Here is a 115,343-nt window from a genome sequence, read left to right on the forward strand (position 1 = left end):
CCTGGGACATGGTGCTGGACTCCGGCGGCTGGGGCGACCGACAGGACGGCAAGGCCAACACCAGACCGACGATCTCGGCTATCACCCGGTCGCTCCATCCCGCTGATCCGCGAGTACGCGGGCCGCTGGAGGGAGCACGGCGTCCAGGTGCGGGTCGCGCCGGTGATCCCCACCCGCATGCCCGTCAACGACCGGCGCACCGCGATCGTCCAGGCGACAGCCTGGGCGTTCGAGGCGGGGATACGGGCCGCCCGGCTCGGCCGGCTCGACTGACCGCCGTGCCACCGGTCGCCGCCATGCCAGAGGCGAGAGCGGCCGCGCCGGTCACTGAGGCAACATGCCCGACTCCCGGAACTCCCGTGAAGCCGGGGCCACCCTGCCGAACGCCACGCAGCCGGCACGCATACCTCCCTCTAGCCGGTGCTATCGCGGCTAGTAGATGGATTCTCTGGAGCGAATCGGCCTGATCTGGCCAATCACACCTCACACTTCTGTACCATTTCGCCCAGGTTTGAAGACTTACGAGGAGGCATCGTAGTGGTCGTGCTGACAAGGCTGGGTCGAACAGCGTTGGCCGCAGCGCTCGCCTTGATCGCACTGACCTCGAACGCCCAGGCGGAGCCGTCACCCGTCAAGGCCAGGGCCAAGCTGGTGAAGCTGAACGAGAAGGCCGACCAACTCGTCGAGCGGTACAACCAGGCCACGGAGACGTACAAGAAGGCCAAGAAGAAGTACGACACCGTCAACGCCGAGTTCAGCCGCAAGGGCGCGCAGGCCGACGCCTTGCGCAGCGACCTCGTCACGGTGGCGGTCAACGACTACCAATTCGGCCCGTCGACGGGCTGGCAGCGCTTCGTCGTCCAGGGCAGCCCCGAGCAGATGCTCGCCGGCATGGCCGCCGTCCAGCAGATCGCCCTGGCCAGGGCGGAAAAGCTGCGAGCCTTCGAGGCGGCGACCAAGGAACTGCGCGAACGACGGGAAGAGGCCCAGAAGGCCCTGGCAGAGGCCGAAACCGCGCGCGCCAGGGTAGGCGACGAGAAGACCAAGGTCGACAAGCTGGTCAAGGAGCAGACCAAGCTCCTGCGCAGGCTGGGCGCCTTCCGGACCGGCAATCCCAACAGCCCCGGCATCCAGTACACCGGCCCTGCCTCCGGCAACGCCCGCTCTGCGCTGGAGTTCGCCTTCTCCCAGATCGGCAAGCCCTACCTGTACGGCGGCACCGGGCCGGGCTCCTACGACTGCTCCGGCCTCACCCAGGCCGCCTGGCGCACCGCAGGGATCGAACTGCCCCGCACGACCTACACACAATGGGCGTGGGGCGCCGGCCGCCGCGTCTCGCTGGGCGCCCTGCAGCCTGGCGACCTGCTGTTCAGCAAGGGGCTCGGGCACATGGGCATGTACGCCGGCAACGGCAAGATGGTGCACGCACCCCAGACCGGCGACGTCATCAAGGTGTCCGTCCTTGACGATTACTGGCGCAACCGCCTGCTCGGCGCCGTCCGTCCATGACAGTGCCGCCGAGTCACTCCTACGGCACTCATGGTTGTGAAGATCGGCCACGGCAATAGTGCCGGCAGGTTCGTGCCGACCTCGTCACCAGAGACCTTGAAAGTTTCGGCAGACGCCGCCGCGACGACGTCGTGACGGTCCGACGCAGTGGGAGCCGGCTCACGGCCTCGATCTTCGCCGGCCGGTTCCGTGTCCGTGCTTGAGCAGAAGGAACGTCCTCCTCAGCAGGCGTTTTGATTCGTTCCCTACTTCTGGGTCCCCCGCCGAGCCGGCGCACCAGGCGGCGACCCTTCCGACGCGTCAACCGTCCGAGCCTGTCCGCGCCCGTCCCGTGCGAGGCTTGTCCTCGGGCTCCGTCGCTGCCGAGCCCTCGCCGCCCTGGCCGTCCTCGCCGCCCTGGCCGTTCTCTTCGTCCTTGAGGTACGCCTCCGGCACCTCGGTCGGGATCGGCACCAGTTCCTTGCGGGCCACGAACGTGTCGAGCAGCGAGAGCAGCATGGCCAGCACCGGCACCGCCAGCAGCGCGCCCACCGCCCCGAAGAGCTGCGCCCCCAGGATCACGCCCGCGAACGCGACGCCAGGATGCATGTTCACCGCCCGCCCGCTGATGCGCGGCTCCAGTGTCAGGTTCTCCACCTGCTGGTACAGGATCGCCCAGGCCAGCGCCGCCACCCCGATCCAGGGCCGGGGCGAGACCAGGCCCACGAAGGTGGGCAGCGCGATCGCGATGTACGTGCCGATCGTGGGGACGAACTGGGCCACGATGCCCGTCCACACGCCCAGCGCCAGCCACGAGGGCATGCCGATCAGCATGAACACGATGGCCGAGGTGGTGCCGTTGATCGTGGCCAGGATCAGCCGGGCGGAGACGTAGCCGCCTGTCTTGACCAGCGACACGTCCCACACGGTGAGGAAGATCTGCTGCATGCGGCCGGGCAGGAACTGGGCGAGCCAGCGCCGCAGCCGGGGACCGTCGGCTGAGAAGTAGAAGGTCAGCAGCAACAGGGCGAAAGTGTTGAACACCGCCGCAGTGATCGTGCCGAGCAGGCCGAGCACGCCGCCGACCAGGTCCTGGGCGTAGGTGGCGGCCTGTTGGGGGGTCAGGTTGATGGAGCTGAGGATGGTAGAGATGTCGTACTTCGTGCCGAATCTGGCGTTGATCCAGTCGATGGCGCCGGTGACCACCTCGGGCAGCGCCCGCACAAGTAGCGCGGCCTGCTCGACGAACAGGTTTCCGAACAGGAAGAGGAAGACCCCCGCGAGCAGGGCGATCCCGATCATCACGAGGATGACTGCGGCGCCGCGGCGCATGTGCCGGGCCAGCCGGCCCACCGCGGGCTCCATCGCCAGCGACAGGAACCAGGCCATCACCACAACGACGACCAGCGAACCCGCGTCCGTGAGGACGAAGCGGATGAAGTACACCACGACGACGACTGCGACGATGGCGAACCCGACTCGCCACACGTTGGAGGCCGAGAGAAGCACCTGGACCGGGGCGGCAGCCTCGGGACGGGACTCCCGAGGCTCGATCGGCTTGGTCATGGCACTCTCCTGACCGGACCACGCGACGATATGCCTCACCAGCATCTCTTCCCCGTCCGGAGTGCGTTGTGCGCGGCCGGATCAGCCCTGTTTCAGCGGTGGCCGGCACTGGCTGGCGCGCAGCTTGACCGGTTCGATGGTGGTGGGACAGCGGCAGGTTCATCGACGTCGGCACCGGCAAGCCGGTGGGCGCCGCGTTCGGGCCCACGAACGCGCTCGCGATCAGCAGAGGAGGGCTCCTCGCCGCGTACGAGAGCACCACCGGGCGGGTCGGGCTGTGGAATGTCGACGGGCCGAAGGCACTGCGTCCCGCCCTGCCCCGGGCCGCCGACGAAGTCCACTTTCTGGCCTTCTCACCCGACGGCAAGACTCTCGCCACCGCCTCGGCGCACGGCCTGCTCCAGCTCTGGGACGTCGGGGCCAGGCGGCGGCTCGGCGGGTCCTACCTGCTGCAGGAGGGCCAGCCGTGGTCGCTCGCGTTCAGCGCCGACGGGGCGGCCGTGTACGTCGGGGTGGAGGGGGCCGTCCGCGCGGTTTCCGTTGACGGAGAACGGGTCGCGAAGGAGGTGTGCGCGCGGGCCGGGCGCTCGCTGTCGCCCGCCGAGTGGGAGCGGCACCTGGGCGGAGCGCCGTACCAGGACGTCTGCCCTTGATACCCGAGTGATCGCCGCCGCCGGCCGGCCCCCTGCAAGAGCGCCGGCCGATCGCCGCCCCGGGCCGGGTGATCCATGGTGGCGGGGGTAAGGGACACATACCGGAGCGGGGGAAGGAGAGGCCGGTGCAGAGTGAGGGTGAGCTTGCGCTGGGGGGATTGCTCGATTCCACGCACCTGGCCGCGATGGAGGACCTCCCGGGCCTGGTGGCCGAGCACGCGCGCCTCATCGGCTTCTCCCAGACCATGATCTACGTGTCCGACCTGCAACAGCAGCGCCTCGTGCCGCTGCCCGGACAGCTCGACGCGTCCGGCGAGCCCCTCGAGCCCATCAAGATCGATACCACGCTGGCGGGCCGCGCGTTCCGCACGGTGGAGATCGTCCAGGCCAAGCCCGAGTCTCAGGGTGAGGGGCCACGGCGGCTGTGGTTGCCGCTGCTGGACGGCACCGAGCGGGTCGGGGTGTTCGGGGCGACCGTGCGCGAGAGCGGCGAGCTGGTCGAATGGCGGGCCAAGCAACTGGCGGCGCTGATCAGCGTGCTGGTGATCAGCAAGCGTCCGCACAGCGACTCGTACGCCCGGCTGGTCCGCGCCCGCCCGATGACCCTCTCGGCGGAGGTGCTGTGGAACCTGCTGCCGCCGGGCACGTTCGCCAACGACGACGTGGTGGTCGCCGCCGCGCTGGAGCCCGCGTACGAGATGGGCGGCGACGCCTACGACTACGCGATCGACGGGAACCTCCTGCACATTTCGCTGTTCGACGCGATGGGGCACGACACGTCGGCAGGGCTGACCGCCACCGTCGCGATAGGCTCGTGCCGCCACAACCGCCGCCAGGGCATGGGCCTGCCGGAGATCAGCGAGGCCATCGACGCGGCGATCAAGGAGCAGTTCACCGGCCGGTTCGCCACCGGTATCCTGGCCCGCCTGGAGCTGAGGAGCGGCCTGCTGAGCTGGGTCAACCGGGGCCACCACCCGCCGCTGCTGATCCGCGGCGGGCAGTGGGTGGCCACGCTGGAGAGCCTTCCCGTGCCGGACCCGCCGATGGGCTTCGGCCTGGGGTTGTCCGCGGGGCTGCGCCGCTACCAGTTGCAGCGCGGGGACCGCCTGCTGTTCTACACCGACGGCATCATCGAGGCGCAGAGCCCGGACGGCGAGCTGTTCGGGCTGGAACGTTTCATCGACTTCGTCGTCCGCCACGAGGCCGACGGCGTGTCGGCGCCGGAGACGCTGCGCCGGCTGATCCAGGCCATCCTGCGGCACCAGAGCGGGCTGTTGCAGGACGACGCGACCGTGATGACGGTCGAGTGGGGCGGCGACCACCCGCGCCGGCTCATCCTGTGACGCCGCTGTCCGGCATTACCTTCTGCAGGGCTTTCGCCGGTGTAGCGGGGAGATTGCCCTGCTGGAGCCCCGGGTAGGCCGCCACCGGACGTTTCCGACCAGCGCAAAGGAGCGCGGCCTCATGCCCTTCAACCCGTTGCAGGAGCGGGGTATCCCGCTGGACGAGCAGCTGCGTGACTGGCGCGAGCTGAACGTCACGCCCATCGATCCCGATCACGCCGATCCGTACACCCGGTGCCGGATCATCACGATGAACGGCATCGAGGTCGAGGCGATCTTCTTCAGCCACCAGCTCGCCCGCCACTGCCCCGACACCGACCTCAAACGGCAGCTCGCGCGGGTGCGTCACATCGAGGCCCAGCAGCAGAAGGCGGTCAACTGGCTGCTGCCCGGGGTGTCCTCGGTGCTGGAGACCACCATCGCCTACGAGCAGGTCGCGGTGGACCTGACCGCGTGGGTGGCCCGCATGGAGCCGGATCCGTATCTGCGCCAGGCCTACGAGTTCGGCGTGCTGGAGGACTTCGACCACCTGTACCGCTACGCCAACCTGTACGAGATGATCGAGCACCGCAAGGCCGAGAAGATCGTCGACGACCTGACCGAGGTCATGCCGGGACGGCCGACGTACCTGCACCACCGGGACGGCCGCGACAACGTCCGGGACCCGTACGACAGGAACAGCACGGTGCCCATCTCCAAGCTGCACGCGCTGACGATCATGTCGGCGGAGCAGCAGACGATGAACTTCTACATGAACGTCGGGCCGACGTACATGGAGCCGATCGCGCGGCAGCTCTACCAGGAGATCGGGCTGATCGAGGAGGAGCACGTCACCCACTACGAGTCGCTGGTCGACCCGGGCGAGAGCTGGTGGGAGATGTTGCTCAACCACGAGTACAACGAGTGCTACCTGTACCACTCGTTCATGGAGACCGAGTCCGACCCGAAGGTGAAGAGCATCTGGGAGCTGCACCTCAACATGGAGCTGGAGCACCTGCGGCTGGCGGCCGAGCTGTTCAAGCAGCACGACGGGCGCGACCCGGAGCAGGTGTGCGCCCCCGAACTGCCCGCCCCGGTGACGTTCGAGCCGAACAAGGGCTACATCCGCGACCTGCTCGCCACCCAGATCGACCTCACCACGCTGGGGGCGGGCTATGTGCGCGAGGCCCACGAGCGCTTCGAGGAGATGCAGCGGGCCGTCATGGACGGGGAGCGGCCGCCGTCGGAGCGGGTCATCGACGACAACCGCGCCAGGTCGGGCCGGGAGTACCGCCTGCAGACCGAGGGCGAGCACCCCGTACGCGGCCTGGCGCTCAACCGCTAACGGTGGAACAAGCGGGCGGGTACGGCGTCCGCCAGCGCCTTGTAGCCGGCCGGGCTCAGGTGCAGCCCGTCGCCCACGTCGTACGCGGCCGACAGCCGCCGGGGGCCGGCGGGGTCGCGGACCGCGCGGTCGAAGTCGATGACCGCGTCGAACCTGCCGCTGGTGCGGATCCACTCGTTGACCGTCTGCCGGGCACCCTCGCGGTATCCCTGCGGGTCGTCGTAGGAGTTGCCGCCGAAGGGGGTGAGCGTCGCCCCGTACACGGCCAGGTCCTTCGCGTGAGCGCGGACGATGATCTGGTCGTAGGCGGCGATCAGGTCGTCGGCGATCTTCTTCTGCGCGTCCTGGGTGGCCGCGGCGGTGCCGATGTCGTTGACGCCCTCGAAGACGATCAGCCATCTGGCGCCGCTGCGGGCGAGCACGTCGCGGTCGAGCCGGGCCAGGGCGTTGGGGCCGAGGCCGTCGTTCAGCACCCGGTTGCCGCCCGCCGCCTGGTTGGCGACGGCCACCCCGGCGGTGCGGCGGCCGGCCCGCAGCCGGTCGGACAGCTGGTCGGGCCAGCGGTTGTTGAGGTTCGTGGTGGAGCCCCTGCCGTCGGTCAGCGAGTCGCCGAGCAGCACGAGCGCGGCCGTGGCGGGCTTGGACCAGACCTCGAGGGCGCTGAGGAAGTACCAGTGGTCGACGGGGGTCGCCCCGGCGAGGTCCTGGGAGTCGGCCTGGTTGCCGGTCGCCAGGTAGGAGGTGGTGCGGGAGCCGGGGTGCGAGGTGATGGCCTCGGAGGCCTGGCCGTCGGCGAGGTACGCGGTCACGGTGAGGACGGAGCCGGGCGCGAGCGGCAGGTCCAGCGGATCGGACACCGTCTGCGCGCCGACCGGGACGACCGTGGAGGGACGGCCGTAGAACGTCACCGGCCGGGCGGTCCCCGGCTGGATGGCGCTCACGCCCGCCTTCCCGCCGGCGGGGAACGCCACGGTCACCCGGGTGACGGGCAGCGGCGCGCCGCCGAAGGCGTTGGAGAAACGCAGCCGCAGCCGCTGCCCGCCGGCCGACACCCGCACGGTCTGTCGCAGCGTGCTGTTCGGCCATGACCAGGTCGTCCTGGGTGTAGGGCGCGGGCGGCATGTTGTGCGGCTCGGTCAGCTGCGGCATCGCGGTCCAGGTGTCCACCCAGTGCCCGCCGGGGACGCCTCCGCTGCCGAGCGCGGGCGAGGCCGTCAGCACCCCGGCCCCGAGCGCGGCGACGATCACCAGTTTCCCTCCTCTGCCCATGACGCCACCTACCTCCCGAAACATTTCCACCTGATACCGAATATTTCCGACGAGGACGGTAGCGGATCCTCACTCTTGTGTCTGCCACGATCTCGGCCGGTAGAAAGTTTCACGCGGTCACGACCCGACCCGCCTCCCGAAGGCGGGCGGCTCAAACCGTCAGCGTGGTGCGCGGCACGGGGACGAACGTCGCCGAGCGCAGTTCCAGGGTGCCCTTGCGGGCTCGGGTCTGCGGGGAGACGTAGACCGGGGCGTCCTCGGGGAACGGCAGCAGGCGCAGCTCGACGGCGCCGTGCTCCAGCAGGTCGCGGCGGAAGCGGCGCAGGCCGATCTCCCAGGGCGGGCCGTGCCAGAACTGGTCGGCCACCAGGCGGCCGCCGATGAAGGCACGGCCCACGTCGCCGGACCAGTCGAGGCGCAGCAGCACCTCGTCGCCGCCGTCGAGGAGGCCGGCGGGCACGGGGACGCGGTAGACGGCGGCCCCGGCGAAGTCGGCGTCCGTGGGCGCGGACGCCCGTCCGGAGTTCGCGTCGACCACCGTCCGCCTGGGCGGGCCGGCCCCCGCCACCTGCTCGACGACGGCGACGGTGGGCTCGGCGTCCAGGTCGGGCAGGTGGACGATCCCGAAGACGCCGTCGGTCGAATGGCCGGTCCCGAAGACGCCGTCGGTCGCGTGGCCGGTCCCGAAGACGCCGTCGGTCGAGTGGCCGGTCCCGGGGTGCGCCGCACCGCCGGCCGCCCGGTCGCTCGTGGCGTGCGCCGCACCGCCGGCCGCCGTCAGGGGCGGGAACACGCGCAGCCGATCGCCGGCGTGACGGCCGCCTCCCGCCTGCGCGCCGCCGTACAACACGAGCCGGTCGCCGTCGATGACGGCGGGACGGGCGCTGAGGATCAGCCGGTCGGCGCCCCGGACCCGGCCGCGCGTGGCCGTGAGCGCGCTCTCTTCGTCCAGCACGAGCACGTGCGCCACGGACCCGTCGGCGGCGGTGACGCGCAGCAGGCAGCCGGGGCCGGGGCGCAGGCCGCGCACCACCGTCGCGCCGCCCCCGGTCGTCACGGTCACCGGCTCACCGCCGCTCTCCGCCGCCGGCGGGCCGCCCATCGCGGGGCCGTCGATCGCGGCGACCGTGGCGGCGTCGAAGGCCAGCTCGACCGGGATGCCCGCGACCTGGGCGAGCACCACGGCCGGGCCCTCCAGCGCGCACACGGGCTGGGCGGACGCGGTCAGGAGGGTGCTCGCGCCGACCGGCCGGACAAGCGGCCACACGAAGTACGCCCCGGACGGCACGGTGACGGGCTCGCGCGGCACCACCAGCTCCCGATCCCCGAGGGCGACCGTGAACTGGACGCCCTCATGCGCGGGCAGCGTCTCGACGGGCTGGTGGTTGTTGACGAACAGGAATCCGGAGCGGCCGTCGGAGCGCACCGACCAGCGCAAGGCCCGGCGGTCGGCGGTGTCGGCCGGGGCGTCCGGCGGCATGGTGAGGGTCATCGGGGCGAGGTCGGCGCCGTCGGAGGCCAGCCACAGATGCTGGAGGCGCAGCCGGACGTAGGACTCCCGGAACTGACCGAACTCGCCCAGCGGCGCCTGGAAGTCGTAGTTGATCACCGGGCAGTCGTTGGGATAGCCGGTGGCGTGCGACTCCTGCAGCGTGCTCAGCTCGCCGATCTTCTGCGAGGCCCCGTGGTACAGGTAATAGCCCTGCCAGACCGACCCGCTGCCCAGCTTCACCAGCGACAACGCGGCCACGTCGGCCGCCGCGACGATGGGCCGCCGGTGGTAGGAGGTGTACATGCCGCCGCCCAGCTCGCAGGTGGCGAACGGGTAGCCGGCGAGGTGGCCCTCGTCCGCCCCGCCCCCGCCGGTGGTCCGCAGGTCGGCGCCGATCGAGTCGTCGTCCCGGCCGGGCCCGAAGAAGTAGTGCGCCCGGCTCTGCGCCGGCCAGCCGTCGTGCGCCGTGTCCCAGGCGGCCTCGGCGTACCCGCCGAACAGCGGGATCACCTCGGCGGGCGGCAGCCGCGCGTGGCCCCATCCGGTGGCCGTCCACAGCGGCGCGTCGATGCCCGCCTCCTTGGCCATGCGCTTGAGCGTGAGCAGGTGGCCGGGCTGGTCGTGCAACTCGTTCTCCACCTGGACGGCGACGACGGGCCCGCCGTCCCGCCTGGTCAGCCCGCGCAGCTGGAGACCGATCTGCCCGAAGAACGCCCCGACCAGGTCCAGGTAGCCCGGGTCGTCGGTGCGCGGCACGCAGTCCTCGGCCAGGAGCCAGTCGGGGAAACCGCCGTTGCGCGACTCGCCGTGCGCCCACGGCCCGATCCGCACCACCGCGTCGAGGCCGGCATCCGCGCAGGTCGCCACGAACCGGCGCAGGTCGCGGTCGCCGCTCCAGTCGAAGCGGCCGCGGCGCTCCTCGTGCAGGTTCCAGAAGACGTACGTGGCCACGGCCGTCACCCCGCCGGCCCGCACCTTCAGCAGTTCTTCGCGCCACTCGGCGGCCGGATAGCGGGCGTAGTGGAACTCCCCCGTCACCGGGAACCACGGCCGGCCGCCGCGCCACAGGGTGCGCGAGTCCACCGTGATCGCGTCAGGCGGTCCGGGCTCCTCCCCCATGGCGAGATGACCGCGGGCGGGCGGCTCGGGTGTTCCTGGGACGGCGACTCTCAGCACCCGCCGATCGTAGCCGGGTTTGGGGCACCCGATTTGACGCCATTGACATCTCCGCAAAACGGACTCTACGGTGTGCGAAACGTTTCGACTTTCCCGGGTCGGAGGGGCATGTCCTCCCTGCGTGACGTGGCCGAGCGGGCACAGGTCGCGGTCTCCACGGTCTCGGCCGCGCTCAACGGCACCCGCCCGGTGGCGGCGGCCACCAAGCGGCGCATCGAGCAGGCCGCGGCCGAGCTCGGTTACCGCCCGAACCTGCTGGCGCGCGGTCTGCAGAGCAAGCGGACCCGGATCCTGGCGCTGCTGTTCCCGGCGCCGCGCAGCGGTTTCGGGCTCACCGAGACGCAGTTCGCGACGAGCGCCGCCGAAGCGGCCAGGGAGCTGGGCTACCACCTGCTGCTGTCCCCCGAGAACGCCGGCCCGATCGAGGAGCTGCGCCACCTCACCGGCCTGGGGCTGGTGGACGGCGTGCTGCTCATGGAGGTGCGCCTCGACGACGAGCGGACGGAGTTCCTGACGCGGGCCGGGGTGCCGTTCAGCATGATCGGGCGCACCCGGGAGCCCGGCTCGATCGACTACGCCGACATCGACTTCGCGGCCACGGCCCGCGACGCGGTGGCGCACGTGGCCGGGCTGGGGCATCGCAAGCTGGCCTTCTTCAACCTCTCGACCGACGCGTACGCCGACGGCTACGGCCCCGCGATCCGCGCCGGCGCGGAGTTCGCCGCGGCCGCCCGCGCCGCGGGCATCGGGTACGTGGACGGCTTCCGCCCCGGCTCGGCCGAGGAGGGCCGGGGAGCGTTCGAGCGGCTGCTGGAGACGCATCCGGACGTGACGGCGCTGGCCGTGATGGACGACCACGCGGCGGCCGGCGTGATCGCGGGCGTGGCGGCACGCGGCTGGCGCATCCCCGGCGACCTGACGCTGATGCTGGTGCTGTCGTCGGCCAGGGTCGCCGAGATGTTCCACCCGAGGCTCACAACGCTGGAGCCGCCCAGCGCCGAGCTGGGCCGGCTCGGCGCGCGCATGCTCATCGACCGGCTCGACGGCGACGGGCCGCCGCAGCAGCGGCTGGTGCCCTGCCGCCTGGTGATCGGCGACAGCTCCGCCCCGCCCAGGAGCGGCTCATGAACGCCCTCACCCGCGGGCGCGGGCTGCTGTTCGGCGGGGACTACAACCCCGAGCAGTGGCCGGAGCACGTGTGGGCCGAGGACGCCGAGCTGATGAAGGCGGCCGGGGTCAACCTGGTCACGGTCGGCGTGTTCAGCTGGGCGCGGCTCGAGCCGGAGCCGGGCGCGCGGGACTTCGGCTGGCTGGACCGGGTCATGGACCTCATGGACGGGGCCGGGATCGCGGTGGACCTGGCCACGCCGACCGCCTCGCCGCCGCCGTGGCTGGGACACCGCTGGCCGCAGACGCTCCCGGTGGACGAGTCCGGACACCGGCTCTGGTACGGCTCGCGCAACCAGTTCTGCCCGTCGTCGCCGGTCTACCGGGAGCGCGCGCTGGGGATCGTGACCGACCTGGCCGACCGGTACGCCGGCCACCCCGCCCTGGCCCTGTGGCACGTGGGCAACGAGTACGGCCAGGTCTGTCACTGCGACGAGTCGGCGGCGGCCTTCCGCGCCTGGCTCCAGGACAAGTACGGCGACCTGGCCACGCTGAACGAGGCGTGGGGCACGACGTTCTGGAGCCAGCGCTACAGCGACTGGGCCGAGATCGTCACCCCCCGCCGCGCCCCGTACCTGATCAACCCGACGCAGCAGCTCGACTGGCGGCGCTTCTGCTCCGACGCGCTGCTCGCGCACTACCGGGCCGAGCGCGACATCCTGCGCGGGCGCACCCCGGACACGCCGGTCACCACGAACTTCATGGGCCTGTTCAAGCCCGTGGACTACTGGTCGTGGGCCGGTGAGGAGGACATCGTCTCCAACGACTGCTATCCCGACCCGGGCGACCCGCTCTCGCCCGCGCGCACGGCGCTCACGCACGACCTGATGCGCGGGCTGGGCCGGGGCCGGCCGTGGCTGCTGATGGAGCAGTCGGCCGGCGCCGTCAACTGGCGCCCGCACAACCTGCCGAAGCCGCCGGGACAGCTCCGGCTGGAGTCGCTGCAGGCGGTGGCGCGCGGCGCGGACGGGCTGTGCTACTTCCAGTGGCGGGCCTCCCGCTTCGGCGCCGAGCGTTTCCACGCCGCGATGGTGCCGCACGCCGGGCCGGACACCAGGCTGCACGCCGAGGTCCGCGCGCACGGCCGGGAGCTGCGCGCACTCTCCTCCGTCGCCGGGCAGCCGGTGCCGGCGCGGGTGGCGCTGGTGTTCGGCTGGGAGAGCTGGTGGGCGCTGGAGGAGCGCGGCCGGCCGAGCGACCGGCTCAACGCGACCGATCAGCTGCTCGCCTATTACGTGCCGCTGTGGGAGCGCGGCGTGAGCGTGGACGTGGTGCCGCCGTCGGCCGGCCTCGCCGGATACGCGCTGGTCGTGGTGCCGAACCTGTTCCTGGTGAGCGACCGGGACGCGGCCGCGCTGACGGACTACGTACGCGGCGGCGGGGTGCTGATGGTGGGACCGTTCTCCGGGATCGTGGACGACCGGGCGCACGTCCGCACCGGACGGTTCCCGGCGCCGCTGCGCGAGGTGATCGGGGCGTCCGGCGAGGAGTGGCTGCCCGTGGACGGAGAGGTGCGCTGCCGCTGGAGCGGCGGGGCCGAGTTCACCGCGCGCACCTGGACCGAGCTGATGGCCGCCGAGGGCGCCGAGGCGGTGGCCGAGTTCGCCGGAAGCGGGCGGCCCGCGGTGCTGCGGCACCGGGCCGGCGAGGGCGTCGCCTGGTACGTCGCGACGATGCCCGAGCCCGCCGCGCTCGCCGAGGTCACCGCGCGGGCGCTGGCCGACGCGGGCGTGCGCGGCGCCGTGCCCGGCGGAGCTCGGCTGCCCCCGGACGTCGAGGCGGTCCGCCGCGGCGACGTGCTGTTCCTGCTCAACCACGGCGCCGAGACGGCGAGCGTGCCCGTCCCCGGCCCGGCCGAAGACCTGCTCACCGGAGCCACCGCCGACGGCGCGGTCACGCTGGCGCCCCGCGCGGTCGCCGCGCTGCGCTCCCACGGTTGACCGCGACCGGCGGGCGTCCCGCGCCCGCCGCCTTCGAGAACGGATGTGCATGAAGTTCAAAGACGGCCACTGGCGGATGCGTCCCGGGGTGCGGGCCGCGTACGCCGCCGCCGCCCACGACGTCACCGCGGACGCCTCCTCCCTGCGGGTGCTCGCGCCGGCCCGGCCGATCACCCGCCGCGGCGACACCATCGACGGCCCGGTCCTGCGGGTGGACGTGTCGTCGCCGATGCCGGACGTGATCCGCGTCCGCACCGTGCACTTCGCCGGGTCCGTGCCGCACTCCCCCGCCTTCGCGGTACGCGACGACGCGCCCGAGGTGAAGATCGCCGTGACCGGCGAGGAGGCGAGCCTGACCAGCGGCGCGCTCAGCGTGCGGCTGCGCAGGGACGCGCCGTGGGAGATGACGTTCAGCGCGGCCGGGCGCGAGCTCACCCGCAGCGACGGCAAGAGCCTCGGGATCGTGCACGACCCCGAGGACCGGCACTTCATGGTCGAGCAGCTCCGGCTGAACGCCGGGGAGCTCGTGTACGGGCTAGGCGAGCGGTTCGGGCCGCTGGTGCGCAACGGGCAGGCCGTCGACATCTGGAACGACGACGGCGGCACCACCAGCGAGCTGGCCTACAAGAACATCCCCTTCTACCTCACCAACCGCGGCTACGGCGTGTTCGTCAACCACCCCGGCCGGGTGTCGTTCGAGGTGGGCTCGGAGACCGTGTCGCGGGTGCAGTTCAGCGTCGAGGGCCACGACCTGGAGTATCTGATCGTCTACGGGCCGACGCCGGCCGACGTCCTGCGCCGTTACACCGCGCTGACCGGGCGTCCCGCGCTGCCGCCCGCGTGGTCGTTCGGGCTGTGGCTGTCCACGTCGTTCACCACCGGCTACGACGAGGCCACGGTGACGTCGTTCGTGGACGGGATGGCCGAGCGGGACCTGCCGCTGAGCGTGTTCCACTTCGACTGCTTCTGGATGCGGCAGTACCGGTGGTGCGACTTCGAGTGGGACCCGGAGGTCTTCCCCGATCCCGTGGGCATGCTGCGCCGGCTCAAGGAGCGCGGGCTGAAGGTCTGCCTGTGGGTGAACCCGTACATCGGGCAGGCGTCGGGACTGTTCGACGAGGGCATGGCGGCAGGGCACCTGCTGCGCAGGCCGGACGGGACGGTCTGGCAGGATGACCATTGGCAGGCGGGGCGGGCGCTGGTGGACTTCACCTCGCCGGCCGCCCGCGAGTGGTACGCGGGCAAGCTGCGGGGGCTGCTCGGCATGGGGGTGGACGCGTTCAAGACCGACTTCGGCGAGCGCATCCCGACCGACGTCGTGTACGCCGACGGGTCCGACCCGGAGCGCATGCACAACTACTACACCCTGCTCTACAACCAGACCGTCCACGACGTGCTGGCCGAGCGCGGGCCCGCGGTGCTGTTCGCCCGGTCGGCCACGGTCGGCGGGCAGCGGCTGCCGGTGCACTGGGGCGGCGACAGCGAGTCGACGTACGAGGCGATGGCCGAGTCGCTGCGCGGCGGTCTGTCCCTGGGCCTGGCCGGGTTCGGGTTCTGGAGCCACGACATCGGCGGGTTCGAGGGGAAGCCGGATCCGGCCGTGTTCAAGCGGTGGGTGGCGTTCGGGCTGCTGTCGTCGCACAGCCGGCTGCACGGGAGCGGGTCGTACCGGGTGCCGTGGCTGTTCGACGAGGAGTCGGTGGACGTGCTGCGCGCGTTCACCCGGTTGAAGGCCCGGCTGATGCCGTACCTGTACGGGGCCGCGGTCCAGGCCGCGGCGGACGGGCTGCCGGTGATGCGGGCCATGCAGCTGGAGTTCCCCGGCGACCGGGCCTGCGACCACCTGGACGCCCAGTACATGCTGGGGCCGGACCTGCTGGTGGCCCCCGTGCTGTCCTCAGAAGGGGACGTTTCCTACTACGTCCCCGAGGGCGTGTGGACCCGGCTGCTGGACGGCGAGAGCGTCACCGGTCCCGGCTGGCGGACTGAGCGGCACGGGTTCGGAAGCCTGCCGCTGCTGGTGCGGCCGGGGGCGGTGCTGCCCATCGGGGCCCGCGAGGACCGGCCCGACTACGACTACGCCGACGGGGTCACCCTGCAGGTCTACCAGCTCGCCGACGGCGCCGCCCGTACCGTCGCCGTGCCCACGGTGGACGGCGGCGCAGGCGCGGTGTTCGAGGTGTCCCGCACCGGCGACCGCGTACGCGCCCGCCGCGTGGAGGGGCCGCCCGTGCGCTGGAGCCTGCAGGTCGCCGACCTTGAGACGACACCGGGCGGTGTGCGGGCCGCCGCCGATCCCGGCACCGACGACATCGAGATCATCCTTTGAGGAGCAGCATGACCATCGTTTTCCCCGGCAACTTCCTGTGGGGCACCGCCACCGCCGCCTACCAGGTCGAGGGCGCCTGGAACGAGGACGGCCGCGGCCCCTCGATCTGGGACACCTTTTCTCACACCCCCGGCCTGGTCACCAACGGCGACACCGGTGACGTGGCCTGCGACCACTACCACCGCCTCGACGAGGACCTGGACATCCTCGCCGAGCTGGGCGTGGGCGCGTACCGGTTCTCCATCTCCTGGCCGCGCGTGCAGCCCGGCGGGCGCGGGCCGCTCAACCAGCCCGGCGTGGACTTCTACAACCGCCTGGTCGACGGCCTGCTCTCCCGTGGCATCGCCCCCGTGGCCACGCTCTACCACTGGGACCTGCCGCAGGAGCTGGAGGACGCCGGCGGCTGGCCGCACCGCGACACCGCGCTGCGCTTCGCCGAGTACGCCCACCACATGGGCCAGGCGTACGGCGACCGCGTGCACACCTGGATCACCCTCAACGAGCCGTGGTGCTCGGCCTACCTCGGCTACGCCTCCGGCGTGCACGCCCCTGCCAGGACCGAGCCGGCCGCGGCGCTGGCCGCCGTGCACCACCTCAACCTCGGCCACGGCCTGGCCGTGCAGGCGCTGCGCGCGGTGATCGCCCCGACCGCGCAGGCGTCGGTCACGCTCAACCTGCACCACGTGCGCGGCGTGTCCGAGGCCGACGCCGACGCGGTGCGCAAGGCGGACGGGCTGGCCAACCGGGCCTTCCTCGGCCCGATGCTGGAGGGCGTCTACCCGCGCGACCTCATCGACGACACCGCCGCCGTGACCGACTGGGCGTTCGTCCGCGACGGCGACGAGGCCGCCGCCTGCCAGCCGCTCGACGTGCTCGGGGTCAACTACTACAACCCCACGCTGGTACGGCAATGGGACGGCGCCAGCCGGCGGGAGACCGCCGACGGGCACCAGGACGGCGCCGCCTCGCCGTGGATCGCCTGCGAGGACGTCGAGTTCGTCCAGCAGCCCGGCCCGTACACCGAGATGGGCTGGAACATCGACGAGACCGGCCTCACCGAGCTGCTGCTCCGGCTGCACCGCGACCATCCGTCCCTGCCGATGATGATCACCGAGAACGGCGCCGCGTTCGCCGACGTCGTGGACGCCGACGGCCGGGTCAGGGACGAGCAGCGCGTCGACTACCTGCACCGGCACCTGTCCGCCGTGGCCGAGGCGATCTCGGCCGGGGCGGACGTGCGCGGCTACTTCGTGTGGTCGCTGCTGGACAACTTCGAGTGGGCGCACGGCTACGCCAAGCGGTTCGGGATCGTCCGCGTGGACCCCGGTACGAAGCAGCGCATCTGGAAGGACAGCGCCCACTGGTACCGCGACGTGGTCGCCTCCGGCAAACTCCCCGGCTAGGGTTTCCTGCCGACGAAGGTGTGGTACGTGATGCCCGGAGTGGCCTGGTCTCCCCCGTCGGGACGCCACTCCGGGAGCGGCACCAGGCCCGGCTCCAGCAGCTCGAGGCCGTCGAAGAAGGCGAGCAGCTCGGCGCGGGTGCGCCGCGCGTCTTCGGGTCGCCGAGGATCTTCTCGGGCTCTCGGGCGTCGGCCTCGATGAGGGTGGTGGAGGCGTCCGCGGCGAGCGGCGCCTGGCCGTGGACGAGCACGATCGGGTCGTGGTCCACGTAGACGACCTTGGCGCCGGGGGCGGCGGACTGGGCGATCTCGTGGACGTTGCCCTGCGTGGGCAGGCCCGAGCCGATGTCCAGGAACTGGCGGATGCCGGCCTCGCCGGCCAGGAAGCGGACCGTGCGCCGGAGGAAGGCGTAGTTGTCCTTGCCGCCCAGCATGTAGTCGTAGATGTAGTCGTAGACGCGGGCGACGCTGGGCTTGGTGGTGTCGATTCCTGACGGCGCGCTCTCGGGCACTGTCCGCTCGTCGAATCGGGGTGTCGGCGGCAGGCGTCGAAGTCGCCGTCGGCGCTTTACGCGAAGTGACAAGTCCCGGTCAGGCCGAGCCGGGCACTTTACGCGAGATGACGAAGACAGGGTTCGACGGGGTGGGCGAAGCTGATCCGGACCGAGATCCTCCCTCACAAAGGAGCTTCCATGGACGTGCAGCAGACCGTCGCAGGGATTCTGGCAGGCGAGATTCACGTCGAAGTCCCACCGCACAAGATGAGGCCCGAGGACAGCCTGCGCGACATCTATGGCCTGGATTCCATCGGTTTCGTGGAACTGCGGGTGCAGTGCGAGGACACCTTCGGCATCGTCATCACCGACGACGAGTTCGCCCCGGACAACTTCGCCACCCTGGGCAGCGTGGTCACGCTTGTGGAGGACAAGGTCCGAGCCCTGTCCACGGCCCGATGAGCGCGCGAGTCGCGACCCCCGGCCTGTGCGAGATCTCCGAGTCCGCGCTCCAGGACGTTCTGCTGAGCCAGGAGACCCATGTCGATCACTACGGCGGCAGGCGGCTGCCGATCGCGTGCGTGCGCGGCCACGGCATCGAGATCGAGGCCGTCCACCTCGCCGCCGGGCGCAGGGGCGAGCCGCTGCACCTGCTCGACGCGAGCGGCGGATACGGCAGCGCCTGCCTCGGAGCAGGGCACGAGGCCATGCGGCAGTCATTGGAACGTTGCATGCTTCAAGGCGGGTACGTCACCGACGAACTCGCCTCCCTGGAGCGCGCCCGGCTGCTCTCCTGGCTCTTCGGCGACGGCGGACTCTGGACGGGCCACTTCCCGCCCGGCGAGTACCACGTGGCAGGCAGGAACTCGGGCTCGGAGGGGCTGGAGCTGGCCTTCCGGCTCGTGCTGGAGTCCCGCTTCGACCACCGCCGGCTCCGCTACCGGCCCGGCATGGCTGAGCGGAACACCATCCTGGCCTTCGAAGGCGCCTGGCACGGTTGGACCTCCGGGCTGCTCCCCCTGCTCAACCGCCGCCACTACACGATGGGGCTGCCCGGGCTCGCCCCGCTCGACCAGTACGGCGTGCGCGTCGACCACATCCCGTTCGGCGACCTCGCCGCCCTGCGCGAATACTTCGTGGCCAACGCCGGCCGGCTGCTGGCGGTCTTCACCGAGCCCATTCAGGGGGACGCCGGAATCCTGGTCCCGCCGGCCGGATACCTGCGCGCGCTGTCCGGCCTGTGCGCCGCGGAGGGTGCGCTGCTCGTCGCTGACGAGGTGCTGACGTTCGCCAAGTCCGGGGCCATGTTCGCGATGCGCGACGAGGGCGATCCCGTACCCGCCGACATCACGGTCGTCGGCAAGAGCCTCGGCATGGGCGTGCTGTCCACATCGATGGTGATCGCCAGACGCGGCCTGAACGTCAGGCAGACCGGCGCGGTCGCCACCTCGGACCTGCGGCCGATCACCTGCGCCGTCGTGCACGACGGGCTGCGGCACATCGTCGCCGCCGACCTGATCGGGCACTCGCGGGAGCTCGGGGCCAGGCTCTCCGCCGGGCTTGGGACGGAACTGGTGGAACGGTTCCCGCGGACGTACACCGCAGCCCGGGGCGTGGGCGTCCTGCACGGTGTCGAGCTGTCGCCGGCCGCGGCGTCCCGGGTGCCGGAGCTGCGCGAGAGCCTGGCCGCGGCGGGGGTGTACGTCGAGTTCATGGCGGGCGCGGGACGGCGCTCCGGTGGCCTGCGCTACATCCATCCCACGATGCGTGTCGCACCGCCGCTCGTCACCACGCCCGCCCAGGTGGACGAGATCATCGCCCGGCTGGCCGAGGGCACCCGCCGCTTCCAGACCGCGTCATGAGACGCCAGATCGAGCACGTCGACACCGACGCGAGCGGCGTCGTGCATTTCTCGCGCCACGTCTCCCTCATGGAGACGGCCGCCCTAGACCTCCTCGACGAGCACGGCGCCGGCCTCATGGCTCTGGCCGAGCACGGCGTCGGGCTCGCGGTCACCGAGATGCGGGCCCGCTATCACCGGCCCTGCGGCTACCGGGACACGGTGTTCGGCGAACCTGTCGTCGAGCACGCCGGCGGCGCCGCGTTCCGGACCCGCGTGACGCTGTTCCGGCTGGAGCCCGACGGCCTCCGCATCGATCTCAGCACCGGCCACCTGGTGTTCGCCGCCGTCGACCTCGGTTCGGGGCGCGCCAGGCCGCTGCCCCCGGCCGCCCGCCACACGCTGAAGGGACTCATCGCACATGCTGACCTCCACCCCGAAACCCGGGAGCCCGACGCGCGGGGAATCGTCCCCGCCGCCCAGGACGCTGGGCTTCTCCGAGCTCAAACGGTGGCTGCGGCACCGGCACCCGATGATCTACCTCGACCGGATCCTCGACCATGAGCCCGGGGTCTTCCTGAAGAGCTCCCTGATGGTCTCGGGAAACCTGGACGCGATCGCCGGCCACTTCCCCGAGCGCGCCATATATCCGGGAAGCCACCTCATGCAGGCCTGCGCGCAGTCGGCGATCATCCTCTTCCAGATGGGCACCAGCCCTCTCTCCGACGACGAGATCACCCTCGTCGGCTCCATGAAGTCGCGCTTCACCAGGATCGTCGTACCCGGCGATCACGTGGTCTTCGACGTGCGGGCGGAGCGGACGAGCGGCGACGTCTTCTTCTTCGCGGCCTCGGCCAAGGTGGACGACGTCCTCGCCGCCTCGTTCAAGGGCAACCTGATCAGGACCACGCTCGACGCCCTCGGACGCCAGCTGTGGTGACCCCCGACGCCGTGGTGATCAGCGGCATGGCCTGGTCCACACCCCTCGGTGACGGCCTCGGCGAGGTGTGGGCACGCCTGTGCGCGGGAGCGGGCGGGATCGCGTCCGTGCCGTCCCCGCACCGGCTGCGCAACGACCTGGCGGCGACCGTGCCGCATCCCCCGTACGGCGACGTGGAACCGCGCAAGCGGCAGGTGGACCTCGCGGCCCGCACCCTGGTGGCCGCCTTCCGCGACGCCGGGCTCGTCCCGGGCGACCAGCGGGTCCGGCTCGTCTGCGGAACCAGCTTCGGCGCCCAGCTCGACGGCCCGGAGACCGATGGCTGGGCCGCCGAAGCGGCCGAGGCCGCGGGCCACCCGGATGACCCGGTGAGCGTGGTCACCGCCTGCTCGGCGGGCTCCGACAGCCTGCTGGTGGCGGCGTCCCTGATTCGCGGCGGAGCGGCGCGCGTCTGCGTCGCGGGCGGCGCGGACGTCCTCACAGAGGCGAAGCGGCTCGGCCATTCGGCGCTCGGGACGATGAGCCCCACCCGGCTGCGCGCCTTCGACCGCGCCCACGACGGAATGATCCTGGGAGAGGGGGCGGCGTTCCTCGTCCTGGAGTCGGCGCGGGACGCCCGCGCACGCGGAGCGCGCGTGCACGCCGTGTTACGCGCCGCCGCATCGGCCAACGACGCCGCCGGCCTCACCGCCCCCGACCCGTCGGGACGCAGCGTGGTAGCCGCCGTCCGCCGCTGCCTCGACCACGCCGGCGTTGCCCCCGAGCGCATCGCCGTCGTGAGCGCGCACGCCACCGGCACCACGCTCAACGACCAGGTCGAAGCCGCCAGCCTGCAGGAGGTCTTCGGCGGCGCGAACCCGGGGCCGGTGGTCTTCGGCACCAAAGGCGCGCTCGGCCACAGCCTCGGCGCGACCGGCGCCATCGAGGCCGTGGCCACCGTGCTCGCGCTCACGCAGGGACGGGTGCCGCCCCTGGCCGGGCTGACCGCCCCGCTGCCGGGCCTGTCACTGCGCCTGCCGGGCGCCGGGGGCGCGCGGGTGACCGGCGCGTCCGGCCTCAGCCTCACGCTGGGGTTCGGCGGGTTCAACACCTGCCTGCTGTTCGAGGTCCCCGGCGAGAGGCGGGCGGCGTGATGGAGCCGGTCATCGTCGCCCACGGCGAGGCGAGCGCCGCCGACCCCGCCGAGTTCTCCGAGAACCGGCCCTCGTTCTTCGCCGATCCGATCGCCTGGCTGGTCGCGGCCGCGGTCGAGCGCGCTCTGGACGGCGTCCGGTTGGAGCCCTCGGCGGCCGGAATCGTGGTCATGAGCGACGCCGCCGCCCTGCCGACGTCCCGGGTCATCGCCGGCGAGGCCCGGCGCGGCAGGGTGTCGCCGCTGCGCTTCGCCGGGGCGAACCCGGGCATCCTTGCGGGCCTGTCGTGTGTGCGGTGGGGGCTGCGCGGCCCCTCGCTCGTCCTCGCCGGGGCCTTCCCCAAGGTCGCGGACACCGGGTTCGCGGTCGCGCGCGGCTGGCTGCAGGACGGACACGCGCGGCACGTCGTCTGCGCCACCTACCGGACGGCTCCCGCGGACGGCCACACCGCCGGCTGCGTGGTGCTCGGCGTCCCCGGGGGAGCGACGTGACGGCCGCCGACCCCACGCCGCATCTCGACCTGCCGGAGGTAGCCGCCTTCCTGGAGCGGGTGGCCGACGAGTCCCCGGCCCCTCGCGAGCCGCTGGACGACACGCTGGGCCACCTGGCCGGGCTCGGACTCCCTCCGGGCACGGTCGTCGTCCTCGCCCTGGCCAACTCCGCCCACACCGTGCAGCTCCACCTGTCCGCGCTGCTGCTCGGCCTGGTGCCGCTCGCCGTGTCACCGTCGACTCCGCCGGCCCGCGTCCGCGAGCTGGCCCTGCGGCTGGGCGCCCGTGCCGTGGTCGCCCGCCGGCTTGTCCCCGAGATCCTGGGAGTGGCGCACGCGCGCACCGTGGGTCATGCCGAGGCCGTACTTCTGCCGGGCGGCGAGCAGCGGCATCCGGCGGGCCGCGTCCTGCTGTCCACCTCCGGCACGTCCGGGATGGCCAGCGCGTGCCTGCACCGGCTCGGCGGGCTGCTGCGCAACGCCCGGCGGCACGCCGCGTCGGTGGGGATGGGCGGCGATGACGTCGTGCTGGTGAGCCTGCCCCTCTACTACTCGTTCGCCCTGGTGGCCCAGGTGCTGGCGAGCTACGTGACCGGCGCCCGCGTCGTGGTCTCCGGCCCGCCGTTCTCCCCCGGCGCCTACCGCCGGACGCTGCTCAAGCACGGGGTGACGCACTCCTCGCTCACGCCGTCCGTCGCCCGGCGGCTGACAGACGACGAGGAACAGCTGCCGGCCGGGCTGCGCGTGCTGACGGTCGGGGGCGACCGGCTACCCGCCGAAGCGGTGGCGCGCCTGCTGTCGGCACGGCCTTCGGGCCAGCTGTACCTGACCTACGGCCTGGCCGAAGCCGGGCCGCGGGTCTCCACGCTCGCGGCGCACGCAGAACCGGCTCACCGGCACGCGTCGGTCGGCTTGCCGCTGCCGGGCGTGCGGGCCTTCCTCCGGCAGCCGGACGAGGCGAGCTGCGGGGAGCTGATGGTCGAGTCGGACACCGTACTGGTCCGTAAGCTCGGCGGCCAAGCTCCCGGCGGCCGTGGGCTCGTCCGCCCCGGGTTGGTCGCCACCGGCGACAGGTTCCACATCGACGACGACGGATACCTGTACTTCCGGGGGCGCTTGTCTGACTTCGTGATGATCCGTGGCGAGAAGGTGTCGCTGGTCAGCGTGCGTCAAGCCGTCCAGAGCCTGCCTCAGGTGGCGCACTGCACGCCGCGCGTCGGCCGCGACGAGGACGGCACGGCCGCCCTCGACCTGGAGATCGTGCCCGCCGACCAGCGGCCCGGCATCGAGGAGTCGATCCGCCACGCGCTCCGGACGATGCTCCTCCCCGCCGAGCGCCCGCGGCGCATCCTCATCACCGCCCCCGATCCGCTTCTCTTCCAGAAGTGAGTGACGTCCATGAACATCGTCATCCTGCACCGCATCCCGTTCGCCAAGATCCGGTACGACAGGTCCATCGACCACGGCCGGCACACGGTCCGCTACCTCATCCCGAGCGCGTTCGACGACCTGCCCAGCACCGTGGAGCGCCGGGTCCTCGGCGTCCCGTCCGACGACGTACTGGCCCTGGCCGAGCGGCACGCGGACTGGCTCGGGGACGCCGACAAGCTCATCGCGCGCTCGGAGTACGATCTGCTCACGGCAGCCCGCCTGCGTGCGAAGTTCGGCATCCCCGGCGACCTCCCCGCCGACGTGCTGCCGCTGCGTGACAAGTGGCTGATGCGGGTGCGAGCCGCCGAGGCCGGCATCCCGCAGCCCGCCTTCTGGAGCGTCGAGGACTTCCGCCGCGAGCCGCCCGGCGACGGCACGTACCTCATCAAACCCAGGCTGGAGGCCTCCAGCACGGGCATTGAGACCGGTGACGCCCGGCACATTGCCGCCAGACTCGCGGCCGGCGTCGATCCGGACGCGGTCTTCGTCGAGGAGTTCGTGCCAGGCGAGATCTGGAACATCGACGGCTACGTGCGCCGCGGCGAGATCGGCGCCGTGGTCAGCAGCGTCTACGTGGGAGACTGCCTCGGCTTCGCCCACGGCAGCCCGCTCGGGTGCGCCCAGGCGCCGGACCCGCCGCAGGCGCTGTCGCTGTTGCGCGAGACCCTGCGCACACTCGGCCAGCGCGACGGCTGCTTCAACTTCGAGTGCATCCGCGCGGCGGACGGCCGTTTCCTGTTCCTGGAGACGGGCAGCCGGGTCGGCGGAGCCGGGGTGGCCGAGACGTTCGAGCTGCGCACCGGCGTCAACCTCTACCAGAAGGACCTCGAGCACCAGCTCCACGGTCACATCGAAGACACACCCCGCCGCCCCTGCTCCGACTACTACGGCTGGTTCGTCTTCCCCGGGCACCACCGCACCCGTCCCGCTGTCGTCCGCTTCGACCCGGCCCGCTTCGGCGGGCTCCTGCGCTCCTTCGTCAGGAACGACCGTCCCGCCACACGCTTCGGCCAGATCAGCTACGCGCCGGCGGCGACGCCCCTTTCCGGAGTCGTGCAGGGCAGCGCGGACGAGGTGCGGCGCACGCTGCGGGAGATCTGTTTCGAGACCGAGGTCGTGGAGCGGTGATGGCCACTGCGTGTTTCGTCGTCATCGGGTACAACAACACGCGAATCTACGACGTCCGCACACTCCGCGACCTCGGCCGGCGCCTCTACGGCGCGAAGGTCGTGCTGGTCACCGACCAGGTGAGGCCACAGGACCACACCGCCGCCGACGTCGTGCTCGGCATGCCGTTCCAGCCCGCCGAGCAGGCGGCCGAGCGGATCAGCGGCCTGCTGCGCGGGCGCGGCCTGCGGCCGATCGGCATCCTGCCCTTCGCGGATCGGGGCGTGCCGCTGGGCGCCGTCCTCGCCCACCGCCTCGGGCTTCCCGGCACCGACCCCGAGCGGGCGGCGGCCGGGCTCGACAAACGGCGCTTCCGCGCGATCGAGGCAGCCGCCCCGGCTCACCCTGCCGCGTACGCGCCCCTGCCGAGCCTGCCGGTGGACACCCTCGCCGAGTTCGAGGCCGCCGTGGAGCGGCTCGGCGGCACCGCCTTCGTCAAGCCGGCCGCCGAGGGCAACAGCCGGGGCTGCCAGACCGTCTCCGGAGTGGCGATGTGCCGGGAGGCATGGGCGGCGCTGGCGCCGTACCGGGACGGGGGCGTGCTGGTCGAGGCGCTCGTGCGCGACGCCCGAGAGTACAGCTGGGACTTCGTCGGCGGCGCCCGGTGGCTGACGGCCAAGCAGACGTCCCAGGATCGATTCCGCGCCGAGATCCAGCAGATCGTGCCCGCGCCGTTGGGGCCGGAGGAGGCCGCCGTCCTCGACCGGTGCGGCGAGCACGTCAGGCGGCTCGTCTCCGGCGGCGATGGCGCCTTCCACAACGAGCTGTTCTTACGGGAGGACGGCGTCTCGGCGGTCGAGACCAACATGCGGCCGGCAGGCATGCGCATCTGGGACCTGGCCCGGCTCGCGTTCGTGGACTTCGACCCGTGGCGGGAGTGGTTGCACTGGTCCACCGGCGGCGAGGCACGGCACGGGCAGCCGGTCACGCGTGCCGCCGCCGGCATCCGCATGCTGCGGGCTCCCCGCGACGGGATCCTGTGCGCGCTGCCCGACGTGCCCGCCTTGGCGGCCGAGCTCGGCATCCCGCTGCACGAGGCCGCGTTCACCGCCTCTCCGCATGAGCGGGTCAACGGTGACGTATCCGACAACGCCGGCTTCGTCGGACATATCATGCTTATCGCAGACGACGCTGGGACGCTCGCCGAGCGGCTGGAGCTACTGTCCGCGGCCGTCGAGAAGCAGATGGTCGTCCATGCCAGATGAACGGCCGCGCGCGTGGCGGGCCGGGACCTTCCTGGGCCTGCGCGCGTTCTCGACACTCGGCGACCAGCTCCTGCAGTTCGCGGTGCCGCTCATCGTCTACCGGGCCACCGGGAGCATGGCGCTGGCCGGGCTCGCCTTCCTCGTGGAATGGCTGCCGCGGCTGACGTCGCTGCCCCTGGCCGGGTTGCTCGCCGACCGGTTCGGCGGGCACCGGCTCTATGCGGTGTCCGACTGCCTGCGTGCCGCGGCCTGCCTGCTCACCGCAGTCGCGCTGGCGTCCTGGCCCGAACAGGCCTTCGCGTTGACGGCGGCGCTCATGGGCCTGTGCGCCTTCCTCTACGCCCAGGCGTTCATCGCGCTGGAGTCGACGGTGCCGCAGCTCGTGCCTCGGAAGGACCTCGCCAAGGCCCAGAGCCTGCTGCAGGTGATCAACGACGGCTCCGGCGTGCTCGGCCCCGCCCTGGGCGGCGCGCTGCTGATCTGGCTCGAGCCGGTGCGGCTGTTGTGGGTAAGCGGGGCGGCGTTCGCGCTGAGCGCGTGCGGCCTGCTCGCCCTCAGGGTCCTCGGCTCTCCCGCCGTGCCGTCACCACGGCCGCGGCGGGGTACGGCGGGAAGCACAGCCGGGAGCATCGTCCGGGACCTGCGGACCGGCGTCCGGGGCCTGGCCGGCCAACCGGTCCTGCTGCTGCTGATCGGCCTGGCCATGGTGGTCAACCTCATGGTCGGCCTGGCCCTGGCCACCGCGGCGGCGCTCACCATCGGCCACTTCGGCCTGGGTGACGCCGCCTTCGCGACCCTTCAGACCTCGGTGGGGGCGCTGTCCGTCGCCGCCTTCGTCCTCATGCCCTGGCTGTTGAAACGGGTGTCGGTCTACCGGATCGGTGCCGTGTCCTTCGCCATCATCATCCTCGGCGGCGCGCTGATCGCCGTCGCGCCGTCCTACGCGGTCTACGTCCTCGGCTACGGCCTGTGCGTTGGACTGTGTGGACTGTTCAACGTTTTCATCCGGGTCGAGCGCCTGCACTGGATCTCGCCGGACGAACGCGGGCGCGTCATCAGCCTCGTCGTGCTGCTCAACCAGCTCACGTTGCCGCTGGCGGGGCTGCTGGTCGCGCTGACCGCCGCATGGCTGCCCGTCCACGTCCTCTTCCTCGCGGTCACGGCGCTGGGCGGCGCCGCGTACGCCCTCATGGTCCGGCCCCTTCGCGAGCGGGCCGCGACGGCGGCGTGAGCCGGTCGTCGGATGCCCGCCACCTCACTCGGCGGCGGCCAGATCATCGAGCGCCCGCGAGGTAGGCAGCTCGCATGGGACACTCGCCGGGACCCTGCCCGCTCTGGCGTCCTCGTCCGCGCCCGCCCAGCTATCTTCCCCCAGGGTCACGTGCCGGATCCCGTGAGGAACCGTTCCACCGCGGCGGCGCCCTCGGGATGACGGCGTTGCACGCTGTGCCCGGCGCCCTTGACGACGACGAGCCTGCCCCGCGGCGTTCGAGCGGCCTGCTCGATGGCCCAGGCGACCGGAGTGGACAGATCCCGGTCACCGTGGAGGAGCAATACCGGCATGGTCAGCGTCCGGGCCGGTGCCTGGGGCATGGGCCTGGACGGCGGCCACCGCAGGCACGCCTGTACGTAACCGTGCTCCGCGACGGTCTTGCGCTCGAACGGCCACACCGAGGACTGGCGGTGCACGGCGCGGCGCAGAGCTTCCTCCCGGCCGTCGAGCGGCGCTGATGAGTCGCCCCACGGCGCCTTGGTGACGTCGGCGCAGAGCGTGGCGTAGTGGAGCCCGGCGCTCAGCTCGCCCGCGGAGGCTCCGCCCTCGCTGAAGGCGGCGATCAGCGCGCCGAGATCGGCCGGATCACCCGCCGCCGCCTTCCGCAAAGCGTCCAACGCGCCGAACCTGGTGTGCTGGGGATCGATGATGCTCAGGATGGTCAGCACTTGCAGGACGCTCACGCCGTTGTCGTAACGGCGTACCGTCCGCGCGAGCGCGGCGGCCGGGTCGAAGCCGCACTGTTGCTCTTTGCAGGCCAGCCGGAGCACCGTTCCTGAGTGCCGCATGGCGGACTTGATGAACGGGTCGATGTTGTCCTGGGGGACGACGGAGTCGAGCACGAGCCTGCGGACCTTGGCGGGGTGGGTCAGCGCGTACTGCTGGGCGACGAAGGTGCCGTAGGAGACGCCGTCGAGTGTCCATGATCCGACACCGAGTGCGGCCCGCAGGTCGTCGAGGTCGGCGACGGTGTCGGCCGTGGTGTAGTGGTGGCGGGTCTCGCCGAGAATCGCCGAGCACTCCTCGACCGCTTCCCTGGAGGGCGGCAGGATGTCATCGCCGCCGGTCTCCTTCTGCAGCCGCGGGCAGTCGATCGCGGCGTCACCGGTGCCTCGCTGGTCGAGCATGACCAGGCGATAGTCGTCCACCACGTTCTTCAGGGAGTCCGACAGCGGACCGAAGTACGGCACGCCCGGCTGGCCGGGGCCGCCGGCCAGCAACAGCAGCACGCCCTTCGGAGCGGTCGCGGCGTCCGACGTGGCGACCTTGAGACGGACGGTGCCAGGCACCTTGCCGCTCCGGTCGAGCGGGACAGACAGGTAGGCGCAGGTGACACCGGTCAGTCCCGGGCAGGGCCGGGAATCCTCAAGACGTGGCGTGGAGGCCTGCGCCGAGGGGACGGCCGAAGGCGCGGCGGCGGAGGGGGCGGACAGAGACGCGGTGGCGACGAGCACCGCGGCGAGAGAACGTAACAACATGCCGCTCATGCTCAAGGGCGGACACACTCCGCGCGTTGGACATTCATGCGGAGATCAAGGACCTCAGCAGGCTCGGCGGCTCGCCGACGTGACGCCGCATCACGCGCGTCAGGTGCGACTGGTCCGCGAAGCCGTATCGCCCCGCGAGCGCACGTAATGAGTGCTCACCCGCGTACAGGTCCTCGAGTACGGCGCGGACCCGCAACTCGTTCCGGTAGGCGGTCAGCGTCATACGGGTGACTTCCTTGAACAGCCGGCTGAGGTGATGCGGCGAGTAGCCGACCAGCTTGGCCAGATCGTCGAGCCCGAGCAGCAGCCCGCCGTCGACGAGCGCCGCGCGCACCTGCGTGACCGCGCGCCGGTGCTGGACCTCGATGGCCGGGCTGCGCCGCACAACCCGGTCCGGCGCCGGAACGAGCCGGATCAGGGAATGCAGGCGGTCACTGAGTTCGAACCCGTCGACTCCTCGCCGGCAGGCAGCGATCAGCGTCCGGTGAACCAGGTTGAGGGCGGTGGTGGTGACGAAAGGCCCGGCAGGCAGCCGCAGGGCGAGCTCCGCCGGCAGTCGTATCTCGGTGCCGACGTCGCTGGTGCCCACGGGATGGGCGACCTGCCGCTCCTCGCCCTCGCGCAGAACGATGCCGCGGGTGGAGTCGAGGTAGCTCTCCCTTCCGTCGACACGGTGCAGGAACGCACCGGCACGCTGCAACCACAGGGCATGGCGGGCGCCCGGGTGCGGCTCGGTGAAGCGGCGGTGGTCGTTCAAGCACGTGATGTCCACGATGCACATGTCCGAGGCCATCCCCAAAACCCGTCCGCGTCCCCGCATCAGACCATCTCCGTCGTCTCGCGCTCCCCGTACGTTCGACGGGCAACCCCCTGGACAACTCTTGCGCGCACGCGCAGGCGCGTCCAGACTCCGGTACGGCGATCCCGGATGGGTCTTGTAGTAACGTGCCATCAATTCCGCATGCGCGACGACCGGTGAGATGTCTGTGCTTTGTTTGTCATTCCGCCGGACAAAACAACCTGACTCGAGCCTGTATTGCCTGCGAGTTCCGTCAGCCGGCGTTCGAGGACGGGAACGCCGAGCCACTGATAGCTGGGCAAAGAACGGCTCACCCATTGGGCGGAGCGCGACCACACAAAACATCGCCTGTGGTGACATCAACACATCCCAATGGCGCGCAGGAGCGAATCCGGTCCTGACCGTCCCCGGCGAGCCGCGGCCATTCAACTTCGGACGGATCTACTCCCAAGGGGTCACCCTGTCCTGCACCAATCCTGATGGATGAGGGAAGCGGCCGCTCACCGAGCGACTGGATCGTCCCAGGCACCGGCCAGCATGCGGGTCACGGCGGTGCTCAGTACGCGTACGCCGCGTGTGGAGCTCGGCTCGATCCCGACCAGGTCGCGTGTCCGGCGCAGGCGGTAGTCGAGGGTGCGCGGATGGATGTGCAGCGAGGTGGCGGTGCGCAGTCGGTTCATATCGTTGCAGTAGTAGGCATCCAGCGTGATGACGAGGTCAGGTCCGCTGCTCAGCCGCTGCGCGATCTCCCGCAGCCAGTGATCCACCTGCGGTGTCTGGACGGCCCCCAGTTCGGCGAAAACGTCGGCCACGCTGTACGGTCGGCGCGGCACCCGCTCGATGGGTGCGACCTGGCTGACTTTCCGTGCCAGCACGACCGAATGGGCCAGGGAGCGCCGATGGCCGTGGGCGCTTCCCACCGAGCACGGCCTCCCGACGATCTCGGCGACATCCCGTGACAGGGCGAGCCCGGTGCTCTCCGCCGCGGTCGCATGGTGCGGATCCAGACTGCGGCACGGGACCAGGGCTACGAGCTCGCCGGGCTCCTGCCAGGTCAGGGGTAGCCGATACTGCTCCAGCAGGGTGGGAAGGATCTTCTGCCGGCGGCTCTCCGACAACGGCGGCAGCTGATCCACGGCGACGCGTATCACCGTCGCCAGGTAGTGCTCGGTCACCGGCATGCCAAGGCTCCGGCCCAGCTCAGCCGCCATCGGATCGTCATGGAGGATCATGGTGGCCAGCAGCTGGGCGCGGGTTGCCACCGACAGAAAACGCTCATGTCCCCTGAAAAAGCCGCGGGTGTACGCCGTCTGTGCCCTCACGCCTTGCCGAGCGAGCCAGCCGAGCACGCGCATCGTGTCGTTGAGGTCGTCCGGTCCGGCCGCTTCGTAGATCTCCCGCAGCGTGAGCCTCGCGTGCACCGCAAGCAGGTGCCGCTGGCAGGCCAGCGAAATGCCCTGCGTTCCTCGTTCCTCCCCAACCGACTCGAGGTGGTCGAGATCGGATTCCAGCAGCGGCTCGTCGGCCGCGACGAGATCGGCCGAGCGGCGCCGCATGACGACCGCGAAGTCCAGCATTGACGCTCGGACCGTGGATTCGATGGCCTGGAAATCGGCGACCTCTGAAATACAGGTTTCCACAACCCGCTGGGCGTTGGCCTCGGCGCGACGCTTGAACGCGCCGAACAAGTCCCCCATGGCGAATCCCCCGTCATCCGTGCTTGTTCGGGTTTCTTCACGCGCAACCAGGCATTCGTCCGAGATGCGAATCCGGATGAAGTGGTCGAGTGCGTGTTCACATCGCCACGGACACAAGGCCGGCGAGACGGGCCCGGAATGATTTAGCACACGCCGCCTCCACGACCGCCTCCACGATCGGCACACAGCGGACTACATCATCGGTGGCATCAATCTCAACGCCTACCGCCGTTCGGTCATGAACAGCGACACGCTTACGCGAGGCTCCAGCAACGTCCAATCGACGGACGCCCGCAAGGACACCTGTTCCACGGATCCGCACATCAGGCCGCGACGTGCACGCGCACGCTTTCGATCAGCGGCCCAGCTCGGCCCGCAGCAGGCGGGCGGCGCCGGCCATGGCGCGCAGCTTGCCCTCGGCCGACTCCCTCGGCAGGTACTTCATCCCGCAGTCGGTCGCGATGACGATCCGCTCGGGCGGCACCCGCTCGAACGCCCTGCGCACCCGCCCCGCCACCAGCTCGACCGGCTCCACGTCGGGCGTGGACAGGTCGATCACCCCGAGGATGACCGTCTTGTCCTTCAGATCGGACAGCACGCCCAGGTCGAGCCCGGACTGCGCGGTCTCGATCGACACCTGCTTGACAGGGCAGCCGGCCAGCTCCGGCAGGAACGAATACGCCTCCGGCCGCTCGTGAATGATCGCGGCGTACCCGAAGCAGATGTGCACCGCCGTCGTGCCGGTGACGCCGTCCAGAGCGGCGTTCAGCGCCGCCAGCCCGTAGGCGCGTGCGGCCTCCGGCCTGGCCTGCATGTACGGCTCGTCGATCTGCACGATGTCGGCCCCGGCCGCGAACAGGTCCCGGATCTCGGCGTTGACCGCCGCCGCGTAGTCCATCGCGGCCGCCTCGGCATCCGGGTAATGCTCGTTCTGCGCCTGCTGGCTCATCGTGAACGGGCCCGGCACCGTCATCTTGATCGTGCGGTCGGTATGGGCCCGCAGGAACCGCAGGTCCTCCACCTCCACCGGGCGCGGCCGGCGGATCGGGCCGACGATGCGCGGGACGGGGTTGGGGTGACCGCTGCGATCGAGCGCCGTACCCGGGTTGTCCACGTCGACGCCGTCCAGGGCGGTGGCGAAGTGGTTGGAGTAACTCTCGCGGCGGATCTCCCCGTCGGTGACGATGTCCAGCCCGGCCCGTTCCTGGGCCCGGATCGCCAGCTCGGTGGCGTCGTCCTGCGCTTGCGCGAGGAACTCGGGCGGGATCCGCCACAGCTCCCTGGCGCGCACGCGCGGCGGGAACCGCCCGGCCAGCTTGGCGCGGTCGATCAGCCATTCGGGCTGGGCGTAACTGCCGACCAGCGACGTCGGAAGCAGCGGCATGGATGTCACGGGTTCTCCTCCTACCAGCGGTCGAGGTGCAACACGTCGTCGAGCGGCTGGCGCCGCGCGGGCCCGAAGGTGTCCCCGGTGTAATAGGCGGTGGGGAGCAGCACACCCTGGCGCACGTCGGCCGGGATGCCCAGCAGCTCGGCGATCTCACTCTCGTACGCCAGGTGCAGGGTCGTCCAGGCCGTGCCCAGCCCGCGGGCCCGCGCGGCGAGCATGTAGCTCCACGCCGCCGGCAGCAGCGACCCCCACAGTCCGGCCTGGTTGCCCTGGGGCAGCCCGCCGGGCACCTCGATGCAGCCGATCACCAGCACCGGCACATCGCCCAGGTGCTCGCCCAGGTAGACGGCGCTCTCGGACACCCGCCGCTGCGTGGCGGCCCGCACCGGGTCGTCCTGGAACAGCGCCCCGGCGGAGGCGCCTGACTCGTAGTAGGCGCGGAAGGAGCGGCCGTAGTAGTCGCCGATCGTCTTGCGCAGCTCGGGGTCGGTGACGACGATCCAGTGCCAGCCCTGCCGGTTTCCGCCGGTGGGCGCCTGGAGCGCGATCTCCAGGCATTCGCGGACAAGGTCCAGGGGGACGGGGCGGGTCAGGTCGAGGCGCTTGCGGACGCTGCGGGTGGTGGTGAGCAGTTCGTCTGCTTCGATCGTCATGCCACCAGCATGTCAATTCAGCGGGTGATCCGCAGGGCCCATTCGACCGAGTCCGGGGCCTGGATCCGTACCGTCATGACCTTCCGCTGACCGAGATGCCCCGCTGCCAGTGGGAGGGGCACCACTTCCTCCGGCGCGGAGTCTCGTACTCAGTGCATGGGCGCTGCGCTGGAAGTGAATCGAGTTCTTTGAGCCCGGAGCCCGAAGCGGACACAAGTCGAGAGGAGTCGGGCAAGCTGGATGACCTGCGCGGATGACTTTATCGGCAGGCACAATGTCCGAAACCCTGTGCATTACGGAAATCCGTATGTAACATCCGGTTCGTCTACAGGTCGGTGGCAGGAGGCGGTCCCCATGCGGGCTTGGCTCATCGCGTTGCTGGCGGCGTCCTCAACGCTGCTGTCCGGTTCGCCCGCCGCCCACGCGTCGCCGCCCGCTGCTGCGGACGGCTTCCGCCCGCCCTTCTGCACGTTGAACGCCGGCCGCACCACCCTGACCGTCAGATCGGGTGACCTCAACCGCGCCGTCCTGGTCTACCTTCCCGCCCGCTCCCGTGGACGCGCGAACCTGCCGATGGTGCTGGATCTGCACGGCAGCCAGAGCACCGCGGCCGAGCAACTGACGAGAAGCGGGCTGGACGCGACCGCCGACGCCGCCGGCTTCCTCGTGGTGGCCCCGCAGGGGATCATCGATGCCCCTCCCGGATACCGCTGGAACGTCCCCTACGTCACCGGCACCGGCGGACCCGACGACGAGCAATTCCTCACCGACACCATCACCACTCTGGCGCGGATGGGCTGCGGCGACCCCGGCCGCGTACTGGCCGCCGGCTACTCGGGCGGAGCGCGGATGGTCTCCCAGTACGCCTGCGACCATCCCGACCGGGTGACCGCGCTCGCGGCGGTCGTGGGTCTGCGCGCCGGGGCGCCGCGCCAGGAAGCGGACGGCTCCTTCGTCCCGGACACCGCCACTTGCCAGCCGGACCGCCCCGTCCCGGTGATGTCGTTCTCCGGAACAGCCGACCCGGTCAACCCATACCCCGGAGGCGGCGCCCCGTACTGGGGTTACGGCGCCGAGGCCGCCGCGAAGCAGTGGGCCACGCTGAACGGCTGCCGCCGCGGCCCGCGCACCATCACGGTCTCCGAACACGTCAGCCGGGTGCACTACACCTCATGCCGGGGTGGAGCGGACGTCGTGTCATACGTCGTCCAAGACGGCGGGCACACCTGGCCGGGCAGTCCCGCGATCTGGCCACCGGCCCTGGGGGCGGTGACTCAGGAGATCGACGCCAACGAGATCATGTGGCGCTTCCTGCGCACCCACACCCGCCGTACGCCTTGATTCACCGCACGGGCGAGGATCACGTACGCGAGCTCCTCGTACTCGCCGGTGGTCAGTTCGGCGTCGGGGTCATGGTTGAGGGTGTGCACGGTGCCGCAGGCGGGGCTGTGCGTCATGGAGGTGTGCTCAGCGGCTCGCTCCAGTCGCCGTCCGCGCCGCCGCCGTCCGCCTGCTAGATCATTCTCTGCACCGGTCGCAAGCGCTGTTGTTGGCGGGATGGAAAGTGCATAGAGTTCAATTGACGATGATCTCGACAGATCGGTCAAGGAGCCCGCCATGAGCGTGCGAACACCGTCCCTGATCATGATCCTGCTCGCCGCCATGAGCCTGGTCGTCACCGGCCCCGCCACGGCTCAGGCGACGGGCCCCGCAAACGCCCAGGCCATCGGCGGCTTCGACTACTCCCGGGGACAAGTGTCCACCACCGGATTACGAGTGCCGTGGGCGCTGGCGTTCCTGCCCGACGGAAGCGCCCTGGTCTCCGAACGCGGCACCGCCAGGATCCTCCGGTTACGCCCCGGGCAGACGCCCGCCCCGGTGGCCACCATCAACGGCGTCTCGGCCACGGGCGAGGGCGGCCTGCTCGGCATCGCCGTGTCACCGTCGTACGCACAGGATCAGTGGATCTACGCCTATTTCAGCACCGGTAGCGACAACCGGCTTGTACGCTTCCGGCTGAGCACCCCGCAGGCCCAGAACGTCATCTTCTCCGGCGTGCCGAGGTCCTCCATCCACAACGGCGGGCGCATCGCCTTCGGCCCCGACGGCCTGCTGTACGTGGCCACCGGCGACGCCGGCAACACCGCCAACGCTCAGAACCTCAACACCCCCGCCGGCAAGATCCTGCGCATGACGCCCGACGGCGGGATCCCGCCGGGCAACCCGTTCGGCAATTCCCGGGTCTACAGCTACGGGCACCGCAACGTGCAGGGGCTGGCCTGGGACGGGCAGGGCAGGCTGTTCGCCACCGAGTTCGGCCAGAACACGACCGACGAGATCAACCAGATCGTGGCGGGCGGCAACTACGGCTGGCCCACGTGTGAAGGCGTCTGCAGCAACCCGTCGTTCCGCAATCCCATCGTGACGTGGCCGACCTCCCAGGCGTCGCCGAGCGGGCTGGCATACGCGAACGGCACGCTCTTCGCCGCCGCGCTGCGCGGGACGCGGCTGTGGACGGTGCCCGTGACGAGCGGCGGCGGGGCGGGCACGCCGGTCGCCGAGCTGCGGACGTACGGGCGGTTGCGCGCGGTCGCGGTGGGGCCTGACGGCTGGCTGTGGGTGACGACCAGCAACCGCGACGGGCGCGGCAGCCCTGTGGCGGCGGACGACCGCATCATCCGCATCCCGCCGACGGGCTCTTGAGAGATCTCTGAGCGGCTTCGCGGCGGCGGAATGGCTCACCCGCGAGCCGCCGTCGCTGCGATGGCTGATTCGTCGCAAGAGCACTCGTGGGCTCACCCGTGCCCAGACCGGCTGTCGTGCCATTCCAAGCCATTCTCGATCGAGCCTCTATCCGCCTTCGACAGCACTCCCCGTAAGTCACGTGATCAACTTACGGGGAGTGCGACATGCGAGAGTCGCACCCTGGACGACTTGCGGCGCATCGTGCAGGCCAGCGGCGGCGAGAGCCTGGAACGAGCAAATCCGCTTTGCCATGCGCTCGTGAGTCCGCTCATGGGCAAGGCAGGAACGGGCCGGCCGGTCGGCCGCATCTGGCGCAGACTGCTGCTCGGCCTGGAGGAACTCGGGGCCGCGTACCATCAACCGGACCTCACCGTGATGGGACCGCCGTACCTGCCGCTGCCGGATCGGACCGTCTCACTCAGTTGCTCGGCCCGGGCTCCGTGTCGTCGCTCGAGTACGGCGTGCCGGCCGACGATCCGCTCGGCTTCACCGACCGGATGCCGTATCCGGAGCGCCTGGAGGCGGCGCGGGCGGCGACCGAACTTGTGGACGCCTGCGCCTCGGCCATGGGGACGATCGCGGCCCATCCCGTTGTCGCGGTCGTGATGGATTTCGATTTCCTCGGCGGCAGTCTGGGCAGCAGCGTCGGCGACACCGTCGTCAGGGCAGCGGCCCTGGCCGGGGAGAGGCGCACGCCGCCGGTCCTGGTGACGGCGTCGGGTGGCGCGCGCATGCAGGAAGGCGCCCTGTCCCTCATGCAGATGGCCAGGACCAGCGCCGCGCCGGCCGCCCTCGGCGAGGAGGGCGTCCTTGTTGTCACGGTGGCCACCGACCCCGTCTTCGGGGGTGTGGCCGCTTCGATCCGGGACCTGGCGCCCGAGCACGTCGAAGTCGTCAACGAGACCCTGGGCCCGGCTGTCCGCCGCCATCGAACGTCCTGGGCCCCCGTTCGGCCCGCTTGCTCGGCGTGGATCGAACTTGGTGGTGGAGTTCTGGCGCGCCGCCTCGATCTCTTCCAGGACTCTCCGGTCGGCGTCCGTGAGTACGGAGTGGGAACAGCATAATGCAATCCGTGTGTCTCGGCTCGTCCCGCTGTGACCTCGACGGCGGGACGGGCCGATGACCGTGGATCAGCCGTGGCCGAGCACCCGCATCGCGGGCAGTGCCCGGTCGTCGTAGCCGAACAGGGCCTGGTTCTCCCAGCCGTTGCCGGACGACGGGTCGGCCGGGTCCCAGCCGTTGCCCTTGACGCCGGTCCAGGTGGCCTCCCAGTGGAACAGGCCGAGGCCCAGACCGCCCGGGACCTGGCGGACGATGTCGGCGACCTTCGCCAGCATCGCGGCCTGTCCCTGTGGAGTGGCCTGGTAGCCGGGGTACGGCTCGGGCGACAGGATGATGTTCTCCCAGCCGTCGTCGTCGGCCGTGGTGAACGGGTACGCCGTCTCGACCACGACCACCGGCTTGCCGTACCGGGTGGCGACGTCGTTGATGTTGGCCTGGAACACCTCGAGCGTGCCGTGCCAGTACGCGTAGTAGGACATGCCGATGATGTCGTACCGGATGCCGTTGGCGTCGGCGTTGTCGAACCACCACCGGTAGAGCCCGTTGTCGCCGCCGTTGGCCAGGTGCAGCACGACCTTGGTCGAGCCGGAGACCTTCTTGACCGCGTCGTAGCCGGAATTCAGCAGCGCGGCGGTGTTCGCCCAGTCGGAGTTGGAGCCGTCCGGCCAGAGCAGGCCGCCGTTGATCTCGTTGCCGACCTGGACCATGTCGGCCGTGGTGCCCTGGCGGCGCAGGCCGTCGAGCACGTCGTACGTGTGGTCGTACACGGCCTGCTTGAGCTGGTCGAACGTGAGCGGCTCCCAGGCGGCGGGCTTGAACTGCTTGCCCGGATCGGCCCAGGTGTCGGAGTAGTGGAAGTCCACCAGCAGCTTCATGCCCTGCGCCTTGGCGCGCTTGGCGACGGCGAGGACCTGGGTCTTGGTGTTGTAGCCGTCGGCCGGGTTGACCCAGACCTTGAGACGGATGTAGTTGAGCCCGGCCTGCGACAAGATGCGCAGGGCGTCGCCGCGGCGGCCGCGGGCGTCGCGGTAGACGCCGCCGAACGCCTCGGACTTGGCGAGGCTGGAGACGTCGGCTCCCCTGATCTGGAGACGGGGCTGCGCGTCGGCCGGGAGTGCGACCACGGCGAGGGCTAACACGAGCGCGGTCAGGATGCGTTTCATGAGGGCTCTCCCTGGGGTTGGGGGGTGTCCACGACGACGGTGACCGCGCCGGGCGCGACGGTGACCGGCCCGTCGTGGCGTACGCCGTCGAACACGCTCGTGCCGGTCACCCTCTCGACCGTCACCGGCTCGTCGCCGTGGTTGATCAGGAAGGTGTGGTCACCCCGCCGTACCACCTCGAGGGTGTCGGGCAGGCCGCGCGGGCGGGAGACGTTCGCGTGGTCGAGCACCTGGGTGAGGAGGCCGGGCAGGCCGGTGACAGGGGCGGTGGCCAGGTACCAGGCGGTGCCGGCGCCCAGGTCGTGGCGGGTGAAGGCGGGATGCCCCGCGTCCGGTCCCGCGGCGAAGTCCCGGACGGCCACCGCGCCGGCCGGGCGGATCCGCTCCGACCAGATCCGGGCCGTGTCACCGCCGGTCAGGGCCACGGTCTCGTGCTCGCGCAGGGGGTGGAACTCCTCGATCGACAGGCCGAGGAGCTCGCGCAAGGCGCCGGGGTGGGCGCCCGGGTGGATGGTGTCGTGCTCGTCGACGATGCCGGAGAAGTACGACACGAGCAGGTTGCCGCCGGCTTCGACGTACCGGTGGAGGTTCTTGGCGGAGGCCTCGGTGAGCAGGTACACGCTGGGCGCCACCACCGCCCGATATCCCGAAATATCGGCGGAAGGGTGGACGAAGTCCACCGTGACGTGCTCCCGCCACAACGCCTCGTAGAAGGCGTCCACCCGCTCCCGGAACGTCAGGTCGACCGACGGCCGCCAGTCCAGCTCCAGCGCCCAGTACGACTCCCAGTCCCAGACGATCGCCACCTCCGCCCGCACCCGGCTCCCCTGCAGGCCGGCGAGCCTGCGCAGGTCGGCGCCGAGCCGCACCACCTCGCGCCACTGCTCGGAGTCGGTCCCGGCGTGCGGCACCAGCCCCGAGTGGAACTTCTCGGCCCCGAACCGCGAGGCCCTGAATTGGAAGAACAGCACGCTGTCGGAGCCGCGGGCCACGTGCGCGAGGCTGTTGCGGCGCATCTCGCCGGGCCGCTTGGCGATGTTGCGCGGCTGCCAGTTGACCGCGCCGGTCGAGTGCTCCATGAGCATCCAGGGCGCACCGCCCGCCACCGACCGCGCCAGGTCGGCGGACATGGCCAGGTCGATGTGGTTGTCGGGCTGCTCGGCCCGGAGGTAGTGATCGTTGGCGATCACGTCGAGCTCGCGGGCCCACTGCCACAGGTCGGCGGACTTGCAGTTGACGGTGCCGGCGAAGTTCGTGGTCACGGGCAGGTGCGGGGTGATCTCGCGGAGGATGTCGCGCTGGAGCGCGTAGTGCTCGCGGTGCTGGCCGTCGCTGAAGCGGGCGTAGTCGAGACGCTGGGCCGGGTTGACGGCCGTGTGGTTGAAGCGGGGGGCGTCGATCTGGGACCAGTCGGTGTAGGTCTGGCCCCAGAAAGTGGAGCCCCAGGCCTCGTTCAATGCTGAAACGTCGCGATATTTCGCCTGGAGCCACTGGCGCCAGGCCGCCACGCTGTGCTCGCAGTAGCACTCGCCGAGCGGCGCGCCGTACTCGTTGTGCACGTGCCACATGACCACGGCGGGATGGTCGCGGTAGTGCTCGCCCAGCGCGCGCACCAGGCGCGCGGTCGCCTCCCGGAAGGCCGGGGCGCTGGAGCAGGCGCTCTGCCGGCCGCCGAAGCCGATCCGCGTGCCCTCCCTGGTCACCGGCAGGACGTCCGGGTGCGCGGCGATGAACCAGGCGGGCGGGGCGGCCGTGGGCGTGGCCAGGTTCACGGCGACGCCTGCGGCGTGGAGCCGGTCGATGATCTCGTCCAGCCAGCCGAACTCGTAGCGCCCCTCGGCCGGCTCCATCAGCGCCCACGAGTGAATGCCCAGGCTGACCAGGTTGACCCCGGCCTCGCGCATGAGCGCCACGTCCTCTTCGAGGACCTCACGCGGCCACTGCTCTGGGTTGTAGTCCCCGCCGAAGGCGATACCAGCAGGACGCTCCGGATACATCCATCCCCCTTGAGAAGCTTCTGTGAACGTGCACAGTAACGCCGACCAGGCCGCCGAGGGAACAGCCGTCCATGGTTTTCCCTGTTCGCGCGTGCAGTTAACGAGAGCGTAACGACCCCTTGACGGACATTTCCGGCCTGCTCCACTCTGTGCACGTTCACAGAACTTTACGGAGGTACGCATGCGCGCCAACCGCCTTGGAGCCCTTGTGGCCGTCGCCCTCACGGCCACCCTCGCGAGCTGCGGGTCCAGCGAGCCCGCCGAAAGCCCCGAGGCGGCGCAGAGCCCCACGGCCGCCGCCCAGGGACCGGTCAAGCTCACCTTCTGGACCTGGGCCCCGAACATGGACAAGATCGTCGAGGTCTGGAACAAGGCCCACCCCGACATCCAGGTCACGGTCAGCAAGCAGGCCGGCGGCGACGACGCGGCCGCGAAGTATCTCACCGCCAGCAAGGCCGGCAACCCGCCGGACCTGGTGCAGGCCGAGTACCAGCACCTGCCGTCGTTCGTGGCCGCCGACGCGGTGGCCGACATCAAGGCCGAGACCGCCTCGGTCAAGGGCGAGTTCTCCGAGGGCCTGTGGGGACTGGTGACGCTGGGCACCGAGGGCGTGTACGGCCTCCCGCAGGACAGCGGCCCCATGATGCTCTACTACCGCAAGGACCTGTTCGACAAGTACGGCATCGAGGTCCCCAAGACCTGGCAGGAGTACGCCGACGCGGCCCGCGAGGTGCGCAAGAAGGACTCCAAGGTCTACCTCGGAACGTTCTCCAGCAAGGACCCGGGAGCGTTCGCCGGGCTCGCGCAGCAGGCCGGCGGGCAGTGGTGGTCGATCAGCGGCGAGTCCTGGAAGGTCAACATCGCCGACGAGCCCACCACGAAGGTCGCCGACTACTGGGGCGGCCTGGTCAAGGAGGGCGCCATCGACGACATGCCGTTCTTCACCCCCGAGTGGAACAAGGCGCTCAACGACGGCAAGCTGCTGAGCTGGCCGTCGGCCGTGTGGGCGCCGGGCGTGCTGGCGACCAACGCGCCCAAGGCCAAGGACAAGTGGGCCATCGCACCGATGCCGCAGTGGAACGCGGGCGAGAACCACACCGGCTTCTGGGGCGGCTCGTCCGTCGCCGTGTCGTCCAAGACGCCGAACAAGGCGGCCGCCACGCAGTTCGCGACCTGGCTCAACACCGACCCGGCCGCGGTGGAGCTGCTGGTCAAGGAGGCCGCGATCTACCCGGCCACGACCAAGGCCCAGTCGGCGCTCGGCGAGGCGCCCGAGTACTTCTCCAACCAGCCCGACTTCTGGCAGCAGGCCGCCGCCGCGTCCGCCGGCGCCCGCGGCTTCACCTTCGGGCCGAACGTCGGCGTCACGTACAACACCTTCAAGGACGCCTTCGACAAGGCGGTGCAGAACAAGTCGCCGTTCGCCGACGCCATCCAGGCCATGCAGGACGCCACAGTCGCCGACATGCGCAAGTCCGGCTTCCAGATCGCATCATGAAGCGTTCGGCTCCCTATCTCTTCCTGACCCCCGCGATCGTGCTGTTCACGCTCTTCCTCGCGGTGCCCATCGGCTACACGGTCTACCTGGCGATGCGCCGGACCAAGGTGTCGGGGCTCGGGCTCGGGAAGGGTGCGCGGCGGGAAATCTTCGTCGGGCTCGACAACTTCGCCGCCGCACTGTCCGACGCGGAGCTGTGGAACGGGTGGCTGCGGGTGCTGGGGTACGGCGCGCTGGTGCTGGTCGTGATGCTCGGCCTGGCGCTGCTGTTCGCCCTGCTGCTGGACTCGGCACGGGTACGGCTGGCGAAGTTCTCGCGAATCGCGATCTTCCTGCCGTACGCCGTGCCGGGTGTGGCGGCCACCCTCATGTGGGGATTCCTCTACCTGCCCTCGCTCAGCCCGATCAAGGATGTCCTCGACGTCGACTTCCTGGGCGCCACCGCCGTCACGTACTCCATGGCGAACGTGGCGGTGTGGGGCGGGGTCGGCTTCAACATGCTCGTGCTCTACACCGCGCTCCGGGCGATCCCACGCGACCTGTACGAGGCCGCGCGGCTCGACGGCGCCTCCGAGGTCCAGATCGCGCTCCGGGTCAAGATCCCGATCCTGACCCCGGCGATCATCCTCACCACGGTGTTCTCGATCATCGCCACGATCCAGGTGTTCACCGAGCCCAGCACGCTGCGCCCGCTGACCAACACGATCAGCTCCACGTGGAGCCCGCTCATGAAGGTCTACCGCGACGCGTTCGTCACCGGCGACCTCTACTCGGCCGCCGCCACCTCGATCGTCATCGCGGCGATCTCGCTCGTCCTGTCGTTCGGGTTCCTGCGCGTGGTCCGCAACCGCGCCTTCGGGGAGGGCTGATGGCCGGGATCACCGCCGCCACCACACACCGCCGCGTCCGCGTGGCCACGGGCCGGCCGCTCGGCATCGCGCCTACGGCACTGCTCCTGGTCGGCGCGATCTACTGCCTGTTCCCGGTGTTCTGGGTGATGATCGCGGCGACCAAGTCGCCGGGCGAGCTGTTCAGCACCGCCACCCTCGCCTTCGGCACCGGCTTCGCCGACAACGTGACGCAACTGTTCGCCTACCGCGACGGGGTGTTCTGGCTGTGGGCGGTCAACACGCTGATCTACGCGGGCGGTGGCGCGCTGCTGTCCACCGCGGTCTCGGCGATCTCGGGGTACGCCCTGGCCAAGTACCGCTTCCCCGGCCGGAACGTGATCTTCAACGTGCTCATCGGCGGCATCCTGGTTCCGTCGGTGGTGCTGGCGATCCCGCAGTACCTGCTGTTCGCCAAGATCGGCCTGGCGGACACGTACTGGGCCGTCCTGCTGCCGCAGATCCTGCACCCGTACAGCATCTACCTGGCACGCATCTACGCCGCCGCGGCCATCCCCGACTCGCTGCTGGAAGCGGGGCGCATCGACGGCGCCGGCGACTGGACCCTGATGTCGCGGGTGGCGATGCCGCTGATGGTGCCGGGCATGGTGACGATCTTCCTGTTCCAGTTCGTGGCCATCTGGAACAACTTCCTGCTGCCGTTCATCATGCTGGGCGACGACGGCAAGTTCCCGCTCACGGTCGGCCTGTTCACGCTGCTGCAGGCCGGGTCGAACCAGCCGTCGCTGTACAACCTCATCCTGACCGGAGCGTTCCTGTCCATCGTTCCCTTGATCGCGCTCTTCCTCACGATGCAGCGATACTGGAGGACAGATCTGTCCTCTGGAGCCGTCAAGTGAAGCGTCCCACGATCCACGATGTCGCCGCCGCCGCGGGTGTGTCCCGCGGCACGGTGTCGCGTCTCCTCAACGGGGACAAGTACGTCAGCCCGGCGGCGCGCGTGGCGATCGAGCGGGCCATCTCGGAAACCGGCTACGTCGTCAACCGCGCCGCCCGCAGCCTGGTCACGCAGCGGACCGGCTCGGTGGCGATGGTGCTGTCGGAGCCGCACGAGAAGCTGTTCGAGGACCCCAACTACAGCACGCTCATCCGGGTGGCCATCAGGATGCTGGCCGAGCGGGACCTGTCGCTGGTGATGATGCTGGCCGGCGACGAGGGCGACCGTGAGCGGGTGGTCCGCTACGTCCGCGGCGGCCACGCCGACGGCGTGCTGCTGGTCTCGACGCACGCCGGCGACCCGCTGGTGGAGGCGCTCGTCGCCGGCCCGCCGGCGGTCTCCTGCGGCGCGGTCATCGGGCACGAGAACGTCATCCCGTACGCGGCCGCCGACGAACGGCTCGGCGCCCGGCAGATGACGGAGTACTTCGTGCGCCAGGGCCGCAGGCGCATCGCCATGATCACCGGCCCGATGGACACCCCCGGCGGCATCCAGCGCCTGGAGGGATTCGCCGAGGTGCTCGGGCGCAAGGCCACCCAGAAGCTGATCGCGCACGGGGACTGGACGCAGGCCAGCGGGGAGCGGGCGATGGCCGAGTTGCTGCAGCGGGCGCCGGACGTCGACGCGGTGTTCGTGGCCTCGGACCTGATGGCGGCGGGTGCGCTCGCCACGTTGCGTTCGGCGGGCCGGCGGGTGCCGGACGACGTGGCGGTGGGCGGGTTCGACGACTCGTCGGTGGCGCTCTCGACGCATCCGCCGCTGACCACGATCAGGCAGCCGCTGGCGGAGATGGCGCAGGAGTCCATCCGGCTGCTGCTGGCGCTGCTCGACGGGGCCGGGCACGTCGATCCGGTGATACTGCCGACGGAGTTGGTCATCAGGGAGTCGGCGTGATCCGGCGGTGACTGTGTGACGTATTACCTGAAAGCGTCGATATTTCACCATTCGGTAGCGTTACGATCACGCAAGTCCTGACGTACCCGGAGGAGCCGGCCGTGGCCGACAGCGAGCAGGAGCGCGCGCCGCGCGGGATCGACACCACGAAGCCCAGCGTGTCCCGCGTCTACGACTTCATGCTCGGGGGCAAGGACAACTACGAGGCCGACCGCCAGATGGCGCGGATGGCGCTGCGGGTGGCGCCGGACGCGCCGCAGGCCGCGCGGGCGAACCGTGAGTTCCTCGTCCGCGTCGTGCGCCATCTCGCGGGCCAGGCCGGCATCCGGCAGTTCCTGGACCTCGGCTCCGGCCTGCCGACGCGGGGCAACGTCCACGAGATCGCCCAGTCGGTGGCCGCGGGCGCGCGGGTGGTCTATGTGGACCACGACCCGATCGTGCTGATCCACGGCCGCGCCCTGCTGGCCGTGGACGCCGGCACCACGGTGGTGGAGGCCGACCTCAGGGAACCGGACGCGATCCTCGGCCATCCCGACGTCACGCGGCTCATCGACTTCGCCGAGCCGGTGGCGCTGCTGATGTTCGGCATCCTGCACCACCTGGCCGACCACGAGGACCCGGGCGGGATCACCCGGCACCTCATGGACCGCCTGGCCCCGGGCAGTTATCTGGCCGTGTCCCATTTCCACAATCCGGGAGAGGCGCTTCCGGAGGTGTCGCGGCAGGCGTACGCGGCCGAGAAGATCTTCAACGAGACGCTGGGGACGGGGCGGTGGCGTACACGCGAGGAGATCCTCGCGTATTTCGACGGGCTGGAGCTGCTGGAGCCGGGGCTGGTGCCGCTGCCGGAGTGGCGGCCGGAGGCCGAGGACCGGGCCGAGCCCGGGATCACGTACCACACGTTCGTGGGAGCGGTCGCCCGCAAGCCGTGACCCGCACACTTCCCGCGCTTACCGCTTCCTGCCGGTAAGCCAGTACCACGTTTCCTTCGCCACTCGCGGGATTCCCCGGGCCGTCTCCTCTTGTCGAACCACTCGGGAGTCTTCCCAGGTCGTGCGCCTGACGACCCATTGACCGCCTTCCGAGATCAGCTCGAGCTCAATACCGTCACAGTGCATGACGTATCCGAGCACGCGGGATCGGGAGCCGCGCCGGTGGTACGGCGACCACTCGACCTTCATGGCCTATCCGAGCGATCGGCCGCAGTGTGCCGGATAAGGTTCGGGCATCTCGTTGGCCCGTCGAGTGTGCCGAGGCTGTGCGATCTACGAGGGTACGTCTTGACGGCCACGTCGAACGCGACCACCAGGTCTGCCGGGCTGAAGGAATCTTTCGGCCCGGAGGAACGGTTCGGCTTCAGTTTACGGCGTTCTCCGGTGCTGACCCGGGTTCTGGGGTTCAGGTCCTGTGAGCCGGGAACGAAATCGGCGGAGTCGCCGGGGGGTAATACTGGCTCAGGGATTCGTTCTGTTCTGGGTTGGGGGCAGTGGTGGGTCCAAGGGTGATGAGGGGGATGGCGGCGGCGGGGACGGTCCTGATCGCGGCCGCCGTGAACGTGGCGACGGGCATGCTCACCCAACGCTGGGACGTAGCCTGGTGGGCGGCCACGGGCGTCCTGGTCGTGGTCGGCGGCGGGCTGCAGTGGTGGTTGACGTACAGCACCGGTGATCCCGCCAGGTTCGTGACGGCCTCGGGGGACGGCGCGATAGCGGGCGGGCGTGACGTCCGGGGCGTCTCCACCAAGGTCTTCCACCCCGCGTGGCCGGTGACCCGTCCTGACTCCGAGGGTGAAGGGGTGATCGCGTCGGGGCAGGGAGCCGTCGCGGCCGGCGGCGACGTCGTCAACGCCCATACGGAGGTCGGAGCCAAGGCGGAGATTGGCCTGGAGGAGCGGCCTTCATGATCTTCCGGCGGCGCAGGGTGGTCGGTGCGGTCCAGGCATCCGCTCCCGGGTCGATCGCGGCCGGTCGGAACGTCGTAAATCCCCGTACCGAGATCCACTACCACTACGACTCCGGCAGCACGTCCGCCTTCAGCGGGCTGCGGGTGCCGGTCGACGGCGCCACGAGCAGCGTGCTGCACGAGCTGCGGCAGACGATCAAAGTGCAGTTGCTGGAGGAGGTGGCCGTTCAGGAGTTGAGCGACCCGCCGCTGAAGGTGACCTGGAAGCGGTACGAGGGGAACGTGCTGGCACTCCCCGGGACCCCGGTGATCCCGGAGCGAGGCGGCCTGGACGACATCGCCTCACTGTTCGCGGAACTGCCCAGGAAGCGGATGGTTGTCCTGGGCCCGGCCGGGGCGGGCAAGACGACGGCGGTCACACTTCTGACGTTGAAGATCCTGCAGGACGCCTCGCCCGAGACCCAGGTCCCGGTGATCTTCCCGCTCTCGTCCTGGAACCTCGGCAAGGAGTCCTTACACGACTGGATCGCAAGAACGCTGCGCGACCTGTACGCCGTCGTCCATTCCGAGAAATCGGCGCTCTCGCTGACCCGGCGGCGACACATCATCCCCGTACTGGACGGGCTCGACGAGCTACCGTGGTCGCTGGTGCCGCAGGCAGTGACCGCCATCAACCAGGCGTTCGCGGGCGCGGATCCGTTCATTCTCACCTGCAGGACCGACGATCTGGAGGCCGCGGGCGCCCGGGGGCGGTCGCTGATCTCGGCGGACGCGGCCCTGGAGCTGGCGCCGGTCGAGCGGGGCGCGGCGCTGGAGTTCGTCGCGGCCAACGCGACCGAGGCGCACAAGAAGGCCTGGGATCGGGTGGGGTTGGCATTGGCGGACACCGCCGATTCGCACCCGATGACCCCGATACTCCAGCGTCCGCTGACGATCTGGTTGGCGCGGGCGGCGTTCCGCGGCGAGCAGGTGCTGCCGGAGGATTTTCTCGATCGCGCCCGGTTCCCCGACACAGCGGCCATCGAGGGGTTCCTGGTCGACGCGATGGTCCCCGCCCTGCTGAACAGGGCGAGGCGGGTGACGCAGGGACTCAGACGGCCCTTTCGTACCCTTCCTTCCGCGCGGCGGACGCGGGAGGTGTTGGCGTTCCTGGCCGTGGTGATGACCAACCACGGCGGCCGGAGGTTCGCGTGGTGGACGCTGCCCGGCCATATCGCCCCGCGAGAGCGCAAGTCGATGGTGTCGTGGCTGGTCATCTCGCCCGCGATCCTGCTGTCCGCGCTGACGATCCCGGTCGCCTTCCTCATGGGCTCGTCGGTGACCAGCGTGCTGCTGGTGCTCGGCATGCTGACGGTGATGGTCGGCGGTCAGGTGCTGGTGGCCCGTTACCATGCCTCACTCGGCACGAGCATCGTGGACTCTTTCAGTGATTTCACCTGGATTCCCGTGGCCGGGATCGAGTACACGCCGAAACCGGCGCCCCGGCTCGTCGACCAGGACGCACGCAGGAGCGTGCGGGCCGAGCGCCGCAGGGCGATGCTGCGGGCGAGGCCGCCGCAGTCGTTCTACCTGATGGTGTTCGCGTCCTTGGTCTTCTTCCGTTCGATGGGCGAGTTGCTGCCTGCCCTGCCGTTTCTGATCCTCCTCGGCGGGACCCACGTCCTGACGTCGATCCCGCCGACGAGCCATCCGAACCGGGCGAAGACCAGCTGGGGGCCGTACCTGATGTCCCGCCTCTGGCTGGCCTTCCGCGGGGTCCTGCCGTTCCGGCTGGTGCCGTTCCTGGAGAAGATGCGGTACGCGGGGCTGTTGCGGCCGGTCGGCGCCACGTACGAGTTCCGCAACGTCGAACTGCAGAAGGCACTCGCCAGGACGCCGGGCGCCAGGCTGGAACCGAGGCTCGAAGTCGTCCCGCCGCTAGTGCTGACGGGCGCGGAGCTGCATGTTGGCGCGGTCAAATCCCTGATCGGGAAATGCGTTACCGTGCAGGCCACGGCACCGCGGTCCCTGTCCCACGCGCTGGCCGGCACGGCGGCGATCTACGCAGGGGCGGCGCTCGCTGGCAGTGAGGACGTCCCGGCCGCGATCGTCCGGCTGGCCTCCGCGTTCGAGGCGGACACACCGGAGACGGTGGACACGTCGCTGCCGCACACGAGCGTGCTCGCGGCCTTTCCCCACCAGCACCTTCCCCACAGCCCGGCCGAGCTGCGCCGGGCGGAGTCGGACCACCTGCGGTTCGACTTGGACGACGCCGTTGCGGCCTACACCGCGCTCGCCGAGACCCTGCGGGCACGCCGGGGACGGCAGGACGTCTCGGTGGCGCGGCTGGTCTTCCGTACGTCCCTGGTGCTCGTCGACCGTTGCCAGGACGGCGACTTCGGCGACTTCCTGCGCGCGCAGGAGTCCCTGGCCGAGTCGGCCGACCTCCTTGCGAGGGCTGTGGGGGCCGATCACGCTGAGACGCTCTCGGTGCTTGTGGTGCAATTCGTGCTGGACGGCTGGTTCATGGGGCGGGTGCCGTACGAACGCTGGCGCGGGCTACAGGACGGCCAGGAGATCTCCCTTGATGACCCAGACTGACCATACAGAAAGTGCCCGCGAGTCCTGTCGATCCGCGGCGTGGCGCGACCTACCGGAGGCTTTCCCTGATGTGGCTGAGGAGCACAATGCCCACCCCTGCTCTCGATGCCCGATAACGAATGGTCGGGTCGTGCGGTGGAAGGTGCCATCCGGCAACCAAGGGCCTTTCGCTTGTACCCGGTCAACGGGACGTTGGCTCACATCTCTGAACGACGAGACTGCACATCGCGGGCCACTGACTAAAGGGAGGTGCTGCCGTCGCTCACACCGAGAAGAATGGTGATGAGGTCCAGAGGCGCGCCCAGCAACAACGTGGTGTTGGCGCTGACGGCAGAGATCTCCCGGGCCGCAGCGCGTGCACCGCCAGGAGGTGGCCGCGTTGCGTGAAGCGCTGGGAACGCGCGCACGGCGAGAACTTGGTCTTGCGGCGGAGCTGACGTACCGCCGATCCGACGCGGCGGCAGAGCCGGCCGAGTAGTTCGAGAGCCAAGTGATTGGCGCCCGTGTTTCCACATCGCCGGCGCCTGGGAAACCGAGGGCCGGCGCCGACCAATCGTGCGGGTTGGAGCGCTGCAACAGGGGGCTGCTCGGCTGGCTGGCGCAAGGCACTGTTCGCTGCTCGAAGGAGCGGCGTGGGGGACTGACGGCCGCCCGCGCCATTCGAACGCTCTCGAACGCCGATATTCCGGATGAAGCAGACTCCAGCGTTAAGAGTGACGCATCCGTATCCCCTGCATACGGTAGGTCAGCGAGTACCTTCCCCCAGGAGTCACGATGACCGAGGAGCCAGCGCGGCGCCGAGTTCGTGTCGGCAGGCATCGGCACCGTGGAGAACTAGTGGGGCAACGCGGATCCGGCGGCGCAGAAGGAACTGCTCGCCCTGCTCGTGGATCACATCGTCGTCAAGCCGGCGCCCGGTCTTGGGAACGATGTCGGTGAGCGGTTGGCGCTGGTGTGACGGCACACCGGCTGACGTCGATACCGTCGTCCTACGTCCCCATGTTGGCGGACCGAGCAACGTGGCCCCGCCGCGCTCCCGTGCTGGCCGGCTGGCGGCGACGCCACCTATGGCTTCCTCGACCCGCGCTGTGGCACAGTGACATCGCCTCATCTCGGCGAAGGGTGCCCTGGCCACGAAGCGCCCATGGTCCAGTGCCGAGCGAAACCCCCGATAGAGGGGCAAAGGATGGTGACGAATGTCCGATTGGGCCGAGATTTCGTCGGGAGCGACAGTTCGTCTCTTCAGCACCCCTGGTGATCTTGCCTACCAGGACTTCTCCCGCCGGTTCTATGAGGTGGCCGCCGAAGCTGGCATTCCCACCGTGCCTGACCCCTTCGACGGTGACCTGGTTCCGTTCCGTCAGGCGGGGCAGGCGGCGGTGCGTGAGGTCGGCGAGGACGACAAGGCGGGTGGCGCCATGGAGGCGCTTCTCTTGATCTGCGTCTTCATCGGCACCGAGGCGGGCAGTTGGGTTGTGGGGCAGGTCTGCACCCGCCTGTGGGATCGGCTGCGGGGGGCCTTCTCCGCAGTCGGCTCCGACAGCCGGGGCGAGCTGGCGAAGCACTCCATCGTGGCGCGCACCGTGTACGGGCCTGACCAGATCGTCGTGGAGGTCGAGATGTCCTTCGACGCGGCCACCCCGCCGGAGGAGATCGGGAACGTGATCGCCGAGGTACAGCGTCGCAGTGTCGATCCCGGTCTCAGCAAGGCGATCGTTTCCTACCGTTGGGCGGCGGGAGAACTCGAAGGGCCGACCACCCGGCCCTTGCCTGAAGAATGAGCCTCTCAGACGCCGTAGTAGGAAAAACCCGCCCAGAAGTAAGGTCGGGCGTAGGGGCGCGCGGCATCCGGGAGCGTCGGCCATGGGGAGGCGACATCACCGAATCGTGAGCGTAGGTACGAGTTTTTCTCGGCGACGGTCGTGTCCCGGACAGCCTGCTGAGCCCGCCGGAGCGCGTTCCGCGGGGTGTACCCATCCGCGAGGTGGTCATAGAAGCGGGAGAACAACTCGCCGGTTCCGGCTCCGGGGACCCGCCACAACGATCCGATGACCGTGGGCACTCCGGCGTGCACGAGCCAGGCGGGAAAGCCCAGGGCCTCGTCGAGATCCGCACCGCCGATGCGCGCGGTCTCGCACGCGGACAGTACGGCCAACCGGATGCCGGTCAGGTCGATGCCGAAGAAGTCATCCAGGGTCAGCAGCTCGTCGTGGGCGCATATGAGTGCGCTTCGGTGAGGATGGGCGAGGTTCGCCGTGCCGTGGCAGGACAGGTGCGCCACCGCCGCGGTCTTGCAGCCAAGTGCTTCCACGATCGCCGCTCTGGTGGCCTGCTCGTGACGTAGCCGCATGTGAGGGCCCGGGAGCCGGTGCGCGGCCCGCGCCTCGAAGTGAGAATAGGTCAGCGGCGCCGCCGAGACGGGCGAGGGCTCGTCGACGATCAGAACCCCGGAGTCATGGGCACGCGCCGCGAGCTGGGCCGCCACGTGCAGGGTGCGTGCGTTCGGTGCGTAGGCAATGCTGAGTTCGTCCATCACCCAGCGCCGGGCCGAGGGCCGGCTCTGGTCCGCGGTCCATGCCGCGTGTAGGGGGGCCAGTCCTAGCATGCCGCAGCACACCAGGGTGATCTCGGCCTGCCGGAGTTCCAGCGACAGCGGTCCCATGACGGCGTCGTAGAGCCAGTTGGTCAGGTCGTCGAGGGCTTTCACGCGCGCTGGCTGGTCGAGGTCACCGGAGTCGAGCCAGGCGGCGACGCGTCCGCCGAGATCGCTTTCGCTCAGGTGAGGCAGGAAGATCGGGATCACGGCATCGTCCGTGACGATCAGTGCCTGGCCCTCCTTTCTGGCGGCTGCGACGTATACCAGAGGCCGGGCGGCGGATACGGTGGCCAGGTCGGCTGCCGCGTCTGCTTTCTGGAATCCGGCGCACCCGGGCACCGTCCGGATCTCTTCGATGATCTGGTCGAGCCGGTCGCGCGCCCGGTGCAGGGCGGTACGGTCAGCGATTTCGGTGCGGCGAATCCTTTCTGTCGCCGTCAGCGCGTTCAGCTGGCCGGCGGCTTGGCGATAACGCGTGGAAAGATCGTGTCTGCCAGCCGCGTCCAGGAGTGACAGGTCGGCGGATTCGGCGGTCAACCGCCTGGTGAGGAGGGTGGCTCGGCCACGTTCCAGTGTCTCGGCCGCTTCCCGGTGCCGCCCGGATCGCGCCAGTGCGTACGCACCCGCCGCGGTGACGGAGGTCATCGCACCTCGGCCGCGAGCCCCGTGGTCGTCGACGGTCTGGGCTTCGCTGATGCGGAGCATCAGGGCCAGTGCCTTGCGGTAGTAGCCGGCGGCCACGGCATGGTCGCCGCGATCGCCGTACCAGTCGCCAAGATGGGACATCGCCCGCCATGCGGACTGTGGCGCGTGCACCGCGCCGAGTTCGTAGACCTTCTCGAACACAGGACGGAACTCCGTGTCGGCGGCGTCGAGCTGCTTCAGCGTCAGTCCGAGGTTGAACCCGGCTATGGCCCGGTCGGTGTCCGTCAGTGTGGTGTTGGTGAAGCACGAACGCAGTAGGTCGATGACGTACTCGTCGGAGCCGCGGTAGATTCCGAGCTTTCGCTGCTGCCAGAGGGTGGTCGCCAGCCCGGTCCGTATCTTGTCCCGCACCGACGGCTCGTCGGCCGGGACCGCGCCGAGCGCTCGCTCCAGGACCTCCCCCGCGTCCAGCAGAGGTTGCAGGTCGGAAGAGGTCTCGTGCCTGGCGAAAAGGGCGTGCCCCAGCATGTAGAGGCGCTCCCCCAGATACGGCGAGTCGGCCGGTGTGTCGTCAACCGCCTGGTGCAGCATCGGGACCGCTTCGCCGAGCGCGGCGACATCGTCGATCATCTGGTGCCGCTCACAGAGCGTGGTGCCCAGGTTCGCTAGGTAAAGCGTGTGGTCGGGGCCGTCGGGGGTCGTGGCGACGGCTTCGCGGAGCGCGACGATCGCGGCGTCCACGTCGGCGACGCGGCCGGTGAACCGCGCCCGGTCGCGCAAACCACCGGCCCGCATGTTCAGGAGGTAATTGCGCCGCCCCCCTTCTGCGCCCTCGGCGAGATCGCTGTCGATCACGTCGAGCGCCGTCTCCAGCGTGTCGCGGCCGGGGTTGCCGAGATATGTCCTGTACGCGGAATCGCTTCTGGCCGTGGCCAGGGCATCCAGGAACGGGTTCTCCGGCATCTCCAGGCCGGCCTCGGCCATGCTCCATCGGTCCACGACGATCACGGGGCGTCCGGAGAGCCGGTTGGTCTCGGCCGCCATCAGGCGGTTTCTCTCGCGCATGGCGGTCTGCATCTCGTTCTGACGGGCTTCGGCGAGTGCCAGGTCGATGCCGACGACCTGGCACCGTTCGAGCAGCCGGATGCGTGCCTCGGTGAGCTGACCGGCCTCGTCACCGGCGCGGTCGCGCAGCGTCGCCACGGCGATGGGAGCATGGAGGAGCGGCCGCTCGCGCAGAAGCTTGCCGGCCAGGTCCAGGTCGGCGGCCAGGTACGTCGGGCCGAGGTCCGCCCAGTCCGCTTCCCATTCGGCGGCGAGGTCGTCCACCATCTGGCTGCGCTGTGCCATCCGGGCGGTGAGGCGCTCGGGGTCGCCCCCATCGGGGATCTCGACCAGTTGGTCCGGGAAGCGTGTGCCGAACGTCGCGAGGTAGGTCTTCAGCAGGTCCGCCGCCTCGGCGTCGCTCGTGGCGTTGAACGCCTGGTAGAGGCCCATGGCCATGCAGCCCTGCTCAGGCCCGCGTGTGCGGGAGGCGTGGAGGAACTGGGCCGCGAGGTCGAGCTCGTCCCGCATGTGATCGTCGACGAGGCCGGCCGGATCGGCCAGACCATGTTCCACGATCAGCATCATGGCCTCCAGCAGCTGCCAGGCGTCGTCGCTGAGTACTTCGGGATGCTCGACGAGGAGGCGGCTGCGCTCAGCGAGCGTGCTCTCCGGGTCCCACAGGTCGCCGAGCAGGTCCATGAGCCGCATGACTGCGGCGTTGCTGCCATCGTCCAGTTCGGCCTGGGCGCGTTCGTTCGCCGCGATCATTTGTACGACGTGCGCCTGGACGAAACCGAGAGCCCGTCCGGCGTGCCAGCAGCGCCGCAACAGGTAGGCCCGCATCTCGGACACGTGCGCGAACAATTCGTCGCCTTCGGTCCGCGCCGCGTCGCGTCGTTCCTCGAACTCCCGCCACCACAGCGGAGCGACGAACTCGGGAAAGGCGGCCACGAACCCCAGCATTTCCGCGCCGCTGCTGATCGACATGAGATCGTCGGCAAGCGCCATGTATCGCTCGTGTCTCGTCTCCGCCGGGACGTCCCCGAACCGGTTGATCATGCCAGCGAATTCGCGGTCAGCCCCGAGGAGCGCGTTATGAAGAACCCACAACCGATACTCGCACTGATTCCGCACGCCGTCCTCTGCGCCTTCGACCTCCTTCCTCAGCTGCTCTCGATGATTCTCGGTGACGGCGGTCAACAGTTCAGGGTGGATACGCAGGAAACGCGCCGCCCGGGCGGAAGAGGTCATCAAGCAGAATGCACGGAGCGCACCGTAAAGCCGTTCGGACTGGGCCGCCTCTATGTACTTGTACAGATCCATGCTGCAGCCCTTCCGCTTTATGCCGCTCTGCAGGCGTCATCAAAAGAATCGCAGACCACCGAGGGTGTGCCAACGATGCGCTGGACTACCGACCGACTGACGAATGCCTGCCCCGCTTCGAAACCTCGTGCGTACGGTCTGAGGTGGGATGCCTCCGGCTGAACTATGCAGCGCTGCGGGACTCGTTGATCGCTCCGCTGGGAGGATCCGTTCCGGCAGGCCGCCAGCGCCCTGCCCGACCGCCGAACCGCCGATGAGCCGGGCGACCGGCTCCCCTCGTTCGCCGGCACGCTGACGACAGACGAGATGTGGATGTGTGCGTTCCTCGGCTGGCCGCGCGAGCCGCTTCCGTTGCGTCGCCTGGACTTGTCGCGGTGCCATGGGCACGTTCAGCACGCCGGACATGCGCCGGTCCCTCTCGTGCAAACGGACCTCCATGATCCAGAAGTCCTTTGCTCAGACGTCGCGGTACATGTTCTCCATTTACAGGCATGTTCGGGCCGCTGCTCGGACACGTGTTGCAGCGTCCCCGCAGCCCTATCGGTAACACGTTTTGTGCCTTGGGGTGTTCACGAATGGGCTCGATCTCGGGCGGACGAGGGACCGAGAAGATCGCTTCCCGGGATCGATGTGATCGTTTCCCAGCCGAGGGCGTCCGCTGGTTCGACATCCCGCCTCCACGATGACGTCACGCCGAACGACGCAGAGACCTCCGCTCTCATCAGCCGCCGGCCACGATCGTGCTGGGCAGCCTCGGGCTTGCGTCCGTCCAGCCGGATGCGGTCACAGCGGTCCATGAGGTGAGCGTTCCCGTACGGTCGTGCAGAAATGGCCGCATCAACGATGGATCCGGGCACCAAGCGAATGGTGTCACCCGATCGGGCTGAGGCGAGCTGCGGTCGCGAAGAGATCGATCGCAGCCTCCTCCTGACGGCGACCCTCGGGTCAAAGATCAAGTTCGGTCGTCATGGCGCTCCGTGGTGTGCCTTCCGCCAAATGGAGGCGATGCTGGCGGACGGCTTTGGCCATGTTCCAGCCCAGGATGCCGGTCACTTTGTGGTCGGTGCCGGTCGCGGCAACGAAGCGGCCTTCGCCGGGGTTGCCCTCCAGTACGACGGTGCGAGGGCCGGCATAGCCGTACATCTGGATCTTCACGTCGTAGTGGTCGGCGCATTCTTCCAGCCGCTGATCGGCAGCAGCCAGTGATCCGAGACAAACCAGTCGATTGCCGTGCCGGATCTGGCGATGATGGAGCCATGAGGAACCGCAACCCGCGACCGCGATCCCATCGCGAGATCATGGCCGAGTTGCACGGCTCGCTGGACCGCCGCTACCGCCCGGAAGATGTCGCCGACCTGGTGCTGCTGGCGCTGGAGGGGCGGCTGACCCGACGCGAGCGTGTGGTGCTGGAGCGCGCGGCCAAGCACTCCTCGCGAAGCGCGGCGTGGTTCTCCTCCATGTCGAGCGACTACGCCCGTCCGGTGGGCGGGGCACGGCAGGTGGCGGCGGCCGCCCGGTTGTTCGGACAGTCGGCGGAGGTGGATCCGGACAATCCGGAGTCGCTGCTGGAGTTCGCCGCGAGCATGGGTCGCTCGATCCGATGGACGCCCGACCACAGTGACTTCCTAGCCGACCGACTCAACCGACGGGCCCGCGACGTGGCCGGGATGGACCTTTCCAAGCGCCAGTACAACCGGCGGTTTCGGATGCTGCGCAGGGTCTCTGCCAAGGCCGGGACACTGGCCGTTGAGCAGGACAAGCGGCACCTGCTCATGGTCGGGGTTACGGGATTCGCGGCAGAGGTGCCGCTGGAGCGGTTCGCTGCGGACACCGACGCCGCCTGCTTCGTGGCGTACTACAGCGCGCGCCGCAAGCTGCGCAGGGAGTTCAGCCTGGCCGGGCGGGAGAATCCGTTCGACGAGATCGCTTCGCTGCTGCTGGATCGGTGCACGAGCCACTCGGACTGGTGGATGATCGCTCAGGTGCGCACCAGCCCGGACGTGTTGGAGCACCTGAGCGAGCAGGAGCGGGGCCTGCTGCTCGGCCGCTGGTCGTCGGTCCTGCGGCGCAGTGCGGCCATGCTGCGCGAGCGCTGGCGGCCAGGTACCGACCGGGAGACGATGATCGTCCGGCGTGGCCACGACTCCACCACCTGGAACAACCTGGCCGTCGCCTACAACGCGGCCCGCGCGGGCTGGCTGGCCTGCCTGTCCGCGCTGAACGCCCTGGAACTGCTGGACGCGGCATGTCCCGGCAAGGTGATGCGGCTGATGGCTGCCGACCTGGCCGCCTGGCACCGTGCCACCGGCGGCGATCTCGATCCCAACACGAAGGTGTGGGCAACGCTACCGCCGCCGTGGGCGGTGCTTGACGGTACCGCGACCTGTACCCGCGCCGATGTCGAGTCCGCTTGCCGTCGCGTCGGCCTCGATCCTGCCTCCTCTGGCTGGACGGCGGCCGCGCCGCCGCGGGCCACGGCAGTGTTCCGGCCCACGCCGGAGCTGGTCCACGGCGTGACCATCGGGGACCCGTCATGGGCGGCGCTGCTGCGACGGGCTGGAGTCTTCAGCGGCAAGCACGTCAAACAGGAACTCGCCGCCGAAGCCCGGCACGGGCTGCAGTCCGGAGTCGTGCTCAGTGATCTGCCTGTGGAGGAGCATCCCGCATAAAAGAGGTGGCGCAAACCAGCTGGCGCCGAGCAGACTGGAGGCGGCCACGCCGTAGTTCAGTGGTAGAACGCCTGGCTCTTCTTCCAGGTGGACGCCGGTTCGAGCCCGGTCGGCGATGGGCGAGGCCTCGTTGTAGCTCAGTGGTAGAGCGCCCGGCTCGGGACCGGGTGGACGCCGGTTCGAGCCCGGTCAACGAGGCCGCCCAGCTTTGCCCTTACCGCTTCCGTCACGCCGTCCAACGAGCCAGCGAACGTTGCCGCCCAGGATCGGGTCGATCCCTCCCACACGCCGAAACTCCCAGCCCAGCAGGGCGCACGTCTGAGCGGTCACCGTGAACGCCTCCACGTCCGCCTCCGACACCCGAGCGTCGGCGCGGACGTCGATGACCACGCCGGCCTTCGAGAGGTGTTCAGGAGTGTGGTTGAACAGCGACGATGACACACGGGCAAAGATCGCTTCCCAAGATGCGCGTGATCGTTTCCCAGCCGAGCATCCGAGGTCAGCGTGCTGCGTCGGGCATACGGACCGTTATGTACGGATGTGCCTCTTCCAGCCACTCGCTGGTCAGCCTTGCTCCAGTGGTCTGCTCGATGACCGCGAGCCAGGCGGCGATCCAGTCGTAGTCCTCGTCGCGTTCCTCGAACTCGACGAAGAAGTCTGTCATCGCCTGCAGCTCAGGCCATTGGCCGATGCCGGGATAGTCTTCCGGGGTCCCGGGGAAGAACGCGTCGATCGCCAAGATGAGCTCGCCCCCGGCTGCGAAGCTCAGCCGATTGTGGAGGTTGACGTTCCACCAAGCGCTGTAGACCCGAGCACCCTGACTGAGCCGCTGCAGCACGGAAGGGACTGATCCGAGGTAGTCGATCTCCAGGAGCATGGCGGCGGGACCGCACCAGTCGATGAGCACGGGATAGGCGTCCTCAGTAGGAGGCCCGGCGGCCCTGAATGATGTCGGCTCATGAAGCTGGTATGGCGTGCCCCCGCTGAGCCGGACGGCGATCTCGTCGAGTTTGACTGCACGTCCGCTGTCCGGCACCACTACCGACCAGCACATGGCCACGTCCAGCCAAGGGTGGCTGGAACGGAGTTGCCGGTAGTGCTCGCGCAAGCCGGTGATCGGCGGTTCTCCAGTGTTCACACATGGTCCCTTCGCTCGGTCGGACGGATCGTCGAGATCCTCGCAGGAACCGCATGCAACTGGTAGATCGTCGCTTTGTTGGTGAGGCCCTGTCGGATCTTGCAGACTTTGGGGTCAGCGATGCCATTGCCGCCTACAGTGTGGAGTTGCATCTATGCGTTGAGTGATGGCGGCCGGCGTGTCGAACGTGGCCTGGCCGAAGGTAACGGTGGCGGCGTCCTGGGAGGGGTCCCGCGCCACGTAGGTGAACAGGTGCGCTAGACGGCGGTGGGTGTAGTCGGCCGCGCCGTCGTAGGCGACGCGCGGTGTGTCTCCGGGTTCTCGCGCCACAGACATGCGGTGACACACAAGCGCGCACCAGGGCTAGTATCTAGGCGGCAGTTGCTGCTGCCTCCGCCAGCACGGTGCGGCCCGGACCCGTACGGTGCGCCAGCAGCGGGAAAGAGGCGAACGCCTTGTCAGCTTCATGCAGACCACTCTTTTCTGCCGGTGCGCCGGTCCGGGCAGCCGTACCGCAGATTGGCACTACATGCCCAAGAACAAGCCCGCCTGCTGGCGGCAGGAGTACACGGGCGAACCCTACGAAGCAGCTCTGGAATGGTATCGGCGTAATGGCCTGCACCGCGGCCTTGTCCCGGACGCTGAAGATCCGTCCCAGCAGAGCCTCGAAGCCGCTGTCCTCGTCACCCTCGCTCGTTCCGTGTCCCCACCGGCGTTACCTCCCCCCGCAGGGTCGATGTTCGGTCTGAGCGGCGTCACGCCCGACGTCGATGCGTTGACGCTCTGGCCCGCCCCCGGACAACTGCCCAATCGTCTCGCTCGGCTGCTGTCCGCCCGCTCGTCCAAAGGCGTGGTCGGCGCGCCAGGGCTTCGCGCCCACGTTGGCCGCCGCAGCGGTCGGCTGATGGTAGGGCGCATCAGCGGAGGTCGCGTGATCGCGATCAGGGCCACGCCCCGTGAGGCGCACGAAGCGCTGGACGAGGCTCGATCTCTCGCACTCCAGGCAGGTCTGGAGCCGCCCTGGGATCGTCAGCACCAGTCCGCTGAGGAGGCCTCTGCATGGCAACGCCTCGCCTCGACGCTTCCCCGCGAGGATTGGCCGGCATGGAGCCGGGGACTTCGCCGGATCGGACTGCTGTTTCGGGACACCGGACTGCTACCAGCATGGACCAGCCGGCCCCCCACACCTGAGGAGGTCACCGGCGCCAAGCCGGATCGGCTCAGGCCGAGACCGGTCGGTGGCCAGCAGCACGTCCTCCACGGTGTGGTCGCAATGACCTCCGCTGACGACAAGGGCGGCCTGGGCGTCACCACCGCCGCGATGGCCCTCAGCCTGCTCGCCGGCTTCCTCGATGATCGTCGCATCCACGTGGTGGCCGATGCCGCCTACCACGGCAAACCACTGCGCACTCTACCCACAACCGTGTCATGGACCTCCCGCATCCCACGCAACGCCGCCCTCTATGGGCTGCCACCCGCCCCGGCCGGTAAGCAAGCGGCGCGGCCCCTCACCAAGGGCGAGCGGCTCGGCCAGGTCGCCGAACTGGCCGCCGCCCGCTCCTGGACGATCCACCGGCTGCGCCTGCACCACAAGCAGCCCACCATCCGCGTGGCCGAGGTCCTGTTGAGACCGCGACACGCCGCGCGCCCTCATCATCGAGACGCTGGAGTACACGGCCGCGGCCCTGATCGCCCGTACCGGAACCGGGCGGCGTATTCCGCGTCCGCTTACGGATCCGGCACTGTACAGGGCCCAGGAATGAGGTCAGCGGGAAACGATGCCGAGTTCGGCGAGCAGCCGCCAGACATCCGTCGAGGGAACTCGATCGAGCACCTTACAGTCGGGCCCATGTCCCTTCTTGGCGGTGCAGACCATGCTCGGACAGTTACCGATCAGAGACTTCGCCCGATTCGTGGCATCGGCTTCGTTACCGTACAGCGCCGTCAGGCGAGGGGCGTCGAGACGCTTGTCGAAGTCATGGAAGGTACGGTGGGCGGCTCTCAGGCGGTCCTGAACGCCCTTCGATGTCTGAGCACCGGACAGTCGTGCCGCGAAGTGGAGCAGCAACCAGAGCTCGAAGCATGGGTGGGAGAAGGCGACGTGCACGCCCGCTGCCTCGGCCCGTGCGTAGGATTCCTCGACTCTGCTGTGATCGTCCCTGTCGAAGAACGCCCACACCTGCTCGCGCCGTGGATCGTCTATCTCGCCGAGCTTCTCCAGAGCCCAGCTCACCACCTCGTGAGGCTTCAGCCCCTTGCGCTTCCACAGGACATGGATCTCGAAGGCCGGTGGATCGCCGCCGAAGCGCTCCTCCAGGAAGCCCAGATAGTCGCGCTCGGTGCTCTCTCCTTCCACCACCGCATAGATGACCTTGCGCTTGCGGCCTTCGGTCACCACGCGTGGTACCCGGGCGCCTCCGGTGGGCGGGCCCTTCCTTCGTACCCTGCTCACACGCCGCCCCCGGCCGAACGCCTTTCTACCTCCAACGCCATGCCGCCGAGCCCGATGCGAGGCACACCGCCATATCGGCCGCGCAGGTATCCGCGTTCGAGACTCTCGTCCGCCCGAACGCCCACGGCCGTGAGCGGATAGAGCTCGGACTCGCCGGTCTTCCGCTTCTCGGTGATCCACACCTGCTCACGGTCCAGAGGGCGTTCGACATGCGCCTTGCTCAGCAAGGTCACATCGTGCCCGGTGAAGACGAGCTGCGCCCCCCGCGGGTTGGCAACGGGATCTTCGAAAAGCCGGACGACCTCCGCGACCAGCAACGGATGAAGGCTGGAGTCGAGCTCGTCGACGAGCAACATCGCTCCGTCGTCGAGCGCTTCGAGGAGCGGCCCAAGGAACACGAACCAGGCAAGAGTGCCGAAGGACTCCTGCTGATGCATATCGAACGGGACCGGGCCGTCCTTGCCGAGGTGGATGAGGGAAACCTCGGGCGTTTCCTCTCCCCGGTCGTGGACCTCGAGCCCGACGACACCCAAGTCGGCGACGGCCAGCAGGCCTTTGACACGCTGGTGGAACCCGGGTTTCAGCAGCTCCCATCTCATGTGCGCGTCACGCTGTCGCAGATCGTCGCCCGGCTTGACCAGCCAGAGATTGTGCTTGAACCAGTCATGCAACGGCGCCAGTTGTCTCATCTGAAGCGATCCCGCCGCGGTGAGGAACAGGGCATTGGGCCTGGTGTAGTCGATCAGAGGCCGTTTGGCGCCCTTCAGCCAATCGCTGGGAAACCGGTATTCCGGCTGCCCTCGCTCGGGCCGCTCGGCATCCCGTTCAAACCAGACCTGCCGCCGGCGGCTTCCGTGCGGGTACACGTGCAGCCATTCCGTCTCCACGCGTACATCGGACACTTCAAAGCCGTAGACGTACCTGTCATCGCCGATGACCACGTCCACCTCGAACAGGGATGCTTCGTTGGCCGCCTCGCGCTCCAGTGCGAAAGGCCGCCTCGGCACGCCTTCGGCGCGGACCCAGTCGGCCACCGAATCGAGCACCGCGTGCCGCATCCACCGCATGGCGTCCAGCACGTTGGTCTTTCCTGAGGCGTTTGCGCCAAAAATGGCGGCTACTGGGGAGATGCGCAGCCCTCCGGCGGCACGTGCGGCGCGGTCACTTCCGTCCGGGGCGAGCAGCGACAGCTCGAGTTCCCCACGAAACGACAGGACGTTCGCGGCCCGGAATCCCACAAGCATGGCGCGCCCCCAGCAAAGACAGGAAGGAGATCCCTATTTTACGTCGCCTCTGACGGAAAATTCACGAAGATGGCATCGAGATACCCGTAGATGCTTGATCGTTTATTTGAGTCATCCAGAGTGCACGCCGGCGTAGACCCAGCGGCCGTCGACGCGGACGAAGCGGCTGTGCTCCTCCATCTCCCCCGGCCGCCCGCGTTCGACGTAGTGGGCGCGGAAGCGGACCGTGCCCTCGGTGTGCACGACGCTGCCGCCCGTGGTCTCCAGGACCTCCAGCCGTACCCAGCGCATCCGCTTGTCCAGGTCCAGGTGGGCGGGGCGGGAGGACGGGTGCCAGGTGCGCAGCAGGTAGGCCGCGTCGCCCATCGCGAACGCGCTGAAGCGGGACCGCATGAGCTGCTCGGCCGTCGTGGCCACCGCCTCACCACGGTGCAGCCTGCCGCAGCAGTCCTGGTAGGAGGCGGGCAGGCCGCACGGGCATGATCGAGGAGGCATGCGCTCTATTGTGCCCCCAAGTGGCCGGCGAGGCCGGTCAGCGTCGGGCCGAGCGGGGCGTCCAAGGCGAGCGTGGCGTGGGTGTCGCCGCCGGTCGGGCCCTGGTTGACGATGGCGATGGGGATGCCGAGGGCGGCCGCCCTGGCGACGAAACGAAGTCCCGACTTGATCACGAGCGAGGAGCCGAGCACCAGCAGGGCCCGGGCGGCCGTCACGGTCGCGAAGCACTCCTCGACGCGCGGGCGTGGCACGTTCTCGCCGAAGAAGATCACGTCGGGCTTGAGCAGGCCGCCGCAGCCCGTGCAGTCCACCACCCGGAAGCCCGCGACCTGCTCGTCCGTCAGCACGGCGTCGCCGTCGGGGTTGATCAGGCCGGTGGCCGCCCAGTCCGGGTTGGCCTCGCGCAGGCGGTGGTCCAGCTCGGCCCGCGAGCTGCGTTCGCGGCAGGACAGGCACACGACGCGGTCGAGGCCGCCGTGCAGCTCGATCACTTGCCGCGCCCCCGCCGCCTGGTGCAGGCCGTCGACGTTCTGGGTGACGATGCCGGTGACGAGGCCGTGGCGTTCCAGGGCCGCCACGGCCTGATGACCGGCGTTGGGTCTCGCCTGGCCGATCTGGCGCCAGCCGACGTGGCTGCGGGCCCAGTAGCGGCGCCGGGCCTCCGCGCTGCCCACGAACCGCTGGTACGTCATCGGCTCGGCGCGCCTGGCCCGGCCGGTCGGCCCGCGGTAGTCGGGGATGCCCGACTCCGTGGACAGGCCGGCCCCGCTCAGTACCGCCACGCCTCCCCTGCCGACCAGGTCCGCCAGCGCGGCGGTCCCGGCGAGCGGAGCCTCCGTGGTGCTTTGTGTCACAACACCCATAGTGCCCGATTCAATCGCCGGTCTGTTCCTCCGCTTCCGCGATCCGCTCCGCGCGCCACAGGCGGCGCATCTCCGGGCAGGTCGCCAGCAGCTCGTCCAGCCGCCCCCGGCCGGCGACGCGGCCGCGGTCGAGGACGATGATCTGGTCGGCGCGTTCGAGGGCCGCCTGGCGGTGCGAGACCACCAGGACCGTCTCGGGGCCGCGGCCGGCGATCCTGTCCCACAGCAGCCGCTCGGTCTCCACGTCCAGCGCGGACGACAGGTCGTCCACGACCAGCAGGTCCGGGGTCCGGACGAGGGCGCGGGCGGCGGTGGCGCGCTGGACCTGGCCGCCGGACAGGCGCACGCCGCGCGGGCCGACGACGGTGTCCAGGCCGTCCGGCATCTCGGCCAGGTCCTCCTCGAACGCCGCCAGTTCCAGCGCCCGGCCGATCTCGGCGTCGGTGGCAGGCCAGCCGAGGAGCAGGTTCTCGCGAAGGGTCTCGGAGAACAGGCGCGGGACCTGGCCGGCGTATGCGGCCCGGCCGGGGACCAGGAAGGTGCCCGGGTCGCCGACCGGGACGCCGTTCCAGGAGATCGTCCCGCAGTCCAGGGACAGGAGGCCGAGCAGGGCTCGGACCAGGGTGGTCTTGCCGGCGCCGACCGCGCCGGTGACGACGGTGAAGGTGCCGCGTTCGAGGCACAGGTCCACGTCGCGGACGCCGCGATCTCCGTCGTGCCGGACGGTCAAGCCTCGGGACTCCAGCACCTCCAGCCGGTCCCGGTCCGATGATCGCACGGCCGCCGGCGCGGGCGGGTCGTGGTGGAGCCAGACGCCGTTGTTCCTGGACAGGTCGTCGGCGCTCTCGTGGGGTGCCATCAAGCGCGTCAGCCGTTCCGTCGCGACGGCCGCCTGGGGCAGCCGGTACAGGACCGTGCCGATCGATCGGGGCAGGGCCGTCAGCCAGCCGATGTAGCTGGTGAACAGCGCCAGGTCACCGACCGTGAACTCGCCGCCGCGCATCGCGGGCGCGGCCAGCAGCAGCACCAGCCCGATGCTGAGCTCGATGGTCGTGCCGGTGGCGGCGTCGAGCAGGTCGGTGGCGAGCCGGTCCTTGACGGCGGCGTCGCGCCGCCGCCGGTTGTGCTCGCGCAGCCGCTCCAGCGCCGCCTCCTCGGCGCCGGCGGTCTTGATCGCGAGCACCCCGCCGAAGATCTCGCCGATGCAGGCCGTGACGGCCGCGCCGAGCGCCCGGGCCCGCTGGTGCAGCCGCCCGATCGCCCGCCGGAGCGCCCTGCTCAGCACCGTGATCGCGAGCATCGGCACAACCAGCACCAGCGTGATGACGGGGTCGATGGACGCCATGATCGCCAGCGCGGCGACGGCGAAGAGCGTCGTGCCGGCCAGGCTGACGCTCTCGTCGGTGAAGTCGACCGCGTCGGCCACGTCGTCGCGCATGCGGGCGACCGCCTCACCGGAGGAGTGCGGCAGCCGTGCGGCGGCAGGCCCGCGTGCGGTCAGCACCGAGCGCAGCACATTGGCCCGCAGCAGGGTGGCCGCCGCCGTCCACCAGTAGACGCCGTACGTCCACGCGATGACGATCATGATGCCGCGGGTGATCTCCACTCCCACGAAAGCCGCGCACAGCCAGAGCGACAGCGAGAGGCTCGCCGGCCGGTGCCCGCCGAGCTGGTCGAACAGCTGCTGCAGCACCAGCCCGCCGCCCAGCGGGATGACGTGGACCGGCATCCAGAGCAGCGCGCCGACGAGGTAGCGGCGCAGGTCGAAGGTGGCCAGCCGGGTGGCGACCAGCATCACCGGCTTCACCGGTCCACCCCCGCCAGGTCCAGCAGGCGGCCGTACCGGCTGCGCGGGTCGGCGGCGAGGTCGGTGCGGCGGCCGTACTCGATGATCTTGCCGTGCTCCAGCACGGCGATCTTGTCGACGCGGGACAGCGAGGAGAGCCGGTGCGCGATGATCACGCCGGTGCGGCCGTCGAGCAGCCGGTCGATGCTCTGCTCGATGCGGCGTTCGGTGGCCGGGTCGAGCCTGCTGGACGCCTCGTCGAGCACGACGACCCCGGGGTCCGCCAGGAAGGCCCGCGCGAACGCCAGCAGTTGCGCCTCGCCCGCCGACACCCCGGCAGACCCGCTGGGCAGCTCGGTGTCGAGCCCGCCGGGCAGCGTGGCCAGCCAATCCCCCAGGCCGACGCCGTCGAGGACGGCGCGCAGCCGATCGTCGCCCGGCGACGGCCGGAACAGCGTCAGGTTGTCGCGCACGCTGGCGGCGAAGAGCTGGACGTCCTGCGTGACGACGCCGATCCGGCGGCGTACGGACGCCGGGTCCGCCTCGCGCAGATCGATCCCACCGGCGGCGACCGTGCCCTCGACCGGGTCGTAGAGTCGCAGGACGAGACGGGCGAGCGTGGTCTTGCCGCTGCCCGTGCGCCCGACCAGGCCGAGCGTCTCCCCGGGGGCGAGATCGAGGGTGATGCCGGACAACACCTGCTCGTCGTCGCCTGGGTAGGCGAAGCTGACGCCGTCGAGGCGCAGGCCGAGCGCGCCACGAGCGGGCAGCGGACGCGGGCGTGCGGGATCGGCCAGTGTGCGCCGCTCGGCCAGCAGACCGCCGATGCGGGCGAGCCCGGCCAGCGCCGCCTGGTACTCCCTGATCTGGTCGATCAGCCGCTCGAACGGCGCCCGCACCATGAGCGTGTACTGGAACAGCAGCACGACCGTTCCCACCGTGAGGGCGCCCGTGGTCATGGCCCAGGCGGCCAGCCCGAGCGTGATCGCGGTGCCGGCCGCGAACGCCACCGACGTGCCCGCCAGGAGCGTGGTCCCGACGCGGGCGTCTTTGTTCTCGGCGCGGAACAGGGCGGCGCTGATCTGGTGGAAGCGGTGGACGGCGTGCTCGCCGGCGCCGTTGGCCCTGATGTCCTCGGCGCCGGCCAGCCGCTCTTCGAGGGTGCCGAACAGGGTCGCGCTCGCCGCCCGTGACCTCGCCGCCGACGGGACGGCCGCCCGCTGGGCGCGGGCCATGCCGTACCCGATCAGGACGCAGTACGCCAGCAGCGCGCAGCCGATGCGCCAGTCGACGCCGAACACGATGACCACCACTCCGGCCAGGAGCAGCACGCTGGCCACGACGTCCAGCAGGAACGCCACGACGAAGTCGGCGACGGCCACCACGTCGCCGTCCACGCGCTCGATCATCTCGCCGGGCGTGTGGCGGCCGTGGTAGGCCAGGTCCAGGCCGAGCGTGTGCCCGGCGAGCCGCTCGCGCAGCCGGTTGGTGCCGTCCCAGGCCAGCCTGCTGGCCAGCCAGGCGGTCGCCATCCTGGCGGCCTGCCCGGCGACGGCCAGCGCGAGATAGGCGAGGGCGATCAGCGTCAGGTGGCGGATGCCGGCGCCGCTGATGGCGTCGTCGACGAAGCGGCGGGTGATCTGGGGCGCCGCCAGCGGGAGCGCGGTGGCGGCGGCGATGGCCGCGGCGAGCGCGGCGGCGGGGCGGGGTCCCGGCCTGAGCAGGCGCAGGACGGTGGTGCTATGCGGTGGAATCCCCGGGTCGAACGATCTCAAGAAGCGTCATGCCCTTTGTCTCGAAGGAGTCGGCGTGCTGGGGGGACATGAACGCTTCGCGCATCTGGGGCCTCCTTGGTCGCAACGGGCAATCGCTGCGGGCGAGTACAACAGCACAGCGCCTCCCGGGGCAACCGATTTACCGGCCGGCCGCCCATTGGAGGAGGCAGGCGAGCCGCAGTCCGGCGTACTGCTCCTCGTCCGCGACCCGCCACCAGAGGTCGCCGGGAGCCGGGAGCATCTCGGTGACGAGCACCTCGGCGGGGTCGCGTCTGGCCAGGTCCTCGACGGCGAGCGGGTCGCAGAGGTCCACGTGGAAGGGCTGGGGTTCGGCGGGGTGGTGGACGATGACGTGGCGGGGCAGGCCGTGTTCGGAGCGTAGCCGGTGGATGGCCGTCCAGCGGTCGAACGCGTCGGCGCCGCGCTCGCCGGGCAGGCGGAACCGCCAGCGGGCGCGCTGGTAGACCAGGGTGCCGATCACGATGCGGGGCGTGCGGGTGCCGAGATCTATGGTCATGTCGGGACTGGCCGCGACCGGGACGCTGTGCTCGCCCGGTGGGGTCGGGTAGATCGTGTCGCGGTCGTCGTGCAGGTCCGACAGCAGCCAGGTCGCGGAGGCGAGGTCCGGTCCGATGGCGGTGAGGTGCGGGGCGGGCAGGCAGGGGTGGTACCGGTCGCCGGCCCGGGGCCACAGGTGGGCGGTGGCCGTGGCGATGTCGCGGGTGCTCAGCCGTACGATGTCCGGCCCGCCGGACGGGTGCCGATGCCCGTCCGGCCGCTGCCGGAGTGCGCCGGACACGAGCTGCCGCAGTGTTCCGCCGAGTTCGCGTATCCGGTCGGGCCCGGCCGGCCGTGAGATCGCGTCGCCGGTGGCAGGCGGCGGCGCTGTCCGGTCGTGGGGCGCGGACCGCGTCGAGTCCTCGGCGTCCTCCCTGGCGAGGAGCGCTGCCAGGTAGCACAGCGGCATGACGCAGGACAGGGCGTTCCCGAGACGGGCCAGCGCGGCCCCTCCGATCGTGACACGCTCGCGGCCGGGCAGCCCGTAGCCGCCGATGGGGATGCGCTCGTGGCCGGGCGGCCGGGCGGCCGTCTGCTCCCGTCCGGGCGGCCCGGCGTGCAGTGGTTCGGGGGCGGACGGATCGAGGTGGACGTAGCGGGTGGGGCCGGGGAGTGGCGCCGTCTCGATGGCGGTGGCTAAGCGGCGCAGGTGCCGGTGCGCGGTCGCCGTCAGCAGCCGGGAGCGCCTGGCCGTGCCGTCGCCGGGGCGGCGGGCCAGCGGGTGCTTCACGATCGCCTGGGAGAAGGCGGGGGCGGCGACGGAGATCGCGTGGCGGACCAGCTCGTCGTCGCAGGCCTCGGCGACCTTGCGCCGGGTGACGAGCCAGGCGGCGGCGTGGGCGCTTCTGGCGGCGGTTCGCGCCGAAGCGGCCGCCACGACGGCGGACTGCCAGCGCCGTGCCCAGCCGCCCAGGCCCAGCGTTTCCAGCAGGCGGATCTCGTCGCCGCTCAGGGGCACACCCGTGCGCACGCTCTCCAGGCAGCGTCTGGCGTCCGCGCGTGGTCCGGGCGGCAGGCGCAGGACCGAGGCGCGCAGGGCGGCGGCGCGTTGCCGGAAGCGGTGGCGTTCGGAGGCCAGGCGGTGGTGGGTGGCGAGCATGCGTTCGGTGAGCCGGCTGAGGCCGGGGTGGCCGAGATCGTCGATCAGCCGGGCGGGGAAGCCGGTGGCACAGACGAAAGCCCAGGGGTGCAGCTGGATGACCAGTTCTCCCCCACCTGCCGGCACCCTCCAGAAGAGCTCGTCGTGTGACGCGCCGGAGGCGAGGCCGGTCGCCGGGTCGCTCATTCATGCCCCCTCAGGCCCCCTGCTCGGGCCGGCTGGGCCGTCAGTCGCTCCCGGGCGGGCCCTGTCAGATCGTCCAGGGCGTGAGGGCCGGCGACCACCTCCGCGCACGGGTCCCAGGCGGGCGCCGGGCCGGGCGGGTCGCCGGCGACGGTGCAGGCGGCGAGGCGCCCGGGGAGCAGGCCGGGGAGTCGTCCGAGCCATCGCCTGATGAGGTGCGCGACCTGCGGGGGCCGCATGGTGTCCGGTGCGTCGAAGTCCATCCATCGGACCAGGTCGTGCCCGGCGGCGGGCGGGAAGCGGACGCTGTGGCCGGCCCAGGACGAGCGGATGCCCATCCGGTACGGCCGCAGCCCGCCCAGCCGGATCCCGCCGGCCCCGTCCGCCAGCAGTTCCGCCGACTCCTCCGCGACGTCGGCGGTGATCCCGGGCGCGCCGACCGCCAGTTGGCACGTCACCGGCACGCCGGGCGGGATGGCGGTCATCAGGCGGCGCAGGTCGACGGTGATGCCGTTCATGCCGGTCGCGGCGCCGAGGAAGTCCACCCGCGTCACCGTGATCGTCAGACCCCGGCAGCGGGCCAGCGCCTCCGGGGGGAACGCGGCCGCCCGGCCGGCGTCCAGCCACCCGGCCCAGGGCCCGTCCGCCGGGGGCGGGCACGTCCCGGTCAGCCAGCGCACCCGGTCGCCCGGCTCGCCCCGTACGTACCACAGGGCCCGGATCACCCGGTCGGGTGTCCAGCTCCGGCACCGGACCCCGGCCAGTGCCGGGACGCGCCGCAGGGCGGCGCCGTGCTCGGTCACGAACCGCCCGCACAACGTCACCCGGTCCGCCCCCAGCGAATCCACCAGCGCGAACGCGGCGGGAAGCTGGTCAGCCCAGTCCACGACCACGTGCGCGTGGCGCCCGCCGGCGACCGCCTCCCGGGCCAGCTCGATCTCCGGGCGGAACAGCTCGCACCGCAGGGCCGCGCGGAGCACGTCGCGGCTGCTCTGCGGGCTGCCCTCGATCAGCTCCAAGCCGTCGATCGTGAGCCGGACGGCGGGGTCGCCGGCCAGGCCCAGCGCCGTGCCCATCGCCCGGAGGTGGGCGTCGTCGAACGCCTTGCGTTCCAGGATGGCCGCGGCCGCCCGCCCGAACAGGGCGGTGAGCGGTTCGCCGGCGAGTCGTTCCGCGGCGGTCCGCAGGTGTGCGGGGTCGGCGAGGCGTTCGACCATGTGCTCGTTGAGGTCGAGGGTTTCCGTTCCTGCGGGTGGCACTATCTCGGTCGTGAAGTCGGCCAGAGGGGGCACGACGAGCAGGTCCATCAGCCGCACTCCCCCGATGACGGCGACGGCCACGGATACGGGCACGGGCTGAGGCTCGTACCCGAGCCAGGGCTCGGGTTCCGCAGTCCGCCCGGATCCCGGCGCTGGGCCGGGCGCAGGTAGACGCAGCGGAGCCGGGCGGCGAAGCGCTGCCCGCCGTCGCGCAGCCAGCACTCCTCCGGCCCCGGCAGCGTCTCGGTCAGCATGAGCCGTTCGGCGGTGCCGGCCAGCCGGGCCAGTTCCTCGATGAGCGCGGGGGCGCGGGTGTCGACGTAGACGGATCTTCGCCCGGTGGCGGCGAAGGCGGCGGCGAAGAACGTGACCGGCAGGTCGTGGGCCTCACGCAGCCGGGCCATGGCCAGCAGCAGCTCCCGGTCGCCCCCGGCCCGGCCGAGCGCCTCGAACGCGGCCGCGGGCTCCCGCCAGCGACGCCGCGAGATGACCACGTTTCCCCAGGTCAGGCGGGGCAGCCGAGGCAGGTCAGGCAGGGCGGGCGGCTGGATCCTGGGCAGGGCGAGCGCGGTGTGCAGTGCGGTGTCGAGCCCGCCGTTGTGGAACATCAGCGGCTCGTCGGTGCCCTTGGCGCGCAGGACGGCGTGCCGGCCGTCGGAGTGCACGTACAGGTCGTCGAGCCCGAGTCGGCGCCGCCGCGGGTCCGCCGCCGCGCCGCCGGACTCCAGGACCGGGCCGGGGAACTCCAGGGAGGGCAGGCCGTCGGCGCGGGGCGAGACGACGTTCAGCGCGGTGAAGCCGTTGAGCGCACGTCCAATGGCCGCGTCCCGCTCGGCGGCGAGCGCGCCGCCGTCCCGGCGGAACTGCAGCTCCCACGGCGTGAGCAGGGGCGCGTCGTGCAGCTCGGCGAGGACCAGCGGGGTCACGCCCGGCTCGTACGCCTCCAGCGACGGCGCGGCGACCATGACGTCGGCCGCGCAGAGCACGGGCGCGGCCGGCGGGACGGGCTCGCCGAACAACGCGGAGAGGTCCAGGGCGGAGGCGCCCGGGGACGCGTCGCGGACGAGCCCGGCGATCCGGTCGCCGTGCTGGACCTCCAGGTCGCCGGCCGCGCCCAGGACTTCGGCCAGCTCGAACGAGCCCGTGCCGAGCCGCCCGGCGAGCAGCCGGTTGGTGCGCAGCCGGGTCAGCTCGGCCTCCTCGGCGAGCGGGCCGAGCGCTCGGGGCACACGTTCGCGCAGGTCGCCGGCCAGCGGGTCGCCGATGGTGACGTTCAGGGCGCCGGCGGCGGCCTCGTACACGATGACGCGTTCCTCTGCGGCGCGCCCCGCCCGCTGGCCGCCGCCGGTGAGGGCCTCGATGCGGCTCTGCACGGCCAGTTTCACGTCGGGCGAGGCCTCGGGGTAGCGCTCGAGGAGCCCGGCGATCTCGTGGACGCGCCGTCCGGCGGGCAGGCCGGTCCCGGCGGCGGGCCGCTGGCCGGCGAACGCGCGGAGCCGCTGCGCCGGTACGCCCCGTGCCGCCACGAGCCCCCGGTCCGGCACGCCCGGGGGGTCGTCGGGCAGCCGGTCGCGGAGCCAGCCGAGCACGTCGGGGACGGTGGCGGGCGGGCACAGGTCGTGGGTGAGCAGCCCGCGGCGCACGGCCACGGCGAGGGCGGCCGAGGCCCGCTCCATGCCCGTGCCCGAGTCGGCGGCGATCTCGGCGAGCGTGCGGCGGCCGTCGCACTGCCCGGCGAAGGCCGCGCCGTCGTGCGGCGTCCCGGTCCCGGTCCGGCGCCTGGGCACGAGCCCGGCGACGAGCGCCGGGTCGGCCAGGATGCGCTGCTGGAGCGCCTCGCCGACGCGGGCGGCGGGGTAGGCGACCCGCCGGGACAGCTCCCGGTGGCCCGGCCAGGTGTAGCCACTGCTGTGGCCGGGCTCGATACGGCCGATGTCGATGGGCGCGTAGAAGCCGGTGGCCGCGCACCGGGTCGCCAGCCGCTGCATGTGCGGGGCGAGTTGCCGCGCCGCCTCGGACGGGCCGCGCCGCAGGTCGCGGTAGGCGGCCGGCGCGGAGCAGACGAGGGCGTCGAGGAACCGCTCGTCGGCGAAGATCCCGGCGGCCGCCGCCCTGGCCGCCGCCGCGTCGCCCGCGAGCGCGTCGGACAGGGCCAGCCGGGCCTCCTCCAGCCGGCCGGTCACCCGGTTCCAGTCCGCCAGCCAGTCCTCAGGGCCGGGCGTTCCGGGTGGCAGGGGGCGGAGCCGGCGCAGGCGGCTGCGCACTCCGCGCGGCAGCCGCCCGCCTCCCGCCCGGCCGGGGTGCGGTCCGGCCGGGCGGGCGTCCCGGCGGGCGGGCGCGCCGGAGCTCGCGGCGAGCAGGTCGAGCGCCTGCCGCTCCAGCCGTACGACGGCCGCCGCCGTCTCCGCCGCCCGGGGGTAGACCAGGGACAGGACCAGCTCCCAGGGGAACCCGGCGCTCCGGACGACCACGGTCGGCAACAGGGTCCACTCGTGATCGTCCATGTGCCGGTCTCCCTTTCTGATAACAAATTGGAAACGTACTTAACTCAGATGCTTACAAGATCGTTTTTCTCTGTCAATGCGTTCTTCCATGAGAAACAAATGAGATGCCGCCACCTTCGGCGATTGCGGGTCATGGAGAATTGCCAGCCAACGCCAGCCAACGCCAGCAAATGCCTCCAAATGGGGCAACGGGTGTTTACTTTCCATAGTCGGGCCGCGCGTCCTGCCTGCACAGCGCCCCGCAGGATTGGGAATTCCAGCCGGAAGAATGGCAGGACATTTCACCGTTCCCGCAAAAGGCAATTGTTGTTTTCCCGGCCCCTCCGGGTGGGCATGATCGGGTCGTGGGGAATGACGGACGGCGCCGAGGCCTCTCCGCGCCGGTGTTCGCAGCGGGGCTCGGCGGTGTCACCGCGGCCGTGGTCGGGCTGGACGTGGTCACGGGGACAGCCGTGCGACTGCTGCCCTTGCTGATCTTCCTGCCGTCGATCGTCTCGGGGCTGGGCACCGTGTGGCAGACGGCCGCCGCGTCGGTGTGGGTGGTGCTGATCGTCGCGGGCACCCTGGCCCTGTACGGCACGGAGCCGGATGACAACCTGCTGGCGGCCGGGTTCACGGCGGTGTTCGGCCTGGTGAGCGTGCTCGGCTGCCGCTACCGGGTTCGGCGCGAGGAGGAGGTGCACCGGCTGCGCTCGGCGGCGGCCGCGCTGCAGCGGCAGATCGTGCGCCCGCTGCCGCTGCGCACCGGCGACGTGGTCGTGGACGGGCTCTACCAGCCGGTCGAGGAGGACGCGATGGTGGGCGGCGACGTGTACGAGGTGGCCGCCTCGCCGTACGGGACCCGGATGCTGATCGCGGACGTGCAGGGCAAGGGGCTGCCCGCGATCGGCACCGCGCTGGCCGTGCTGGGGGCGTTCAGGGAGGCGGCCTACCGGGAGGACACGCTCACCGGCGTCGTGGAGGCCCTGGAGTCGGCGGTGGCCAGGCACAACGTGTTCGCCACGCGTACGGGCGAGCCCGAGCGGCTGGTGACCGCGCTGGTGCTCGGCATCGGGCAGGAGCAGAGCGTGGAGGCGGTCAACTGCGGGCACATCGCGCCGTACGTCATCCACGACGGCGACGCCTACCAGGCGGTGCTCGGCGAGCCCGCCGTCCCTCTCGGGCTGGCCGCGCTGGCCATGGCGCCGCGCCGCAGCACGCGCTTCGCCTTCCCCGACAGGGCGGCGCTGCTGCTGTGCACCGACGGCGTCACCGAGGCCCGCGACCGCCGCGGCTCGTTCTACCCGCTGGAGGAGCGCCTGCGCGCGTGGGCGCTCGCCCCGCCCGCCAGGCTCGCCGAGACGCTGGACGCCGACCTGCGCCGCTTCACCGGGGCCGCCCAGCGCGACGACGTCGCGGTCCTCACCGTGAGCAGGGCGACGCGGGAGGCCGACAGGACTCCGTCGGACAGCCTGACAACCGTGTGAACCGATCCGACCATCGGCGCGTATCTCCACACATCGGACACGTGTTCCATGGAGGTGTCGTGGAGCTCAGCCTCTTGCGTACACAGGCCCACAGCCCGTCGTACTTCACACTGATGCGTAACTCGTCAGGAGAGCGCGCACCAGTGGATTTCTGCATTCCGTGCAACCCATACTTCCCGACGCCCGACATCTTCGAGCACCTCGGGAGGAATCTGGAGACGATACTGAAGTTCTATCCGAGTGACGCGGGCACGATCACCTCGGAGCTCTGCTCAACACTCGGGCTCCACCCCCAGACCGTCGCCATGGGAAACGGGTCGACGGAGCTGATCACCTGGATCGACCACCTCCTGGTACGGGAGAGCCTGGCGGTGCCGATCCCCACCTTCGGCCGGTGGACCGACCAGCCGCTGGAGACGGGCAAGCGGGTGGACATGTATCCCCTGCTGGAGAGCCGCAACTTCGCCCTCGATGTGAACGACTACGTCTCGTTCATCCGCATGCGGGGCTCCCGCGTGGCGGTGATCTGCAACCCCAACAACCCTGACGGAGGCTACCTGCCCAAGCACGAGGTCATCCGCCTGATGGACGAGCTGATCGACCTGGACCTGGTGATCATCGACGAGTCCTTCGGCGACTTCGTGGACGCCGAGCCGTACCCGGGAGTGGCGGACGAGGCCGCGGTCCGGCCCAACGTGATCGTCCTGCGCAGCCTCGGCAAGAACTTCGGCCTGCACGGCGTCCGCTTCGGCTACATGGTCGCCAACCCGGCGCTGACCGCCAAGGTGCGCGGCGCGCTGCCCAAGTGGAACCTCAACTCGTTCGCCGAGGTCATCGTCTTCATGATGAAGCAGTTCGCGGGCGACTACCGCGAGAGCCTCAAGCGGCTCAACAACGACAGGCGGGCGATGTTCCAGCAGCTCAGCGCAATGCCGGGGCTGGAGGTGCTGCCGTCACAGGGCAACTTCCTGCTGGTGAAACTGCCGCCGGGGCACGACGGGGTGCCGCTGCGCGACCACCTGCTCCAAGAGCACGGCGTGTACGTCCGCGAGTGCGGCAACAAGCTGGGCACGACCAGCCAGTTCCTGCGGCTGGTCGTACGGCCGCAGGAGGACGTGCGGCGGCTGCTGATCGGGATGACGCAGTTCTTGTACTCGGGCAGCCTGCACGAGATCCCGGTGATCGGCCTGCACCACCGGCACGCCAACCCTCTGTCCGCTTGAGCGTCAGCGCAGCTCGCACAGTTCCCCGAGGCCCTCCTTCGTCACGCAGGGCTTGAAGGTCGCGTTGTTGAACCGCACCTGGGACAGCGGGTGCGTCCGCGCGAACTCCATGAACGCCGCCGCCGGCGCTCGCGGCGTACGAGCAGCCGGCCACCTAGCCCCAGCGGGGCCGGTACGGCCTGGGAAGCTTGAGCCCGCGCTCCGCCATGACCGCGCGCAGCCGGTCGGGGTAGTCGGTGATGATCCCGTCCACGCCGTCGTCCATGAGTTTGCGCAGCGTCGGCTCGTCGTCGACGGTCCACGGGATGACCTTCAGCCCCAGGGCGTGGGCCTGGCCGACCATGTCCTTGGTGACGTACGGGACGTAACCGGGGTCGGTCACCTTGCCGTTCTGCGGGAACCCGTGCACCGGCGAGAACGCGTCCGCCCCGAACGACGTGACGGCCTTGAGCGGGTCGCCGCCGAAGTCGTCGATGTCGATGCCGCCCAGCCACGGCGAGGCGCCCGGCTGCCCGGTCTGGAGGAAGTCGCGGTTGGTGAGCGCCACGAGCGGCAGGCGCGGCTCCACCTGCCGCATCCGCATCAGCGCGCCCCAGTCGAAGCTCTGGATCGTGACCTGCCGCAGCATCCCGGCCCGCCGGATCTCGCGCAGCGTCACCTGCACGAACTGCTCCCGCGGCGCGGTCTCGTGCGGCGCCCCGGCCTCGACCTTGGTCTCGACGTTCAGCTTGACGCCGCGTGCCCGATACCGGTCGACCAGCTCGAACACCTCGCGCAGGGTGGCCATCGGCGCCCCGGGCACGGCCCGCTGCCCGGGGAACTCCGGCAACGTCCGCGACCCGCAGTCCATGGTCCTGACCTGCCGCAAGCTGAGCGTGTTGACGTACTTGCCGACGTACGGGAACTCGGGGTCCCCGGGGTCGGCGGGCGCGGTGTCCTGGCACTTCCTGTCGCTGATCCGCCTGTCGTGGGTGACGACCGCGTGACCGTCCTCGGTGATCTGCACGTCGAGTTCCAGCGTGCTGACGCCCAGCTCCAGCGCGTTGGCGAACGCGGCGAGCGAGCTCTCCACCACCAGCCCGAGCCCGCCCCGGTGCGCCTGCAGATCGAACCCGTGCCCCTGGTCGGCCGCGGCCGCCCCGGGCACGGCCACGACCGCCGCTCCCAACGCCGCCGCCACGACCACATGCCATCTCTTCATAGCCAGACAAGATCCGGCATGTGGGATAAGGGCGGGCGTACATGAGGTGATCGCGAGACGAAACCTTGGAACGTATGTACGATGCCCAGGGCTCCAGGACATTGTAAGCTGTCCCGGCTATCCCCTTACACCATAAAAAATCAGACATGGAAGGGTTCCGTGGTCTCCAGCCCCCAGGCAAGCAGCGTGCGCCATCGCGATCACACCGCCGCCGACAGCCACGACCTCATCCAGGTCCGCGGCGCCAGGGAGAACAACCTGAAGGGCGTCTCCCTCGACCTCCCCAAGCGGCGCCTGTCCGTCTTCACCGGAGTGTCCGGCTCCGGCAAGTCCTCGCTCGTCTTCGACACGATCGCCGCGGAGTCGCGGCGGCTGATCGACGAGACGTACACGGCGTTCATCCAGGCGTTCATGCCGAGCCTCGCCCGCCCCGACGTGGACGCGCTGCGCAACCTCAGCGCGGCGATCATCGTCGACCAGGAGCGAATGGGCGCCAACGCCCGCTCCACCGTGGGCACCGTCACCGACGCCCACACCATGCTCCGCATCGTCTTCAGCCGGCTCGGCGTCCCCCACGTGGGCAGCGCCTCCGCCTTCAGCTTCAACCGCGCCGAGGGCATGTGCCCGGAGTGCGAGGGGCTGGGCAAAGCGTCGGAGATCGACGTGGACGAGCTGGTCGACAGGGAGCTGTCGCTGAACGAAGGGGCCATCAAGGCCCCGGGCTTCGCGGTGGACAGCTGGCCCTGGAAGATCATGGCCGAGTCCGGCCTGTACGACCCCGCCGTCAAGGTGAAGGATTTCACCCCCGAGCAGTGGGAGGACCTCCTTCACAAGCCCCCCACCAAGATCAAGTACGGCTCCAACAACTTCACCTACGAGGGGCTCGTCAGCCGGGTCAGGCGCAGCTTCCTGGGCAAGGACCGCGAGTCCATGCAGCCGTCGGCGCGGGCGTTCGCCGATCGGGCGGTCAAGCTGGCCACCTGCCCGTCCTGCGGCGGCTCCCGGCTCAACGAGGCCGCCCGCTCGGCCAAGGTCAACGGCAGGAACATCGCCGAGTGCTCGGCCATGCAGATCAACGACCTGGCCGCCTTCCTCCGCGACATCGACGCCCCGGCCGTCGGCCCGGTGCTGGAGGGGCTGCTCTCGACGCTGGACTCGCTGGTCGAGATCGGGCTCGGCTACCTGAGCCTGGACCGCGAGTCCGGCACGCTGTCGGGCGGCGAGGCGCAGCGGGTCAAGATGGTGCGCCACCTCAACTCGAGCCTCACCGACGTCACGTACGTCTTCGACGAGCCCACAGCCGGGCTGCACCCGCACGACATCCAGCGGATGAACAACCTGCTGCTCCAGCTGCGCGACAAGGGCAACACGGTGCTCGTCGTCGAGCACAAGCCGGAGACGATCGCGATCGCCGACCACGTGGTCGACCTCGGGCCGGGCGCGGGCGCCGCCGGCGGGCAGCTCTGCTACGCGGGCGACCTGGACGGGCTGCGCGCCTCCGGCACGCTGACCGGCCGCTACCTCGACCACCGGGTGACGCTGCGCGAGGACCTCCGCAAGCCGTCCGGTCACCTGTCCATCGAGGGCGCGTCCCTGCACAACCTGCGCGACGTGAGCGTGGACATCCCGCTCGGGGTGCTCACCGTGGTCACCGGCGTGGCCGGATCGGGCAAGAGCTCGCTGATCCACGGGTACGTGGCGGGCCGCGAGGGCGTGGTCGTGGCCGACCAGTCGCCGATCCGCGGCTCGCGCCGGAGCAACCCGGCCACCTACACCGGGCTGCTCGACCCGATCCGGGCGGCGTTCGCCAAGGCCAACGGGGTCAAGCCCGGCCTGTTCAGCGCCAACTCCGAGGGCGCCTGCGCGGCCTGCAAGGGCATCGGCCTGATCTACACGGATCTGGCGATGATGGCCGAGGTGGCGTCGGTGTGCGAGGAGTGCGAGGGCAAGCGGTTCACGCCGGAGGTGCTGACGTACACACTGCGCGGCAAGAACATCAGCGAGGTGCTCGGCATGTCGGTTGCCGAGGCCCGCGAGTTCTTCACCACCGGTCAGGCCAGGACGATCCTGGAGCGGCTGGCCTCGGTGGGCCTGGGCTACCTGGGGCTCGGGCAGCCGCTGACCACGCTGTCGGGCGGCGAGCGGCAGCGGCTCAAGCTGGCCATCCACATGGCCAAGAACGGCACGACGTACGTGCTGGACGAGCCGACCACCGGCCTGCACCTGGCCGACGTGGACCAGCTGCTGGCCCTGCTGGACCGCCTCGTCGAGGACGGCAACACGGTCATCGTGATCGAGCACCACCAGGCCGTGATGGCCCACGCCGACTGGATCATCGACCTCGGCCCCGGCGCGGGTCACGACGGCGGGCAGGTGGTCTTCACCGGCACGCCGCACGAGCTCGTCGACACGGGGACCACGCTCACGGCGATCCACCTGCGCGACTACGTGGGACGGTAGCAGCGAGGCCGCCGGGACGTGACGTCCCGGCGGCCCCGTCGCGGTCACAGGTTGAACTGGCCGCTCTCCACCACGACGCGCCGGCTCCCGTCCACCTCCAGCTTGCAGTTGATCTTGTAGCGGTCTCCGTTGGTGCCGCCCTTGGTCGCCTGGCCCGTGGCGAGCGACCGCCGCCTGGCCGGGCCGCTCTGGACGATGTCCCCGGTGTGCGAGTGCCACGAGGGCCGCAGGCCGCCGTGGCGGTGCACCGGGAAGCACCAGACCTTCATCGAGCGGGTCCGGCCGCAGGTGGCCCCGCCCTTGTAGGTGTAGCGGTTGCCCGAGGGGTTCCACCATGCTTTGACACGGATGCTGCAGCCGTGACCGCTCCTGAGGACGGTCGAGTAGCCGGGCGCGGCGTTCTCGGCGGACGTCGCCGCGCCGGCCGCGGCGGGCAGGCCGACGAGTGCGCCGCATCCGACGGCCAGTCCTGTGAGGGTCGTGGCGATGGTTGATCTCACGGGTGCCTCCTGTTGGTTGGTTCCGTCGACGTCGACGCTGATGCATGGCAAGGTTGGGGGGCACCCCCTTGACGTTGCGCATCAAAGGCAGCAACAACCGCAGCAACCCTCGCCCCTGCGGAGGAGACGCATGGCACGGGGAGGACGCAGGGATCGGCCGATCGACCGGGGTTCCGGTCCCGTCGCCGAGCTGGCCGACGACCTGAGACGGCTGCGCGGCGGCCTGTCGCTCGAAGAGGTCGGCCGGCGCATGGGATACCACTCCAGCACCGTGTCGCGGCGGCTGAGTCCGGACGAGCTGCCGCCGCTGGAGTTCGTCAGGGCGTACGTGACGGCCTGCGGCGGCGATCCGGCGCCCTGGGAGGAACGCTGGCATCAGATCAGCGGCGCCGGGCCATCTGACGATCACCCGGAGCCCGCGCGGCGCCGGTCGCGGGCGTACGCGGCCGCGGCCGCGGCGCTGGCCGTGCTGGCGGTGGCCGCCACCGTCGCCTGGCTGACGATCCCCCGGAGCCCTCAGGCGGCGCCGGACGTGGCCTCGCCCGCGACCGGTCCTCCGCCGCTCGCGGCGGGACGCGGCTTCCCCTGGGAAATCGAGCGCATGAGCGTCCGCATCCTGTCGCGCCGCTTCACGCTGTCCGGCACGGGAGACGTCGAGATCTGGGCGAACATCGCCTGCCCGCCGGGCACCGGCTCCTACTGGATCGCCCTGCGCCCGATCGGCGACCCTGCGCGATACGCCTGCGGATCATGGCAGCACCACACGTGGCCGGGCGTCCAGCCGGGCACGCACCACTTCGAGCTGTGGAAGAACGCCGACAGCCGGGTGGTGAGCGGGCGGGGCGTGCTCAGCGCCACGGTGGACGTCGTGGAGGTGTCTCCCAGCCCCACGCGGCACTGACCGCCCTCAGACCGCCAGGCGGGCCAGGACGCGCGCGAACTCGGGAGGCGGCGCGACGACGAGCCTGGTCTGCCCGTCCTGAACGATGATGTCGGCCCTGATGAGCGTCAGCCGGCCTTTGTGCCACCAGTAGACCTGCGGGCTGAGGCCGTCCGTGCGCACCGCGTGCACGCGCATCCGCTCGATGGCCCGCACCACGCCGATGCCGTCCACCGGATGCACGAGCACCGTGTACGGATCCGGCAGCACGGCCAGCACCCCGTCGGCCGGCACCTGCACGTAGTCGCTCAGCCAGCGCAGATGCGTGGCGGCGGAGGGCGAGTGGCCGGTCAGCCGGGTCACCGGCGTCCCCGACAGCTCGATGCCCTCCACGAGCAGCCGCTCCTCGCGGCGCACGTTCGCGACGGCGAGGTCGAGTGCCCGCGCGGTCGGCACCGGCCAGCATCCGGCCTCCTCGGGCCGCACGACGCGCGAGCCGACGGTGAGCAGCTCGACGAGGTCCGCGTTGAGGTGGCGGCCCACCACCCGGGTCAGGTCGGCCAGTTCGTCCACGGACTCCACACGGGTGCGCAGCAGCGGCCCGGCCTGGTCCAGGTCGCACACGTCCAGCCGCTCGCCGGCGGTGGCCACGGCGTGCGCGAGGTGCTCGGAGACCAGCACGGGCCAGTCCTCTCTGGCCCGGCGCCCGGCCTCGCGCCGCAGCCCCGTGAGCCTGACCACCAGCGGCGTGTCTGCGGCGAGGGGCCCCGTGAGCGTGACTGTGGCGCCGTCGGAGGCGAAGCGGCAGGCGAATCCGCGGGATTCCGCGACGAGCGCGAGCAGCGAGTCGAGGTCGACGTCCTCGGCGGGCCTGCGCGCGGGCTCCCGATCACGCCTGAACAAGCTCACGCGACATGTCCCTTTCTGTCGGATTCGTCCCTCCTACCTTGCCTGCTCCCCCTTCTCGAAGGTGTCAGCCAGGGAGCACGATTCGGTATCGATACTCCCAAGTCTCCCCAGCCACATGCTTATCTGAGGTGACCCATGTCCCATCGGGAGCCCCGCCAGAATCGGCACTCCCAGCGGCTCCAGCCGGTCCCTCAAGACCGGGTACGGGTCCCCGCAGTCCACCCACGACCCGAGCGCGATCCCCCGCACCCCGTCGAACACCCCGGCCTGCAGAAGCTGGGTCAACATGCGGTCGATCCGGTACGGCTCCTCCCCCACGTCCTCCAGGAACGCGATCCGGCCCGCGAACGACGGCTGCCACCGGGTGCCGCACATGGAGGCCAGCAGCGACAGGTTGCCTCCGTACAGCACGCCCTCGGCCCGGCCCGCCACCAGCACCCGATCTCCCCGCACGGGCCCCGCGACGCCGGACAGGGCCGCCTGGAGGCTCTCCCACGTGCGCGGATCGGGGCCGTCCTCGCGGGCGATGACGTCGCAGGCCGCCATCGGGCCGTGCAGGGTGGGCACGCCCAGCTCGATGGCGAACGCGTTGTGCAGCGCCGTGATGTCGCTCGACCCGACGAGGACCTTGCGGCCGGCCCGGGCTCCGGCCCGCATGGCGTCCCAGTCGAGCAGGCCGAGCAGCCGGCCGGCGCCGTACCCGCCCCGGGAGCAGAACACCACGGAGACGGCCGGGTCGCACCAGGCGGCCTGCAGGTCGGCGGCCCGGGCGGCGTCGTCGCCGGCCAGATGGCCGAGTCCCCCGCGGTCGAGCGCGTGCGCGCCCACCACCACCTTGAACCCCAGGCCCTCCAGACGCTCCACACCGCGCTTGAGAAGGACGGGGTGGGGCGGGCCCGACGGCGAGACGATCGCGACGGTGTCACCTTGCTTCATCGATCAACTCCTGGACGAACGCCGGCACTGCCTGGCCGATCGGCTCGTTGACGACCCGATCGGCGAAGGGATCATAGGGCGTGGGCTGGGCGTTGACGATCACCAGGCGGGCGCCCGCGTCGAGCGCCTCCCCGCACAGGCCGGCGGCCGGGTGCACGGTCAGCGAGGTGCCGATCGCCACGAACAGGCGGCAGGAGCGGGCGGCGGCACGGGCCGCGGCCATGACTCCGGGCTTGAGCGACTGGCCGAAGGAGATCGTGTTCGCCTTCTGGATGCCGCCGCAGCGCGGGCACGGCGGGTCGTCCTCGCCGGCCGCCACCCGGGCGAGCACCTCGGGCATGGGCGTGATCAGGTCGCAGGACAGGCACTCGGCGCGGCGCATGGTGCCGTGCAGCTCGATCACCTTCTCCGGCGAGGACCCGGCGGCCTGGTGCAGCTCGTCGATGTTCTGCGTGATGAGGGCCCGCAGCAGGCCCGCGCGCTCCAGGTCGGCCAGGGCCCGGTGCGCCGCGTTCGGCCGCGCGTCCCACGCGGGATGGTCCAGTCTCGCCCGCCACGTCCGGCGCCTGACCTCGGGATCGGCCAGGTAGCGGTCGATGGTCGCGTTCGCCTCGGCCTGCGGGTCCTTGGTCCACACTCCTTGCGGCCCGCGGAAGTCGGGAATGCCGGAATCGGTGGAAATGCCCGCTCCGGTAAGGACCGACACTGGCATTGGCTCGTTCACGTGGAAAACGGTGTCACACTTACCTTCCGTATGCGACTTCCGCCCCACATTCTCGTGGTCAACGGCATCAAGGTCCGCCGGCCGGTCTTCCTGCTGGGAGCTCCGCATTCCGGCGCGGACCTGCTGGCCCGTGCCCTGAAACGCTCCCCAGGCTTCCACGTGACGATGGGCCGCGCGAGCGTGGCGCACGTGGTGTACGCCTTCGCCCGCAAGCCGTCCATCGGCCGCACCTCCGGCGCCGTGCGCGTGCTGCGCGACGCGCTCGCCGAGTCGTGGCAGGTGCTGCCCGGCTCCTGCGGGCACTGCGCCCAGCCGTGCAGGGAGGCGGGCGGCGTCACCGGCGCCGGGCCGTGCGTGGCCACCGGCGACATCGTCAGGTTCGGCGACGGCAGCCCCGATCTGATCTACAGCGCCCCGGTGCTGCTGCAGGCGTTCCCCGACGCCCGGTTCGTCCAGCTCATCCGGGACGGCAGGGACGTCGCCGCCGACATGCTCGACGACTCGGCCTGCCTGGCCTGGTTCCGGCCGGCGATGCTGACGAAGCAGACCGAGTTCCCCAACGCGTTCCTGGGCGTCAACAAGGACGAGCACCTGAACCGGTGGAAGGGCATGCCGGCGGCGGGCAAGTGCGCCCTGCGCTGGCGCAGCGCCGTGCGCCTGAGCGCCGAGCTGCGCAGGACGCTGCCCGCGGAGCAGCTGATGACGCTGCGCTACGAGGACCTGGTGCTCAAGCCGGCGCAGGCGGTGGCCACGCTGGCGGAGTTCCTGGAGACGAGGGTGTCCAAGGTCCCGTTGTACGGCCGCGCCGCCAAGGCCGGCTCCTGGCGCTCCCGCCTCCGGCCGGCCGACCTGGAGCTGGTGGAGAAGGTGGCGCGCGAGGAGCTCACGCGGCTGGGCTACCTGACGAGCTGAACTGGGTGCGGTAGAGCTCGGCGTACAGCCCGCCGCGGGCCAGCAACTCCTCGTGGCCGCCGCGCTCGGCGATCCGGCCCTCGTGCACGACCAGGATCTCGTCGGCCTCCCTGATCGTCGACAGCCGGTGGGCGATCACCAGCGACGTACGTCCCTCCAGCGCGGTCTTCAGCGCCACCTGCACGGCCGCCTCCGACTCGGAGTCGAGGTGCGCGGTGGCCTCGTCGAGCACCACCACGCGCGGCGCCTTGAGCAGCAGCCTGGCCAGCGCGAGCCGCTGCTTCTCGCCGCCCGACAGCCGGTAGCCGCGGTCGCCCACGACGGTGTCGAGCTGGTCGGGCATGCCCTCCACGAGATCACCGATCTGCGCGGCCCTGAGAGCCTCCCAGATCTCCTCGTCGGCCGCCTCGGGCCTGGCGTATCGGAGGTTGGCCGCGATCGTGTCGTGGTAGAGATGAGCGTCCTGCATGACCACGCCCACGGTGTCGCGGAGCGAGGCGAGCGTGGCGTCCCGGACGTCCATCCCGTTGATCCGGACCGCGCCCTCGTTGACGTCGTAGAGCCGGGAGACCAGCGACGTGATCGTGGTCTTGCCCGCGCCCGAGTGACCGACCAGGGCGATGAGCTGCCCGGGCCGGGCCGTGAACGACACCCCCTTCAGCACGGGGTGCGAGGGGCCCGTGTCCTGCCTGGCCACCGACTCCAGCGAGGCGAGCGAGACCTCCTCGGCGGCCGGGTAGCGGAAATGCACGTCGTCGAACTCGATCGTCACCGGGCCCTCCGGCACCGGCGTCGCGTCCGGCTTCTCCGCCACCATGGGCTTGAGGTCGAGGATCTCGAAGACGCGGTCGAAGCTGACGAGCGCGGTCATCACGTCCACGTGCACGTTGGACAGGGACGTGAGAGGGCCGTACAGGCGCATCAGCAGGGCGGCCAGGGCCACCAGGGTGCCCAGCTCGAAGGCGCCGGAGACGGCCAGGACACCGCCGATGCCGTACACCAGGGCCGTGGCCAGCGCCGCGACCAGGCCGAGTGCGACCCGGAACACGGTGCCGTACATGCCGACCGTCACACCGACGTCCCGGACCCTGGCGGCCCTGCTGCCGAAGATCGCGGCGTCGTCCTCAGGGCGGCCGTACAGCTTGGCGACCATGGCTCCGGCCACGTTGAACCGCTCGGTCGTGACCGAGCTCATCTCGGCGTCCAGCTGCATCTGCTCGCGCGTCAGCGCCGACATGCGCCGGCCGACGAACTTGGCCGGCACGATGAAGACCGGCAGCAGCACCAGCGCGACCAGCGTCACCTGCCACGACAGCACCAGCATGGCGCCCAGCACCAGGATCAGGCTCACCACGTTGGACACCACGGACGACAACGTGCTCGTCAGCGCCCGCTGGGCGCCGATCACGTCGGTGTTGAGCCTGCTGACCAGCGCGCCGGTCTGCGCCCGCATGAAGAACGCCACCGGCATGCGCTGCACGTGGTCGAACACCTCGGTGCGCAGATCGTAGATCAGCCCCTCGCCGATGCGGGCCGAGAACCACCGCTGCACCAGCGTCAGCCCGGCGTCCACCAGCGCCAGCGCGGCGATCGCCACGGCCAGGCCGACCACGACGCCCGGCTGCTTGGGCAGGATGCCGTCGTCGATGATCGCCTTCATCAGCAGCGGGTTCGCGATCACGATCACCGCGCCCGCCACGACGAGCAGCAGGAACGCCACGATCTGCTTCGTGTACGGGCGCGCGTAGCGGGCTATGCGCCGGACCGTGCCGGGGCGCAGCCGCTGCTTGGTCACCGAGCCGTCGCGCCGCAACGACATCATCACATTGGGGCCGAAGCCGCCACCCATCATCGCCATTCGGGGGATCCTCCTCCCCCGGAGCAGCGCCGCCGAGCCGTACGCCGATTCCCCGCTCAGCTCACCGCGTAATCCCACCTTCCCAGCACACTACCCCCGGCCGTGCGATCAGCGATGGCGGGCACCGCACCCCGGTCACCCGCCGGGTGGGTGCCGGCGGGTGCGGTCAGCCGAACAGGGCCTTGATGCGCGCGGCCTGTTCCAATCCTTCGGCCACGCTCTGCTCCTCCAGAGTGCGGGCCCTCGCACCCTGGAGGAGTCGCTTGGTCGCGACAGCCGCGTCCCGGTTGGTGGACAACAGCTCCGCGATCTTGTCTTGTACGGCTTGATCCAGGTCGCCCCGAGCGACCACTTTCTCGGCGAGGCCGATGCGCATGGCCTCGTCCGCGTGCACGGTCCTGGCGGTCAGGCAGATGTCGATCGCCTTGGCCAGGCCCACCAGCTCGACCAGGGGCTTGGTCCCCGTCAGGTCGGGCACGAGGCCCAGTGCGGGCTCTTTCATGCAGAACGCGACGTCATCGGCGACGATCCGCAGATCGCAGGAGAGCGCGAGCTGGAATCCCGCGCCGACCGCGTGGCCCTGCACCGCGGCGACGGAGACGATCTCCGGCCGGCGCAGCCACAGGAACCCCGCCTGAGCCTGCCTGACGCGCTGCCCGAAGTCCGCGCCCCCGATCGCGGCCGCCGAGCTGAACGAGCCCTGTCCGGGCACCCCCTCAGATGTGAACATTCGCAGGTCGATCCCTGCCGAGAAGGACGGTCCCTCACCTTTCACGACGACGACGCGCACCTGCTGTGGCAGGCTCTCGCCGATACCAGCCAGCGCCGACCAGGTCGCGAACGTCTGTGCGTTCCGCTTTTCCGGCCGGTCCAGCGTGATCGTCGCTATCTCACCGTCCACCTCGAAGCGAAGCCCGATCTCGGCCAATCGCTCGGCAGAGACGTCCTCCGCATACCCCCCACGCTGTTGCGCCTGTGCTTCCGTCATCGTCCGCTCCCGCTGTCTGAGTGCTGCCCGTCGCGCCCGAGCCTACAGAATATGATTCTGGATGGCCCGGGCGCGACGGCGGCTGACTAGGGACGGGCGGCTGCGGTCGCACGTTCCGAGGCGGCCGTCAGCGCTTGGACTTGCCTCGGGTCGCCCCGCCGCGCCCACGCAGAGTCACACCGGACTCGCTGAGGATGCGGTGGATGAACCCATAGGACCGACCGGTGGAAGCGGCCAGTGCACGGATGCTCTCGCCCTGGGCGTAGCGCTTCTTGAGATCGCCGGCCAGTTTCTCCCGGTCGGCCCCGGTTACCCGGGTGCCCTTCTTCAGTGTCTCGGCCACGAGTACCTCCTGTAGTGCCGGACTTCCGCAGCGTTACTCCGCCATGATCAGTCATTTCAGCGGGATCGGCTACCTACTCCACGGGAAAAGATCCGTACCCACTCAAATTAAGATCAGGCAAGTGCCACAAGATCGGAAAATTCGTCGCTCCATGCGTCTTCAGTTCCGTCCGGTAGCAAGATCACCCTATCTGGTGACAGGGCGTCAACGGCACCCTCGTCATGTGTGACTAGGACGATTGCTCCTGAATACGACCTCAGAGCGTTGAGAACCTGCTCCCGGCTGACCGGATCGAGGTTGTTCGTGGGCTCGTCGAGGAGGAGGACGTTGGCACTCGAGAGCACCAGCATGGCCAGCGCCAGCCGGGTCTTCTCGCCGCCCGACAGGACGCCGGCGGGCTTGTCGACGTCGTCGCCGGTGAACAGGAAAGAGCCCAGGACCTTGCGCAGCTCGGTGTCGGTGAACTCGCCGCCGGCCGAGCGCATGTTCTCCAGCAGGGTGCGGCCGGCGTCGAGGGTCTCGTGCTCCTGCGCGTAATAACCGATCTTGAGGCCGTGTCCCGGCCTGATCGCACCGGTGTCGGGCTGCTCGATGCCGCCCAGCAGGCGCAGCAGCGTGGTCTTGCCCGCGCCGTTCAGCCCGAGGATGACAACCCGGTGACCTCGGTCGATGGCCACGTCGACGTCGGTGAAGACCTCCAGCGAGCCATAGGCCTTGGACAGACCCTCGGCCGTGAGCGGGGTGCGCCCGCACGGCTGCGGATCGGGGAAACGCAGCCGCGCGACCTTGTCGCTCTGACGCTCCTCCTCGGTGCCGGACAGCAACCGGTGCGCCCGGCGCATCATGTCCTGGGCCGCCTTCGCCTTGGTGGCCTTGGCGCGCATCTTGTCGGCCTGCGCGAGGAGCGCACCGGCCTGCTTCTCGGCGTTGGCGCGCTCGCGCTTGCGGCGCTTCTCGTCGGTCTCGCGCTGGGCGAGGTACGCCTTCCAGCCGACGTTGTAGTGATCGATCACCGACCGGTTGGCGTCCAGGTGCAGGACCTTGTTGACCGTGGCTTCAAGAAGCCCGACGTCGTGACTGATGATCACCAAGCCACCTTGATGAGATCGCAAAAAATCACGAAGCCACCCGATTGAGTCCGCATCTAGGTGGTTTGTCGGCTCATCAAGAAGGAGAGTTTCCGCGCCACTGAACAGAATTCTGGCCAATTCCACACGCCGGCGCTGACCCCCGGAAAGCGTTTGCAACGGCTGTGTCAGCACCCGGTCCGGCAGTCCCAGGCTGGAGGCGATGGAGGCGGCCTCGGCCTCGGCGGAGTACCCTCCCAGCACGTGCATCTGGTCCTCGAGGCGGCCGTACCGCCTGACGGCCTTCTCGCGGGTGCGGTCGTCGGCCGAGGACATGCCGAGCTCCGCCTCGCGCAGCTTGCGCAGGACCTCGTCGAGCCCCCGCGCCGACAGGATGCGGTCGCGCGCCAGCACCTGCAGGTCGCCGGTGCGCGGGTCCTGCGGCAGGTAACCCACGTTGCCGCTGGTGCTGACGGCGCCGGCGGCGGGCAGGGCCTCGCCCGCCAGCACCTTGGTCAGCGTCGTCTTGCCCGCGCCGTTGCGGCCGACGAGCCCGATCTTGTCGCCGGGGTTGACCCGGAACGAGGCTTTCTCGATGAGCAGGCGCGCGCCCGCGCGCAGCTCGATGTCATTGGCGATGATCATGGTGGCGGAGCACTCCCGAGCTAGGAAACGAGGGATTGGGGCGTGGGTGCGACGCCGATCAATCGGGAGTATGCATACGCATCAGTGTAGGGCCCCGGCGCAGGGGACCACTTCTGATTAACGTTCCGCCAGGTGCTCGCCGATCAGCGCGAGGTTGTGGATCGCCGCCAGGCCGTACTGCGCGGCGCCGTTGGTGCTCACGAACGGCGCCTCCCGCACCGGTGACAGGACCTCGGGGCCGTCCACCAGCGTGAGCTCCCAGTTCTCCTGGCGCTGCATCGGGTTGGTGTTGAGCTGGTCGCCCTCGTCGCGGCCGAATTTCCGCCACGCCCACGCGGCCAGCCCGGCGTCGCCGGTCCTGGCGGCCGCGTACGCGGTGAGCCTGCTGTGCGCCTGGATCAGCGAGATGCCGCTCAGCCGCTGCCCCACCTCGGCCTCCTGCTGCTCGGGGGTGGCCAGGTAGAGGCGGCAGTAGTCGAGCCACGCCCGTTCGAACCCGGGCACGTCCAGGTCGAGCGCGATCAGCTCGGCGCAGATCTCCGGCAGCCCGAACAGCGACGACAGGTGCGAGACAGAGATCTTGTCGGTCGAGGTGTCGAACCGCCCGGTCTCCAGGTTCAGCCGGGCCTCGCCCGTCAGGAAGCCCTGCGGCAGCGCGCCGATGCCGGCCATCGTGCCCAGCAACCGGTCCCTGGCCCGCTCGTCGCCGTGCCGCTCCCACCGCGTCAGCCAGGCCGCCGCCAGCGAGCCCCAGTCGGTGCCGAGGCCGACCGACAGCGCGGCCGGGTCCGGGGTGTAGACGTCGTGGCGCACCTTGCGCTGCGGGTCGATGACCGTGAACGTCTCCTCGGGCACGCTGAGCTCGTCCATCAGGTCGCCGGTGCGCTCGTCGGCGGTCAGGTAGTAGTAGAACCGGCGGTAGGCGGCGTTGGAGATGCGCAACTGCTTGCAGCTGCAGCCCCAGTGCTGCACGTTGTGGCGACTGCCCAGGCCCTTCCACCGGCCCAGGTGGTAGACGTCGACCTCGCCGGTGTGCCGGGTCATGGCCTCGGCGAAGCGGAAGACGCCGGCCCGGCCCGTGCGGAGATACTGCAGCCACAACCACAGGTCGGGCGACAGCTCCGAGTTGTCCCAGGCGTAGCCGCCCACGTCGTAGCGCCAGGTGTGGCGGTCCGGGTCGTAGGTGTGCATGACGTCGCCGTAGTCCCAGAACCCGTACCAGCGGCGCTGCTCGCGTTCCCTGACATACAGGTCGAACAGGAAGTCCAGGCGGTCCTCGATCGCGGCGTGCGCGGGCGTGGAGCGGTCGGGCAGCTCCCAGACGCCGAACACGCCGGCCTCGCGCATCCGCTCGGGTGAGGCGGCCGGCAGGCCGGGCTCGTTCATCGCGGCCGCGTAGCCGGCCAGGTCCTCGGACGACGGTGTGGCGTCCAGGGCACGCAGGGTCAGCTCATGCGTCCGCGCCACGCCGTGGGCGTCGCCGAAGCCGGGCTCGTAGTCCTCGTAGGTGATCTCCAGGCCCTCCAGCTGCTCGGCGAAGGTGTCCTGGCCCATCCCGTCGTGGTAGAACCGCAGGTCCATGGCGGGGGCGGAGGGCGACCACAGCCAGACGGTGGCGGTGGCCAGGCCGGTGGCCGCGTTCCTGATGTCCAGGCGCGTGGGGTGCAGGCGCCAGAAGTCGCGCAGCCCGAAGCCGAGGCCGCCGCTGACGCCGCCGACGTAGCCGTAGCCGGCCGAGCGGGTGCCCGACGGGATCGTCACCCAGGCGTGGCCTTCGGCGGTGCGTTTGCGCAGCGTGAAGCCGTCGGCGGAGCTCTGGTCGAGCGTGTGGTCGTTCCAGGCGGGGATCAGGTGCAACCGGTTGCCGACTTCGGGGTCGATCGCCCCGCACGGCCTGCCCGCGACCTGCGCCCTGCGTACGGACTCGCCGGGGTCGCGGCGCAGCCCCGTCAGGCCGCGCACGGCCTCGGTGAGGAAGCCGCCCTCCGCGCCGGCCAGCCGGACGTGCCGGTCGTGGAGCTCGTCGCGCATGACCACGTCGGCACGCAGGCCGAGCCCGGCCAGGAAGTCCCTTTCGGGGTCACCGTCCCAGACGAACGTGTGCATGATCCGCACGTCCTCGGCGCCGGCGTAGAAGTACAGGCGGACGGTGAACGGCAGCCAGTCGCCGTGACGGCCCTCCAGGCGCACCACGGCGCGCACGGGACCGTCCTGCTCGACCGTGACGCTCTCGACCACGCCCGTGGCCTGCTCGCGGGCCACGGGGCCGCCCTCGTCGGGGGTGGGCTCGCTCTGCCGGAGGCTGACCAGGCGGACGTCCCTGGCGATCTCGCGGCTCCCGCGCGAGACCGACCGGGCCAGCGTGCCGCCGCTCCTCTCGATCGTCCAGGTCACCACGCCCGTGCCTACGGTCAGCACGCCGCCTTCACGGACGACGGTGACGGGCGTGGCGGGTGCGGCGGGCTCGCGGCCGGGCTCCAGGCGGTACTCCGGGGAGTCCGCCTGGGCGCCGATGGCGTGGGCGGACCATTTGACCGAGCCGTCCGGCCAGGTGGCGGTCACCCAGCTCTGCACGGGCACCGCACGGCCGTCCGCGCCGGCCAGCGCGAACGGCGTGCCGGGCTGGACCGTGCCGCGCGGCCACGGGACTCCCCAGGTCGCCCCCTCCTGACCCGGTCGGTCCAGCCAGCGCAGTGCGGTCATGTCTCTCCTTCGATCGTCGCCCGGGCCGCCCGCGTGTGACAGGGTGGGCGGCCCGGCGGCGGGTCACTCCTTGACGCCGCCGAGCAGCACACCCTTGGTGAAGTGCTTCTGCAGGAACGGGTAGAACAGCAGGATCGGCAGCGTCGCGATCACCACGATCGCGAACTTCAGCCCTTGCTCGGGCGGCACGAACGTCCTGTCCATGTTCGCCAGCACGTCGGCCTGATCGGCGCTGGTCATCTGGCGCACCAGCATCTGCAGCGTCCACTTGCTGGGGTCGGTGAGGTACAGCAGCGGCGACATGTAGTCGTTCCAGATGGCCACCGCGTAGAACAACGAGAACGTCGCGATGATCGGTTTCGACAAGGGCAGGACGATCTTGAAGAAGACGCCCATCTCGTTGCAGCCGTCGATGCGCGCCGCCTCTTCCAGCGCCTGCGGCAGCTCCTGGAAGAAGCTCTTCACGATGATCAGGTAGAACGGGTTGATCGCCAACGGCAGGATCAGCGCCCAATAGCTGTCCAGCAGCCCCATGTCGCGCACCACCAGGTAGGTGGGGATCATGCCGCCGGAGAAGACCAGCGTGAAGATAACCAGGTTGAGTATCAGCGTCCGGCCCGGCAGGTACCGCTTGGCCAGCGGATACGCCATGGTGAACGTCAGCACCAGTTGCACCACCGTGCCGACCGCCGTCACGACGATGGTCGTGAGCAGCGCGCGGACGAAGGTGGGGGTGGAGAAGATGAACGTGTACGTGTCCGTGACGAACTTCTCCGGCCACAGGAAGAACGGCCGCGAGGCGATCTCCGACTCGCTCGCGAAGGACCCCGCCAGCACGTACAGCAGCGGCAGCACCGTGACCAGCGCCAGGCCGACGAGCACGACGATGTTGAACACGTCGAAGGTGCGGCTGCCGAGCGTGTCGTACTCGCTGTTCAGCTTCTTCTTGGGCTTGGGCCTGGTCAAAGTATTAGTCGACATGCCGGGGCTCCCTTAAAGCAGTCCACGCTGGCCGAGGCGCTTGGCCAGCCAGTTGGAGCCGAAGATCAGGATGCAACCGACGACGCCCTTGAACAGGCCGACGGCGGTGGAGTAGCTGATGGCGCTCTGGGTGATGCCGGTGTAGTAGACGTAGGTGTCGAACACGTCGGCCACCGAGCGGTTCAGCGAGGTGGTCATGAGCCAGATCTGCTCGAAGCCGGTGTCCAGCAGGTTGCCCGAGGTCAGGATGGCCATGACGACGATCGTGGGGCGGATCGCGGGCAGCGTGACGTGCCACAGCTGGCGGAAGCGTCCCGCGCCGTCCATGCGCGCGGCCTCGTACAGCTGCGGGTCCACGCCGGCCAACGCGGCCAGGTAGATGATCGTGCCCCAGCCGGTCAGCTTCCACATCTGCTGCAGGATGATCAGCGGGCGGAACCAGTCCTCCTGCGCCATGTAGTCGATCTTCGCGGTGTCCCCGGTGAGGTCGCGGATCCACCCGGAGATCACCCCGAAGTCGGCCGACATCAGCAGGTACGTCAGTGAGAAGACGATCGTCCAGGACAGGAAGTGCGGGATGTACATCACCGACTGGATCGTGCGCTTGAGAATGTTGATCCGCAGCTCGTTCAGCAGCAGCGCGACGATGATCGGCGCGGGGAAGATGAAGACCACGGTCAGGAGCGCCAGGTACAGCGTGTTGAACATCAGCCGGCCGAAGTCGGGGCCGGTGAACAGGTCCTGGAAGTGTTTGAAGCCCACCCAGGGGCTGCCGGAGTACCCCAGGAACGGCACGAAGTCCTGGAAGGCGATGGTGATGCCGTACATCGGCAGGTACTTGAACAGCGCGAAGTAGACGACGCCCGGCAGGACCATCAGGTACAGCCATTTGTAGCGTGCCAGAGACGCGCCCAATCCCGGCTTCCGGCGGCGGCGGCCGGTCGCGGTTGCCGCCCTCGAGGGAGGCGGCGCCAGGTCGGTGGCCACAGCGGCCTCCTTTCATGGAAGGGCCCGGGCACGGTGGCCCGGGCCCTTCAGGCGGGTCAGTTGGTGCCGAGCTTGGAGACCAGGTCGTTGATCTCGGCGGCGACCTGCGTGCCGCCGCTGTCGTACCAGCGCTTGATCTCGCCCTTCAGCTGCTCCTCCGTCATCTCACCCGAAAGGAACTTGATCCGGGCGTCGGGGATGATGTCGTCGAGCTGCGCGCCCTTGGCGACCTTGGTGGGTGACACCACGGGCAGCGCCGGGTTGAACACGGCCGTCTTGAGGTCCTCGTTCATCAGGTCGAAGCCCAGCTTGATGATGTCCTTGTACGGCTGGCCGGACGGCGTGCGCGCGTAGGCGAGGCCGCCGTACGTCGTGTCGCCCTGGAAGCCGAGCTGGGTGAAGGCCTGGTCGACGTTGTCCTGGACGACCCGGACCGCGGGGTCGGTCTCGTTGATCAGCGCGGCGGTGTCGCCATCGGCCTTGAAGTTGCGGCCCTCGATGCCGTTCTGGACCAGGACCTGGCCCTCCTTGGAGCCCAGCTTGTCCAGGACCTTCAGGATGTTGTCCAGGTCCTGATCGGTCCGCACGGTCTGCTTGGAGATCGCGATGGCGTCGTTGTAGCCGGTGAACGGCAGGGAGAACTTCTTGCCGTCGGAGCGCTTCAGGTTGCCGACCATGGCGACCCGGTCACCGTAGTCCTTGTCGCCGTCGTCCCTGAACTTGTCGAGCAGCGCCCGGGCGCGGACGTTCACGTCGATGATGATGCCGCCCTTGCCCTGGAAGAACGGATCGTCCCACTTGGCCGTGTCGTAGCTGGCGAAGTCCGGGTTGACCAGACCCTCGTCGATCATCTTCTTCAGGAACTTGTTGGCCTCGAGGAACTCGGGGGTGTCGAAGCCGGGGACCAGCTTGCCGTCGCGCTCCCCCCACTCGTTCGGGGCGCCGAACCAGGTCTCGAGCGTGTCGTAGGGGCTGGCGCTGGCGTACTTGCCCGGCCACTTCGGGATGATCAGGCCGTAGGTGTCCTTCTTGCCGTTGCCGTCGGGGTCCTTCTCGGTGAAGGCCTTGGCGATGGTGTAGAGGTCGTCGACGCTCTCGGGCAGCTTCAGGTCGAGCTTCTCCAGCCAGTCCTTGCGGAGCATGACCGCCGAACGCAGCATGGGCCGCATCCTGGGGATGGCGTAGGACTTGCCGTTGATGGAGGCGTTGAGCGCGCGGCGCTCATCGATCGGCTTCAGGTTCGGGTACTTGTCCAGCTTGTCGGTCAGGTCCCAGAACGCCCCGGCCTGCGCGGCCTTGACGAACGCCGGGCCGTGCGGGTCCACGACCATGAGCTGCGGCACGTTGCCCGAGGCGAGCGTGACGTTGACCTTGTCGGGGTACTCGGCGTTGGGAACCCAGGTGACCTGGAGCTTCTTGCCGAGGAACTTCTCGACCGCCTGCTGCATCTCGCCCTTCGGGTCGGGCGCGGCGCCGAACAGCTTGGTCATGATGGTCAGCGTGTTCGGGTCAGCGGCGGGCGCTTCACCGCCGGAGCAGGCCGAAGCGGTGAGGGCAGCCGTTAGCGTTAACGCGGCGGCGATGAGCCGCCGGCGACGGGATGCGCTCATGAGTTCCCTTTCGAGTGCAGGCGCGCCTCGTTCTCTTCAAAGAAGCGCAGGCAGAGCCACGTGTTGAGATAGATCCACGCGCCGATACTGATCAACGCCGCGAGGACGGGCGCCGCCGAGGTCGCGTAGGCGATGGCTGAGAGCACCAGCAGCAACAGCACGGACGAAGCCGGACGCATGAGCGCTAGCTGGCACGCTTTGGGCACGTAGGCCCACAGCGGCAGGTCGTAATGCACATAGAGCGGCCCCACGTACGCCCCCACACCGGCCAGTGCGATGAGCGCCACCAAGGTCGCGATCCGCAACGCTCCCGCGCTGGGCCCGAGAGCGGAGAAGTACAGGTAGTTGCCGATCAGGACGGTGGCGGCCAGCGCCATCGGCAGGACCAGCAACGACGCCCGGACGAACTCCCGTCGGTAGACGGTCCAGAATTCGCTCCAAGCATGAAACGTTTCACTCCGGGCGTGCCGCCGAGCCAGCGTGTAAGCGGCTACGGTAGCGGGCCCGAGCCCGAGGATCACGCCCCCCGCGAGGGTGAAGACGATCCAGATCAGGTTCAGGCGAACCGCCCAGATAAGCTCTGAGCAGGCAGCTTGAATCCTGATCGACATGGCGGGATGGTTCATCCGGCACCACCTTCTCGTGGCATGTGCACGGACACGGGGGTGGGTTGTTGCACCGTGGTTCCTGCCTAGTTACAAGCCAGTGAACGGCGGTTGGTGCGAAATTAGTGTTGAATCGACTCAAAGTCAATGTCGAGACACCCGCAGATTTCCGTACTCTCCGATCAGCGGAGCCATCTGCCGGAACCCGACCTTGCCTCCTGCCAGGGCGGAACCGCCGATCGAGCCGTCGTCCTCCCAGCGGAACGAGACCAAATCGTTGATTGAGAAGGTGATCTCCGCCCCCTTGACGTCGAGGCGGATCGCGTAGGGGCCCTGGGCGTCGAGCACGGCCGGCAGCGGGTCGGGACCCTGCGCGACCAGGTGGAAGCCGTGGCTCTTGCGCAGGTTGCAGGTGTGCAGGGCGCGTTCCGACTCCCACATGCGGCGGAAGTAGGAGACGTGGTAGGCGTCGATGTCGCCGTGGTGGTACTGGTCGTACGGGCCGTTGCGGGCCGCCAGGGCGGGGTCGAACAGGTCCTCGCCGTTCCTGCCCCTGGCGTGGAAGAACATGATCGCCAGGCCCGGCTCCCTGATCGGCCAGAAGTCCCACTCCACGCGTATGTCCGCCGGGAACTCCTCGGGGCACCACAGCACCAGGTTGGCCGCCTGGCCGTCGGACGGCGGGCGCAGGCTCTCCAGCCGCATCCGCCCTTGCGGAAACGACAGGGCGCCGTCACCCTCCATGCGGAAGCCCGCCAGGTCCTCGGGGGAGGCGAGCGGGTTCCGGTAGATCTCGATCAACAGGAACTCCTTCGTAGGTTCCGGCTCGGCACACCGCCTTCGCCGTCGGCCGACGCCAGGGGTTGCGACCTGCACCGACGCACCTCACGGGCACACTCCGCGCCTGCCCTCGGCCCGCCCGCGCCCTTGCCCAGCCGATGGGGGCACGGCCCGAGAAAGGCGTCCCCGACCACAGTGGAAAAACAAAAGCGAGCGGAATGCGAACGATTCAGCCGTCTCGGCGCAGGGCGCTGGACGCGCGGACCACCAGGTCGGGCTGGAAGATGACCTGTCGGTGGCGATGCTGCTCAGGCGAAGCGACCTCCTCGAGCAGCAGGTCGATGGCCGTGCGCCCGAGCAGCTCGCGCGGCTGCCGTATCGAGGACAGCGGCACCGCGGCGGCCGCGGCGAAGTCGATGTCGTCGTATCCGATGATGGCCAGGTCCTCGGGCACGCGCAGCCCATGGGTGGCCATCGCCTGTAAGAAACCGAGCGCCATCATGTCGTTGGCGCAGAAGGCCGCGGTGGGACGTTCGCCTGGGGGCAGCGCCGCCACGCGTTCCCCGATGGCCCGTCCCTCGGCCACGGTCAACGCGGGCGCGGTGGAGGTGAGCAGTTCGACGGCGCCGTCCGCGGCGGCGACGGCGCTGATGACGCCCGCGTGCCGGTCGGCCACCTGTTTGATGGACGGCGGCCCGCCGACGAACATGATCCGCCGATGCCCGCGTTCGATGAGGTGAGCACCGGCGATCTGCCCGCCGAGCCGGTCGTCGACCGCCACCGAGCACTGCAGTCCGGTGGCCGGGCTGTCGACCAGCACCACGGGCGTGCCCCTGGCGATCAGCTCCTCCAGCCAGGTGTTGTCCGTCTCGACCGGGGTGATCAGTATGCCCATCACCCGCTGCTGTTCGAGCTGGTCGAGGTGGCGGCGCTCGCGACCGGGGTCGCCGGCGCTGTTGCACAACACCACCATCGTGTCGTTGTCCTCGGCCACCGACTCGGCGCCCTGGGCCACGTCCACGAAGAACGGGTTGGACACGTCGAGCACGACGAGCCCGACCGTCCTGCTGCGGCCCACCCGCAGGTGGCGGGCCACCTCATTGCGGACGAAGCCCAGTTTCTTGATCGCTTCGAAGACGCGTTCGCGTGTGGCGGGTGACACGATCTCCGGGCGGTTGAGCACATTGCTCACGGTGCCCACAGAAACGCGCGCCAGCTGCGCGACCTCCTTGATGTTCCTGGTCGCCATCGATCCTCACGAGGCCGTGCTGCTGAGAACTCGCTCATCATAGCGGGGATCAAGATTCTTTTGAATCGTCTCAAAACCTCAAAACGGTCACAAGGACGATGTTGCCGCCGCAGCCTTCATGCCGTCGAGCATCAGGCCCAGGATTTCGCGGGCTGGTGGCCACGGGTTCCGGCAGCTTGTCCGGATGGCAGGTGACGACGTTGAGCAGGTGGATGACGGCCCGCATCGAGCCCTCCGGCTGCACGTCCAACCTCTATGGGGTGCGAGGTCGTGACTCCGACGAGTCTTCAATGCTCAAGAAGACAGCGGTGTCGAGGTCGAAGCCGATCGGGTCGGGGATGTGCACCGTGGATCCCATGGCGACGCGGGTGATGGTCCGGCGCGCACGCACGCGAACATGATCGTCATCCCGCGCCGCGCGACCGCCGGGGCCAAGTACCCTGAGGTCATCCTGGAGAGCTGACGCCTGGAGGATCCACCACGCGGACACGAACCGCGCGGAAGGAGGCCGGCGTGTCACGCAGCACGGCGAGCTTCGGATCCGGCACCACCAGGAACGGCTCGCTCTCCAGCGCGAGCAGGGGGGCCAGCCGCCGATCGCCCCGCAGCGCGTCCACCGCCCTGCGGTCCCCGCCGAGCACCACCGCGTCCAGCTCCCCCACGTACGGCGACAGCACCCGCACCGCCGTCTCCACCGCGTCGTCGAACGCCTTGTCCGCCTGGTTGCTCCGCCGTCTGGCGAAACGCTGCTGCGACCACCCGCCCGCCGCCGTACGCCCCTGCACCAGCCGCGATCCCACCTTCGACACCACCAGCGCCGAGCCGTGGAAGACGCCGGCCGCGTACCCGCCGAGCCGCACCAGGAACACCCCCACCCGCCGCTCGGCCCGGGCATGCGCGACGAGCCTGGTGACGTGCGGCGGCCCCGGCTCCATGGGCGGGAACGGCACGTGCAGCTCGGCCAGGGCCCCGTCGGCCGCGCTCAGCCGCACCACCCGCTCGTCTCCCGTCGCCGAGAAGGGTCCGTGGCGGTCGGCGAAGCCGTCGATCCACGGGTGCACGCGCTCGGGCGGCACGACGATCCACCGGCCACCTCCCTTGGCCGGACGCGCGCTCATGCACCGAAGGCTAACCGATGGCTGACCGGCGGCCCGCACGGCGAACCGAACGGCATTCCCCTCCTTGCCAGTAGGGAACTTGAGTGGAAAAGCCGGTGAATTTTGTTTCGAGGGGCTTCTGTGACCCCAGCTCCCGGCGGAATCATCTCTACGTGTCGTCCTCCCTGCTCACAAGCCCCATGGTGGACCTCGACACCGGGGCGGTCATCGCGCACCCCGCCGTCGTGGACCCCTCGGGCACGCTCCGGGCCAACCCGCTGCCCATGATCCTGGAGCTGCCCCTCCATGTGGTGCTCGCGGGCGCGGGCGCGCTCGCGCCGCTGCACGAGGCGTTGCGCCGGGCGGGCAGGCATCCCCGCGAGGCGATCCTGCTTCTCACTGGACCGTGCCACGAGAAGGACCGGCCGCTGCTCAAGGTCGGGCTCAACGGCCTGCGGTCGATCGGCTACCTCCTGGGCTTCTCCGACGTGGGCTCCTACGGGGCCTCGCCGGAGCTGGCCGCGGACTCCTCTCCCTACCTGCTGGCGCTTGACCCGGAGCTGGTGGCGCGCATCCCGGCCGACCACCGGGCGATCGCGGTGGCGCGGTCGGTGGTGACGCTGGCGCGCGGCATCGGCGCGCACGTGATGACGCCGGGCGTGGAACGCGAGGCGCAGGTGGCGGTGGCCCGCGGCCTCGGCGTGCGCCTCGCGCACGGCCCCCTGCTCGCCCCGGGGCCCGACGGCAAGGTACGGGTGCCGCTCCCGGCCGCCGACACCTCGCCGGACGCGGCCCTCCTGGGCCCGCGCGTGCAGGAACTGCTGATCCCCGCGGTGACGCTGCCGGCGGAGGCCAAGGCCGAGGAGGCGGTGGAGGCGTTCGGGCACGAGCCGACGATCACCAGCGTGATCCTGGTCGACGAGTTCCAGAGGCCCAAGGGCAGCCTGGACCGCAGCCGGTTCCTGCTGTCGTTCGCGGCCCGCTACGGCCACGCCCTGCACGGCTCGAAGCCGGCGCAGCGGCTGGCCGACCCGCCCAGGACGGTCCCGCGGACGACCCCGGCGATCGCGGCCATGCAGGCGGCGGGCAAGGACGCCGGCCGGGTCTACGACGACCTGGTCGTGACGGACGAGATGAACCGCTGCCTGGGCATCGTCCGCGTCTCCGATCTGATCAGGCAGGTTACCGCGGTCAGTAGCTGACGGAGGCTCGCCGGCCCGATATGAAGGGGACATGCGCCTGAACAGAAGGGCTCTCCTCGGCACGGGGGTGCTGGCCGGGGTGGCCGCGTGCACGTCCGCGCCCGCCACGCCCGCGCCCACCCCGAAGAAGACCGCCTTCGATCCCATGGACTGGGAGTCCGTCAGGGCCCAGTTCGCGCTCGACCCCGCCTACGGACAGTTCGCCGCGTTCGTGCTGGCCCCGGCCCCGGCGCCGGTCCGCGAGGCGATCAGGAAGCACCGGGACGCTTTGGACGCCGACCCGGAGTACACCCCGCCGGGAGATCCCGACCGGGGCATCCGAGAGGTCGCGGCCCACTACCTGGGCGCCGGGGCGGACGGCGTGGCGCTGACCGACAGCACCACGATGGGTCTCGGCCTGCTCTACTCCGGCATCCGGCTGCGCCCCGGCCAGGACGTGCTGACCACCGAGCACGACTTCCTCGCCACGCACGAGGGCCTGCGGCTGCTGACCGAGCGCACGGGCGCGAAGGTGCGCAGGGTCCGCCTGTACGACGACCCGGCGAAAGCCTCCGCCGACCGCATGGTGTCGGCGATCAAGGACGGGCTCGGCCCGCGGACGAGGGTGGTGGCGATCACCTGGGTGCATTCGAGCACGGGCGTACGCGTGCCGGTCCGGGCGATCGCCGACATGCTGGCCGAGGCCAACAAGGGCCGCGACGAGCAGGATCGGGCGCTGCTGTGCGTGGACGGGGTGCACGGGTTCGGCGCGATGGCCGACGGGGTGAAGGACCTGGGCTGCGACTTCCTGTCCAGCGGCACGCACAAGTGGCTGTTCGGCCCGCGCGGCACCGGCATCGTGTGGGGCCGGGCCTGGGACGCGGTCGCCCCGGTCATCCCCAGTTTCAGCGGGGCCGCGTTCGACGCCTGGCAGAGCGGCGGCTCGCCGGGGGCGAGCACGGTGGAGCTGATCACGCCGGGCGGCTACAAGGCGTTCGAGCACCGGTGGGCGATGCCGCAGGCGTTCGCGTTCATGAACGCCATCGGGAAGGACCGCGTCCAGCAGCGCACGCAGGAGCTGGCCGCCGGGCTCAAGGCAGGCCTGCGGGGGATCCCGCACGTCACGCTGGCCACGCCCGAGTCGCCGGAGCTGTCGGCAGGGCTGGTGTGCTGCTCGATCCGGGACATGCAGCCGCTGGAGGCGGTGGATCGGCTGCACGGGCAGAAGGTGGTGGCGAGCGTCACCCCGTACAACCCGTCGCTGCTGCGCTTCGGCACCAGCATCGTGACCACGCCCGAGCAGGTGGACCAGGTGATCAAAGCCGTGGAGCGGTTGCGATGAACTGAGCGGAGCCGTACGGGCCGTTGATCGAGACCCGCGTGCGCCTGCTGACGTGCAACGTCGGTATTGGAGCCGCCGTGGCGCCGGTCAGGTCACGCGGCTCACCAGCCCCGTGTCCAGGGCGTAGTAGGCGCCGATCACGGTGGCGGTGCCGTACAGGAGGGGGTCGGCTCTGAGGCGGGCGACGGTGCGCAGGATGTGGGCGCGGACCATGGGCTCGACCTGGCCGTCGCAGGTGGCGTAGGCGGGTTCGAGGGCGGCGACGATGCGGGGCAGCTCGCCGGGCAGTGTCTCCCCCCGCCGTAAGGCCCGGGCGGCCGCGGTGACCGCGCCGCAGTGCTGGTGGCCTAACACCACGACGAGCGGGGCCCGCAGGGCCTGCGGGCCGTACTGGACGGCCGCGGTGACCAGCGCGTCGAGGGTGTGCGCCGCCGTACGGACGACCAGCAGGTCTCCGATCCCGACGTCGAAGACGACCTCGGGCGGGACTCGGGAGTCGATGCACGACAGCACCACGGCCTGCGGCGACTGGCCCGCCGCCAGGCGTCTTCGCCACGCGGGGTCCTGGCGGGGGCGGCGGGACGTGCCCCCCGCCCAGCGCCGGTTGCCCTGCTCCAGCATGGCCCACATCTGCCTGGCGTTACCACGCCATGCAACCATTTCGTCACGCACGGCTCCGATATGCCCGCCGGGCGGGTGGCCTATCGGACAGATGTCACAGGCGGCAGGCGTAGATGTCGGTGACCAGGATGGCTCTTGCGCCGATGTCCCACAGCTGGTCCATGACGTGCTGGTGGCCCTTGCGCCGGACCATGGCGCGTACGGCGACCCAGCCCTCGCGGTGCAGCGGCGAGACCGTGGGGCCCTCCATGCCGGGCGTGAGCGCGATGGCTTCCTCGATGCGCTCGGCGCGGATGTCGTAGTCCATCATGACGAAGTCGCGAGCGTGGACGACGCCCTGGATGCGGCGGACGAGCTGGTCGGCTCCAGGTGTGCCGGGCGTGCCCTGCCGCTTGATCAGCACGGCCTCCGACCGCATGATCGGGTCGCCGAACACCTCCAAGCCGACGTTGCGCAGCGTGGTGCCGGTCTCCACGACGTCGGCGACCGCGTCGGCCACGCCCAGCCTGATGGCGGTCTCGACCGCGCCGTCCAGCTTGATCACGCGGGCGTCCACGCCCTCGTCGGACAGGTATTTCTCCAGCAGGCCCGCGTAGGAGGTGGCGATGCGCCGCCCGTTGAGGTCGTGGACCGACGTCATCGTGCCGGCCGCGGCGGCCAGGCGGAAGGTGGAGCCGCCGAAGCCGAGCGGCATGATCTCCTCCACCGGCGCGCCGGAGTCGATCAGCATGTCCCTGCCGGTGATGCCGACGTCGAGGGTGCCCTCCCCGACGTAGACGGCGATGTCGCGGGGGCGCAGGAAGAACAGCTCGCAGCCGCTGTCCTGGTCGACGACGAACAGCTCCTTGCTGTCCCTGCGGGGCCGGTAGCCGGCCTCCTTGAGCATGCTCTGGGCGGCTTCGCTGAGCACGCCCTTGTTGGGTACTGCCAGACGCAGCATGTCAGGTCCTTCTTCTCCGATGGCTTCTCCAGGGCGGGGGTGGGCGCTAGGGCGCCCTAGAGATGCTTGTAGACCTGGTCGAGTCCGATGCCCTTGGCGATCATGAGCACCTGCACGTGGTAGAGGAGCTGCGAGATCTCCTCGGCGGCCCTGTCGTCTGACTCGTGCTCGGCGGCCATCCAGGTCTCGGCGGCCTCCTCGACGACCTTCTTGCCGATGGCATGGACGCCGGCGTCGAGTGCGGCCACGGTGCCCGAGCCCGCGGGCCGGGTCCGGGCCTTCTCTGACAGCTCGGCGAACAGCTCTTCGAAGGTCTTCATGATCTCTCTCGTGGATCGGCTGACGTGCTTGACAAGCTTAGTCTGCGCCAGTGGGTGACGCCGCCTCACGTCCGCCACGCGAGACGGCCCGGATCACTCGAGGACTTCTTCGCCCGCGTGATCTTCTCCATGCCCTGAGACGCGGCTCCATGCCCTGAGACGCGGCGAACACGATCACGTTCGCCTGCTGGTGCACCATCCCCCCAAGGTCGCCGTCAGCAGGCTGGTCAAGTACATCGACGTACAACGCCGCCCCCGCTGACCCCCAGGGTCCGCGCCTCAGCGCTCCGGGTGTCCCGCCCCTGGTGGGCCATCTCCTGAAGGGCCAGATCCCCGCTCTGTAGGACGTGGCCGCCACTGTGAGCTTGGTACTCGGCCACGCACGTCTTACGTCTCTCGACGTGGCGCGTCAGGAGGAGCCGGCTCTTGATCGGGCGGCCGCCGAAGCCGGCGAACGTGACGTCGTACACCTCGGCGCGTTCGGGAGGTACTCGCGCAGTTGCGCGAGCGGCATGCCGACGAACACCGACTGCTCCTCTTCCAAGGGCGGTGACGGCCGGCAAGACGCAGCGTAAGAGATGTTCCCAGCCACCGCTGATACGGTTCAGTGAAAGTTTCAGAGAGGAGCATGGGTGAAAAGGCCGACGATCGCCGACATCGCCCGGCGGGCCGGCGTGTCCAAAGGGGCCGTCTCCTATGCGCTGAACGGCCTACCCGGCGTGTCGGAGGAGACCAGAGCGCGAATCCAGGCGATCGCCCAGGAGATCGGCTGGCGGCCCAACGTGGCCGCGCGCTCGCTCAGCGGCGCCAGAGCCGACGCGATCGGCCTGGTCCTGTGCCGCCCCGCGCGCTTCCTCGGCATGGAGCCGTTCTTCATGGAGTTGATCAGCGGCATCGAGGGCGAGCTGGCAGCCAGCTCGTGCGCACTGATGCTGCAGGTGGTGCCCGACCACGAGGCCGAGATCGCGGTCTACCGGCGCTGGTGGGGCGAGGGCAGGGTGGACGGCGCGATCCTGGTCGACCTGCACACCGACGATCCCCGGGTGCCGGTGGTCGAGCGGCTCGGCATGCCGGCGGTGGTGACCGGGCACCCGTCGGGCGCCGGCTCGCTGCCCGCGGTGTGGTCGGACGAGGTGGTCGTGTTGCGCGAGGTGATCGAATATCTCGCGGCGCTCGGCCACCGGCACATCGCCAGGGTGGCCGGGCTGCCGGCACTGCTTCACACCAGGATCAGGGACGAGGCGTTCGCGGAGATTTGCGCGGAGGCGGGCGTGCCCGAGCATCCGATCGCCCACACCGACTACACCGGCGAGCAGGGTGCCAGGGCGACCAGGCGGCTGCTCAGCTCCCGCTCCAGGCCCACCGCGATCGTCTACGACAACGACATCATGGCGGTGGCGGGGCTGTCGGTCGCCCAGGAGATGTGCCTGGACGTCCCCGCCGAGCTGTCGATCGTGGCCTGGGACGACTCGCCGCTCTCCCAGGTGGTGCGGCCGTCGCTGACCGCGGTGACCCGGGACATCCCCGCCGGCGGCGCGCACGCCGCGAAGACCCTGCTCCGGCTGATCGAAAGCGGGGAGACGGGGAGCCTGGAGGGGCCGCCGGCGAGCCTGCTGCCCCGGGGGAGCACCGCTCCGGTGCGCCGAGACCGAACCGTTTCACCGGCCCCATAGGCACGGGCCGCCCCCGTGAGAAGGGGAAACATTTTGGCAACCTCTCAGGCTGGCTATTGTACCTTATCCGTTTAAGTGGTGAGATCCCTACACCACAGGTATTGGGTGCCGGTCGTGGGATGCCCTCGCACATCCGCACGCCCAGCGAAGGAGTACGACGCCCATCCGGCCGATAGATCGGATAGCCCCCATGCGACGAATGATGGCAGCGTGTAGCACGGTCCTCTTGGCGGTTCTGAGCGCGGCCTGCGCCACGAGCGGCCAGACGGAGACCAAGCAGGCAGACCAGAACGCCCCCGCGACCCTGTCCTTCTGGTCCACGGGCGGAGATGACGAGACCGCGACCTTCCAGAAGGCCGCCGACCTCTACAAGCAGAAGCACCCGAACGTGACGATCAAGGTGCAGACCCTGTCGTGGTCCGACGCGTACGCCAAGCTGCTGGCGGCGGCCACCAGCCGCAGCGGACCCGACATCATCTCCGGCGGCATGACCTGGACCATCCAGTTCGGCGCCAGGGGCGCCATGGTGGACCTGCGTAAGCACGGCCTGGAGTCCCTCAAGGCGCAGGCGCTGCCCGCTCAGTGGGAGTCGGCCATCTCCCCCGACGGCTCGGTGTACGGCGTGCCGCTGGACATGTCGACCCTCGCGCTCTACTACCGCACCGACCTGCTGGAGCAGGCCAAGGTCGAGCCGCCCAAGACCTGGGAGGAGCTGACCGCGGCCATCGCCAAACTCAAGGCCGCCGGGGTGAAGAAGCCGTACAGCATGGACTGGGGCAACCTCGACTGGATCGGCTACTTCAACTACCTCTACCAGGCGGGCGGCTCGTTCTACACCGCAGACTGCAAGCCCTCGCTCAACACCCCGCAGGCCGAGCAGGCGCTGACGTACTGGGTGGACCTCTACCGCAAGCACGGCGCGCCCACCGCCACCGTGGAGGGCTCCGACGCCCTGGACACCGGCACCGCGATGGTGGTGGCGGGCAACTGGATCGCCAAGGGCATCGACGTCAACAAGCCGAAGCTGAAGGGCAAGTGGGCGATGACCACGATCCCCGCGGGCCCCTCCGGTCCGACCGCCTTCATCGGCGGCCGGGCGATCGGCGTGACGTCCTTCAGCAAGCATGTCCAGACCGGCGCGGACTTCGTCAAGTTCATGTACAGCGACGAGGCCATCACCGCGATCGCGGACGAGGCCAAGAAGCGGAACCTGTCCTACATCCCGCCGCGTCCCGACAAGATCGTAAACGGCTCGGTGTTCACTCCCGAGCAGGCCCAGGTGTTCGAAGCCTCGATCAAGACCGGCAAGGCCGCGCCGGGCTGCCCCGGCTGGGACGAGAGTGCGCCGGACGTGGCCAAGCAGCTCCAGTCGGCGATCCTCGGCAAGGCGGACGCCAAGACCGCGCTGGCGGAAGCCGCCAAGGTCATGGAGCGCAACGCCGGATAGCCGCCCGCCGGGACCGGCGCCCGCCGCCGGTCCCAGCGGTGGACACGAACCCGATCCAGGAGTCTGACATGGCCTCCCCCCTCCCCTTGGGCAGCAGGCTGCGCCGCTACGGCACCTCGTACGCGATGCTGCTGCCCTTCCTCGCGCTGTTCGCGGGCTTCCTGCTCTGGCCGCTGGCCAACTCGCTCTACCTGAGCTTCACCGAGTTCGACGGGATCAATCCCGCGGTGTTCATCGGTCTGGACAACTTCGCGCAGCTGGCGGAGGACGCCAGGTTCCGCCACGCGCTGGGCAACACGGCCCTGTACGTGGTGGGGTCGGTCGTGCTCGGCACGCTGCTGTCGCTGGGCCTCGCCCTGGCGTTCAACGGCACGAGCTGGCCGCACCGGATCTTGCGCACGCTGTTCTTCCTCCCCTCGGTGACCTCCTCCATCGCGCTCATGCTGATGTGGAAGTGGGTGCTGTTCCCCAGCGACGTGGGCCTGGCCAACACGATCGTGGAATGGTTGGGCGGCAACGCCGTCGCCTGGCTGGCCACACCGGGCCTGACGATCCCGATCCTGGTGCTGATGTCGGTGTGGGGCGGCATGGGCTACGGCATGGTGCTGTATGTCGCCGGTCTCGGCTCGATCCCCGAGGAGTACTACGAGGCCGCCAGGATCGACGGCGCGTCCACCTGGCGGCAGTTCCGCCACATCACGCTGCCGCTGCTGCGCCCCGTGACCACATACGTGGTGGTGACCGGCCTGATCGGCGCCTTCCAGGTGTTCGAGGCCGTCTACATCGTCTTCCAGCAGGGCGCCAACACCATCGGCGGCGTGCTCGACTCGGGCCTGATGATCGTCCCCTACCTCTACGACCAGGGATTCACCCACTTCAGGCTGGGCTACGCCTCGGCGATCGCCTGGGTGCTCTTCCTGATCATCTTCGTGCTCAGCCTCGTCAACCTGCGCGTGGGCCGCGCCATGAAGGAGCTGTGATGGCCGTCGCCCCGATGGACACGATCGCCCCGGCGCAAGAGACCCGGCCCAAGCCGGGAGCCCGGCCCGGCGGGCGTTCCGGGATCAACGGGCATCTGCTGCGCCTGCCGTTCTACCTGTTGTCGCTGACGATGATCGCGCCGTTCTACTGGCTGGTCATCACGGTGTTCAAGCCGCCGTCGGAGCTGGCCAGGACGCCGCCGTCGTTCGTGCCGCAGTCTCCCACGTTCGACAACTTCTACGATCCGGAGTGGACCGGCCAAGGGGTCACCGGCCACCTGCAGGGCATCTTCCAGCGTTACCAGGTGGACTTCGGGTTCTGGCGGTTCATGTTCAACAGTCTCTTCATCACCAGCGCCATCACCGTCGGATCGCTGCTGATCTGCTCGCTGGCCGCGTACGTGATCGCCAAGCACGACATCAAGGGCCGGCGCACGATCTTCCTGATGATCATCGCCTCGATGATGGTGCCCTGGCAGACCACGCTGATCCCGAACTACGTGATCATGCGGAACCTGGGCTGGCTGGACAGCTACGCGGCCTACATCGTGCCTGCGCTGGCCAAGGCGTTCGTGCTGTTCTTCCTGGTGCAGTTCCTGCAGTCGATACCGAACGAGCTCATCCAGGCGGCCAGGGTGGACGGCGCCGGGGAGTGGCGGATCTGGTGGAGGATCGTGCTGCCGCTGCTGCGGCCGGCGCTCGCCGCGATGTCGATCTTCATCGTGCTCGCGGAGTGGAACAACTTCCTCTGGCCGCTCATCGTCGTGCAGAGCGACGAGATGGCCAACATCCCCATAGCACTGGCCAGGCTCAACTCCTACTTCGGCGGGCCCGACCACCAAGGCGCGATCATGGCGGGCGGGCTGCTCGCGTCGGTTCCGACGATCGTCTTCTTCCTGATCTTTCAGAGGTACTTCACCAAAGGCATCGCGCTCAGCGGTATCAAGGGGTGACCCGGTGCGCCTGGAGCAGTTCGCCCGGCACTTTCCAGAACATCCACGGCAGGTCGAACCCGTAACGCCTCATCCGGCCACCACCTCGTTGACGCAGCGCAGGACGGGTGCGCGGACCAGGGCCCGCTCGTCCAGGCCGGCCGCGCTGATCAGGAACTCGGCCCGCTCGCCCGGGAGCAACGTCACGAGCTGGTCGTCGACCTGCGCGTCCGGGTCCAGCCGGTCGGGGAAGACGGCCAGGTCGCGCAGGAGCGTGCGAGCGGTGACCGTCAGCCGGAGCCCGCCCGGCACGGGTTCGACGGCGGTGTCGTAGCGCGGCTCGGGCAGGCGCAGATCTCGATCGGGCGCGAAGAACCACAACGCCCGCCGCACCGCCGGCCCGTCCGTCGGCCCAACTGCCCCTTCGGACGCGGTGATCTCAATGGTGATCAGCTCGCTCGCCGGATCGCCCGGCCCGGTGACGAACGCGGCAAGCGGCAGAGTGCCGGCCCCTCGCGGCGGGACGTCCAGCGTAAGTGGCTGCCCCGCGAGTTCGACACCGTCGAAGCCCCGCCGTACGGCCCGCGCCGATGCCCGCCACGGCCGCCCGGTGTCGTTGACGGCGACCACCGCCAGACCGCCGTCGCACGGCTGCACGGTCAGCAGCCGGTCGGCGTACGCCCTGCGCAGCGCGTGGAACAGCGGTTTCTTCCGCCCGTCCCCATCCACGGCCGACCACGAGGTGACCGGCCAGCAGTCGTTGAACTGCCACACCACGCTGCCCGCGCAGTGCGGCCAGAGGGACCTGAAGTGCTCGACCCCGACCTGGATGGCCCGTGCCTGGTTGACCTGGGTGAGGAAGTGCCAGTCGTCGAAGGTCTCGGGGACGGGGAAGTGAGGCTTGAGCCCGGCGGCCAGCTTGAGGTTGCCGTCGATCGCCTTCTGGTGGTGCAGCAGGCCGGGAGAGTCCGGCAGCAGCGGCTCGTCGCTGATCGCCCGGCGGATGGTGGCGTAGGTGGCCGGGCCCTGGAAGCCGAACTCCGCGGCCATGCGGGGCCGGTAGTCGCGGTAGGCGGTGTAGTCGCGCTGGTTCCACACGTCCCAGATGTGCATGGTGCCGTGGTCCGGGTCGTTGGGCGGCACGTCCATGGAGCCCGAGTAGGGGCTGCCGGGCCAGTACGGGCGGGTGGGGTCCAGCTCGGCCACGACACGCGGCAGTGTCTCCAGGTAGAAGCGCCCTCCCCAGCTGCGTCCCTGGAGCGACTCCTGCCAGCCCCAGTTGGCGTAGCCTTCGATGTTCTCGTTGTTGCCGCACCACAGGACCAGGCTCGGGTGCGAGCTCAGCCTGGCCACCTGCTCGCGCGCCTCGGCCTCCACCTCGGCCCCGATCGGATCCTCCTCGGGGTAGGCGGCGCAGGCGAACGGGAAGTCCTGCCATACCAGCAGCCCGAGCCGGTCGCACAGGTCGTAGAAGTCCTCGCTCTCGTACAGGCCGCCGCCCCACACCCGGACCAGGTTGACGCCCGCCTCGCATGCCTGGGCGAGCCTGGCGGCGTAGCGGTCGCGACCGACCCTGGTGGGGAAGCAGTCGTCGGGGATCCAGTTCACTCCCTTGACGAACACGTCGGTCCCGTTGACGGCCAGTTCGAACGCGCCGCCCTCGGTGCGCAACCGCACCTCGCGGAACCCGATCTGCCGGCGCCACACGTCGTCGCCGGCAGTCACCTCGAGCTCGTGAAGCGGCTGCTCACCGTACCCCCGCGGCCACCACAGCTCCGGGTCGGGCACCTCCAGCGTGATCACGGCCTCGCTGCCGCCCTCGGGGACCACGGCACGCCCCGACACGCCCTTGATCGCCGCGGTCACCTCGACGGCGCGCGTCTGCTCGCCCTTCTCCACCTGGACGTGCACGTCCACCCTGGCGAGCCCGTCCCCGAGGGCGACCAGCGGCCGGACCCCGGCGATCCGGGCGCCGCTCCAGGCGTGCAGGCCGATCGGCCGCCAGATGCCCGACGTCACCAGCGTCGGTCCCCAGTCCCAGCCGAAGTTGCAGGCCATCTTCCTGATGAACTGGTACGGCTCCGCGTACGCACCGGGCCGCTCCCCCAGTTCCTCGCGAAGCTTGCCGGCGTATTCGTACGGCGAACCGAACGTAATACTTAACCGGTTCTGGCCCTCGCGCAGCAAGTCCTCGACAGCAAAGCGGTACGACCGGTGCATGTTGGCCGTCTCCCCCACCCGGCTGCCGTTGAGCTCGATCAGCGCCACCGTGTCGAGTCCTTCGCACACCAGGTCGGTCCGCTCGTGCCCGTCCGGAGTCCAGTCGAAGACGGTCTCGTACAGCCAGGCAGTGCGGCCGATCCAGGCGAGGGCCTGCTCGTTGTCGTCCAGATAAGGATCGGGGATGAGACCGGCGGCGAGCAGGTCGGTGTGTACGCAACCGGGCACCGCGGCGGGCGCGCCGACGTCGCCGTCCACCGACCGGACGGTCCATGACTCGTGCAAGGCGCGCTGAAAGCCCATTGGCCAACTCTCCGGACATAGATGGGGCAGTAGGCAACATACCAGGACCTATTCCCCCATTAGCAATGGTTCTCGACCAGATTGCTGAACCGATTCATGCCCCTTTCACGCCACCGATCGCCCGAGCACGGGCGCCGAAAATGGCCGAACGATTGCCCAGCGGTGCTCTGGTCGCGTCCACCCTGGCGACGGACGTCGGACGGACACTCAGAGCACTGGGCGGAGGGTACTTCCGCATGGTCTGCCGGCAGGCCGAAGGATTCCGGCTCTCGTACGGAGAGCCGGTCGCGGCCGCTCGCCGGGCCCGGAAACGGCAACGCCCGCCGTGCCTCCCTTGCGGAAGGCACGGCGGGCGGTTCAGCGATCAGTGCCGAGCACAGCGGCCGGGCAGGCCATGGATCAACGCTTCACGCGAGATCCATAGCCGGCCGAAGGCCGGGATCAGCGCTCGAAGCGGGTACCCGAGTTGCGGCGGAAACCGCCGTTGCCACGGTCCTCGCCGCGACCGCCACCGGAGCGGTAACCGTCGCGCGGGGCACGGTCGTCGGTACGGGGGCCGCGGTCGCGGTCGCCCGAGAACGGACGCCCACGGTCGGCGCCGAAACGCCCGCCGCGGTCCTCGGACCGGAAGCCGCCACTCCGCTGACCCTGACCCTGACCGTCCTGCCGGAGCGGTCGGTCGTCGGAGCGGTAGCCGCCGCGCGGCCCGCCGTCACGGCGCCGGTCGTCGCCGAACGTCCGCGGCTCCGTGGCGTGCCCGCTCGGCCGCTCACCCTCGCCGTGATGCCGCGCGCCGCCGAAAGTGCGGTCACCGTCCTCGTGGCGACGCGGACGACGATCGTCCGGCGCGAACGACCGCTCGCCGTCGTCATGACGACGCGGACGGCGCTCGCCGTCGAAGTCCCTGCGCCCGCGGCGGCCACGGCGCTCCGAACCGCCGAGCCCGCCCTCGCGCCGAGCACGCAGCGGCTTGCGGACGTCCGGCTCCCACACGGGGACGGCCTCGCCGCTGGGCGTGCGGGCGCCCGTCACCTCGGCGACCCGCGGGTGACCCGGGGTGGCCTTCAGGCGGTACGGGTGGATCCCGGCGCGCCGGGTGAGGGCGTCGGTCGAGCGGCGCTCGTTGGGCAGCACCAGCGTGACGACGGTGCCCTTCTCGCCGGCGCGGGCCGTACGGCCGCCCCGGTGCAGGTAGCTCTTGTGGTCCTGGGGCGGGTCCACGTGCAGCACCAGGCTGATGTTGTCGACGTGGATGCCGCGTGCCGCGACGTCGGTGCAGACCAGCACGTTGACGGAGCCCTCGCGGAACTCGGCGAGGATGCGGGTGCGCTGGTTCTGGCGCTTGCCGCCGTGCAGGCCGCCGGACTTGACGCCGACCCGGGCCAGCTGCTTGCACAGCCGGTCCACGCCGTGCTGGGTCTTGACGAAGATGATCGTACGACCCTCGCGGTTGGCGATCTCGGCGATGACGTCGAACTTGTCGTCGCGCGTGACCTGCATCACGTGGTGCTCCATGGTGTCGACCGGCGAGGTCGCGGGGGCCACGGAGTGGGTGATCGGGTTGGTGAGGAAGCGCCTCACCAGTTTGTCGACGTCACCGTCGAGCGTGGCGGAGAACAGCAGCCGCTGGCCGCCGCTCGGCGTCTGCGCGAGCAGGTCGGTGACGACGGGGAAGAAGCCGAGGTCGCACATGTGGTCGGCCTCGTCCAGGACGCTGACCTCGACGTCGGACAGTGAGCACTCGCCCTGCCGGATCAGGTCGCCCAGGCGGCCGGGGGTGGCGATGACGACGTCGACACCGCGCCGCAGCGCCTCGATCTGCTTGCCCATGGACATGCCGCCGACGATGACCTTCATGCGCAGCCCGAGGCCGCGGCCGAGAGGTTCGAGTGCGTCGTGGACCTGGAGGGCGAGCTCGCGGGTCGGGACGAGGATCATGGCGCGGGGGCGGCCCGGGGCCGGCCTCACACCGGCGATGCGGGCCATCGTGGGCAGGCCGAACGCGAGGGTCTTGCCGGAGCCGGTCTGGCCGCGGCCGAGCACGTCGTTGCCCGCGAGCACGTCCGGGATGGTCGCGCTCTGGATGGGGAAGGGACTGTCAATGCCCTGCTTGGCCAGTCCGGTGATGAGCGGCTTGGGCAGGCCCAGCAGCTCGAACTCGGACAGGCCCGGCTCGGCGACCGCGGCGGACTCGATGGAGTCCGAAGTGGTCTCGTCGAACGAGGGCATGACAGCGTCAAGCATGGTCACGAAAGATCGTGCCTTTCCGTCGAAGTGGCACGTCACTTCTGCGAAAGGACGAGCCAGGATGTACGGCACACGCCGCACACGGTTCAGGGTGCCCGCCACCGTGGCGGGTCAATGACAAAGGGGGGATGCACCAGGGCACCGGCCGCAGGCGATGCGAGACGTGTAATGAGACGTCGGGTACATCTGTTACCAACGCCGGGATGTTATCGGATAATTCCCGGATGGGTTCGGACCTTCCGAAACCCTCGATGGCACGCTGAAACGACTGACGCTTTACGTCAGCCGTAACAGCAGAAAAGATCAGACGTTAAAGCCTAGCATACGAAGCTGCTCGCGCCCCTCGTCGGTGATCTTGTCCGGGCCCCATGGCGGCAGCCAGACCCAGTTGATCTTGACGTCGGACACCATGCCGTCGAGGGCGGAGTGGGCCTGGTCCTCGATGACGTCGGTCAGCGGGCAGGCCGCGCTGGTCAGCGTCATGTCAATGGTGGCCACGGGCTTACCGCCGTCGGCCGGGTCGAGGTTGAGCCCGTAAATGAGGCCCAGGTCGACGACGTTGATGCCGAGCTCGGGGTCGACGACGTCCTTGAGCGCCTCCATGACCTCATCGACGGTGGCGTCCCCGTCGAAATCGGTAGGAGTCTCGACTGGCTTGCTCATTGGGCAGCACTCCTCACAACTGCGTCCTTGTAGGCCATCCACGAAAGCAACGCGCATTTGACACGCGCCGGGAACTTGGCCACGCCCGAGAACGCGACAGCGTCGCCGAGCACCTCCTCATCGGCCTCCACCTGCCCCCTGCCCTGCATGAGCCGGGTGAACTCGTCGACCACGGAAAGCGATTCCTCGATCGTCGAGCCGGTGGCGAGCTCGTGCAGCACGGAGGCGGCGGCCTGGCTGATCGAACAACCCTGTCCGTCGTAGGAGACGTCCAGGATCTTGCCGGCGTCGCCCACCTTGACCCTGAGCGTGATCTCGTCGCCGCACGTCGGGTTCACGTGGTGAACCTCGGCGTCGTACGGCTCACGCAGCCCGCGCCCCTGCGGGTGCTTGTAGTGCTCCAGGATCAGCTCCTGGTACATCGACTCGCCGATCATGGCTATGCGAACACCTTCTGAACGTGATGCAGGCCGCGCACCAGGGCATCGATCTCGCCCGTGGTGTTGTACAGGTAGAACGACGCCCGGGTGGTCGCGGGTATTCCGAACCGCAGGTGCAGCGGGCGCGCGCAGTGGTGCCCGACGCGTACGGCGACGCCGAACTGGTCGTCCAGGATCTGCCCGACGTCGTGCGGATGGATGCCCTCCAGCGTGAACGACACCGTGCCGCCGCGCCCCTCCAGCGTCTCGGGCCCGATGACGCGCAGGGTGGGAACGTCGCGCAGGGCCTCCAGCGCGTAGGCCGTCAGCTCGCGCTCGTGCGCCTCGATGGCCTCCATGCCGACCCCGGTGAGGTAGTCCACGGCCGCGCCGAGCCCGATGGCCTCGACGATCGGCGGCGTGCCGGCCTCGAACTTGTGCGGGACCGGCGCGTACGTCGAACGGTCCATCCAGACCGCCTCGATCATCTCGCCGCCGCCCAGGAACGGGGGCATGGCCTCCAGCAGCTCGGTCCGCCCCCACAACACGCCGATGCCGGACGGGCCGACCATCTTGTGACCGGTGAAGGCCACGAAGTCGGCGCCCAGCTCGGCGACGTTCACCGGGTGGTGCGGCACGGACTGGGAGGCGTCCAGCGCGATGAGCGCCCCGGCCGCGTGCGCCATCCGAGCCAGCTCGGCGACCGGGTTGACGGTGCCGAGCACGTTGGACTGATGGGCGACCGAGACGATCTTGGTCCGCTCGGTGATCACGCCGGGCGCGAGGTCCAGCCGTCCGTCGTCGGTGACGCCGAACCACTTCAGCGTCGCGCCGGTGCGCTGCGCGAGCAGCTGCCACGGCACGATGTTGGAGTGGTGCTCCATCTCGGAGACGACGATCTCGTCGCCGGGCCCGAGGGTGAAGCGCGGGTCGGTGTTGGCGGGGTTGCCGAAGGAGTAGGCGACCAGGTTGAGCGCTTCGGAGGCGTTCTTGGTGAAGATCACCTCGTCGCGCGACGGGGCGCCGACGAAAGCCGCGATCTTGTCGCGGCTGCCCTCGTACGCCTCGGTCGACTCGGCGCCGAGCACGTGCATGGCCCGCCCGACGTTGCTGTAGTGCAGCGCCAGGTGGTCACGCATGGTCTCGATGACCTGGTTGGGCTTCTGCGAGGAGTTGCCCGAGTCGAGGTAGACGAGCGGGCGCCCGTCGGGCAGCTCGCGGGAGAAGATCGGGAAGTCCTTCCTGATCCTCTCCACGTCCAAGCTGTTCACAGTCATGCAGATGCCTTCGTGTACTGCTCGTAGCCCTCGGCCTCGAGCTTGTCGGCCAGCTCCGGGCCGCCCTCCTCGACGATCCGGCCGCCCGCGAAGACGTGGACGAAGTCCGGCTTCACGTAGCGCAGGATGCGGGTGTAGTGCGTGATCAGCAGCACGCCGGTCTCGCCGGAGGCGCGGAAGCGGT

Annotated in this window: 95 protein-coding genes, 2 tRNA genes and 1 pseudogene (1 of these 98 running past the window's edge); 45 read left to right on the top strand and 53 right to left on the bottom strand. The window is 70.2% G+C overall.

Features of this window, described 5'->3' with window-relative positions:
• Positions 1–147: 147 nt before the first annotated feature.
• Positions 148–273, top strand: a complete 126-nt coding sequence (locus ACIBX3_RS26610; RefSeq protein WP_397121445.1) for a hypothetical protein — start codon at positions 148–150, stop codon at positions 271–273.
• A gap of 270 nt (positions 274–543) precedes the next feature.
• Positions 544–1,509, top strand: coding sequence for a C40 family peptidase (locus tag ACIBX3_RS26615; protein WP_397121447.1), 966 nt, complete (start codon positions 544–546; stop codon positions 1,507–1,509).
• A gap of 300 nt (positions 1,510–1,809) precedes the next feature.
• Here ACIBX3_RS26615 and ACIBX3_RS26620 read toward each other — a convergent pair whose 3' ends face one another.
• Positions 1,810–3,054, bottom strand: coding sequence for an AI-2E family transporter (locus ACIBX3_RS26620; protein WP_397121448.1), 1,245 nt, complete (start codon positions 3,052–3,054; stop codon positions 1,810–1,812).
• 185 nt (positions 3,055–3,239) lie between these two features.
• Here ACIBX3_RS26620 and ACIBX3_RS26625 point away from each other — a divergent pair, with 185 nt between their 5' ends.
• The 3 genes from ACIBX3_RS26625 (at position 3,240) to ACIBX3_RS26635 (ending at position 6,374) form a co-directional block, all read left to right on the top strand.
• Positions 3,240–3,707: a WD40 repeat domain-containing protein gene (locus ACIBX3_RS26625; protein ID WP_397121450.1), complete on the top strand. Its 468-nt coding sequence runs from the start codon at positions 3,240–3,242 to the stop codon at positions 3,705–3,707.
• Positions 3,708–3,832: 125 nt separating this feature from the next.
• On the top strand, positions 3,833–5,050 hold the full coding sequence (locus tag ACIBX3_RS26630) for a PP2C family protein-serine/threonine phosphatase (RefSeq protein WP_397121452.1): 1,218 nt from the start codon (positions 3,833–3,835) through the stop codon (positions 5,048–5,050).
• 121 nt (positions 5,051–5,171) lie between these two features.
• Entirely contained in the window at positions 5,172–6,374 is a 1,203-nt protein-coding gene (locus ACIBX3_RS26635) for a hypothetical protein (protein ID WP_397121453.1), read from the top strand.
• Here the strand turns inward: ACIBX3_RS26635 and ACIBX3_RS26640 are convergent.
• The gene (locus ACIBX3_RS26640; RefSeq protein ID WP_397121455.1) at positions 6,371–7,432 is read right to left on the bottom strand and encodes an SGNH/GDSL hydrolase family protein; all 1,062 of its coding nucleotides are present in this window, start codon (positions 7,430–7,432) and stop codon (positions 6,371–6,373) included. The two genes, ACIBX3_RS26635 and ACIBX3_RS26640, sit on opposite strands and share 4 nt — an antisense overlap.
• Positions 7,433–7,794: 362 nt before the next feature.
• Positions 7,795–10,311, bottom strand: a complete 2,517-nt coding sequence (locus tag ACIBX3_RS26645; protein ID WP_397121457.1) for a beta-galactosidase — start codon at positions 10,309–10,311, stop codon at positions 7,795–7,797.
• Between the two features lie 108 nt (positions 10,312–10,419).
• On the opposite strand from ACIBX3_RS26645, the gene ACIBX3_RS26650 reads away from it, so the two are divergent.
• The 4 genes from ACIBX3_RS26650 to ACIBX3_RS26665 are packed head-to-tail and all read left to right on the top strand — an operon-like array spanning position 10,420 to position 17,150.
• Positions 10,420–11,439 (top strand): LacI family DNA-binding transcriptional regulator, encoded by a 1,020-nt coding sequence (locus ACIBX3_RS26650; protein ID WP_397121458.1) that lies wholly within the window; start codon positions 10,420–10,422, stop codon positions 11,437–11,439.
• Entirely contained in the window at positions 11,436–13,418 is a 1,983-nt protein-coding gene (locus ACIBX3_RS26655) for a beta-galactosidase (protein ID WP_397121460.1), read from the top strand. The genes ACIBX3_RS26650 and ACIBX3_RS26655 overlap by 4 nt, the downstream gene beginning before the upstream one ends.
• 49 nt (positions 13,419–13,467) lie before the next feature.
• The gene (gene yicI, locus ACIBX3_RS26660; protein WP_397121462.1) at positions 13,468–15,747 is read left to right on the top strand and encodes an alpha-xylosidase; all 2,280 of its coding nucleotides are present in this window, start codon (positions 13,468–13,470) and stop codon (positions 15,745–15,747) included.
• A gap of 8 nt (positions 15,748–15,755) precedes the next feature.
• The gene (locus tag ACIBX3_RS26665) at positions 15,756–17,150 is read left to right on the top strand and encodes a GH1 family beta-glucosidase (RefSeq protein ID WP_397121464.1); all 1,395 of its coding nucleotides are present in this window, start codon (positions 15,756–15,758) and stop codon (positions 17,148–17,150) included.
• On the opposite strand, the gene ACIBX3_RS26670 is transcribed toward ACIBX3_RS26665, so the two are convergent.
• Positions 17,147–17,278, bottom strand: a complete 132-nt coding sequence (locus tag ACIBX3_RS26670) for an SAM-dependent methyltransferase (protein ID WP_397121756.1) — start codon at positions 17,276–17,278, stop codon at positions 17,147–17,149. The genes ACIBX3_RS26665 and ACIBX3_RS26670 overlap by 4 nt on opposite strands.
• A gap of 77 nt (positions 17,279–17,355) precedes the next feature.
• Positions 17,356–17,583: pseudogene (locus ACIBX3_RS26675) on the bottom strand (SAM-dependent methyltransferase); the annotation flags it as partial.
• Between the two features lie 258 nt (positions 17,584–17,841).
• Here ACIBX3_RS26675 and ACIBX3_RS26680 point away from each other — a divergent pair.
• From ACIBX3_RS26680 to ACIBX3_RS26725, 10 genes are read left to right on the top strand one after another with little or no spacing between them, the layout of a single operon-like run.
• The gene (locus ACIBX3_RS26680; protein WP_397121465.1) at positions 17,842–18,105 is read left to right on the top strand and encodes an acyl carrier protein; all 264 of its coding nucleotides are present in this window, start codon (positions 17,842–17,844) and stop codon (positions 18,103–18,105) included.
• A complete protein-coding gene (locus tag ACIBX3_RS26685) occupies positions 18,102–19,505 on the top strand; it encodes an aminotransferase class III-fold pyridoxal phosphate-dependent enzyme (RefSeq protein ID WP_397121467.1) in 1,404 nt (467 codons plus the stop codon). Before ACIBX3_RS26680 ends, ACIBX3_RS26685 begins: the two co-directional genes overlap by 4 nt.
• A complete protein-coding gene (locus ACIBX3_RS26690; RefSeq protein WP_397121469.1) occupies positions 19,502–20,047 on the top strand; it encodes an acyl-CoA thioesterase in 546 nt (181 codons plus the stop codon). The genes ACIBX3_RS26685 and ACIBX3_RS26690 overlap by 4 nt, the downstream gene beginning before the upstream one ends.
• A complete protein-coding gene (locus ACIBX3_RS26695; RefSeq protein WP_397121471.1) occupies positions 20,016–20,423 on the top strand; it encodes a 3-hydroxyacyl-ACP dehydratase FabZ family protein in 408 nt (135 codons plus the stop codon). Before ACIBX3_RS26690 ends, ACIBX3_RS26695 begins: the two co-directional genes overlap by 32 nt.
• Complete coding sequence (locus ACIBX3_RS26700; protein WP_397121473.1) at positions 20,420–21,556, top strand: beta-ketoacyl synthase N-terminal-like domain-containing protein; 1,137 nt, start codon at positions 20,420–20,422, stop codon at positions 21,554–21,556. The genes ACIBX3_RS26695 and ACIBX3_RS26700 overlap by 4 nt, the downstream gene beginning before the upstream one ends.
• Complete coding sequence (locus ACIBX3_RS26705) at positions 21,553–22,047, top strand: hypothetical protein (protein ID WP_397121475.1); 495 nt, start codon at positions 21,553–21,555, stop codon at positions 22,045–22,047. The genes ACIBX3_RS26700 and ACIBX3_RS26705 overlap by 4 nt, the downstream gene beginning before the upstream one ends.
• A complete protein-coding gene (locus tag ACIBX3_RS26710; protein WP_397121477.1) occupies positions 22,044–23,435 on the top strand; it encodes a class I adenylate-forming enzyme family protein in 1,392 nt (463 codons plus the stop codon). The genes ACIBX3_RS26705 and ACIBX3_RS26710 overlap by 4 nt, the downstream gene beginning before the upstream one ends.
• 9 nt (positions 23,436–23,444) lie before the next feature.
• The gene (locus ACIBX3_RS26715) at positions 23,445–24,605 is read left to right on the top strand and encodes an acetyl-CoA carboxylase biotin carboxylase subunit family protein (protein ID WP_397121479.1); all 1,161 of its coding nucleotides are present in this window, start codon (positions 23,445–23,447) and stop codon (positions 24,603–24,605) included.
• A complete protein-coding gene (locus ACIBX3_RS26720; RefSeq protein ID WP_397121480.1) occupies positions 24,605–25,849 on the top strand; it encodes a hypothetical protein in 1,245 nt (414 codons plus the stop codon). The genes ACIBX3_RS26715 and ACIBX3_RS26720 overlap by 1 nt, the downstream gene beginning before the upstream one ends.
• The gene (locus ACIBX3_RS26725) at positions 25,839–27,080 is read left to right on the top strand and encodes an MFS transporter (protein WP_397121482.1); all 1,242 of its coding nucleotides are present in this window, start codon (positions 25,839–25,841) and stop codon (positions 27,078–27,080) included. Before ACIBX3_RS26720 ends, ACIBX3_RS26725 begins: the two co-directional genes overlap by 11 nt.
• A 146-nt stretch (positions 27,081–27,226) precedes the next feature.
• Here the strand turns inward: ACIBX3_RS26725 and ACIBX3_RS26730 are convergent, their stop codons facing one another.
• The 5 genes from ACIBX3_RS26730 to ACIBX3_RS26750 all read right to left on the bottom strand — a co-directional run bounded on the left by ACIBX3_RS26730 (position 27,227) and on the right by ACIBX3_RS26750 (position 33,148).
• Entirely contained in the window at positions 27,227–28,600 is a 1,374-nt protein-coding gene (locus tag ACIBX3_RS26730) for an alpha/beta fold hydrolase (protein ID WP_397121484.1), read from the bottom strand.
• Between the two features lie 43 nt (positions 28,601–28,643).
• A complete protein-coding gene (locus ACIBX3_RS26735) occupies positions 28,644–29,390 on the bottom strand; it encodes a helix-turn-helix transcriptional regulator (RefSeq protein ID WP_397121486.1) in 747 nt (248 codons plus the stop codon).
• 518 nt (positions 29,391–29,908) lie between these two features.
• Positions 29,909–31,105: a PucR family transcriptional regulator gene (locus tag ACIBX3_RS26740; protein WP_397121488.1), complete on the bottom strand. Its 1,197-nt coding sequence runs from the start codon at positions 31,103–31,105 to the stop codon at positions 29,909–29,911.
• A gap of 355 nt (positions 31,106–31,460) precedes the next feature.
• Positions 31,461–32,489, bottom strand: coding sequence for a hypothetical protein (locus ACIBX3_RS26745; protein ID WP_397121758.1), 1,029 nt, complete (start codon positions 32,487–32,489; stop codon positions 31,461–31,463).
• Positions 32,490–32,509: 20 nt separating this feature from the next.
• Positions 32,510–33,148, bottom strand: a complete 639-nt coding sequence (locus ACIBX3_RS26750; protein ID WP_397121489.1) for a nitroreductase family protein — start codon at positions 33,146–33,148, stop codon at positions 32,510–32,512.
• 354 nt (positions 33,149–33,502) lie between these two features.
• On the opposite strand from ACIBX3_RS26750, the gene ACIBX3_RS26755 reads away from it, so the two are divergent.
• The 3 genes from ACIBX3_RS26755 (at position 33,503) to ACIBX3_RS26765 (ending at position 36,957) form a co-directional block, all read left to right on the top strand.
• Positions 33,503–34,489, top strand: coding sequence for an alpha/beta hydrolase family esterase (locus tag ACIBX3_RS26755; protein WP_397121491.1), 987 nt, complete (start codon positions 33,503–33,505; stop codon positions 34,487–34,489).
• Between the two features lie 276 nt (positions 34,490–34,765).
• Positions 34,766–35,851: a PQQ-dependent sugar dehydrogenase gene (locus ACIBX3_RS26760; RefSeq protein ID WP_397121493.1), complete on the top strand. Its 1,086-nt coding sequence runs from the start codon at positions 34,766–34,768 to the stop codon at positions 35,849–35,851.
• Between the two features lie 482 nt (positions 35,852–36,333).
• Positions 36,334–36,957: a carboxyl transferase domain-containing protein gene (locus ACIBX3_RS26765; protein ID WP_397121495.1), complete on the top strand. Its 624-nt coding sequence runs from the start codon at positions 36,334–36,336 to the stop codon at positions 36,955–36,957.
• A 66-nt stretch (positions 36,958–37,023) separates the two neighbouring features.
• Here ACIBX3_RS26765 and ACIBX3_RS26770 read toward each other — a convergent pair whose 3' ends face one another.
• Both ACIBX3_RS26770 and ACIBX3_RS26775 read right to left on the bottom strand, forming a co-directional pair.
• Positions 37,024–38,118, bottom strand: coding sequence for an arabinogalactan endo-beta-1,4-galactanase (locus ACIBX3_RS26770; protein ID WP_397121497.1), 1,095 nt, complete (start codon positions 38,116–38,118; stop codon positions 37,024–37,026).
• Entirely contained in the window at positions 38,115–40,115 is a 2,001-nt protein-coding gene (locus ACIBX3_RS26775) for a beta-galactosidase (RefSeq protein ID WP_397121499.1), read from the bottom strand. Before ACIBX3_RS26775 ends, ACIBX3_RS26770 begins: the two co-directional genes overlap by 4 nt.
• 181 nt (positions 40,116–40,296) lie before the next feature.
• On the opposite strand from ACIBX3_RS26775, the gene ACIBX3_RS26780 reads away from it, so the two are divergent.
• The 8 genes from ACIBX3_RS26780 to ACIBX3_RS26815 all read left to right on the top strand — a co-directional run bounded on the left by ACIBX3_RS26780 (position 40,297) and on the right by ACIBX3_RS26815 (position 50,615).
• Positions 40,297–41,613: an ABC transporter substrate-binding protein gene (locus tag ACIBX3_RS26780; RefSeq protein WP_397121501.1), complete on the top strand. Its 1,317-nt coding sequence runs from the start codon at positions 40,297–40,299 to the stop codon at positions 41,611–41,613.
• The gene (locus ACIBX3_RS26785) at positions 41,610–42,482 is read left to right on the top strand and encodes a carbohydrate ABC transporter permease (protein WP_397121503.1); all 873 of its coding nucleotides are present in this window, start codon (positions 41,610–41,612) and stop codon (positions 42,480–42,482) included. Before ACIBX3_RS26780 ends, ACIBX3_RS26785 begins: the two co-directional genes overlap by 4 nt.
• On the top strand, positions 42,482–43,360 hold the full coding sequence (locus ACIBX3_RS26790; RefSeq protein WP_397121505.1) for a carbohydrate ABC transporter permease: 879 nt from the start codon (positions 42,482–42,484) through the stop codon (positions 43,358–43,360). The genes ACIBX3_RS26785 and ACIBX3_RS26790 overlap by 1 nt, the downstream gene beginning before the upstream one ends.
• On the top strand, positions 43,357–44,352 hold the full coding sequence (locus tag ACIBX3_RS26795; RefSeq protein ID WP_397121507.1) for a LacI family DNA-binding transcriptional regulator: 996 nt from the start codon (positions 43,357–43,359) through the stop codon (positions 44,350–44,352). The genes ACIBX3_RS26790 and ACIBX3_RS26795 overlap by 4 nt, the downstream gene beginning before the upstream one ends.
• Before the next feature lie 101 nt (positions 44,353–44,453).
• Positions 44,454–45,284, top strand: coding sequence for an SAM-dependent methyltransferase (locus ACIBX3_RS26800; protein WP_397121509.1), 831 nt, complete (start codon positions 44,454–44,456; stop codon positions 45,282–45,284).
• A 572-nt stretch (positions 45,285–45,856) separates the two neighbouring features.
• Complete coding sequence (locus ACIBX3_RS26805; RefSeq protein WP_397121511.1) at positions 45,857–46,255, top strand: hypothetical protein; 399 nt, start codon at positions 45,857–45,859, stop codon at positions 46,253–46,255.
• A complete protein-coding gene (locus tag ACIBX3_RS26810; RefSeq protein WP_397121513.1) occupies positions 46,252–48,834 on the top strand; it encodes an NACHT domain-containing protein in 2,583 nt (860 codons plus the stop codon). Before ACIBX3_RS26805 ends, ACIBX3_RS26810 begins: the two co-directional genes overlap by 4 nt.
• Positions 48,835–50,030: 1,196 nt before the next feature.
• Entirely contained in the window at positions 50,031–50,615 is a 585-nt protein-coding gene (locus ACIBX3_RS26815; RefSeq protein ID WP_397121515.1) for a hypothetical protein, read from the top strand.
• 5 nt (positions 50,616–50,620) lie between these two features.
• Here ACIBX3_RS26815 and ACIBX3_RS26820 read toward each other — a convergent pair whose 3' ends face one another.
• The gene (locus ACIBX3_RS26820; protein WP_397121517.1) at positions 50,621–54,181 is read right to left on the bottom strand and encodes a CHAT domain-containing protein; all 3,561 of its coding nucleotides are present in this window, start codon (positions 54,179–54,181) and stop codon (positions 50,621–50,623) included.
• 36 nt (positions 54,182–54,217) lie between these two features.
• Here ACIBX3_RS26820 and ACIBX3_RS26825 point away from each other — a divergent pair, with 36 nt between their 5' ends.
• Positions 54,218–54,607, top strand: coding sequence for a hypothetical protein (locus ACIBX3_RS26825; RefSeq protein WP_397121519.1), 390 nt, complete (start codon positions 54,218–54,220; stop codon positions 54,605–54,607).
• Between the two features lie 783 nt (positions 54,608–55,390).
• On the opposite strand, the gene ACIBX3_RS26830 is transcribed toward ACIBX3_RS26825, so the two are convergent.
• Positions 55,391–55,588, bottom strand: coding sequence for a hypothetical protein (locus ACIBX3_RS26830; protein WP_397121760.1), 198 nt, complete (start codon positions 55,586–55,588; stop codon positions 55,391–55,393).
• A 113-nt stretch (positions 55,589–55,701) separates the two neighbouring features.
• Here ACIBX3_RS26830 and ACIBX3_RS26835 point away from each other — a divergent pair, with 113 nt between their 5' ends.
• From ACIBX3_RS26835 to ACIBX3_RS26845, 3 genes are all read left to right on the top strand, one after another.
• Entirely contained in the window at positions 55,702–57,114 is a 1,413-nt protein-coding gene (locus ACIBX3_RS26835; protein ID WP_397121521.1) for a hypothetical protein, read from the top strand.
• A gap of 45 nt (positions 57,115–57,159) precedes the next feature.
• A tRNA-OTHER gene (locus ACIBX3_RS26840) sits at positions 57,160–57,233 on the top strand.
• Between the two features lie 7 nt (positions 57,234–57,240).
• A tRNA-Pro gene (locus ACIBX3_RS26845) sits at positions 57,241–57,312 on the top strand.
• Here the strand turns inward: ACIBX3_RS26845 and ACIBX3_RS26850 are convergent.
• The 11 genes from ACIBX3_RS26850 to ACIBX3_RS26900 form a co-directional block, all read right to left on the bottom strand.
• Positions 57,304–57,555 (bottom strand): hypothetical protein, encoded by a 252-nt coding sequence (locus tag ACIBX3_RS26850; protein WP_397121523.1) that lies wholly within the window; start codon positions 57,553–57,555, stop codon positions 57,304–57,306. The two genes, ACIBX3_RS26845 and ACIBX3_RS26850, sit on opposite strands and share 9 nt — an antisense overlap.
• Positions 57,556–57,613: 58 nt before the next feature.
• Entirely contained in the window at positions 57,614–58,252 is a 639-nt protein-coding gene (locus ACIBX3_RS26855) for a DUF6461 domain-containing protein (protein WP_397121525.1), read from the bottom strand.
• A 1,765-nt stretch (positions 58,253–60,017) separates the two neighbouring features.
• Entirely contained in the window at positions 60,018–60,650 is a 633-nt protein-coding gene (locus ACIBX3_RS26860) for an RloB family protein (protein ID WP_397121527.1), read from the bottom strand.
• Between the two features lie 50 nt (positions 60,651–60,700).
• Positions 60,701–61,948, bottom strand: coding sequence for an ATP/GTP-binding protein (locus ACIBX3_RS26865; RefSeq protein WP_397121529.1), 1,248 nt, complete (start codon positions 61,946–61,948; stop codon positions 60,701–60,703).
• Positions 61,949–62,059: 111 nt separating this feature from the next.
• The gene (locus tag ACIBX3_RS26870) at positions 62,060–62,443 is read right to left on the bottom strand and encodes a YchJ family protein (protein ID WP_397121531.1); all 384 of its coding nucleotides are present in this window, start codon (positions 62,441–62,443) and stop codon (positions 62,060–62,062) included.
• Positions 62,444–62,448: 5 nt separating this feature from the next.
• Positions 62,449–63,306: an NAD-dependent protein deacetylase gene (locus tag ACIBX3_RS26875; protein ID WP_397121533.1), complete on the bottom strand. Its 858-nt coding sequence runs from the start codon at positions 63,304–63,306 to the stop codon at positions 62,449–62,451.
• Positions 63,307–63,316: 10 nt separating this feature from the next.
• Positions 63,317–65,113 (bottom strand): ABC transporter ATP-binding protein, encoded by a 1,797-nt coding sequence (locus ACIBX3_RS26880; RefSeq protein ID WP_397121535.1) that lies wholly within the window; start codon positions 65,111–65,113, stop codon positions 63,317–63,319.
• Entirely contained in the window at positions 65,110–66,867 is a 1,758-nt protein-coding gene (locus ACIBX3_RS26885; protein WP_397121537.1) for an ABC transporter ATP-binding protein, read from the bottom strand. The genes ACIBX3_RS26880 and ACIBX3_RS26885 overlap by 4 nt, the downstream gene beginning before the upstream one ends.
• Before the next feature lie 139 nt (positions 66,868–67,006).
• Positions 67,007–68,710, bottom strand: coding sequence for a hypothetical protein (locus tag ACIBX3_RS26890; RefSeq protein WP_397121539.1), 1,704 nt, complete (start codon positions 68,708–68,710; stop codon positions 67,007–67,009).
• Complete coding sequence (locus ACIBX3_RS26895; protein ID WP_397121541.1) at positions 68,707–70,059, bottom strand: hypothetical protein; 1,353 nt, start codon at positions 70,057–70,059, stop codon at positions 68,707–68,709. The genes ACIBX3_RS26890 and ACIBX3_RS26895 overlap by 4 nt, the downstream gene beginning before the upstream one ends.
• Entirely contained in the window at positions 70,014–72,470 is a 2,457-nt protein-coding gene (locus ACIBX3_RS26900) for a hypothetical protein (protein ID WP_397121543.1), read from the bottom strand. The genes ACIBX3_RS26895 and ACIBX3_RS26900 overlap by 46 nt, the downstream gene beginning before the upstream one ends.
• A 344-nt stretch (positions 72,471–72,814) precedes the next feature.
• On the opposite strand from ACIBX3_RS26900, the gene ACIBX3_RS26905 reads away from it, so the two are divergent.
• Entirely contained in the window at positions 72,815–73,936 is a 1,122-nt protein-coding gene (locus ACIBX3_RS26905; protein WP_397121545.1) for a PP2C family protein-serine/threonine phosphatase, read from the top strand.
• Between the two features lie 143 nt (positions 73,937–74,079).
• Positions 74,080–75,159, top strand: a complete 1,080-nt coding sequence (locus tag ACIBX3_RS26910; protein WP_397121547.1) for a pyridoxal phosphate-dependent aminotransferase — start codon at positions 74,080–74,082, stop codon at positions 75,157–75,159.
• Between the two features lie 154 nt (positions 75,160–75,313).
• On the opposite strand, the gene ACIBX3_RS26915 is transcribed toward ACIBX3_RS26910, so the two are convergent.
• The gene (locus ACIBX3_RS26915) at positions 75,314–76,360 is read right to left on the bottom strand and encodes a glycerophosphodiester phosphodiesterase family protein (protein WP_397121549.1); all 1,047 of its coding nucleotides are present in this window, start codon (positions 76,358–76,360) and stop codon (positions 75,314–75,316) included.
• A 186-nt stretch (positions 76,361–76,546) separates the two neighbouring features.
• Between ACIBX3_RS26915 and ACIBX3_RS26920 the strand changes: the two genes are divergently transcribed.
• A complete protein-coding gene (locus ACIBX3_RS26920; RefSeq protein WP_397121551.1) occupies positions 76,547–78,820 on the top strand; it encodes an ATP-binding cassette domain-containing protein in 2,274 nt (757 codons plus the stop codon).
• Positions 78,821–78,864: 44 nt separating this feature from the next.
• On the opposite strand, the gene ACIBX3_RS26925 is transcribed toward ACIBX3_RS26920, so the two are convergent.
• The gene (locus tag ACIBX3_RS26925; protein ID WP_397121553.1) at positions 78,865–79,320 is read right to left on the bottom strand and encodes a hypothetical protein; all 456 of its coding nucleotides are present in this window, start codon (positions 79,318–79,320) and stop codon (positions 78,865–78,867) included.
• A gap of 130 nt (positions 79,321–79,450) precedes the next feature.
• Between ACIBX3_RS26925 and ACIBX3_RS26930 the strand changes: the two genes are divergently transcribed.
• Positions 79,451–80,221, top strand: coding sequence for a helix-turn-helix domain-containing protein (locus tag ACIBX3_RS26930; protein ID WP_397121555.1), 771 nt, complete (start codon positions 79,451–79,453; stop codon positions 80,219–80,221).
• Between the two features lie 6 nt (positions 80,222–80,227).
• Here the strand turns inward: ACIBX3_RS26930 and ACIBX3_RS26935 are convergent, their stop codons facing one another.
• Genes ACIBX3_RS26935 through ACIBX3_RS26945 form a run of 3 tightly spaced genes read right to left on the bottom strand, consistent with a single transcriptional unit; the run spans position 80,228 to position 82,757 of the window.
• On the bottom strand, positions 80,228–81,109 hold the full coding sequence (locus tag ACIBX3_RS26935) for a hypothetical protein (RefSeq protein ID WP_397121557.1): 882 nt from the start codon (positions 81,107–81,109) through the stop codon (positions 80,228–80,230).
• A 33-nt stretch (positions 81,110–81,142) separates the two neighbouring features.
• Entirely contained in the window at positions 81,143–82,045 is a 903-nt protein-coding gene (locus tag ACIBX3_RS26940) for an LD-carboxypeptidase (protein WP_397121558.1), read from the bottom strand.
• Positions 82,032–82,757: an SIR2 family NAD-dependent protein deacylase gene (locus tag ACIBX3_RS26945; protein ID WP_397121762.1), complete on the bottom strand. Its 726-nt coding sequence runs from the start codon at positions 82,755–82,757 to the stop codon at positions 82,032–82,034. The genes ACIBX3_RS26940 and ACIBX3_RS26945 overlap by 14 nt, the downstream gene beginning before the upstream one ends.
• Positions 82,758–82,799: 42 nt before the next feature.
• Here ACIBX3_RS26945 and ACIBX3_RS26950 point away from each other — a divergent pair, with 42 nt between their 5' ends.
• Positions 82,800–83,681: a sulfotransferase family protein gene (locus ACIBX3_RS26950; protein ID WP_397121560.1), complete on the top strand. Its 882-nt coding sequence runs from the start codon at positions 82,800–82,802 to the stop codon at positions 83,679–83,681.
• Here the strand turns inward: ACIBX3_RS26950 and ACIBX3_RS26955 are convergent.
• The 13 genes from ACIBX3_RS26955 to ACIBX3_RS27015 all read right to left on the bottom strand — a co-directional run bounded on the left by ACIBX3_RS26955 (position 83,653) and on the right by ACIBX3_RS27015 (position 98,615).
• Positions 83,653–85,539: an ABC transporter ATP-binding protein gene (locus tag ACIBX3_RS26955; protein ID WP_397121561.1), complete on the bottom strand. Its 1,887-nt coding sequence runs from the start codon at positions 85,537–85,539 to the stop codon at positions 83,653–83,655. The genes ACIBX3_RS26950 and ACIBX3_RS26955 overlap by 29 nt on opposite strands.
• 166 nt (positions 85,540–85,705) lie before the next feature.
• Entirely contained in the window at positions 85,706–86,527 is an 822-nt protein-coding gene (locus ACIBX3_RS26960) for an enoyl-CoA hydratase/isomerase family protein (RefSeq protein ID WP_397121563.1), read from the bottom strand.
• Positions 86,528–86,654: 127 nt separating this feature from the next.
• Complete coding sequence (locus tag ACIBX3_RS26965; protein WP_125642298.1) at positions 86,655–86,870, bottom strand: helix-turn-helix domain-containing protein; 216 nt, start codon at positions 86,868–86,870, stop codon at positions 86,655–86,657.
• 113 nt (positions 86,871–86,983) lie between these two features.
• A complete protein-coding gene (locus ACIBX3_RS26970) occupies positions 86,984–88,582 on the bottom strand; it encodes an ABC-F family ATP-binding cassette domain-containing protein (protein WP_397121565.1) in 1,599 nt (532 codons plus the stop codon).
• Positions 88,583–88,699: 117 nt separating this feature from the next.
• Positions 88,700–91,285 (bottom strand): Tat pathway signal sequence domain protein, encoded by a 2,586-nt coding sequence (locus tag ACIBX3_RS26975; protein WP_397121567.1) that lies wholly within the window; start codon positions 91,283–91,285, stop codon positions 88,700–88,702.
• Positions 91,286–91,348: 63 nt separating this feature from the next.
• Complete coding sequence (locus ACIBX3_RS26980; protein ID WP_397121568.1) at positions 91,349–92,266, bottom strand: carbohydrate ABC transporter permease; 918 nt, start codon at positions 92,264–92,266, stop codon at positions 91,349–91,351.
• 12 nt (positions 92,267–92,278) lie between these two features.
• Positions 92,279–93,253: an ABC transporter permease gene (locus ACIBX3_RS26985; RefSeq protein ID WP_397121570.1), complete on the bottom strand. Its 975-nt coding sequence runs from the start codon at positions 93,251–93,253 to the stop codon at positions 92,279–92,281.
• A 56-nt stretch (positions 93,254–93,309) separates the two neighbouring features.
• The gene (locus tag ACIBX3_RS26990) at positions 93,310–94,743 is read right to left on the bottom strand and encodes an extracellular solute-binding protein (RefSeq protein ID WP_397121572.1); all 1,434 of its coding nucleotides are present in this window, start codon (positions 94,741–94,743) and stop codon (positions 93,310–93,312) included.
• 116 nt (positions 94,744–94,859) lie between these two features.
• Positions 94,860–95,489, bottom strand: a complete 630-nt coding sequence (locus ACIBX3_RS26995; protein WP_397121573.1) for a YesL family protein — start codon at positions 95,487–95,489, stop codon at positions 94,860–94,862.
• A gap of 123 nt (positions 95,490–95,612) precedes the next feature.
• The gene (locus ACIBX3_RS27000) at positions 95,613–96,269 is read right to left on the bottom strand and encodes a DUF1961 family protein (RefSeq protein WP_397121575.1); all 657 of its coding nucleotides are present in this window, start codon (positions 96,267–96,269) and stop codon (positions 95,613–95,615) included.
• 208 nt (positions 96,270–96,477) lie between these two features.
• A complete protein-coding gene (locus ACIBX3_RS27005) occupies positions 96,478–97,497 on the bottom strand; it encodes a LacI family DNA-binding transcriptional regulator (RefSeq protein ID WP_397121577.1) in 1,020 nt (339 codons plus the stop codon).
• Positions 97,498–97,567: 70 nt separating this feature from the next.
• On the bottom strand, positions 97,568–97,747 hold the full coding sequence (locus ACIBX3_RS27010; protein ID WP_397121579.1) for a hypothetical protein: 180 nt from the start codon (positions 97,745–97,747) through the stop codon (positions 97,568–97,570).
• Positions 97,748–97,943: 196 nt separating this feature from the next.
• Entirely contained in the window at positions 97,944–98,615 is a 672-nt protein-coding gene (locus ACIBX3_RS27015) for an acVLRF1 family peptidyl-tRNA hydrolase (protein WP_397121580.1), read from the bottom strand.
• Positions 98,616–98,767: 152 nt separating this feature from the next.
• Between ACIBX3_RS27015 and ACIBX3_RS27020 the strand changes: the two genes are divergently transcribed.
• Positions 98,768–99,796, top strand: a complete 1,029-nt coding sequence (locus ACIBX3_RS27020; RefSeq protein WP_397121582.1) for an EAL domain-containing protein — start codon at positions 98,768–98,770, stop codon at positions 99,794–99,796.
• 31 nt (positions 99,797–99,827) lie between these two features.
• The gene (locus tag ACIBX3_RS27025) at positions 99,828–101,117 is read left to right on the top strand and encodes an aminotransferase class V-fold PLP-dependent enzyme (protein WP_397121584.1); all 1,290 of its coding nucleotides are present in this window, start codon (positions 99,828–99,830) and stop codon (positions 101,115–101,117) included.
• An 87-nt stretch (positions 101,118–101,204) separates the two neighbouring features.
• Here the strand turns inward: ACIBX3_RS27025 and ACIBX3_RS27030 are convergent, their stop codons facing one another.
• The 4 genes from ACIBX3_RS27030 to ACIBX3_RS27045 form a co-directional block, all read right to left on the bottom strand.
• On the bottom strand, positions 101,205–101,747 hold the full coding sequence (locus ACIBX3_RS27030) for a carbonic anhydrase (protein ID WP_397121585.1): 543 nt from the start codon (positions 101,745–101,747) through the stop codon (positions 101,205–101,207).
• An 85-nt stretch (positions 101,748–101,832) separates the two neighbouring features.
• A complete protein-coding gene (gene hisG / locus ACIBX3_RS27035; RefSeq protein WP_397121587.1) occupies positions 101,833–102,678 on the bottom strand; it encodes an ATP phosphoribosyltransferase in 846 nt (281 codons plus the stop codon).
• Positions 102,679–102,734: 56 nt separating this feature from the next.
• The gene (locus ACIBX3_RS27040; protein ID WP_111176676.1) at positions 102,735–102,998 is read right to left on the bottom strand and encodes a phosphoribosyl-ATP diphosphatase; all 264 of its coding nucleotides are present in this window, start codon (positions 102,996–102,998) and stop codon (positions 102,735–102,737) included.
• A gap of 227 nt (positions 102,999–103,225) precedes the next feature.
• Positions 103,226–103,468: a hypothetical protein gene (locus ACIBX3_RS27045; protein ID WP_397121589.1), complete on the bottom strand. Its 243-nt coding sequence runs from the start codon at positions 103,466–103,468 to the stop codon at positions 103,226–103,228.
• Positions 103,469–103,630: 162 nt separating this feature from the next.
• On the opposite strand from ACIBX3_RS27045, the gene ACIBX3_RS27050 reads away from it, so the two are divergent.
• The 4 genes from ACIBX3_RS27050 to ACIBX3_RS27065 all read left to right on the top strand — a co-directional run bounded on the left by ACIBX3_RS27050 (position 103,631) and on the right by ACIBX3_RS27065 (position 108,051).
• Complete coding sequence (locus ACIBX3_RS27050) at positions 103,631–104,671, top strand: LacI family DNA-binding transcriptional regulator (protein WP_397121591.1); 1,041 nt, start codon at positions 103,631–103,633, stop codon at positions 104,669–104,671.
• A gap of 226 nt (positions 104,672–104,897) precedes the next feature.
• Complete coding sequence (locus ACIBX3_RS27055; protein ID WP_397121592.1) at positions 104,898–106,118, top strand: extracellular solute-binding protein; 1,221 nt, start codon at positions 104,898–104,900, stop codon at positions 106,116–106,118.
• A gap of 68 nt (positions 106,119–106,186) precedes the next feature.
• Positions 106,187–107,098, top strand: a complete 912-nt coding sequence (locus ACIBX3_RS27060) for a carbohydrate ABC transporter permease (protein WP_397121594.1) — start codon at positions 106,187–106,189, stop codon at positions 107,096–107,098.
• On the top strand, positions 107,098–108,051 hold the full coding sequence (locus tag ACIBX3_RS27065; RefSeq protein ID WP_397121595.1) for a carbohydrate ABC transporter permease: 954 nt from the start codon (positions 107,098–107,100) through the stop codon (positions 108,049–108,051). Before ACIBX3_RS27060 ends, ACIBX3_RS27065 begins: the two co-directional genes overlap by 1 nt.
• A gap of 69 nt (positions 108,052–108,120) precedes the next feature.
• Here ACIBX3_RS27065 and ACIBX3_RS27070 read toward each other — a convergent pair whose 3' ends face one another.
• The 6 genes from ACIBX3_RS27070 to sufC all read right to left on the bottom strand — a co-directional run.
• On the bottom strand, positions 108,121–110,553 hold the full coding sequence (locus tag ACIBX3_RS27070) for a glycoside hydrolase family 2 protein (protein ID WP_397121597.1): 2,433 nt from the start codon (positions 110,551–110,553) through the stop codon (positions 108,121–108,123).
• Between the two features lie 441 nt (positions 110,554–110,994).
• The gene (locus tag ACIBX3_RS27075; protein WP_397121599.1) at positions 110,995–112,797 is read right to left on the bottom strand and encodes a DEAD/DEAH box helicase; all 1,803 of its coding nucleotides are present in this window, start codon (positions 112,795–112,797) and stop codon (positions 110,995–110,997) included.
• A 306-nt stretch (positions 112,798–113,103) separates the two neighbouring features.
• The gene (locus tag ACIBX3_RS27080; RefSeq protein WP_397121601.1) at positions 113,104–113,463 is read right to left on the bottom strand and encodes a metal-sulfur cluster assembly factor; all 360 of its coding nucleotides are present in this window, start codon (positions 113,461–113,463) and stop codon (positions 113,104–113,106) included.
• Positions 113,460–113,900, bottom strand: coding sequence for a Fe-S cluster assembly sulfur transfer protein SufU (gene sufU, locus ACIBX3_RS27085; RefSeq protein WP_397121602.1), 441 nt, complete (start codon positions 113,898–113,900; stop codon positions 113,460–113,462). The genes ACIBX3_RS27080 and sufU overlap by 4 nt, the downstream gene beginning before the upstream one ends.
• Before the next feature lie 2 nt (positions 113,901–113,902).
• Positions 113,903–115,159: a cysteine desulfurase gene (locus tag ACIBX3_RS27090; RefSeq protein ID WP_397121604.1), complete on the bottom strand. Its 1,257-nt coding sequence runs from the start codon at positions 115,157–115,159 to the stop codon at positions 113,903–113,905.
• Positions 115,156–115,343, bottom strand: the end of a protein-coding gene (sufC, locus tag ACIBX3_RS27095; protein WP_397121606.1) for a Fe-S cluster assembly ATPase SufC. 559 nt of this gene lie beyond the right edge of the window; the window shows 188 of its 747 coding nt (coding positions 560–747); its start codon lies beyond the right edge, outside the window — the gene reads right to left on this strand; the stop codon is at positions 115,156–115,158. Before sufC ends, ACIBX3_RS27090 begins: the two co-directional genes overlap by 4 nt.

The organism is Nonomuraea sp. NPDC049480 (genome assembly GCF_044465905.1).
GTDB lineage: Bacteria > Actinomycetota > Actinomycetes > Streptosporangiales > Streptosporangiaceae > Nonomuraea.

Excerpts from the sequence above, each read along its gene's own strand:
- ACIBX3_RS26620 (WP_397121448.1), bottom strand. The coding sequence starts at position 3,054 with ATGACCAAGCCGATCGAGCCTCGGGAGTCCCGTCCCGAGGCTGCCGCC.
- ACIBX3_RS26635 (WP_397121453.1), top strand. The coding sequence starts at position 5,172 with ATGCCCTTCAACCCGTTGCAGGAGCGGGGTATCCCGCTGGACGAGCAG.
- ACIBX3_RS26650 (WP_397121458.1), top strand. The coding sequence starts at position 10,420 with ATGTCCTCCCTGCGTGACGTGGCCGAGCGGGCACAGGTCGCGGTCTCC.
- ACIBX3_RS26655 (WP_397121460.1), top strand. The coding sequence starts at position 11,436 with ATGAACGCCCTCACCCGCGGGCGCGGGCTGCTGTTCGGCGGGGACTAC.
- yicI (WP_397121462.1), top strand. The coding sequence starts at position 13,468 with ATGAAGTTCAAAGACGGCCACTGGCGGATGCGTCCCGGGGTGCGGGCC.
- ACIBX3_RS26665 (WP_397121464.1), top strand. The coding sequence starts at position 15,756 with ATGACCATCGTTTTCCCCGGCAACTTCCTGTGGGGCACCGCCACCGCC.
- ACIBX3_RS26680 (WP_397121465.1), top strand. The coding sequence starts at position 17,842 with ATGGACGTGCAGCAGACCGTCGCAGGGATTCTGGCAGGCGAGATTCAC.
- ACIBX3_RS26685 (WP_397121467.1), top strand. The coding sequence starts at position 18,102 with ATGAGCGCGCGAGTCGCGACCCCCGGCCTGTGCGAGATCTCCGAGTCC.
- ACIBX3_RS26690 (WP_397121469.1), top strand. The coding sequence starts at position 19,502 with ATGAGACGCCAGATCGAGCACGTCGACACCGACGCGAGCGGCGTCGTG.
- ACIBX3_RS26695 (WP_397121471.1), top strand. The coding sequence starts at position 20,016 with ATGATCTACCTCGACCGGATCCTCGACCATGAGCCCGGGGTCTTCCTG.
- ACIBX3_RS26715 (WP_397121479.1), top strand. The coding sequence starts at position 23,445 with ATGAACATCGTCATCCTGCACCGCATCCCGTTCGCCAAGATCCGGTAC.
- ACIBX3_RS26720 (WP_397121480.1), top strand. The coding sequence starts at position 24,605 with ATGGCCACTGCGTGTTTCGTCGTCATCGGGTACAACAACACGCGAATC.
- ACIBX3_RS26725 (WP_397121482.1), top strand. The coding sequence starts at position 25,839 with ATGCCAGATGAACGGCCGCGCGCGTGGCGGGCCGGGACCTTCCTGGGC.
- ACIBX3_RS26730 (WP_397121484.1), bottom strand. The coding sequence starts at position 28,600 with ATGTTGTTACGTTCTCTCGCCGCGGTGCTCGTCGCCACCGCGTCTCTG.
- ACIBX3_RS26735 (WP_397121486.1), bottom strand. The coding sequence starts at position 29,390 with ATGTGCATCGTGGACATCACGTGCTTGAACGACCACCGCCGCTTCACC.
- ACIBX3_RS26740 (WP_397121488.1), bottom strand. The coding sequence starts at position 31,105 with ATGGGGGACTTGTTCGGCGCGTTCAAGCGTCGCGCCGAGGCCAACGCC.
- ACIBX3_RS26745 (WP_397121758.1), bottom strand. The coding sequence starts at position 32,489 with ATGCCGCTGCTTCCGACGTCGCTGGTCGGCAGTTACGCCCAGCCCGAA.
- ACIBX3_RS26750 (WP_397121489.1), bottom strand. The coding sequence starts at position 33,148 with ATGACGATCGAAGCAGACGAACTGCTCACCACCACCCGCAGCGTCCGC.
- ACIBX3_RS26755 (WP_397121491.1), top strand. The coding sequence starts at position 33,503 with ATGCGGGCTTGGCTCATCGCGTTGCTGGCGGCGTCCTCAACGCTGCTG.
- ACIBX3_RS26760 (WP_397121493.1), top strand. The coding sequence starts at position 34,766 with ATGAGCGTGCGAACACCGTCCCTGATCATGATCCTGCTCGCCGCCATG.
- ACIBX3_RS26770 (WP_397121497.1), bottom strand. The coding sequence starts at position 38,118 with ATGAAACGCATCCTGACCGCGCTCGTGTTAGCCCTCGCCGTGGTCGCA.
- ACIBX3_RS26775 (WP_397121499.1), bottom strand. The coding sequence starts at position 40,115 with ATGTATCCGGAGCGTCCTGCTGGTATCGCCTTCGGCGGGGACTACAAC.
- ACIBX3_RS26780 (WP_397121501.1), top strand. The coding sequence starts at position 40,297 with ATGCGCGCCAACCGCCTTGGAGCCCTTGTGGCCGTCGCCCTCACGGCC.
- ACIBX3_RS26785 (WP_397121503.1), top strand. The coding sequence starts at position 41,610 with ATGAAGCGTTCGGCTCCCTATCTCTTCCTGACCCCCGCGATCGTGCTG.
- ACIBX3_RS26790 (WP_397121505.1), top strand. The coding sequence starts at position 42,482 with ATGGCCGGGATCACCGCCGCCACCACACACCGCCGCGTCCGCGTGGCC.
- ACIBX3_RS26805 (WP_397121511.1), top strand. The coding sequence starts at position 45,857 with ATGAGGGGGATGGCGGCGGCGGGGACGGTCCTGATCGCGGCCGCCGTG.
- ACIBX3_RS26810 (WP_397121513.1), top strand. The coding sequence starts at position 46,252 with ATGATCTTCCGGCGGCGCAGGGTGGTCGGTGCGGTCCAGGCATCCGCT.
- ACIBX3_RS26815 (WP_397121515.1), top strand. The coding sequence starts at position 50,031 with ATGTCCGATTGGGCCGAGATTTCGTCGGGAGCGACAGTTCGTCTCTTC.
- ACIBX3_RS26820 (WP_397121517.1), bottom strand. The coding sequence starts at position 54,181 with ATGATCAACCGGTTCGGGGACGTCCCGGCGGAGACGAGACACGAGCGA.
- ACIBX3_RS26825 (WP_397121519.1), top strand. The coding sequence starts at position 54,218 with ATGAAGAACCCACAACCGATACTCGCACTGATTCCGCACGCCGTCCTC.
- ACIBX3_RS26830 (WP_397121760.1), bottom strand. The coding sequence starts at position 55,588 with ATGTACGGCTATGCCGGCCCTCGCACCGTCGTACTGGAGGGCAACCCC.
- ACIBX3_RS26835 (WP_397121521.1), top strand. The coding sequence starts at position 55,702 with ATGAGGAACCGCAACCCGCGACCGCGATCCCATCGCGAGATCATGGCC.
- ACIBX3_RS26865 (WP_397121529.1), bottom strand. The coding sequence starts at position 61,948 with ATGCTTGTGGGATTCCGGGCCGCGAACGTCCTGTCGTTTCGTGGGGAA.
- ACIBX3_RS26870 (WP_397121531.1), bottom strand. The coding sequence starts at position 62,443 with ATGCCTCCTCGATCATGCCCGTGCGGCCTGCCCGCCTCCTACCAGGAC.
- ACIBX3_RS26875 (WP_397121533.1), bottom strand. The coding sequence starts at position 63,306 with ATGGGTGTTGTGACACAAAGCACCACGGAGGCTCCGCTCGCCGGGACC.
- ACIBX3_RS26890 (WP_397121539.1), bottom strand. The coding sequence starts at position 68,710 with ATGAGCGACCCGGCGACCGGCCTCGCCTCCGGCGCGTCACACGACGAG.
- ACIBX3_RS26900 (WP_397121543.1), bottom strand. The coding sequence starts at position 72,470 with ATGGACGATCACGAGTGGACCCTGTTGCCGACCGTGGTCGTCCGGAGC.
- ACIBX3_RS26915 (WP_397121549.1), bottom strand. The coding sequence starts at position 76,360 with ATGAAGAGATGGCATGTGGTCGTGGCGGCGGCGTTGGGAGCGGCGGTC.
- ACIBX3_RS26930 (WP_397121555.1), top strand. The coding sequence starts at position 79,451 with ATGGCACGGGGAGGACGCAGGGATCGGCCGATCGACCGGGGTTCCGGT.
- ACIBX3_RS26940 (WP_397121558.1), bottom strand. The coding sequence starts at position 82,045 with ATGAAGCAAGGTGACACCGTCGCGATCGTCTCGCCGTCGGGCCCGCCC.
- ACIBX3_RS26945 (WP_397121762.1), bottom strand. The coding sequence starts at position 82,757 with ATGCCAGTGTCGGTCCTTACCGGAGCGGGCATTTCCACCGATTCCGGC.
- ACIBX3_RS26950 (WP_397121560.1), top strand. The coding sequence starts at position 82,800 with ATGCGACTTCCGCCCCACATTCTCGTGGTCAACGGCATCAAGGTCCGC.
- ACIBX3_RS26955 (WP_397121561.1), bottom strand. The coding sequence starts at position 85,539 with ATGGCGATGATGGGTGGCGGCTTCGGCCCCAATGTGATGATGTCGTTG.
- ACIBX3_RS26960 (WP_397121563.1), bottom strand. The coding sequence starts at position 86,527 with ATGACGGAAGCACAGGCGCAACAGCGTGGGGGGTATGCGGAGGACGTC.
- ACIBX3_RS26970 (WP_397121565.1), bottom strand. The coding sequence starts at position 88,582 with ATGATCATCGCCAATGACATCGAGCTGCGCGCGGGCGCGCGCCTGCTC.
- ACIBX3_RS26975 (WP_397121567.1), bottom strand. The coding sequence starts at position 91,285 with ATGACCGCACTGCGCTGGCTGGACCGACCGGGTCAGGAGGGGGCGACC.
- ACIBX3_RS26980 (WP_397121568.1), bottom strand. The coding sequence starts at position 92,266 with ATGTCGACTAATACTTTGACCAGGCCCAAGCCCAAGAAGAAGCTGAAC.
- ACIBX3_RS26990 (WP_397121572.1), bottom strand. The coding sequence starts at position 94,743 with ATGACCAAGCTGTTCGGCGCCGCGCCCGACCCGAAGGGCGAGATGCAG.
- ACIBX3_RS26995 (WP_397121573.1), bottom strand. The coding sequence starts at position 95,489 with ATGAACCATCCCGCCATGTCGATCAGGATTCAAGCTGCCTGCTCAGAG.
- ACIBX3_RS27005 (WP_397121577.1), bottom strand. The coding sequence starts at position 97,497 with ATGGCGACCAGGAACATCAAGGAGGTCGCGCAGCTGGCGCGCGTTTCT.
- ACIBX3_RS27015 (WP_397121580.1), bottom strand. The coding sequence starts at position 98,615 with ATGAGCGCGCGTCCGGCCAAGGGAGGTGGCCGGTGGATCGTCGTGCCG.
- ACIBX3_RS27025 (WP_397121584.1), top strand. The coding sequence starts at position 99,828 with ATGCGCCTGAACAGAAGGGCTCTCCTCGGCACGGGGGTGCTGGCCGGG.
- ACIBX3_RS27030 (WP_397121585.1), bottom strand. The coding sequence starts at position 101,747 with ATGTGGGCCATGCTGGAGCAGGGCAACCGGCGCTGGGCGGGGGGCACG.
- hisG (WP_397121587.1), bottom strand. The coding sequence starts at position 102,678 with ATGCTGCGTCTGGCAGTACCCAACAAGGGCGTGCTCAGCGAAGCCGCC.
- ACIBX3_RS27040 (WP_111176676.1), bottom strand. The coding sequence starts at position 102,998 with ATGAAGACCTTCGAAGAGCTGTTCGCCGAGCTGTCAGAGAAGGCCCGG.
- ACIBX3_RS27060 (WP_397121594.1), top strand. The coding sequence starts at position 106,187 with ATGGCCTCCCCCCTCCCCTTGGGCAGCAGGCTGCGCCGCTACGGCACC.
- ACIBX3_RS27065 (WP_397121595.1), top strand. The coding sequence starts at position 107,098 with ATGGCCGTCGCCCCGATGGACACGATCGCCCCGGCGCAAGAGACCCGG.
- ACIBX3_RS27070 (WP_397121597.1), bottom strand. The coding sequence starts at position 110,553 with ATGGGCTTTCAGCGCGCCTTGCACGAGTCATGGACCGTCCGGTCGGTG.
- ACIBX3_RS27075 (WP_397121599.1), bottom strand. The coding sequence starts at position 112,797 with ATGCTTGACGCTGTCATGCCCTCGTTCGACGAGACCACTTCGGACTCC.
- ACIBX3_RS27080 (WP_397121601.1), bottom strand. The coding sequence starts at position 113,463 with ATGAGCAAGCCAGTCGAGACTCCTACCGATTTCGACGGGGACGCCACC.
- sufU (WP_397121602.1), bottom strand. The coding sequence starts at position 113,900 with ATGATCGGCGAGTCGATGTACCAGGAGCTGATCCTGGAGCACTACAAG.
- ACIBX3_RS27090 (WP_397121604.1), bottom strand. The coding sequence starts at position 115,159 with ATGACTGTGAACAGCTTGGACGTGGAGAGGATCAGGAAGGACTTCCCG.